Raw genomic sequence first — 101,237 nt, 5'->3', positions numbered from 1 at the left:
GGTAGAGCGACCTGGTTGGTGGGGGTGGGGGCCGGGTGGGCGAGGGCAATGGCCTGTTGGACGAGGAACTCGGTGCGGCGGCGGGGGACGAAGACCCCGGAGTCCACGGCCATCCGCAGGCCGCAGAACTCCGCCCAGCCGAGGACGTATTCGAGAGGCAGTCCGTCGGCCCGCCGCTCCACCATGGCGAGGAGGTCGGCCGGTGTGCGCGCCGCGGAGATGAGCAGGTCCGCCTCGTCCTCGGCGAAGACGCAACCGGCAGCGCGCAGCCTGGTGACGACGGCGTCTCGGGAGGCCGGCTCCGGCGAGGCAGTGGACTCGGTGGACGGCGAGGGAGGAGCGGCGGACCCGATGAGAGGTGCGGGGGAAGTCGCGGGGCGGGGGAGGGGTGACGGTGAAGCCGACATGGGAGCCTTTCGGGATGCCTTGTGGGCGCTCCCTGGGTCACCTATGTCAGGCGGACCGCACGGCCGTGAGATGGGAGCACCCGACCTGGTACAGCGGTGATGGGGCTCACCTCCTCGGTACGTTCCCTGCTTGGGGCCGCAACACTACCTGAGCCGGTTGGTGACGCGCCATCGCACCCCCAACGGCAACACTCGCGCCCCCAAGCCACGCGCTGCCGGTCTCCCAGTTCCGGGTCCTCGGGCGTCGTCGGTACCGAAGTCGTGGTGGTCGGTACTTTCGGTGGGCGTGGTCTGCTTGAGGGACTACGACGGTTGAGAGGACGGATCCGGACGGCCGATCCGCCGGCGCGGTCGCGGCCTCTAGCGTTCGATCATGTCCGATTTCGTCGCGTCACCCAGGGATCGCCCGCCCGGTGGGCTCATGGCCTTCCTCGATCGCATGACCGGCTCCGGCTCGGCGACCTCCCGTCGGCCGCGGATGCTGGCACGATTCGCGCCCGCCTTCGGGCTGTTCTTTCTCACCCCGCTGGTCGCCGAGTACCTGCTCGGCAACATCCCTCCCGCCGAGATCGCGGGTGTGCTCATCCTCGCGCCGATGTACGGCGGTGGAGCGCTCATCATCCGTGAGGTGGCGCGCCGGACCGGGCGAGGCTGGCCCACCATCATGCTGCTGGCGGCGGCCTACGGACTGCTCGAAGCGGGCTTGCTGGACCAGTCGCTGTTCAACCCGTCCTTCGACGAGGGTTACGACTTCCAGAGCGTCGCGCATGTCCCGGTGCTCGGTGTCAGTGCCTTCTACGCGGAGACCTTCATCGCAGGGCACGCGATCTGGAGCATCGGGGTCCCGATCGTCATCGTCGAGTCGCTTGTACCGGGGCGCAGGACCACGCCCTGGTTGGGCAGGGTCGGTCTGACGATGACCTGTGTGATCTTCCTGCTCGGCTCCGCCGCCATCTTCGCCGATCACGTGTCGAGCTTTCTCGCGCCGGTGCCGCGGCTGCTCGGTGCCGGCGCCCTGATTGTCGCCCTGATCGGTTCGGCGTTCGCCCTCGGAAGGCGCCGCGGGCCGGACTACGGACGTCCAGGGCCGGAGAACGGCCGGTCCGGGCGGGAGGACGGGCGATCCGGGCCGGAGGAGGGCCGGTCTGGGCTGGAGGACGGTCGGTCCGGATTGGAGGGCAGGGGGCGTGCGCCGAATCCTTGGGTTGTGGGGACGGTCGCGTTCGTCGCGTCGAGTGTGTTCGTCGTCCGGCCGGAGAGCTGGTGGGGCGCGGGGATCGGGATCGTGCTGCTCGCGGTGATGGCCGTCCTGGTCGTCCGGTGGTCGCGGCGCACGGGCTGGGCGGCGGTCCACCGGTTCGCCCTGGGCGGCGGCGCGCTGCTGACGTACGCCTGGGCCGGGTTCGTCCTGTTGGCTCTGGAGGGCAACGCGGACGCCGCGAACCTGGTCGGCCAACTGGTCCTGGTCCTCGGCGCGGTCGCCCTGCTCTTCGCCGCCGGCCGGGTCGCCTCGTCACGCCGAGGCCGTGCCTGACGAGGGGCCAGGTGCTCGACTGTTGAGCCCTGGCCCCTCGGTAAGCGGCGGGATGCCCCGGCCCGCCGGTATGGGGGCCGGGGGCGGCCGGTGGCTCGTGCGCTATCGCAGCCAGCGCCAGCGGATGTCACCGGAGCGGTACTTGCACGTGTACTGGCGGTGGGTGACCTTGGCGTAGCCATACTTGCCGTGGGCGGCGGCCGGGCAGAACGCGCCCGGGGTGATGCAGTTCCAGTGGTTGCCGACGCGCTTGTACTGGCAGGCGGTGGCCGTCGTGGCGGCGTCGGCGGCTCCAGCGGCGACCGGGGTGACTACCAGGCCGGCGGCGAGTGCGGCGGCTGATAGCAAGGAACGGACGCGCAAGGCGACTCCTTTGACCGTGAATGTGCATAAGCACGACCATCCACGGTGGTCGCCGGTTGTCCGCGCGTCCTTATCTGGACATGCGGGAGAACCCCCTACGGAGGGAATGTCGGCCGTTGCCCTTCCGGTCGTACGGGCACCTGAGCCGACTGCCGGTCGTGCTGTGCTGAGTCAGGTGGATGGTGTGAAGGCCGGCAGCAGGGCGGGGAGTTCGGTGGTGCCGCGAGGCGTCACGGTCAGCTCGCGGGTGCCTTCGTGTGCCTCGATCAGCCCTCGGGCGATGAAGGCGTCGAGTACCGCCTTGCCTAGCGCGCCGCCCAGGTGGGGGAGGCGGTGGGCGCGGTCCAGGCATGCCGTGGCGAGCTTGCGGCGGCGGGTGTCGACCGTGGCCAGGTCCACGCCGAGCTCGGCGAAGAAGGCCGGGTCGCCACCCAAGGCGAGCGCGCTGTCACGGCCGTCGGGCGGCTGGAGGGCACCGCGCTCGATGAGCGCGCTGAAGACCGACACGCCCAGCAGTCCGGCGGCGTGGTCGTAGCAGGTGTGGGCGACGTCGTCCGCACTCGGCGGGCGGTCGGGACGGGCGGCCAGGTCGGCGCGGGCGTAGCGGGCCAGCGCGGTCAGTACGTCGCCGAGGCCGGGAGAGGCCACCTGGTAGACCGCGTGCCGGCCGGTGTGCTCGACGGTGACCAGCCCGGCGGCACGCAGGCGGGCCAGGTGGTTGCTCAGGCGCGGTGCGGAGATGCCGAGGACGTCGGCGAGCTGGCTGAGCGTGTGCGGCCCTTCGGCCGACAGGAGCTGTAGCGCGGTCAGGCGCACGGGGTCGGCGAGCTCCCGGGCGAGGGAGATGGCGGACCCCAGAACCGGATCCGCCGAGTCCACCCATCTCCCCATGGGGCCTCCTCGCCTGCCGATGACCGCTGTCACCGATGGATACCGATCGTCGCGGGCGCCCAGTGACCGCCGGGTCGTCGCGCCGCCCTTCCACGACCTACGAGCAAGTCGCCGGTTCGCCGGTCATCCTATCAAGATTCATGGGTTCGTGAATGGTGGTTGTTTGGATGCCTCAGATATCGATACATTCACCATTAAGGGAGCAATGAAAGGTGGTTGAGCAATGGTCGTCGCCCCCGCCCGGCAGGTCGAGTACGAAGCGGCGGGGCTCGGACGCCTGATGTGGGGGCGGGGCATCTCGGCGCTGGGCGACGGGCTGTGGTTCACCATCTGGGCCCTGTACTTCACCCGCGTGCTGCACCTCCCACCGGCCATGGTGGGACTCGCCATGGCGGTGGCCGGCGGCGTCGGGCTCGTGACGGCGATGCCGCTCGGGGCCATGGCCGACCGGTTCGACCCGCGCGCCATCCTCGTCACCATCACGGTGCTCCGCGGGCTGGCCATGGCCTCATACACGCTGGTCCGCGATCCGTGGATGCTCGTCCTGGTCACGACCTTCTTCGTGGCGCCCGCCAACGGGGCCTCCGCCGTCCGAACCGCCCTGGTCGCCGGGCTGGTAACCGGTACGCAGGCCCGGGTGGGGGCGCTCGCCCGGCAGCGGGTCGCCCAGCACGTCGGCTACGCGGTGGGAGCGGGCGCGGGAGCGCTGGTGCTCGCCGCCGACCGCCCGTCCGCGTACCTGGTGGCCATCGGAGGCAATGTGCTCAGCTTCGCGGTGCTGGCCGTGCTCACCGCCACCGTCGCGTCGCCCGGTGGCCGGGGCGAGCGCGGACCGTGGCCCCGCGTCCGGATCGTCCTGCGTGACCGCCCCTACCTCGCCGTCGTGGGTGCGACGTCCGTGCTGTCGCTGTGCTGGGCGATGCTGTCGACGGGCCTGCCGCTGTGGATCGCGAACGCCACGCGGCTGCCGCTGTCGCTGAGCGGCGTGGTCGTGGTGATCAGCTCGGTGGGCATCGCGGCGCTGCAGATTTCGGTCACCAGGTTCACCGGGACGACGGCGCGGGCGGCGCGCACCACCGTCTGGGCGGGCGCGTTCCTGGCCGTCAGCTGCGTGCTGCTCGCGACCACGGCTGGGCGTTCGGGCGCGGGGGCGATCGCGGTGGTGACCCTCGCCGCGCTGTTCCACCTCGCCGGCGAGCTGGGGTTCGTCGGCGGGAGCTGGGGCCTGTCGGTGGAGCTCATGCGGGAGGACGCCCGGGGCGCCTATCAGGGCGTCTCCGAGGCGGCCACCGCGACGGTGCAGATGTTCGCGCCCGCCGTCTTCACCCTCGCGCTCACGACGCTCGCCGCGTGGGGCTGGCTGCTGGTCGCGGCCGTCTTCCTCGCGTGCTCGCTGCCCGTACCCGCCCTGGCCCGCTGGGCCGCCCGCACGCGCTGACGCGGAACGCCAAGCGCCGACCCTGTCCCGGGTGTACTGGGACGGTGTCCCGTTCCACCCGCCGCGCCTGAGCCACTGTCCGTCCTTGCCCGGGACGAGCGGGGACGAATGTCCCGCAGGTGGTATTCGAGTGGCTCGTATCGCATGGCGCGAGGCCACTTCCGGTGGTGATGGAAGTGGCCTCGCAGGATCTTCGCTGGGTGATCCCGCAGGGGATTCCACGGCGGGAGTGGCCGCCGGATTCGGTTTCCCGGGCCGATTCGGCGGCCGGTTTCCTGCCGGGATCAGGGGCTTTACCGATTACCCGTCAAGATCCGTTCGGCGCGCGGAATGCTCGCCGAGGCGGATCGGTCAGCCGCAGTGCTCGAAGGCGCTGTCGTAGGTGGAGGAGCCGGCCTTGCCGCCCCACTTGACGCAGGTGTTGGAGGCCGAGGCGCGTACAGGACCCGCGTAGTAGGAGAAGTTGCCCGAGTCGGTGATCCGGCTCTTGCCCTGGACCTCCAAGTAGGCGGAGGTCGCGGTGGCGCTGCCCACCGACGTGCTCTTGATCGTGGCCACGCAGTTGTAGGCGTTGGAGGTGTTGTAGAGCAGGTAGACCCTGCCCGCCGAGCCCAGGGCCGCCGAGTCGATGACGCTGTAGCCGCTGCCGCAGACCTCTTCCGGCGAGTAGGGGTTGTTGCTGCCGGAGCAGTTGTGCGAGGTCAGCGTCTGAATGGGGTAACCGAACGTGGTCCCGTTGAAGACGGCCTTCTGGATGTTGGCGGGGTAGGAGGTGTCGGTGGTCCGCACCTCATAGTGCAGGTGGGGCGAGATGTTGTTGCCCGGCTTGCTGGTGTTGCCCACCTCGCCGATCTTCTCGCCCTGCGAGACCTGCGCGCCGACGCTCACGGAGCGGACGCGAAGGTGGGCGTAGTACGTCGACCATCCGCCGCCGTGGTCGATCTTCACGAGGTTGCCGAAGCCGTTGGTCGAGCCCTGGTGGGCCGATATGACGACCGTGCCGGCCGCGGCGGCGACGACCGTGTCGCCGAGGTCGGCGTCCGCCGTGCTGCCCCGGTTCCAGTCGATCTCCCAGGACTGGTGGGCGCTGCTGGCGCTGGAGTTGCCGGTCCATGACTGGTTACAGGGGAAGGGCATCTGGAAGTTCGGGCGGGGCCCTGCCGCGCTGGCGCTCGGAGCCAGTGCGACCCCGCCCGCGAAGCTGAGCAACAGCGCGACCCCCGCCGTCAACAATCCTTTGATCTTCATGCAGTTCCTTTCTCGCAGCTCCGGCCGGTCGGCGCTGGGTTCCGACTCCGTGGACCGGTTACGGCGTTCTCGGGAGAAACTCCGAAGGGCGGCTTCGAAGCGTCCGTTTGGCGTACAGCGTCCGGATAAGCCGTATAAGAAACGTCCAAAACGGATACAAATAAGATCCAGGCTTCGTATGACCCAGCCCCTAACCGGTGGCAAAGTCTCAAAGGAGCGGAAGCGGGCATGATGGCTGATCAGCCCACATTCAGCGTCCTCGGACCGCTGGATGTCCGGCTCAACGGGCAGTCCCTGCGGCTCGGCGGCGCGAAACCGCGGATGCTGCTGGCCACTCTCCTGCTCCACGCCAACCGCGTGGTCAGCACGAGCTTCCTCGTCGAAGTGCTGTGGCCCGACCGGCGGCCGCGGTCGGCCGTCGAGAACCTGCGGACCTATGTCAGTTCCCTGCGGGCCGGCTTCGCCGAGGCGGGAGCCCGGACGGCCATCCGCGCCCAGCAGTCCGGCTACATGATCGAACTACGCCCCGAGGACCTCGACCTGCTCACCTTCGAGCAGCTCGTCGAGGACGGCCGGCGGTCGCGCGCCGACGGCCGCACGCAGGACGCGGTGGACCGGCTGTGCCGGGCATTGAGCCTGTGGCACGGCGCGCCGCTGGCGGACCTGCCGGGCAGCACCCTCTGGGACAGCCGCCTGTCACCCCTGGCGGAGGCCCGGCTCACGGTGGCCGAGGAACTGCTGGCCATGCGCGTGTCCCTCGGGCAGTACACCAGCGCGATAACCGAGCTGCGCGGGCTGCTCGTGGACCACCCCTTCCGCGAAGGCCTGTGGCAGCAGCTCATGCTGGCCCTGCACTGGAGCGGACGGCAGGCGGAGGCGCTGCGCGCGTACACGACCATCCGCGACCGGCTGGTGGAGGAGCTCGGGATCGAGCCCGGTGTGGAGCTGCGCCGCACCCACGCCGCCGTCCTGGTGGCCGGCGAGCCGCCCCTGCCGCAGGACCCGCCTGTGCCGCAGGACCCGCCCACGGCGGGCGGGCAGGCGGTGGCGGAGCAGAACGGAGCCGCCGAGCATCCCGTGGCGTCCGAGCCGTGCCCGCCCTACCAGCTCCCGCCGGACGTGCCCGACTTCACCGGCAGGCAGGATGATGTGGCGGCGCTCGTGGCGGCGCTGTCACCGGAACGGACGGCGGGGCCGCCGGCGATCACCGTCGTCGTCGGCCCGCCGGGCGTGGGCAAGTCCGCTCTGGCGGTGCACTGCGCGCACGAGGTACGGGCCGGCTACCCCGACGGGCAGCTGTACCTGGACCTCTCCGGCACCTCGCTGTCGCCGGCCGGCCCCGCCCACCTGCTGGCGGAGGCGCTCCACGCGCTCGGCGTGGCCGAGGCCGCCCTGCCCGACGGCGTGCACGAGCGCTCCGCGCTGTACCGGTCGCTGCTGTCGGGGCGCAGCATGCTGGTCGTGCTCGACGACGCGGCGAGCACCGCGCAGGTGCGCCCGCTGCTGCCCGGCAGCGGATGCTCGGTGCTGGTCACCAGCCGCCGCAGGATCACCGAGCTGCCCGGGACCCGCCAGGTGGAGCTGGACGTGCTGGACCCCGAGCAGGCGGAAGAGCTGCTCGGCAAGATCGTGGGCGCCGAGCGGCTGGAGCGGGAGAGGGAAGCGGCGTCGGGCATCGCCCGATCCTGCGGGTACCTGCCGCTCGCCATCAGGATCGCCGGAGCCCGTCTCGTCGCGCGGCCCGGGTGGTCGCTGCGCCTGCTGGAGCGGCGGCTGGACGACGAGGCCCGCCGGCTGAGCGAGCTGCGGGTCGGGGACCTGGAGGTGCGGGCCAGCGTGGACCGCAGTTACCTGCTCCTGCCCGAGGAGGCCGCGCGGGCGTTCCGGATGCTCGGCCTGCTCGGCCCGCAGTCGCTGCCCGCCTGGGTCGTCGACGCCGCGCTGGACCGTCATCGGGCGGACGACGTGGTGGACGACCTGGTCGACGCGAACCTGCTGCAACTGGTGGGCAGCGATCCGATCGGCCAGCCGCGCTACCGGCTGCACGACCTCATCCGCTGCGGCGCCAGGGAGAAGGCGTACGCCGACCCCGAAGGGCTGGCGCTCGGCCGGGTGGTCGGGGCGTGGCTGGCGGTCGCCGAGCAGGCCACCGCGCGGCTGCCGACCACCGTCTTCGGCCTGATGTCCCCGACGGCCACCCGCTGGGAGCCGGCCGAGGTCACCATCGGGCAGGTCGCCTCCGACCCGCTGTCGTGGTTCGACACCGAGCGGGAGGCGCTGGTCGGGACGGTACGGCTGGCCGCCGACGCGGGCATGGCGGACTCGGCGTGGGGCCTCGCCGCCTCCCTCGTTCCCTACTTCGATCTGCGCGGGCACTACGACGCCTGGCGGAGCACCCACGAGATGGCGCTCGAGGCGGTGCGCGCGAAGGGGGACCTGCGGGGCGAGGCGGCGCTGCTCCGCGGTCTCGCCCAGGTCTACCTGTACCAGGACGGCTACGCCGAGTCGGTGGAGATGTTCCACCGGTCGTACCGGCTGTTCCACCAGCTCGGGGACCGCAGGGGCGAGGCGATCGCGATCTGCGGGCTCGGCGCCGTGGACCAGATCCGCGGCCGGCGCCTCAGGTCGCTCAGGCGCTTCCAGCAGGCACTCGGCATGTTCCTCGGCATGGGCGACCAGGTGGGTGAGGCCTATGCGCGGCAGGCGATCGGCAAGGTGTGCCTGGAGTCGGGCGACCTGGAGGCGGCGGCGAGGTGGCTGGACGAGGCGTTGCGGCTTGCGCGGGAGCTCGGCGACCGGCACAGGGAGGGCTGCGTGTTCAACCACTTCGGGCGGTTGAACGATCTGGCGGCCGACTTCGACCGCGCCATGCGGTTCCAGGACCAGGCACTGGACATCTTCGAGAGCCTCGGCGACTGTCACTGCGCCGCGTACGCCATGCAGAGCCTGGGCAACCGGCGAGCGGTACGGGGCGAGCGGGTGCACGCCTCGGCGCAGCTCGAACGCTCACGAACGATCTTCCAACGGCTGGGCGACCGCAGCGGGGAGGCCAGCGCGACGCGGATGCTCGGCGAACTGCACCGGGCGGCGGGCCGGGCGGACCTGGCGCGGGATTACCTGCACCAGGCCTTCACCCTGCAACGCGAGCTCAGCGCGGGGGGTGGCGCCGCCCGGGATTAGGCGGCCGGTCAGCCGGCGGCGATGGAGATGCCGACCCCGCCGCGGGTGCCTGCGCCGTAGCGCTCCTTCTCGCGGGCGATGTCCAGCGGCTTGATGCTGCTGCGTCCGGCGAGCGTCTCCTCGGTGATGAGGTGGGCGGGCACCAGCCAGGAGACCTCGAATTCGATGCCGTCGGGGTCCTTGGCGTACAGGGCCTTGGTGGTCGAGTGGTCGGAGGCGCCGACGAGGGAGCCGAGCTCGCTCAGTTTCGCGGCGATCGACTCCAGGTCGTCGAGCGTCTCCACCTCCCAGGCCAGGTGGTAGAGGCCGACGGTGGCGCGTCCGGCCTGGGACTCCCCAGCCTGCGGCCCGATCTGGAACAGCCCGAGGTCGTGGTCGTTGTTCGAGGCGGGCGCCTGCAGGAAGGCGGCGCCGGGCATACCCATGACCACGCGAAAGCCGAGCGCCTGCTGGTAGAAGGTGACGCTGCGCTCGACGTCGCGCACGTACAGCACGGCATGGTTGAGACGGTGGACGGGCATGATGCCTCCTAGGTTGAACTCTCAACTAATGATACGCCATCTTGGTTGAGAGTTCAATTATCGGCTCGGCAAGGACGGCGATGACACCAGCTTGAGCCCCCGCGGCCGGGAGGTGCCGTGCGGGGTGGGGTGTCAGGGCTGTGGCGCGAGGAGGTACCGGGGTCAGGGCTGTGGCGCGAGGAAGTGCCGGGGTCAGGGCTGTGGCGCGAGGAGGTGCGCGCCGGGGTCGGCGATGATGCGCTGGATCACCTGGCCGGCGCCTCCCAGCGGGGCCGCGTCGGCGCCGACCTGGGAGACGACCAGGGCCGGGACGCGGGCGCGGATCTGGCCGAGACGCCTGTGCATGGTCGCCTCCGCCGGCCCCGACACCCATGGGAACAGGGGTGCGAAGATCCCGCCCAGCACGATCGTGTCCGGGTCGAGCAGGTTGACCGCAGTGGTGAGCGCGATCCCGAGCGCCGACCCCGCTCGCTCGCAGGCGGCCACGGCCGAGGGGTCGCCGGCCCGCAGCCGGGCGACCAGCCCGGCCAGGTCCTCGCCCGCCGGCAGCAGGGCGTCCTGCCCGGCGTAGCGTTCGAGGCAGCCGGTGCCGCCGCACCGGCACGCCGGGCCGTCGGGCGAGACGACGACGTGGCCCAGTTCGCCCGCGTACCCGTGGGCGCCCCGGAACAGCGCCCCGTCGACCACCAGGCCGGCGCCGATGCCGATCTCTCCGGACACGTGCAGGAAGTCGCCGAGCGCCGCGCCCGACCCGAACCACAGCTCGCCCAGCGCGGCGAGGTTGGCCTCGTTGTCCACGAGCACGGGAAGCGGGAGGGCGAGGGCGTCGGCGACGGGCACGTCACGCCAGCCGAGGTTCGGCGCGCTGTGGACGGTGCCGGTCGAGCGGTCGACCGGGCCGGGCAGGGCAACGATGCCGCCGGCGACGGAGAGCCCGTGGCCGGCGGCGTCGGCGAGCATGGAGATCGCCAGGTCGCGCAGCCCCGCGATCACGTCCTCCGGCGAGGCGGCGCGGTTGTCCACAGCCTGTGTACGGAACAGCCGCGCAGTCCGGCTGAGATCGACGACGCAGCCGGCCAGGTAGTCGACGTTGATCTCAAGTCCGAGCGCGGCCACCCGGTGCCCGCTGAGGTGGACCGCCACCCCCGGACGGCCGCGCTCGCCGTCCCGCACCGCGCCGGACTCCACCGCCATGCCGGCGTCGATGAGGTCCGCGACCAGCTTCGACACCGTGGTCTTGGTCAGGCCGGTGGCCTCGGCGAGCGCGGCGCGCGTCAGCGGGCCGTCGCGGTCGAGCGCTCCGAGGACCACGGCGAGATTTCCCGCGCGCATGGCATCGTGCCGCAGGGCCTGTGCCATCAGGGGTTGTCTCCGAGTTCGATCACAGCCCCCAGCCTGTTCCGGTGAAGTCGGCCGACGTGCCCTCTTGACCTCGGGCGAGTACCGGCCGATATTTAGTCCACAACATAGACTAATTCGGGAGAGACCAGCGGTGGACGCGTACACACCCAAGAAGGAAGACAAGTTCACGTTCGGCCTGTGGACGGTCGGATGGCAGGCGCGTGACCCGTTCGGCGACGCCACCCGCGCGCCGCTCGACCCGGTGACGTCGGTGCACCGCCTCGCCGAACTCGGCGCCTACGGCGTGACCTTCCATGACGACGACCTCCTCGCCACCGAGCCCGACCGCGACAAGGCCATCCAGAACTTCAAGCAGGCCCTGAGCGAAACCGGGCTCAAGGTTCCCATGGCGACCACGAACCTGTTCACCCACCCCGTCTTCAAGGACGGCGCCTTCACCAGCAACGACCGGGACGTCCGCCGGTACGCGCTCCGCAAGGTCATGCGCAACATCGACCTCGCCGCCGAGCTGGGCGCGACCACCTACGTCTGCTGGGGCGGACGCGAGGGCGCCGAGTCCGACGCCGCCAAGGACGTCCGGGCCGCCCTCGACCGCTACAAGGAGGGCCTGGACCTCTTGTGCGGCTACGTGCTCGACAAGGGCTACGACCTGCGCTTCGCCCTGGAGCCCAAGCCCAACGAGCCCCGCGGCGACATCCTGCTTCCCACGATCGGCCACGCGCTCGGCCTGATCAACGAGCTGGAGCACCCCGAGATGGTCGGGCTCAACCCCGAGGTCGGCCACGAGCAGATGGCCGGGCTGAACTTCGTGCACGGCATCGCCCAGACCCTCTGGCACGGCAAGCTGTTCCACATCGACCTCAACGGCCAGCACGGCCCGAAGTACGACCAGGACCTCGTCTTCGGCCACGGCGATCTGAAGAGCGCGTTCTTCCTGGTCGACCTGCTGGAGAACGGCGGCTACGAAGGCCCCCGGCACTTCGACTACAAGCCGCTGCGCACCGAGGACGCCGAGGACGTGTGGGTCTCGGCCGCCGCCAACATGCGCACCTACCTGATCCTCAAGGCGAAGGCGGCGGCGTTCCGCGCCGACCCCGAGGTCCAGCAGGCTCTGGCCGACTCGCGCGTCACCGAGCTGGCCCAGCCCACCCTGGCCCCCGGTGAGACCTACGAGGACCTCGCCAAGGACGACTTCGACCCCGAGAAGGCGGCCGAGCGCGGCTTCCACTTCACCCGGCTCAACCAGCTCGCGCTCGAGCACCTCCTCGGAGTGCGGGGATGACCCTCGTCGCGGGAGTCGACTCATCGACCCAGAGTTGCAAGGTCGTCATCCGCGACGCGGAGACCGGGGCCCTGGTCCGCGAGGGCCGGGCCCCGCACCCGCCCGGCACCGAGGTGCACCCGGAGCACTGGTGGAACGCCCTCCAGCAGGCCATCGCCGCGGCGGGCGGCCTGTCCGACGTGGCGGCGCTCGCCGTGGGCGCGCAGCAGCACGGCATGGTCTGCCTGGACGAGCGGGGCGAGGTCGTCCGGGACGCGCTGTTGTGGAACGACACCCGTTCCGCGCCGGCCGCCGCCGACCTGATCAGCGAGCTGGGCGGGCCACAGGCGTGGGCCGAGGCGGTCGGCAGCGTGCCGGTCGCCTCCTTCACCGTGACCAAGCTGCGCTGGCTCGCCGAGCACGAACCCGGCAGCGCGGTCCGCACGGCGGCGGTGTGCCTGCCGCACGACTGGCTCACCTGGCGCCTGGCAGGGGCGCCGGGCGTCAACGCGCTCACCACCGACCGGGGCGACGCCTCGGGCACCGGATACTGGTCGCCCGCGACCGGCTCCTACCGCTCCGACCTGCTGAAGCTCGCCATGGGCCACACCCCTGTGGTGCCGCGCGTGCTCGCCCCTGCGGAGGAGGCGGGCCGTGACGGCGCCCTGCGGCTCGCGCCGGGGACAGGCGACAACATGGCCGCCGCCCTCGGAGTCGGGCTGCTGCCCGGCGACGTGGTCGTCTCCATCGGCACTTCGGGGACGGTCTTCGCCTGCGCCGACGCGCCCAGCCACGATCCTTCTGGGGCCGTGGCCGGGTTCGCCGACGCGACCGGCCGGTTCCTGCCGCTCGTGTGCACCCTCAACGCCGCCCGCGTGCTCGACGCGGCGGCGCGGATGCTCGGCGTGACCCTCGCGGAACTGGACGCCCTGGCCCTGCAGGCCCCGCCGGGAGCGGACGGGCTCGTGCTCGTCCCCTATCTGGAGGGGGAGCGGACGCCGAACCGGCCTGACGCCACCGGCTCGATGCACGGGCTGCGGCTGTCCAACTCCACACCCGCGCACTTCGCGCGGGCCGCCGTGGAGGGCATGCTGTGCGGGCTCGCGGACGGGCTGGACGCGCTCGGCGTGCAGCCGCGGAGAGTGCTGCTGATCGGCGGCGCCGCCAGGTCGGAGGCGGTGCGCAGGATCGCGCCGACGGTGTTCGGGCGTCCTGTCCTGGTGCCGGAGCCGGGGGAGTACGTCGCCGACGGAGCGGCACGCCAGGCGGCATGGCTGCTCAGCGGAGCCGCCGAACCTCCCCGGTGGGAGGCGGGCGTGGCGGAGGCCTTCGAGGCCGAGCCCGCGCCCGCCGTCCGCTCGCGCTACAGGGAGGTCGCCGCCACCGTCTGACCTCACGGACCCTGAGGTACCCCGAGATCCCCCTCAGGGGACGATCAGGGGCGGCACCGGATGTTCGAACCGGCCCCCGGCGGTCAGTCTGGAGCCATGCTGAAAAGGCTTTACCCCCTGGCCGCCGGAGTCGGCATGCTGGTCGCCTCGATCACGATGGCGGCCGGGCTGATCGGCACCTCCCCTGGCATCCTCGACGTGACCATCGGCCGGTACGCGGTGCTCGACCACGGTGGCGCGACCGAGTTTGTGCTCGCGGTGCTCGGGCTCGCCTCGCTCGGGCTGCTCGCCGGCATGCGCGCCGTGCGGGCGCCCCTCGCGGGCTGGCCCGAGCGGCTGGTGGTCGCCTGGGCGGTGTCCCTGATGGGCGCCGCCGCCGTGCCGCATGCCGGGTTGGCCGACCTCCTGGTGGCGGTCGCCCTGATCAGCCTCGCCGGTGCCGCGGCGCTGATGGTCCGGCGGTTCGGTGACGACGAGCGGTGGAAGCCGGCCGCCCGTCCGATGGAGTGGCTGGCGCTCGGGTCGGGCGGCGGCCTCGCCGTGCTCACCTACGTCGCGCTTCCCGGCCACCAGGTGATGATCGGCCTGGTGGAGTGGGCGCTCCTCGGCGTCGAGGCCACCGCGCTGGCCGCCTCCGCCGTACAGCTGATGCGGATCGCCCTGCCGGCGCGGGCGCGGATGGCGACGATCATCGCCATGGCGGGGACCATGGAAAACGCTACAACCAGCGCAAGAAACACCACTCCGGTGTTAAGTAGACATTAATCACGGAAGCACCTAATTCACGAAATATCACAGATGTATCAAGAAAATCACCGGACACAATGCTAGTCTCATCGGCGATCTTCACCCTCGGCTGCCGGTACCTGACGGCAACCCGCCAACCGATGAGGTGCCATGGCATCGAGCAGGTCCATCAGGTTCAAGATCTCCGCATTGCTCGTGATCCCGCTCCTCTCCCTGACCGCTCTATGGATCTTCGGGACCAGCGTGACCACGCGGGACTCGCTCAACCTGCTCACCGTGGCCTCGATGTACGAAGAGATCGGCAAGCCCGGAGATGAGCTTACGGTCGCCCTGCAACGAGAGCACGTGCTCTCCGCCGAATACATCGGCGCCCCCTCCCAGCAGACCCAGAACGAGCTGATCCGGCAGCGGCAGCAGTCCGACATCCTCCGGCAGCGCATGCGGCGGCTCGCCCTGACCGAAAGCGCGCAGGCCAAACTCTCCACGCCGGACATGCGCGCCAGGTTCGCCGACCTGATGGCGGTGATCGACCGGCTGGACACCACACGGACGGCCATCGACAGCGGACCCATGGACCTGCTCACGCTCGCCCGGGACTTCTCCCAGGTGCCCGACGCCATGCAGAAGCTCGTCACCAGCATGACGCTGACCAGCGACGTGGCGCTCTATCACCAGTCCCAGAGCCTGACCGCCATGGGGTACGCCAAGGACCACCTCTCCCGCGAGCGGGCGCTCGCGGCGGGGGCGTTCATCGCGAACCGTCCTCTGACGACCGGTGAACTGCGGCTGTTCGCCCAGCTCGCCACCACCCGCCGGTTCCTCTTCGACCAGGGACTGCCCGAGCTGGAACCCGCGGTCCGCGAACCCTTCGACAAGCTCGCGCGCTCCGAGGCGTACCGGCGGTTCTCCACCATGGAGGACGAGATCATCCTGGGCGGTGGCAGCACCTTCTCGCACACCGAATGGCGGTCGGCCACCGACGAGGTCGAGAGCTCCTACCAGGCCACGCTCACGCGGGCCGGCGCCGCCCTCGCCGCGAGCGCCGAACCCGTCGCCGTGAGCGCGTTCGTCCGGGCCGGCCTCGCCGGCGCGATCGGGCTCATCGCGGTCGTCAGCTCCCTCATCGTCGCCTACCGGGTCGGGCGCAGGCTCACCAGAGAGCTCGGCGACCTGCGGTCCGCCGCCACCGAACTGGCCACCGTACGGCTGCCCCGCCTCGTCGAGCGGCTGCGCGAGGGCGAGGACGTGGACACCACCATCGAAGCGCCACCGCTCGCGGTCACGGCCACCACCACCGAGGTGCGCGACCTCACCGCGGCCTTCAGCAGCGTCCAGTGCACCGCCGTACGGGCCGCCGTCGAGCAGGCCACGCTCCGCGAGGCCGTCGGCCAGGCCTTCCGCAACCTCGCCCGGCGCAGCCAGTCGCTGCTCCAGCGCCAGCTCAAGCTCCTGGACGGCATGCAGCGGCGCGTCGAGGACCCCGAGACGCTGCGCGACCTGTTCCGGGTCGACCACCACACCACCCGCATGCGGCGGCACGCCGAAGGCCTGGTCATCCTGTCGGGCGGCTCCCCGGGCCGGACCTTCCGGCAGGACGTCCCGGTGATGGACGCCCTGCGGGCGGCGGTCGGCGAGGTCGAGGACTACACGCGGGTCCGCGTCCACCCCATGCCGGAGGCCGCGATCGTGGGAAACGCCGTCGCCGACGTCATCCACCTCTGCGCGGAGCTCATCGAGAACGCCACCTCCTTCTCCCCGCCCAACACCGAGGTCTCCGTGCACGGCGAGTTCGTCGCGCGGGGCTTCGCGGTCGAGATCGAGGACCGAGGGCTCGGCATGACCCTCGAGGAACGCGACGCGCTGAACGAGAAGCTGTCACGCCCGCCCGAGTTCGACCCGGCCGACACCCAGCGCCTGGGCCTGTTCGTCATCGGACGGCTGGCCGCCCGCCACGACATCCAGGTCGAACTGTGCGGATCGCCTTACGGGGGCACGACCGTCATCGTCCTCATCCCCGACCGGCTGATCACCAAGCCGGAACGCCCGGGTGCCCCGCAGGCACGTCCCACGCCTCCTCCCGCCCGGTCCGTGGCGCCATCCCCGCGTTCGGCGCCCCTTCCCAGCCGGTCCGCGACCCTGCCCACCCGTTCCAGGGCCCTGCCGGAGCGGCCGGCGAGTCCGCCCAAGGAGCCGACGGGCCTGCCCAGGCGGGCCAGAAGCCTGCCCACGCGGCCGTCGGCGGCACAGGCACCCGCGCCCCGGCACGCCGCCGACGGCGCGCCCGCGTCGCGCACGGCGAGCGGCGAGGCTCCCGCCTCCGGCAACGCCGGGCTGCCCCGGCGGGTGCGGCAGGCCAACCTGGCCCCCCAGCTCAGGCAGCAGAACGCGGAGCGAGATCCCGCGACGGCGAGCGAGCCGCAGGCGGGGGCGTCCACGCGGGCGGCGGATCCGCGAGCGGCGGGACACGGCACCGCCGCGCAGGGCGCCACGGAGCAAGGTTTCACCGAACGCGGATCCAGGTCGCGTACGCCCGCGGACAGATCCCCCGAGGAGTCCAGGGCGCTGCTGAACTCCCTCCAATCGGGCTGGCGGCGTGGCCGGGCCGACAGCGAACGAGACGGCGAGGAGGTCTGATGATGCAAACCGAGCTGCACTGGCTCCTCGACGACTTCGTCTCCCGGGTGACGGACGTCCAGCACGCGATCATCCTGTCGAACGACGGGTTGCGGGTGGCCGCCTCGGGCAGCCTCGAACGGGAGGACGCCGAGCACCTGTCGGCCGTGGCGGCCGGGTTCCAGAGCCTGGCCAAGGGGGCCAGTCTGCGGTTCGACGGCGGGGCCGTGCGGCAGACCATCGTGGAGATGGAATCGGCGCTGCTGTTCGTGACCTCGGCCGGCAACGGGAGCTGCCTGGCCGTGATGAGCCAGATGGGGACCGACGCAGGCCTGATCGCCTACGAGATGGCCCGCCTCGTCGCCGGCGTCGGCCGGCACCTGACCACCCAGCCGAGAGGCGCCGTCTGATGGCCGGAACCACACCCGATGGACGCGGTGTGATGCCCGGAATCCACACACCCGGTGGACGCCGCGTGATGCCCGGCTCCACGCAGCCGAGGGGCGCCGTGTGATGGACGAACCCGAGGTGATCGACGACGGGCCGGTGCTGCGGCCGTACGCCCTCGCCAAGGGCAGGACCCCGCCGCCCGCCAAGGCGTTCGACCTGCTGACGCTCATCGCCGCCACCGGCACGGAGGCGGCCGACACGCTGGACCTCGGCCCCGAACACCGGCTGCTCCTCACGCTGGTGCACGAGTCCCGGCCCCTGGTCGAGGTCGCCTCCGACATCGACCTGCCCCTCGGCGTGATCCGCCTGCTCCTCGCCGACCTGCTCGCCCATGGCCTGATCACCGCCCAGCCTCCCACCCCCGGCGCCACGGCCTCCCAGGCCGGCCTCCTCCAGGAGGTCCTCAAAGGACTCCAGGCCCTGTAACCAGCCACTCCCCGCCATACCCGCCCATCGGGCCCGGCCGGCTCCGCTCAGCGGCAGATGGTGCCCGCTATCGAGTCGAGATCGAACGATCCCCAGCAGGCTGCCTTCGCCAAGTGGATTCGCCGAACTATCGCGCTCGTACCAGGAGCTCTTGCGGACAGCGAACCAGTCGCGGTGGTCGGACTGTGGGGATGCCAGGGCTGATCGTGTGGCTGTCACAGGCGAAGACGGCAGCGTGCTGTGAAGATTCAACGGCCCACCCGGCATGCACGCCGGTGGGCATGCTAGGCGGCCCACCCAGGACGTGGCATACCAACACCGCGGGCCAGCGGCGCTCAACACGGCGAGCCCGCGGCAGTCAACACAGCGAGCCGTCTACGGCTCAACGGCGGGGCATTGGCAGCCGAGCAGGAGCCATCGGTGGCTCACAAGGCGAGCCGTCTGCGGCTGAAGGGCGGCTACGAGCAGGTGGCCCGCACGACCGATGACTGTCCATTCGGGCTTCAGGGTCCATTCGTGGTTCAGAGGCCGGTCAAGTGGTCTGGGGTCGTCTCGCTCTGATGGCATAAGAATGCAAGGGCTTTCCTGACGTTGAGGCAGGGGGAGGGTGGTCATGGGCGCGGGGGACGATGTGGTCGTGGCCGCTGCGCGGGCGGGTGATGAGGGCGCGTTCGCGATGCTCGTCGAGCGTCATCGGGGCGAGTTGCGGGTGCACTGCTACCGGATGCTGGGCTCGTTCGACGAGTCGGAGGATCTGGTGCAGGAGACGTTCCTGCGCGCGTGGCGAAACCTCGAGGGCTTCGAGGGGCGTTCGACGTTCCGGGCCTGGCTGTACCGGATCGCGACGAACGCCTGCCTCGACGTCCTCGACGGCCGCGCCCGCCGGGTGCTCCCGCAGCACCTGGCGGCGCCGTCGGATCCGAGCCTGGCACTGCCGCCCCGTACGGACGTCGCGTGGCTGCAGCCGTTTCCCGACCGGCTGTGGGAGCCAGCCGCGCCGAGCGAGGCGGAGCCGGACGCCGTGGCCGTCACCAGGGAGACGATCGAGCTGGCGTTCCTGGCCGCGATCCAGCATCTGCCGCCACGGCAGCGGGCGGTGCTGATCCTGCGCGACGTGCTCGGCTGGCCGGCCAAGCAGACCGCGGCGCTGCTGGAGGGCAGCGTGGCGTCGGTGAACAGCGCGTTGCAGCGGGCCCGGGTCACGATGAAGGAGCATCTGCCCGAACGCCGCCTGGACTGGGCGCCGTCGGCGGAGCCCACCGAGCGGGAACGGGCGGTACTGCGGCGGTACATGGACGCGGTGGAGCGTGCCGATCTCGCCGCGGTGGCCGATCTGCTGGCCGAAGACGTACGGACGACGATGCCGCCCTACCCGATGTGGTTCCAGGGGCGCGACTCCGTCATGGCGGCCCTGGCGGCAAGCTGGGACCCCTGTTCGCCGGGCTATGTGGGCCGGTTCCACATGGTGCCCACGCGGGCCAACATGCGGCCGGCGGTGGCGACCTACGTCCGGCGCCCCGACGAGCCCGCCTACCGCGCGTTCGCGATCGCCGTTTTCGAGATCGAGGACGGTCGTATCGTGGCGGCCACCGCCTTCCATGACCCCGGCCTGTTCCCGGCGTTCGAACTGCCCATGGCATTGCCATCGACGCACCGATGATTTCGCGCGCGATCCGCCGTCTCGACAGGGGTCAACATCGATTTCGACGGAGGTAGATCATGGCCAAGATGCTGTACTCGGTCACCATGTCGCTGGACGGCTTCATCGCGGGACCAGGTGGTGATATGTCCTGGCTGACCGAGCACCTCGGGCCCAACGCGATAGTGGACGAGGTCATCGGGCAGATCGGCGCGCTTCTCGTCGGCAACCGCACCTTCCGGGGCGACGATCCGCACAAGGGCACGGCCAAGGAGGGCGAGCCGTTCGGCGGTGGGTGGACCGGACCGCAGTTCGTGCTGACCCACCATGCCCCGCCCACACCGGTACCGGGTGTCACCTTCGTCGGTGACCTCGCCAGCGGCGTCGCGGCGGCCAGGGCGGCCGCGGGGGACAAGTACGTCAACATCCTCGGCGCCGACGTGGCCCGGCAGTGTCTCGGCGCGGGCATGCTCGACGAGATCCTCGTGTTGATCGCGCCCGTCCTGCTCGGCGACGGCGTCCGGCTGTTCGACCACCCGGGCGGGACCAACGTCAAGCTCGAACGCCTCAGCCTCACGCACGCGCCGCAGGCGACCAACATCTGGCTGCGCGTCGTCGGCTGAGCGTTTCGTACAGCCGGTTCAGGTGAGCCCTCGTAGTGAGCCCGTGGGCCGGGGTCGATCAAGAGGGCGTCGGCCTCGGGGGTCAGCTCCGCGTCCGCGCTCGCCGGTTCAGCGGAGCGCTCAGAAGCGCCGTATGGGCCGACAAGGCGGCCGAAGGCATGCAAACTCCGCCTCTTCGTCCAGAGAGCGGCACAGCAGCCCCAGAGGCTTCTCTAGTGGTGCCCTGTCCCCGAAGTCGGACTGTCCGCTCCTGTGGCGGGGGGGCTTGGCCGTGAGGGCCTCAGGGGTCAGCGGCCACAGCCGGGAGGCGAAGGGTGCGAGGACGCGGCTCCGTTACGGGGACGTGGAGGGAGTCCGGCGCGGTTCCTTGCGGGGGTGGCCGGTGGAAGGCGTCCGGTGCGACTTCTCGCGTGGTGGCCGGTGGAAGGCGTCCGGCGCGGCTCCTCACGGACCGCCGGCGGGAGCGCCCGGCGAGACTCCTCGCGGAGCCCCCATTTGTGCTCGCCGGGCGGCGAGCTCTCCTATCCGGCGGCGGGCGTGAGGGTGCGCAGGGCGTGCTCGACCAGGGTGACCAGCACGACCTTCGCCGAGGCGCGCCGTCGCACGTCGCACAGGATCACCGGGATTTCCGGGTCCAGGTCGAGCGCGATGCGGACATCCTCCGCCTCGTGCTTGTCGGCTCCGTCGAAGCAGTTGACCGCGACGATGAAGGGTGTGCCGCGCTGCTCGAAGTAGTCGATGGAGGGGAAGCAGTCGGTGAGGCGCCGCGTGTCGGCGAGGACGACCGCGCCCAGCGCGCCGTAGGACAACTCGTCCCACATGAACCAGAACCGCTCCTGGCCGGGCGTGCCGAACAGGTAGACCACCAGACCCTCGCGGATGGTGATCCGCCCGAAGTCCATGGCCACCGTGGTGGTGGTCTTCGTCTCCACGCCGTCGATGTCGTCGACACCGATGCCGCGGTCGGAGAGGACCTCCTCCGTGCGCAGGGGGCGGATCTCGCTGATCGCCCCGACCAGCGTGGTCTTCCCCACGCCGAAGCCGCCCGCCACAAGGATCTTGAGAGCGACGGGCTCCTCAGAGGGCTCGTAGGCCATTGATCACTTCCTTGAGAATGCGCTCGTTCGGGCGCGGTCCCGCGTGGGCAGGAGCCCGTACGCTGATCATGCCTTGATCTTGGAGATCGCCGAGGAGAACGCGGACCACGCCGAGCGGCAGGTCGATCTCGGAGGCGATGTCCGCGACCGACATCGACCGGTCGGCCAGCTCGAGGATGCGCTGTTCCTCGGGGCCGAGACCGGCCTCGCCAGTGTACGGAGACCCCGTCGCCGTGACCATAGCGATCAGGTCGAGGTTGTCGGCCGATGAGCGGGTACGGCCACGGATGAGGGCGTAGGGCCGCACGATCGGTCCCGCGTGCTCGTCGAGCCACTGCTCGCCACGGGTCGTCATGACAACGTCCGCCGCGGGTTGGTCGAGATGTGCTGGCCGACACGCTTGACCAGCATCGCCATCTCGTAGGCGATGTGCCCCACGTCGGCGTCCGAGCTGCTCAGCACGGCCAGGCAGGTGCCGGTGCCCGCGGCGGTCACGAAGAGGAAGGCCGACTCCATCTCCACGATGGTCTGCCGCACCTCTCCGCCGCCGAAGTGGCGGCCCGCTCCCCGGGCGAGGCTCTGGAAGCCGGAGGCCACGGCCGACAGGTGCTCGGCGTCCTCACGGCTGAAGCCCTTGGACGCGCCGACGACGAGCCCGTCGGTGGAGAGGATGACCGCCTGGCGTACGGCGGCGACCCTGCTGATGAGATCGTCGAGGAGCCAGTTCAGTTCGCCGTTCGACGAGACGTTGCCGGTCATTCGTCACCCTTCTCGCCAGTCGTCTGCTGTACGTAACCCTCACTATGGTTGCGCAGCTCGCGCTTTTGGTCACCATCGCCGGATTCGCCGGAGGTGCGGCGATCGCGGCCGGAGGTCCGGCGCGGCAGGCGGTTCTCGCCGTCGCCCCTGCTCGCGGGCTCGTCCGGCCGGTCCTCGCTTCCCTGAGGTTCGCCGGAAGAATCCCGCTCGGCGTCAAGGCGCCCGCGCCGTCCTCCTTGCTGGAAGGCCGAGAACATGGCGCGAGCTTCATCCGGCGAGCGCTCGGCGACTCCCGGGCCACCGGATCCCGCCGCGTCGTAAGGGCTCGAAGCGGGAGTGGGGGCGGCGAGCGGGCCGGTGGTCTCGCGGAGCTGCGGCGCCATGTTGGTCTGGCGTACGCGGCGCGGGAGGCCCCGGTGGGTGCCGTTGGCCGTGCTGGTGCGCGGCGGAGCAGAGGGGGACCCCTCTCCGCCGCCCGCCCGTGGCGCGGCGTCGGTGGGCAGGTCGATCGGGCCGGTGTCGGCGATGCCGGGCACCACGGTCAGCGACGGGGGTGTCGCGTCGGCCGGCCGATCCTGCGAGCGGCTGCTCGGCGGTGTGAAGTACGCCGAGGTGTCGGTGGCGGGCTCGGCCGCCTGCTGCCCGGACGTGAGGGCGGCGGGGCGGGACGTCCTGCCGGTTAGCGGTTCCTTGGCGTGCTGCGGGGACGATTCCACCGGCGCGCCGGGGATGGGCGCGGCCGGGTCCGCCACGAGGTGCTTCGGGATGAGCACGATGGCCGTCGTGCCACCGTAGGGCGACCCGCGCAGCACGACGCTGACGTTGTGCCGGGCGGCGAGCTGGCCGACGACGAACAGGCCGAGCCGGTCGCTGTCCGCCAGGTCGAACTCGGGAGGGTTGGCGAGCCGGTCGTTGACCGCCTCGTACTCGTCGTGGTTGAGGCCGAGACCACGGTCCTCGATCTCCACGACGAACCCGTTCGCCACCTCGTCGCCGCGTACCTGGACGGTCGTCTGCGGGGGAGAGAAGATCGTCGCGTTCTCGACCAGCTCGGCGATGAGGTGGATGAGGTCGGCCACGACGGTGCCCGAGATGTGCGTGCCCGGCAGGGGGAACACCTTGACCCGGGTGTAGTCCTCCACCTCGGCGACGGCGGCGCGCACGACGTCGACCATGGGCACCGGCTTGCGCCAGGCCCGGCCGGGCGCCGCACCGGACAGGATGATCAGGCTCTCCGCGTGTCGGCGCATGCGGGTCGTGAGGTGGTCGAGCTGGAACAGGTCTTCCAGCGCGTCGGGCTCACGCGCGCGGCGCTGCATGGCGTCGAGCAGGGTGAGCTGGCGATGCAGCAGACCCTGCTTGCGGCGGGCGAGGTTGAGGAAGACCAGACTCACGCCCTGGCGCAGGTTGGCCTGCCCGACGGCCGCCTCGACGGCGGTGCGCTGCACGGAGCTGAACGCGTTGGCGACGTCGCTGACCTCGAGTGAGTTGCCGCCGACGATCGGCGGAGCCTCGGTGTCGACGTCGACCGCCTCGCCCCGCCGCAGCCGGTCGACGACGCGGGGGAGCCGGACGTCGGCCAGCTCGCGGGCGGAGTTGCGCAGGTCGGCCAGCTCCCGTACCAGGCGGCGGCCGAAGCGCACGGAGATGACGATCGAGGCGATGACGGCGACGAGGCCGAGACCGCCCGCGACGACGATGCGGAGCAGGATGCCGGTGGCGATGGACTTGCCGCGCTCGGCGAGAGTCTGGGTGGCCTTGACGTTGACCTGGTCCAGCATGGACGACAGGTTGTCGGTGATCGGCTTCCACCGGCCGAGCGTGTCCGGGAGCGGGCCACCGGTGTGGATCTTTCCGGTGAGGTCCCGCTCCATGGCGGCGAAGCGCTTGAACGTCGGGGAGGCGAAGACCTCCTCGTAGGGCTTGCGCAGCTCATCGTCGAGCGCGGCCATGCCCTTGGCGTACTGGAAGCGCCGGTTGGCGGCCCACTCGGCGAAGGCCGAGTACTCGGGGTGGGTGAGGCCGCCCGAGGCCAGGGCACCGGTGACCAGGGCGTTCTCTCGCGCGATGATCTCGCGGGCGTTGCCCATGGCCTGCATCGCGCTGGCCTGCTCGAACATTGTCAGGTCGGGCACGGAGGCCATGCGGGTGTACACGGCGAACAGCGCGTCCATGATCCGGTTGTAGGACTGGGTGACGTCCAGCCGGCTGGACTGCGCGGTGTCCACGCTGGCGCGGATGCTGGGCAGGTGCTCGAGTTCGTCCAGCAGAGAGGTGATCGCGGTCTTCGTCAGGTCGTTCAGCGCGCCCTGGGTGTCCTCGGCCATCGCCGCGGCGCGGAACTTGGCCAGGGACATGTCGGTGGTGTGCCGCTGGGTGGCCAGCCGGTTCTGGTCGTCGAACTTCGTGCTGAGGACGGCGGCGGAGATGGAACGCTCGGCCTGGATCTGAAGTCCAAGATCAGTTGAAGTGACGCCGGCGCTCTGGTAGATCGTGTTCGACCTCAGCAGCGCGATGCCGTCGCCGACCGTGAGATTAAGGACAAACCCCCACAAAGCGCTGAGCGACAGCAGCGGCAGGAGCAACAACAAGAAAATTTTCGTACGGATGGACCGCTTTCCGGCACTCATGGTCACTCCTGCATCGCTCGGAGGTTCTGACGCATTTGGGGGGAAATGCACCTCCGGAAGATCGCACAGAAGGCTAGCACCGATACAGTTTCCGCGTACTGGAGGATCAGATGATAACTGTGATTACTGGGGCAAGTGCGGGCATCGGCGCAGCCGCCGCAGAAGCCCTCGCCGGCGCCGGACACGATGTCGTCCTCGTCGGTCGTTCCCGCGCCAAGCTGAGCACCGTCGCCGACCGCATCGCACGCGTCTCGGGGCGCCGCCCCGACATCGCCACGGCCGACTTCGCCTCCTTCCGGGAGGTCACCAGGCTCGCCGCCGACCTGCTGGACCGGTACGAACGCATCGACGTGCTCGCCAACAACGCCGGCGTCATGTCGGGCAAGAGGCGGCTGACCCGCGACGGGCACGAACTGATGGCCCAGGTCAACCACCTGTCGCCGTTCCTCCTGACGAACCTGCTGCTCGACCGCATCGTGGCGTCCGCCGGCCGGGTGATCACCACCTCCTCCGCCGCCGCGAGGACCGGCCGCCTCGTCCCGGCCGACCTCGACCGGGCGAACCGGCGCTGGCTCGCCTGGCTGCAGTACGGCGACACCAAGCAGGCCAACGCGCTGTTCACCGTCGCGCTGGCCAGGCGCGGCGTGGCCGCCACCTGTTTCCACCCCGGCGTGGTCAGGACGGAGTTCGCACCCGACAGCTTGTACATGAAGCTGCTCACGGTGATCCCCGGCGCCGCCCGCACGCCCGAGCAGGGCGCCAGCACGCTCGTCCACCTCGCGACCACGGCCGACGGCGTCGAGCACACCGGCCGCTTCTTCGCCAACAGCGCACCGGCCTCCGCCCCCAATACGATGACCGACCCCGGCCTCGCCGCCGACCTCTGGGACGCCAGCCTCGCCGCCACCGGCCTCTCAGCCCGCGACCGGAACTGAAGCGGTTGCCCCGAAGCAGGTCTGCCGAAGCGGGTCTCCCGAAGCAGAGGCCGATCGGGTGCCTTGAAGGAACGATCGGGTGCGTTGAAGTAAGGTGCCGAGCGGGTCCGGGGGCGTCCGTCGCGAGGTGTTCGCCGAAGGGCCACCCGTCGTTCGCCTGGTTCCAAGGCCACGTCGTTAGGGTCCCGGGGCTGTGACCGCCGCCACCCCCGCCGTGCCAAACCCACCCGCCCCGCCTGTTCCGGCCGCCGCCGCCTCCAGGAACGCGGCAGCTTCCAGGAACGCGGCCGCCGCCGCCACCGGAGACGCGGCCGCCGTCGCACCGGCCCTCGCGCCGGCCACCGTGCCGCGCGCGGGCAAGGCCGCCGTGCGGGACCCGTACCTGGACAACGCCAAGTACCTGGCCATCATCCTGGTGGTGACGGGACACCTCATCGAGGATCTCCGGGATGTTCCGGTCGCGCACGCGCTCTACTTCTTCGGCTACACCTTCCACATGCCGCTCTTCATTACGCTCAGCGGCTACCTGTCGCGGAATTTCACCTTCTCGGCGGGTAAGGCGAGAAAGCTCATCAGCGGCCTCGCCCTGCCGTACGTCATCTTCGAGCTGGCCTACTCGCTGCCGCGCCTGCTCATGTACGGGAAGCTGGACATCAGCCTGCTGGACCCGTACTACCTCACCTGGTTCCTCATGTCGCTGTTCCTTTGGCGGCTGTCGACCCCGGTGTGGCAGCAGCTCCGGTGGCCGCTCGCCATCGCCGTGGTCCTGTCGCTGCTCGGGGGCATGAGCGAGCTGCCCGACGAGCTGTCGATGAACCGCACGCTCGGCCTGCTGCCGTTCTACGTGCTCGGCCTGATGCTGCGCCCCGAGCACCTCGACCTGCTCAAGCGCCCGTGGGTACGGGTGGCCGGCGCGCTCGTCCTGGCCGTCGGGCTTGTCGCCGCGCTGACGTTCCACACCGACATCGCGACCGAGTGGATCCGATGGCGGCACAGCAACGCCAAGATCGGGGTCGACGACCTCACCGGCAGCCTGATCCGGTTCGGGATGCTGGCGGCGGGAGCGGTGCTGGTGGCCGCGTTCCTCGCGGTCACGCCCGCGCGGCGCACGTGGTACTCCGGCCTCGGCGCGGCCACGATGTACGCCTACTTGCTGCACGGCTTCGTGGTGAAGGTCCTGGAAAGGTACGACGACGGGCTCGCCACTCCTTGGGGCGTCGCCCTGGTCGCGGCGTTCGGCGTGGTGCTCGCGACGGTGCTGTGCACGCCGCCCGTGCGCCGTCTCACCCGCTGGGCCGTCGAACCCGACGTCTCCTGGGCCTTCACCGCCATCCGCCGCCCCCGGCCGTCCCGCTGATCCCGCACCTAGACCGTCCCACCGCACCCGGGTCCGTCATGCCCTGACCCCGGGCCGTCCTGCCCGGCCCGGGGCCGTCACGCTGATGCCGGGTCCTCCAGGTCGCGTACGGCGCGGCAGGCGGCGCTGACGGCCGCGTCCGCGTCCGCTCCGGGCATCACATCGCAGCCGGCGATGGCGATCCGCCCGAAGCGCCGCCGCGCCGTGTCGGCGGGGAACGGCCCGTCGGGGTAGAACGCGTCCCACGGCCGCGCGTACCCGGCGGCGAACCCGTGCCCCCAGCGGTTCACGGTGAGCCCCTCGATGTCGCGGGCCGGGTCGAAACCGAAGGGGCCGAGCAGCCGCGTGAGCTGCTCCCGGACGCCGAACTCCAGCCTGTCGTACGGCGTCCGGGCCAGCTCGCGGCGCCCGGCCGCCGCCGCGTCCCTCGGCGCCATCCCCGGAACGGCGGGGGCGTGCACCAGGTGAACGTTGATCGGCTCGCCGGGGGTCTTCGGGCAGCGGTAGGAGCCGACGCTGATCGGCGGGGCCAGTTCGGCGGTCACCCAGTACGCCCCGGTGAAGCGGGCGCGGTGGACACCCGCCTCCCGGAACGGGTGCCAGTCGCGCAGTTGCGCCGTCGCGCAGACCATGGGCATCCGCACCGCCTTGCGCATCGCCTCCTTCTGCTCGGCGGGCAGGTCCTGGACGACGTAGGGGACGGCCGCGGTCCAGCAGGCCATGATCACGGCGCCGGCCCGTACGGTGCTGACCTGGTCACCGTCGAAGTACCCCACGGTGGCGGACGTCGCCGCGCCGGGCGCGCCGTCGTTGCGCACGAGCACGACGGGGCTGGACAGGCGCACCCGCACACGGTTCGCCGGCCGGTCGAGCACCCCGTAGTCGAACGGGGTGGTGGTGATGCCCTCGACCGCGGTCGTCCCGGCGAAGCCCGCCACCATGCGGCCGAGCATCATGCGGACCAGGGCCTGGTTCCCCTCGGGGAGGCAGTACACGTCTCCGTCCCCGGCCGCCCACCTTCTGGCCGCCCGCGGCGAGTTGTACGCCGAGGGTTTGCCGCGGTCGAGCCGCAGCCCGGCGAACCCGGGAAAGGCGTGACGGCCGGCCGCGGCCCAGGCGTCGATGGCGCCGAGCGCGTCCGAGCCGTAGGCCCAGGTGGCGCTGGACATGGTCTGGCAGAACGCGACGGCGTCGGGGTGGACGCGGCAGACGTCCCGAAGGAAGCCCGTGTACGTCAGCTCCGCGAGCCGCCGTTTCTTCTCCTCGTCCGTCAGGCCGGGGAACCAGTCGGGAGGATGGTCGAACAGCATGACCAGGTCCTTCCTGGCCCGCGCGGCGACCGGGAGCTCGGCGACCCACTGGGAGGTCGTCTTGCCGGGCCGGAGCACCACGAGTTCGTCGGTGCCGGCGCCGAAGGTCTCCCGGTCGCAGAAGACGCCTCCGTGCATGCCCAGCCCCGGGTAGAGGCCCGAGTCGACGCATGCGCGTAACCGGCCGGTGTCGACGCCGAGGTCGGCCAGCAGGCCCTTTCCCTCCGGCGACCACGCCGACGGCGCATACAGCGAGTGCGCGCCGCCGTGCCCGACCAGCGGGCCGGTGCGGGTCGCCGGGCGGAACTCGTTGCGACGGGCGTGCCCGCCGATGTCGTCGTGGTCGTCCAGGATGAGCACCCGCGCACCAGGGTGGCGCCGTACCCACGTGTAGGCGGCGGTGACGCCGCTGATGCCCGCGCCGACGACGACCAGGTCGTAGCTCTCCCGCGTCGGCCGGGGAGTCCCGGCGCGCTCCCAGAACCTGCCGTCGCGCAGGGCGTGCGACACGCTCAGCGAGTCCGGGGTGTCCCCCTGAAGTCCCTGTGACCGGGCCGGCCGGCTCGGCTCGCGCCCGCGTCCGTGCGTAGGCGCGTCGCTGCCCGCGCCGAGATCGGTACGTGAGCTGAGCGCGGCGCACCCGGCCATCACCGTGACGCCGTCGAGGAACTCCCGACGGCTGATCTCCCGGTCCATCCCGAGCTCGCGCGCCCGCGTCCCACGAAATTCTCCGCCAGGCGGGGAAAGAGCCGTCATTCCGCCGATCCTCACCCCCGAGGGAACGGAAAAGGAGCGTGTCGCGGCGCGTGAGCGGAGTCTTTTCGGCTTTATTGCGTCGGCGGTAGGCCGCGACATCCCGCTTTGCGGGAGATCGACGGTCATGCGCGGGAACGCGGGGATCACCTGGCTCGTTGGGCGAGACGAAGACGAGACGCGCGAACGATCGGAGTCGCGGGCGAAGAGCCAGGGGAGCTTTTCGCCGGGCGACGAAGAGACGGGGAAAACGGGGTAACGTTCGCGTTCGCGGTCGATGTATGACGACGGGGTGTGCACGCGGGTGGTAGGCAGGCAGGGCAGGGTCACCGGCAAGATAGGGCCGGGCCTTGTGGGCGAGGTGATGGTGCCGATACGCGGGGGCGTCGAGGCCTTCTACGCCTATCCGAGCGTGCCTGACGAGGAGATCCCGGTGGGAACGATCATCAGCGTCGTCGACTACTCACCGCCACGCAGTGTCTACGTGGTTCGTGCGATCGTCTGACTCTCCCACCCCCCTCACTTCGGAGGTCTTCATGACCGGTACGGAGCTGGCCTTCTGGGCCGGCGGCGTCGTCGTCCTGTTCGTCGTCATCATCCTTCTCTTCAAGGCCGTCTGGCGGATCGCGGAGCCCAACGAGGCGTTGATCATCTCTGGTCTCGGCGCCCACACCAAGAACGAACTGGCCGACAGCCTCGGCTTCAAGATCATCACGGGTAAGGGCACCGCCGTGATCCCGGGGTTCCAGACCGCGCGCCGGCTCCGGCTCGACAGCCGTGCCACCAACCTCCAGGTCAACTGCGTGACCCAGCAGGGCATCCCCGTCCAGGTGCGCGGCGTCATCATCTACAAGGTGGGCGACGACCTGGTCTCCATCGCCAACGCCGCCCGCCGCTTCCTCGACCAGCAGGACAGCATGAACGGCGCGATCCACGAGCTGTTCACCGGCCACCTGCGCTCGATCATCGGCAACCTCACCGTCGAGGACCTCATCCTCAACCGCGAAAGGCTGACCGGCGAGACCCGCAGCAGCGCCGCCGACGAGATGAGCAAGCTCGGCCTGGTCGTCGACTCCCTGCAGATCCAGGAGATCGACGACGAGACCGGCTACATCCTCAACCTCGGCAAGCCGCACGCCGCCCGCGTCGCCGCCTCCGCCCGCATCGCCGAAGCCCAGCGCGACCAGGAGGCCACCGAGGCCGAGCAGGTCGCCGCGGCCAAGAAGGCGGCGGCCGTCCGGGAGTCCCAGATCCAGCAGGCGGGTTACACGGCGGAGATCGACCAGGCGTCCGCCAAGGCACGCCAGGCGGGCCCGCTGTCGGAGGCGACGGCACGGCAGGAGGTCGTCGTCCAGGAGACCCGCGCCGCCGAGCTGGAGGCCCAGCTCGCGGAGCAGAAGCTGCAGTCGCAGGTGCGCAAGCCCGCCGACGCCAGGGCGTACGAGACCGTCACGCTCTCCCAGGCAGAGCGCGACGCCCGCATCGCCCAGGCGGAGGCCGAGGCCAAGGAGACCGAGCTGCGTGCCGTGGCCCAGGCCTCCCAGGTCAAGCAGGCCGCCGCCGCCGAGGCCGAGTCCGTGCGGCTGCGCGCGGAGGCCGCCGGTGCCGCCTCCCGGGCCACCGGTGAGGGCGAGGCGGCCGCGGCCAAGGCACGCGGCCTCGCCGAGGCGGAGGCCGCCAAGGCGCGCGGCCTCGCCGAAGCGGAGTCGGCACGCGCCAAGGGCCTCGCGGAGGCCGACGCCATCAGGGCCCGCTCCGAGGCCCTCGCCGAGAACCAGGAAGCCGTCATCGCCCAGCAGCTCGCCGAGAACTGGCCGGCGATCGTCGAGGCCGGATCCAAGGCGTTCGGCAACATCGACCACATGGTCGTCCTGAACGGCGCCCAGGGCGTCGAGGAACTGCTGGCCAAGGCCCTCACCCTCGGCGGCACCGGACTGGGCCTCGCCCGCTCCCTCCTCTCCGGCGCCACCCCCGCCGCCCTCAACGGCGCCACCCCCCTCGAAAAGAAGACCGACGCCTAACCCCCCCTGCGGAGCAACCCCACTCCCTCCCCGGCCCCACCCTGGACCGAGGAGGGAGTACCCGTTCTACCTGCGCCGCCCTCGGCGCCGGGGCGGTGGGAGGGGTACGGCGATGTCGGCGCCGTTGTGGCGCGCAAGCTGGGGGCTGTCCGACCGCCGGCCAGTGCTCCATTCCGGCCTTCCGCGCCGGTTCCTTCCGGCCTTATGCGCCGGGTGGGTTGGGTTACCTAGGCTGAGGAAGGTGACGATTCTTCATCTCGCGCTGACCGATGACTGGGACGCCGCCGTGCGGGCCGGCGAATACCGGGTCTCCACGCTGGGGCGCACCCTGGCCGACGAAGGGTTCATCCATGCCTGTGCCGATATGGCGCAGCTGCGTGGTGTCGCCGAGCGTTACTACGCCGATGTCACCGAACCGCTGGTCGTCCTGGCCGTCGACGAGGACCTGCTCGGCTGCCCGGTGCTCCTGGAGGTCCCGCCGGGTGCGCGCGAGGCGTTCCCGCACATCTACGGTCCGCTCCCGGTGTCGGCCGTGGTGTCCGTCACGCCGTTCTCCCGCTGACGCCCCGACCCTCAGGCGGCCGGTGCCCGCGCGTCAGCGCGGCGGTGAGGCGAGGACGGCGGCGAGCGACTCCAGGGCGGCGGGGTAGGAGTGCTCCGGCGGCGTGCCGTAGCCGACGATGATGCCTTGTGGGTTGTCGCCGCCGTTGTGCCAGTAGTCGGCGAGGCCGTCCACCGCGAGGCCGCGCGCCTGCGCCAGGCGCAGCACCGTCTCCTCGTCCGGGCCGGCGGGCAGCAGGCCGATCATGGCGTGCAGCCCGGCGGCGGCGCCCCGCACCTCGATCCCGGACGGACGTCCCGGGCCCTGTACCTCGATCCCAGAGGGACGTTCCAGCCCGGGTACCTCGATCTCGGACGGACGTCCTGGCGTGGAGGCGAGCCGGGAGAGCAGTAGGTCGCGGCGGCGGCGATAGCGCAACCGGCAGGCGCGGACGTGCCGGTCGTAGGCGTGGGTGGCGATGAGATCGGCGAGCACGAGCTGGCCGAGGTTCTCGGTGTGGTGGTCGGCGTGGAGCTTGGCCTCGGTGACCGGGTCGGCGAGGTGCGGCGGAACGACCATCCAGGCGAGCCGCAGGCCCGGCCCGAGGGTCTTGGAGGCGGTGCCGAGGTAGGCGACGTGGTCGGGCGCCATGCCTTGGAGGGCGCCGACGGGCTGGCGGTCGTAGCGGAACTCGCCGTCGTAGTCGTCCTCGATGATCAGACCACCGCTGTCGCGCGCCCAGTCGGCCAGGGCGTGGCGGCGGTCCGGGTGCAGCGTGACGCCGGTCGGGAACTGGTTGGCGGGGGTCACGACGACCGCGCCCGTCCCGTCGTACGGGGCCCCGCCGAGCAGGTCGGTGCGCGCGCCGCGCCCGTCGACGGGCAGGGGCAGCACCTCCGGCCCGGCCCGGCGTACGACGTCCCGGTGGAAACGGAACCCGGGGTCTTCCATCGCGATCACCGGCCTTGAGCCCGCGCCCACGACCTGGGCCAGCAGGGCGAGCGCCTGGACGTAGCCGGAGGCGATGACGATCTGGTCGGGCGTGGCGAGCACGCCGCGGGTGCGCCCGAGGTAGCCGGCCAGCGCCGCGCGCAGTTCGGGGACGCCGCGCACCTCGCCGTAGCCGTGCACGGCGGCGGGGGCGGTGGTGAGGACCCGGCGGGTGGAGCGCAGCCAGGCCGCGGCGGGGAAGGTCGTCACGTCGGGGTGGCCGGGTCGCAGATTGTAGCGGGGCGCCACGGCGTCTCCGCCGGTGCGGGGTGTTCCGGTGCGGCGCGGGGACACCTCGGCGACCGAGGTTCCCGCTCCGCGGCGGGCCGTGAGGTAGCCCTCGGTGACGAGCTGGTCGTAGGCGGCGCTCACGGTGCCACGGGACAGGCCGATCTCGGCGGCGAGGGCCCGCGTGGAAGGGAGCTGGGCGCCCGGCGCGAGCCGGCCTTCCCGGACGGCGTCGCGCAGCGCGTGCTCCAGCCCGTTGCGCCGGCCGGTCGCGGAGTCGACCTCGACGAGCAGGTCGATCCCGAAAGTGGCCCAATATTTCGACACGAGACTGGATCTTATCCTCGGTCCACTCTGCCCCTAGCATGGGTCTCGTGACGACGAACACGACGGTCGCCGAGTCCGCCACCGAGCGGGCGCGGCGCCGTACTTCCTTGAAGAGGCACACGCCGGAGATCTACAAGGCGCTCATCGAGCTGGACGGCCTGGTCGCCGGCGCCGGGCTCGAAGGGCCCCTGCTCGAACTGGTGCGGATCCGCGCCTCGCAGCTCAACGGCTGTGCGTACTGCATCGACATGCACACGATCGACGCGCGGGCCGCCGGGGAGAAGGAGCAGCGCCTGTACGCCCTGCCGGCGTGGCGCGAGACGCCGTTCTTCACTCCCCGGGAGCGTGCCGCGCTCGAACTGACAGAGGCGATCACGCTGCTTCCGCAGGGCGGGGTGAGCGACGAGGTGTACGACCGCGCCGCCCAGCACTACACCGAGGAAGAGCTGGCCAAGCTGATCTGGGCCATCATGGTGATCAACACCTGGAACCGCATCGGCGTCACCTCCAGGCTGACCCCTGGCGGCTACCACCCCTCGGGGAGCTGATCCGGTGGACGGGACGAAGGCACCCGCGCCCTCTCCGTCCAAGGGGGCCGAACTGCGGGCGCTGCACGTGCCGGGCAGGCCGCTGGTGCTGCCGAACGTGTGGGACGCCGCGTCCGCGCGTGCCGTGGTGGAGGCAGGGTTCCCGGTCGTCGCCACCGGCAGCGCCGCGGTCGCCCCTGCCCTCGGGTACGCCGACGGGGAGAGCGCCCCGGCCGGCGTGATGCTGGACGCGGTGGCCCGCATCGCGCGCGCCGTACCGGTCCCGGTCACCGCCGACCTGGAGCGAGGGTATGGCCTCGCGCCGGCGGAGCTCGTCGAGCGGCTCGCCGAGACCGGTGCCGCCGGCCTCAACCTGGAGGACTCCGACCCGCGCACCGGCACGATGATCGACCCGGCGGAGCAGGCCGACTTCCTGGCGGCCGTACGGGCGGCCGCGGAGAACGCGGGCGTCGACCTGGTGATCAACGCGCGGATCGACACCTACGCCCGGGGCGACGGGACGACCTCGGAGCGGCTCGCCGACACGGTCCGGCGCGGTCGCCTCTACCTGCGGGCCGGGGCCGACTGCGTCTACCCGATCATGCTGACCGAGCCGGAGGTCATCAGGGCGCTAATCGCGGAGATCGGCGGCCCGGTCAACGTGCTGTTCCGCCCCGGCGCGCCCTCGCTCGCGGATCTGGCCGCCCTGGGCGTGGCTCGGGTCAGCTTCGGGCACGGCCTGCACGCCGCCACCCAGAGGTACCTCGCCACGATGCTGTCCGCCATCGCCTCCGGCCGCAGCCCGTACGGCGACTCCACCTGATGGCCCACGCCTGACGGACGCCGTCTGACGGGCTGATCAGGCGGACGTGGCCTGATGGGTGCTGCCTGGCGATGGCCGGTCCGGGGTTCGGAGGTTGGGAATCCGCCCCGTGGGGGAGGAACGGGCAGGAAGCGCATGAGCCCCCCGAGCATGTGAGTTCTCAAGTACCGCAAGCAAGTCCGAGCAGCCGGGATCACCCCGATCATCGCTCGCCGCGGTACCGAACACGGCTCCGGCCTGGGCGTGCACCGATGGGTCGTCGAGCAGAGCTTCGCACTACTGCACTGGTTCCGACGACTACGCATCCGCTGGGAAGTCCGCGACGACATCCACGAAGCCTTCCTCAGCCTCGCCTGCGGCATCATCTGCTGGCGCCGGCTGGTCAACCTCCAACTTTGTTGGGAGTTCTAAGCCAGCAGCAGTGTCGCGTCCGCGTTCTCTATAAAGTCGTGCACGCCCGTGGTTTCTTGAAGATCGACTGTCTAGACAACAGACATGATCCACAAGAGCTGCGGGCTTCGCATATCCAGGGGTCGGCCTACATCTCAGCTGTCACTCCGTGATCGCCGCTTGGTACCCGAGCCCGGCTCTCCGATCAAGCGCGTAGAGCCACTAAACACTCGATAAGTCGTAAGGAGAAATGACCAGAGTGAGGAAGTACATCGCGTTAGCCGCCATGGTGCTCGTTGTCGCGGCGGCAGCCGGTCCGACCAGCGCCATGGCCGACGACCATCACGACCGCGTCAGCGTCGTTCGCGAAGGTGACGCCACGCTGCCCACGCACACGATCTACCGCCCGGCCGAGTTACGAAACGCGAACCGGCTGCCGGTCGTCGTGTGGGAGAACGGCGCGTGCGCGAACAGCAACCGGATCTACGAACCGTTCCTGACGCGGCTCGCGTCGGCGGGCTACTTCGTGATAGCGAAAGGCCCGGTCACCAACCCACCGGTGTACGAGGACACGCTGCTCCCGCTCCCCGCGACGTCGCCGCTCCTCGACCCGGACCCGCCGCTCGAGCCGCCGGCCCCCGCCGGGAAGACCGATGCGGAGCCGACCGGGTTCGACACCATCATCGACACCGCCGTCGGCCTGATGAAGTCGGCGGTCGACTGGGCGCAGGAGGCGGATTCGAACCCACAGGGGCCGTACTACGGCAAGCTCGATCTGTCGTCGATCGCGTCCGCGGGATATTCCTGCGGCGGAGTCACCGCGATCGCCGCGGCGGCGCGGGATTCCCGCTTCCGCACCGTCCTCGGCTACAACACCTCAAGCTCTGCGGCGGCGGGGCTGTCGCAGCCCCGACGCGCCGCGCTGCTCGGCCTCAAGGTGCCGGTCGCGTGGATCATGGGCGGCACGAGTGACGTCGCCTACCCGGGCTTCCAGTCGGACTGGGCGATGCGGTTCGAGGTCCCGGCGTTCCAGGCCGAGCACTTGTACGCCGGCCACGTCGGCTTCTGGCGCTCGACCGCGTTCGAAGAGGAAGTCGCCGACATCGGCACCGCCTGGCTCGATCTGACGCTCGGCGGCGACTCCCACGCCGCGGACTATCTGCTCGACAACCCCTGCGGGTTCTGCGACAACCAGTATTGGTCGACGAAGTCCAGGAACTGGCCGCGCGACTGGCGCAGGAGTTAGTCGCACCTGGGCGGGAGAGGGCGCCTGCGGGCGTCCTCTCCCGCCCGGTCCGCTACCGTCCTCGCGGTGCCGACCGCTCCCGGCCAGTGCCCGCAGTCTGAGGCGATCACCTGGAGCCATGGAGGCGAGGCCACAGGGCTGAATGCCGTCTCAGTCCCGCTCCGGTTCCGCGGCAGATTCAAAGTCGGCGTCGCGCGCGCTCGCACTGACGGCCGCCGCCGCCGCGGAGAGCGGGGTGAGCACGTCAGTGAACCGGTGGCTGGTCAGTGGCGCGATGACACCGACAGCCGCGATAACGCCGGTCGTCCCGCTGACGGGCATGGCCACCGACGACGTGCCTTCTCGGTGCTCCTGAGCACTGCGCGCGACGTTCGTGCGGTGCACGCCTGCCATCTGGCGCTCGATCTGACGGCGGTCGGTAATCGTGTACGGAGTGTGGCGCTGCAGCGACGTCAGCACGCGTTCCTGCACGGACGCCGGAGCATGGGCGAGGAGCACTTTGCCCACGGCCGTGCAGTGCAGTGGCAGGCGACCGCCAGGGCTGTGGCGCGTCGGCAGTGTCCGTGACCCGGCGAGGCGGTCGATCACTAACGCGTCGAAGCCGTCCAGCACAGCGAGGTGCACCGTGTGGCCGGTGCGGATCACCAGATCGTGAAGGTGTGGTAGCGCGGCCTCGCGCAGTGTTGTAGGCCTGGCGAGCAGCCCGAGCCGCCACATCCGCGCGCCGATCTCGTAGAGGCCGTCGTGTCGTTTGGCCAGCAGTCGGGCGGCGCACAGTTGCCCAAGCATGCGGTGTGCGGTCGCGACGGGCAGTCCCGTGCGGCGGGCGATCTGGGACAACGAGAGCACACGGTCACCGCCGTCGAACGCGTCCAGGGCGGACAGTGTCCGTGTGGTTACGGGCTGCCCCGGAGTGCGGTGCGAAGCACCGGCCATGACGGGATCATAGCCGCGTTTTCCATCGGATGGAAAGCGCGACTGACTTAGGTCGTGACGGCGCGCACCATATCACCTACTAAGCATGTTCCAGGAACGGAAGAATGACGTGGTCGATCGGTACGACGTGGTGGTGCTCCAGGGCGGCGCACCACGCCCACGATCATCGCCCGCCATCCGGCCGGGTGGGCTGCCAGTGGGCATGGTCGAGCACTCGGCGAAGACCTCGGTAGCCAGTCGCCGCAGGATGAGGCGGGTGACACGCCACGACGCCGATCCGCCCCTTCGCCACTGCTCCCTGGTCGTGCAATCACAGGCCCGACAGGACGATGTGGGGGCGCCGGCGAGACCGCATTCATCGCCTGCCGCAACCCCGAGGTGCCCATGCGTTCGGTTGGCCACCCGCGCCACCACCGGCACCCGCTGGGCAGGGTCCGCATCGTCTTCGGCCGGATCCTGATGATCAGCGGCGGCCTGTGCCGCCGGGTGATCGTTTCATTGAAAGCTCGACGAGGAGTGAAGCCATGACAACTGAAGCGATCATCCCGGTGGCGGCCGAGCCAGAACCGTCCTCCCGCAAGGGGTTCCCAGACCCGTACTCGATCGCCGCGCCCGAGGGCGCGGAGGACTGGGAGCAGCTCTACCCGTACTACAACCGTTTCCTGCCCAGCCGCAGAGATAAGGACTCGCGGCGTACCTGGTTTCGCAACGGGATGCACTTTCCCGAGCCGATGCCCCCGTTCGACATCGTCACCTCCGACAGCGCATTCATGAGTACCGGCGTCATGAACTCTCGCGTCTTCGCGCTGCCGCCAGCGCTCGGCCTGGACGTCCGTGTGCTCAACGGCTACATGTACATGAGCGCCAACAGCGTGGAAGATCCGGAAGAGATGGCACGGCGGGCCGAGGAGTTCGCCATCCGCGCCGGCCACTATTACCAGAACTGGCCGGAGCTCTACGCGAAGTGGGAGACCAAGGTCCGCGAACAGATCGCCGCGCTGGAGGCCGTCGAGATTCCCGCGCTCGGCGAGTTCGAGCCCGTCGACCGGGTCCTCAACGGACGGGGAGTCACGTCGTCGAACGATCTTCTGGTGGCCTACCAACGTATCCTCGCCTCGGTCGATGCGGCGTGGAACCTGCACGCCGAACTGCTCAACATGGGCTACGCGGCGTACCTGAACTTCCTCACGCTCTGCAAGAAACACTTCCCGGAGATCAGCGACCAGACCGTCGCGAAGATGGTCAGCGGCGTCGAGGTGCTGCTGTTCCGCCCTGACGATGAGCTGAAGAAGCTCGCTGCCCGTGCGATCGAACTCGGGGTCGCCGACATCCTCAGGGCCGACGCCCCCGCCGAGCAGACTTTCGAGCGGCTCGGCATGACCGGGGCGGGCCGGACCTGGCTGGCCGAGTACACCAAGTCGGCCGAGCCGTGGTTCCACTTCTCCTACGGCAACGGCTTCTACCACCACCACCGTAGCTGGTCGGACAATCCCACCTTCCCGATGCGGATGATCGGAGAGTACGCCGAGCGGCTGCGTGAGGGCGAGGACCTGTCCCGCCCGCTGGAAAAGGTGTCCGCCGAACGGGACGAGACGATCGAACGCTACCGCGCATTGATCACCGATCCCGACGATCAGCGCGCCTTCGACGATGCCCTGGGCCTGTCTCGGGTGGTCTTCCCCTACGTGGAGAACCACAACTTCTTCATTGAGCACTGGTACATGACGGTGTTCTGGAACAAGATGCGTGAACTCGGCAGCCTGTTGGCGCGTTTCGGGTTCTTCCCCGCAGTGGACGACCTGTTCTTCCTGCGCCGTTCCGAGATCGCCGACGCGATCGCCGACCTGCAGATGGCGTGGTGCGGCGGCGGTGAACCGCTCGGTCCCGACCACTGGCCGCCGATCGTCGCCGAGCGCAGGCGCATCCACGAGGCACTACGTCGCTGGACTCCGCCGCCTGCGCTGGGCCCCGCGCCCAAGGGCATTGTCGAGCCGATGATGATCATGCTCTGGGGTATCACCGACGAGCAGGTCGAGAAGTGGCTGGCCGCTCAGGAGCACGGTGACGGCGCCAAGGTGCTGAGCGGCTTCGCGGGCTCGCCCGGCGTCGCCGAGGGGCCGGCTCGGGTGGTGCTCAGCCCTGATGAGCTGGACAGTCTCCAGGAGGGCGAAATCCTCGTCGCTCCGATCACCAGTACGAGCTGGACACCGGTGTTCGCGCGGATCAAAGGCGCGGTCAGCGATATCGGCGGCATCATGTGCCATGCCTCGATCGTCTCTCGCGAGTACGGGCTGCCCGCCGTCGTCGGAACCGGCACCGCCACGACCTCGATCACCACCGGTCAACGGATCCGCGTTGATGGGAACAACGGCACGGTGACAATTCTGCAGGACACCCCCGCATGACAGTTTCGCTCGAGGAGACCTTCGTGTCCGCACCCGTCACTCGCTGGTTCGCCGACCTACTGATTACCGACCGCCCGACCGTCGGCGGCAAGTGCGCCGGCCTGGGCGAGTTGGTTCACGCCGGTGTCGAGGTGCCCGACGGTTTCGCCGTCACCGTGTCTGCTTTCGAAACCTTCCGGGCCGTGGACGGACTTGGCGACAAGCTGACGGCGCTGGTGCTCGGCGCGGAACCAGGCAGTGTTTCGTCGTTGGCCCGCGCGCAAGATGAGGCGACAACATTGGTGCGCCGCACCGCGATGCCCGCCGCCATGGCGGCGGAGATCCGCGCGGGCTACCACGAACTGTGCGCACGGTTCGGCGTGGAGGATCTGCCGGTGGCCGTTCGTTCCTCGGCGGTGGCTGAGGACGGCGACGCCGCGAGCTTCGCGGGCCAGCAGGAGACGTTCTTATGGGTGGTCGGTGCGGACAGCGTGCTCGAGCACGTCAAGGAATGCTGGGCCAGCCTTTACACGCCGCAGGCCATCGCCTATCGCACGTCTCTACCCGAGGATCAGGCGAGCGAGGCGCTGCGCATCTCGGTGGCAGTGCAAGCGATGGTCGACGCCGAGGTCGCCGGGGTCGCGTTCACCGTGAGCCCTCGCACCGGAGATCGCTCGGTCGTTGCGATCAACGCCAGCTGGGGACTGGGACACGCCGTCGTGTCCGGCGAAGTCACCCCGGACGAGTTCTGGGTGTCCAAAGTGGGCCTCGAAGTGACCAGGACGACGGTGGCGCACAAGGCGCATCGCTGTGTGCCGGATCCGTCCGGCCGTGGCACGACCACCGAGGACGTGCCCGTCGATCGGCGTGACGTGCCGTGCCTCGACGACGCGAGTGTCCTCCAGCTCGCGGAAATGGCAATCCGGGTGGAGCGGCACTATGGCTGCCCGCAGGACATCGAATGGGCGATGACACACGTCGACGGCGAGCCGCGGTTCGTGTTGCTGCAAAGCAGGCCGGAGACCACCTGGAAGCAACGGCAGGCGGAGGCCAGGGCGATGACACCGCAGGCCGGGTACCTCTCACTCATCCACGCCGCTGCCAAGCGACACGGAGGCCGATGACATGGCCGCCGCCAACCCGACCTCCTCCCCGGAGCAGGACCTGCCCACGTGGGCGGAAATCGCCGAGCTCGTCGCGAAGCTCGACGCCGGGACCTTCGCCGACGTGGACCTTCAGATGCCCGGCTTCCGGCTGAGAATGTCGACCACACCGGACGCCTTCACCGAACAAGCTCCCGCGGCGCGCCCGCGGGCCTCCGCGGAGCCGCCAGTACCCACAGCGGCACCAGCACCTGCGGCCGCACCAGTACCCACCGATGCGCCGGAACCCACGGCCACCGCCACACCGCGACCACACTCCGCAACGCTCTCATCGGACCTTGTGGAGATCACCGCGCCCATACTGGGCACCTTCTACAGCAAGCCGTCGCCGGACGTCGAGCCCTTCGTGGAGGTCGGCAGCACGGTCGCCGCCGACACCACGGTCGCGATTGTGGAGGTGATGAAGTTGATGAATCCTGTCAGCGCCAATACCTCCGGTCGTGTCGTCGAGGTCGTGGCCTCCGACGGCGATCTGGTGGAGTTCGGCCAGGTGCTCTTCCGCGTGGCACCGGACGTGGCACCGGACGAGGTGACGCGGTGACCGCGGTGCTGATCGCCAATCGTGGCGAGATCGCCGTCCGCGTCGTGGCGGCGTGCCGCAGGCTCGGGCTCACGCCGGTGGTCGCGGTGAGCGATGCCGACCGTGACTCGCTTGCCGCCCAGTTGGCCGACCGCGCCATATGCGTCGGCCCTGCGCCCGCACCATCGTCCTACTTGCGGGCAGAGCTCATGGTCGAGGCCGCGCTCGCCACGGGCGCGACCCTGCTCCACCCCGGCTACGGCTTTCTCAGCGAGCAGCCTGCCCTCGCGGAGGCCTGCGAAGACAACGGCATCGCGTTCGTAGGCCCACGGCCGGACTCGCTGCGCGCAGTGGGGGACAAGGCCTCCGCACGGGCCGTGGCGGAGAAGGCGGGGGTTCCGGTGGCGCCGGGCGCGGTGGTGTTGGATGAGACCTCCGCCGTTCGCGCTGCCCGCGAGATTGGATTCCCCTTGCTGGTCAAGGCCGTTCACGGCGGTGGCGGCCGGGGCATCACGCTCGTGCGCGACGAGTCGGAGCTGGTCAAGGTGCTTCCCGTCGCCGCGGCGGAGGCGCAGGCCGGTTTCGGCAACGGGGCGCTGTACCTGGAACGCTTCTATGCCGCGGCGCGCCATGTCGAGGTGCAGGTCTTCGGCGATGGCGAGGGCGGGGTCGCCGTGCTCGGGGAGCGTGACTGTTCCGTACAGCGCCGGCATCAGAAGCTGATCGAGGAGTGCCCGGCGCCGGGCCTGAGCCTCGCCACGCGCGACCTGCTGCGCACGAGCGCGGCGCGCCTGGTCGAGCAGTTGCGCTACCGCGGCGCGGGCACCGTCGAGTTCGTGCTCGACACCGAGTCCACAGCGGACCCGCAGACCATCGTCTTCCTCGAGATGAACGCCAGGATCCAGGTCGAGCACCCGGTGACCGAGGAGGCCTACGGCGTGGACCTGGTCGCCGCGCAGCTGCGCCTGGCGCTCGGGGAGCCGCACGGGCTGCCTGATGACCCTCCCGAACCGGCGGTGCACGTGCTCGAGTGCCGGCTCAACGCCGAGGACCCATACGCGGGCTTCCGGCCCGCGCCGGGCCGCATCACACGGGTGACGTTCCCACGCGGGCCGGGGATTCGGATCGAAAGCCACGTCTACGAGGGCTATCTCCTCCCGCCCTATTACGACAGCCTTCTGGGAAAAGTGATCGTCCGCGCACGCAACCGTGTCGAAGCGATCGACGCGATGCTGGCCGCGGTCCGCGCCACCGAGATCAACGGGGTCACTACCACCGCGCCGTTGCACGAGTTCGTCCTCGCGCATCCCGATTTCCGCGCCTCAGCCGTGGAGACGCGCTGGCTGGACACGGTCTGGCCGCCGGCCTCGGCTTCCGGCACCGTATCGAAGGGGCACGCCGCGTGAAGGCTCCCGAGCGACGAGTCCGCATCGTCGACACCAGTACTCGCGACGGCAATCAGAGCCTCTGGGGCGCCACGGGGCTGACCACAGGCATGGTGGAGGCGCTGGGCCCCGCGCTCGAACGGGCAGGCTTTCACGCCCTGGACTTCACCTCGTCGACGCACTTGTCCGTCGGTGTGCGCTGGCACAAGGAGAACCCGTGGGAGCGCATCCGACGGATGCGCGCGGTGGTTCCGGAGACGCCGCTGTCGCTGATCACTACCGGCATGCGCTTCATGTCGTGGGATCGCTCGCCGGAGGCGCTGATGCGCCTGGCATTGCGGTGTCTCGCCGAGTCCGGGCTGCGCCGCATCCAGATCGCCGAGCCGATGAACGACACGGGCGCCGCGCTCGCGGTGGCGCGCGTGGCCAAAGAGGAGGGCGTCGAGCAGGTCGTGGCCGCGGTGACGTTCACCGAAAGCCCTGTGCACACCGACGACATCTACCGCAAGGCCGCGTCCGTGCTCGCCGGCGATGGCGCGGTCGACGCCGTCTACCTCAAGGACCCCGGCGGGCTGCTGACGGTCGAACGGACCGCCACGCTGATCCCCGAACTCAAGGACGCCGCGGGCGCCAAAACGCTCGAACTGCACAGCCACTGCACCACCGGCGTCGCGCCACAGGTCTACGTGCTCGCGGCACAGCTCGGTGTCGAAGTGCTGCACACCGCGATCGGCGCGCTGGCCAACGGCACCAGCCAGCCTTCGCTCACACGGCTGGTGTCGAATCTGGGCACCGTGGGCATCGCGACCGACGTGGATCTCGACGCGGTGGCCCAGGCCGAGGAGATCATCGCGACGATCGCCCGGACACAGGGCCTCGAACCCGGCCGGCCAACCGAGTACGACCTGAGCTACCACGCCCACCAGGTGCCCGGCGGGATGATGGGCACCCTGCGCAGGCAACTAGCCGAGGTCAGGATGTCCGAGGCACTCCCCGAGGTCCTCGAGGAGGTCTCCCGGGTCCGGGCCGAGCTCGGCTACCCGATCATGGTCACCCCGTACAGCCAGTTCGTCGGCACACAGGCCGTACTCAACGTGGTGGCCACCCGAGGTGGCGGTGAGCGGTGGAGCCGCCTGCCGGACGAGATCATCCGCTATGTGCTCGGCCACTTCGGCACCCCCGTCGCGCCGATCGCCGACGAGATCCGCGAGCGCGTGGAGTCCTCGCCGCGTACCCGCGAACTGAACCAGCCGCGCCCGGAACCGTCGATCGACCAGCTGCGCGAGCAGGTGCGCGCCACGCTTGGCCGGGACGTGAACGATGGGGACGTTGTGCTGCGGTCCGTACTGCCCGGCGATCAGCTCGACGCCATGGACGCGGCTGGTCCGGCATCCGCCTGGCGCCCCGCGAAGCCGGTCGCGTCCCTGATGGACTTTCTCGACGCGGTGACCGCGCTGCCGCGCTGGCGTTCACTGCACCTCACGCGCGGGGACGAGTCGGTAACGCTATCGCGCAGGACGGAGTCGCAATGACGGCCACGGTCGTGACCGAGGAACTGGCCGGCCGGCTGGCCGCGGTGCGTGGTGTCGTCTTCGACATCGACGGGTGCCTCGCGCTGTTCGACCCGCACTCCAACTACACCGGATTCGCGCTGCCCGGGGCGGTCGAACTGGTGCGCGCTGTACGCCACAGCGGCCGGTCACTGGTGGCCTTCACGAACGCGTCCAGTAAGACTCCTGCCGCGATCTCCGAGACGTTGCGCGGGCTCGGCATCGACGTCAACGTCGCCGAGGTACTGACCCCGTCGGTGGTCGCGGCGGAGGTGGTGCGCAAGCGGTTCGGCGACCAACTGGTGCTCGCGTTCGGTGGCCCAGGCCTGGTCGACGTGCTCATCGAGGAAGGCGTGCAGGTGGTCGACCACTCGCACGACGGCCAGGTCGCCGCCGTGGTCATCGGCTGGGACACGGCCTTCACCCGCGACCGGTTGCAGCGGGCGGCGGAGGCGTTGTGGGACGGCGCGGAGCTACTGGTCACCAGTGACGCCCGCCGCTTCGCCTCAAGAGGCAGGCCAGTGGCCGGTCTCAGCGGTTTCATCGCCAGCGGGCTCCGGCACGTCACCGGGACCTCCTACGAGGTGCTCGGCAAGCCATCTCCCACCGCGATGGAGATCGCCGCGCGCAGGCTCAGCGTCGCGCCGTCCGAAGTGCTCACCGTCGGCGACGACCTCACGCTCGAGTCCCGCATGGCCAAGGCCGCCGGCGCGGTGGCGGTGCTGGTCACCACCGGCACACACCGCGCCGAGGACGTCGTCGGCGCCCCGGAGGGTGACCGCCCTGACCTCGTTGTGGCGGGCCTGGACGAGTTGATAGCACTATGGCCCGGTCTGCGTCGGAACGATGGGGAGGTTGCGTGAGCAGGCTGGACCACTTCTGCGACTGGCTCGCGGCCCAGCGCGGGATTCGCTTCGACGACCATTCCATGCTGCACCGGTGGTCCGTTGAGGACCTAGATGCTGTCCGCCGTCGCCTCCGGCCGCAGCCCGTACGGCGACTCCACCTGACGGCCCACGCCTGACGGACACCGCCTGACGGACACCGTCTGGCGGACGCCGTCTGACGGGCTAATCAGGCGGACGTGGCCTGATGGGTGCTGCCTGGCGATGGCCGGTCCCGGAGATCGGAGGTTGGGAATCCGCCCCGTGGGGGAGGAACGGGCAGGAAGCGCATGAGCCCCCCGAGCATGTGAGTTCGCCTGGTGACCAGTCGGCGGGGGGCGATATGGGGATGAGCGGGTTCCTGGGGAGATGGCCGGTGCTGCGGCAGCTCACCGGTCCTGACCGCTGCGGGCTCGGAGCGGCGGTAAGGTCGCCCGGCACCGACGCGTTGCGGTCCCGGGCGGCCACCGCCGACCGCGTGGTGAAGTCGGTCTGCCCCTACTGCGCCGTCGGCTGCGCCCAGGACGTCTACGTCTCCGGCGAGAGGGTCGTGCAGATCGAGGGAGACCCCGACTCTCCGATCAACCGGGGCAGGCTCTGCCCCAAGGGTGCGGCGTCCCTCCAGCTCACGACCGGCCGCAGCCGCGAGCACGTGGTGCTGTACCGCCGGCCGTACGGCACGGAGTGGGAGCAGCTCGACCTGGACACGGCGATGGCCATGGTCGCCGACCGGGTGGTCAGCACGCGGCGGGAGACCTGGCAGGAGTACTGCGACGGCAGGCGGGTGGCAAGGACGCTGGGCATCGCGAGCCTCGGCGGCGCCACGCTGGACAACGAGGAGAACTACCTCATCAAGAAGCTGATGACCGGGCTCGGCGTCGTCCAGGTGGAGAACCAGGCGCGGGTCTGCCACAGCTCCACGGTGACCGGCCTCGGCACGTCCTTCGGCAGGGGCGGCTCCACGGCGTTCATGCAGGACCTGCAGTTCTCCGACTGCATCATCATCGAGGGCTCCAACTTCGCCGAGGCGCACCCGGTGGGCTTCCAATGGGTGATGGAGGCCAAGCTGCGCGGCGCCACGATCATCCACGTCGACCCGCGCTTCAGCCGTACGAGCGCGCTGGCCGACCTGTACGTGCCGATCCGCCCGGGCACCGACATCGCCTTCCTCGGGGCGATCATCAACCACGTCCTGACGGAGGGGAAGGACTTCCGTGAGTACGTCATGAACTACACCAACGCCGCGAGCATCATCACCGACGACTACGCCGACACCGAGGACCTGGGCGGCGTCTTCTCCGGCTGGGACCCGGACAGGCGCATGTACGACGTCGGCACCTGGCAGTACAAGGGGCCGGGGGTGCAGGCGGCGTCGGGACGGCGGCTGCGGCTGGCCGAGTACCACATGCCCGGCCGCAGCGAGGCGCACGGCTCCGGCGGCGCCCCCGTCAACGCGCACCCGCAGCGGGACGAGACGCTCACCGACCCCAGGTGCGTCTACCAGATCCTCAAGCGGCATTTCGCCCGCTACACCCCCGAGTTCGTGCATCAGACGTGCGGGATCCCGCCGGAGCTGTTCAGGCGGGTGTGCGACGCGCTGACCTCGAACTCCGGGCGCGACCGCACGAGCGCCTTCGCGTACGCGGTGGGGTGGACGCAGCACACGGTCGGGACGCAGTACATCCGGGCGGCGAGCATCCTGCAGATGCTGCTCGGCAACATCGGGCGGCCGGGCGGCGGCATCATGGCGCTGCGCGGCCACGCCAGCATCCAGGGGTCGAGCGACATCCCGACCCTGTACAACCTGCTGCCCGGCTACATCCCCATGCCGTTCGCGCACTCCGACGAGGACCTGGACACCTTCGTCGACGTCATCAGCACCCAGAAGGGCTTCTGGGCCGACGCGCGCAACTACGTGGTCAGCCTGCTCAAGGCCTACTACGGGGACGCGGCGACGCCCGGCAACGACTTCTGCTTCGGCCACCTGCCCCGGCTGACCGGCTCGCACAGCACCTACGACACGACGATGGCCCAGCTCGACGGCACCTGCAAGGGCTACTTCCTGTTCGGCCAGAACCCCGCGGTCGGATCGGCCAACACCCGGTTGCAGCGGCTCGGCATGGCCAACCTCGACTGGCTCGTGGTGCGGGACTTCTCGCTCATCGAGTCGGCGACCTGGTGGAAGGACGGCCAGGAGATCCAGAACGGCGAGCTGAGCACCGACCGGATCGCCACCGAGGTCTTCTTCTTCCCCGCCGCCGCGCACACCGAGAAGGACGGCACGTTCACCAACACCAACCGCCTCATCCAGTGGCACGACGCCGCCGTGCAGCCCAGCGGCGACCGCCGCAGCGACCTGTGGTTCGTCTACCATCTCGGCCGGCTCATCAGGGAGCGGCTGGGGGCGTCCACCGACCCTGCCGACCGGCCCGTCCTCGACCTGACCTGGGACTACCCGGTGGAGGGCGACATCGCCGAGCCCAGCGCGGACGCCGTGCTGCGCGAGATCAACGGGTACGGCCCCGACGGGGGGCTCCTGTCGGCCTACGCCGAACTGCGCGACGACGGCTCCACCAGCTGCGGCTGCTGGATCTACTGCGGGGTGTACGCGGACGGGGTGAACCAGGCGGCACGCCGCAAGCCGCACACCGAGCAGAGCTGGACGTCCCGCGAATGGGCCTGGGCGTGGCCGCTCAACCGGCGCACCCTGTACAACCGCGCGTCGGCCGACCCGGATGGCAACCCGTGGAGCCCGCGCAAGGCGTACGTCTGGTGGGACGAGGGGATGGGCAAGTGGACCGGGCACGACGTGCCCGACTTCATCGAGGACCGTCCGCCGCACTACCGGCCGCCGGACGACGCCAAGGGCGCCGACGCGCTGTCCGGAATCGACCCGTTCATCATGCAGGGCGACGGCAAGGGCTGGCTGTTCGCCCCGGCCGGGCTCATGGACGGCCCGTTGCCCGTGCACTACGAGCCGCAGGACACCCCGGCCGAGAACCTGCTGTACCCCGCGCAGCGCAGCAACCCGGCCCGGATCACCTACGACCGTCCCGGCAACCGCTACCACCCGGCCGGCAGCGAGGTCTATCCGTACGTGGTGACCACCTATCGGCTCACCGAGCACTTCACCGCCGGAGGCATGAGCCGCTGGTTGCCGCACTTGTCCGAACTGCAGCCGGAGATGTTCTGCGAGGTGTCGCCCGAACTCGCCGAGGAGCGCCTGCTGGAGCACGGCGGCTGGGCCACGATCATCAGCGCGCGGGGCGCGATCGAGGCCCGCGTCCTGGTGACCGACCGGATGCCGACGCTCCACATGGACGGCCGCGTCGTCCACCAGATCGGCCTGCCGTACCACTGGGGGCCGAACGGCGTCGTCACCGGGGACCCGGCGAACGAGCTGACGTCCATCGTGCTCGACCCGAACGCCGACATCCAGGAGACCAAGGTGACCACCGCGGACATCCAGCCGGGGCGGCGCCCCCGAGGGCCCGGCCTGCAGCTCCTGGTGGAGACCTTCCGCCGCCGCGCCGGCATCGACCAGCCCGCACACCATGGCCGTTGAGATGACGGTCACCGGCGAGCCCGTACCAGCAGGAGGCCCGAGATGACGGCGGTGACGCGCACGTGCGGAGCCCGCGCGGCGGCAGGAGGCCCGAGATGACGGCGGCGCGATCCATACCGGTGGCGACCAGGCTGCCGCAGGTCCAGGAGGAGACCGGCTACCCGGAGCATCCGCCACGGATGGGCTTCTTCACCGACACCTCGGTCTGCATCGGATGCAAGGCGTGCGAGGTGGCGTGCAAGGAGTGGAACCTGCTCCCGTCCGACGCGCCGTTCGAGCTCACCGGCATGTCCTTCGACAACACCGAGCAGCTGTCCGGATCCACCTGGCGGCACGTCGCCTTCATCGAGCAGCGCAAGCCGGTCAAGGCGCCCGACGGCGCCGGCGACCAGGGCCAGGGCTCGGGCGATCAGGGCTCGGGCGACCTGCGCTGGCTGATGGCCTCCGACGTGTGCAAGCACTGCACCGACGCCGCCTGCCTGGACGTCTGCCCCACCGGCTCGCTCTTCCGCACCGAGTTCGGCACGGTGGTGGTGCAACAGGACATCTGCAACGGCTGCGGCTACTGCGTGTCGGCCTGCCCGTACGGAGTGATCGACAAGCGCGAGGAGGACGGCCGCGTCTTCAAGTGCACGCTCTGCTACGACCGGCAGGTCGATGGCCTCACGCCTGCCTGCGCCAAGGCCTGCCCCACCGAGTCCATCCAGTACGGACCGGTGGACGAGCTGCTCCAGCGGGCGGCGGCCCGCCTTCAGGAGCTGCGCCAGGACGGCGTGGCCGACGCCCGGCTCTACGGGCACGACCCGGCCGACGGCGTCCGCGGCAACGGCGCGTTCTTCCTGCTCCTCGACGAGCCCGAGGTGTACGGGCTGCCCCCGGCGCCCAAGGTCACCACCCGTGACCTGCCCTCCATGTGGCGGCACGCGGCCGTGGCGGCCCTGACCCTGGCCTGCGGCATCGCCGCCGCCTTCGCCACGGCACGCCGGTGAGCGGCGTCCGCCCCGGTGGTACCGGCACCGCCGCGGTCACGGGGCCGCCGATGAGACGGGCGGGTCGTATCCGGAAACCAGCACGACGAGCACAGGGAGCGAGATGACCACGCGAGGCCGTGTCGATGGTCGGGCGGCGCACATGACGGAGGAGTTCGCCTCCTACTACAACCGCCGGATCCTCAAGCCGCCGACCTGGCGCGAGGTGAACATCGGCGGCTACCTCTACCTGGGCGGCCTGGCCGGCGCCTCCTCGGTGTTCGCGGCCGGGGGCCAGCTCACCGGCCGCCCGGCGCTCGCGCGGGTGGGCAAGGTCGCCGCACTCGCCGGCATCACCCTGTCGCTGGTCGCGCTCGTCGAGGACCTCGGACGGCCGGCGCGCTTCGTCAACATGCTGCGCACCTTCAAGCCGACCTCGCCGATGAACATGGGCTCCTGGCTGCTGGCCGCGTACGCCCCGCTGGCCGGCGTCAGCGCGCTCTGCGACCTCACCGGGAAGTTGCCGCTGGTCGGGCGCGCGGCCTGCTACGGCGCGGCGGTCATCGGCCCGGCGATCACCACGTACACGGCCGTGCTGGTGAGCGACACCGCCGTACCGGCCTGGCACGAGGGCCACCGTGAGATGCCCTTCCTGTTCGCCGGCTCGGCCACGGCCACGGCGGCGGGCGCCGCCTTGATCGCGACGCCTCGGTCGGAGAACGCCCCGGCCCGCCGAGCGGCCGTCCTCGGCGCGGCCCTGGAACTGGCCGCGGGACGGCTCATGCGCCGCCGCATCGGCATGATCGCCGAATCCTACGAGCGCGGCCGGGCGGGCAGCCTGCTCCGCGCGGCAGAGGCGCTGGCTCTGGCGGGGACCGCCGGGGCGCTGGTCGCCGGTCGCAGCCGTGCCCTCGCGCTGCTCTCCGGCGCCGCCTTCATGGCCGGGTCGGCCTGCCTCCGCTTGGGCGTGTTCTCGGCCGGGGTCGCCTCCACCGAGGACCCCCGCTACACCGTCGTCCCGCAGCGCAACCGGCTCTCCGCCGCCTCCCAGGACCGCGACCGCCAGTACGCCTGACCGAGGTCCCCGCCCGCTCGCCGCTTGCCCGGAGACCACTTTCTCAGCCTGTCGATGCTCACCCGCGCGCGCGTCCGCCCCTAGGACGGGCAGCGGCACCGCACTATTTCTTCTGGACGCCGTTCAGGAGCCAGCGCCGGATCACGCTGAAGGCGAGCGGCAGCGGTACCGTGCCGGCGCCGAGGCCGACGTCCACGAGCAGGTCGAAGACCTCCTTGCGCCGGGCGGCGGTATCGATCGCGGCGTCGATGAAGCCCGGCGACTGGGCGGCGCGGGCCAGCACGTCGGTGGTGAGCAGGTGCCGCCCGAGGGCATCCCGCAACCCGCGACGGTAGGCGGCCAGCGGGTTCCCGGCCGCCGCGACCGCGGCCTCGCCGGCGAGGCGGCCGGAGACCAGCGCGTAGTAGATGCCCTCACCGGTGAGCGGGTTGATGAGGCTCGCGGCGTCCCCTGCGAGCATCACCCTCCCCGCTCCCGGCCTCGGACGGCCCGGCGACAGCGGCAGGTGGTGAGCGCGCAGGTCACGCGCCGGCAGGTGGGGCAGCAGTTCGGCGAGCCGGCCGTGGAGCACCTCACGGCCGGGCAGGCCGGTGGCGTGCAGCCGGGGCAGCAGCATCCCGAAGCCGACATTCGCCGTTCCGTCCCCGATGGGGAAGGACCAGGCGTAGGCGGGCCAGCCGTCCTTCTGCATGGCGATGAACTGGACGTCGTCGTCGGCGGGCACGTCGGCATAGCCGCGCACGGCGATCGCGGTGTGCTTCTCGGGGCTCGCCGGCAGGCCGATCAGGCGCCGTACGGCCGAGTTCGCCCCGTCGGCGGCGACGACGGCGCGGGCGGTGACGGCGCCGTCCAGGACGACGCGGTCACCGTGCGCGGTGAGGGCTCGGACGCGGTGGCGGCGCACTTCGACGCCACGGGCCCGCGCGGCGTCGACGAGGCGGGCGTCGAAGACCTTCCGGGGGACGACGTAATTCGGCCGCGCGACCGTGGCGAGCACCTCTGCGCCGCCGGGCGACACGACCGACAGCCGCCGCGTCGGACGGTAGTCGTCGATCAGGTCCGGGACGCCGAGCACGGCGAGCTCCTCGCGGCCGTGGGCGGCGATGCCGTCCCCGCAGGCCTTGTCGCGGGGGAAGTCCGCTCTGTCGAGCAGCAGCACCCGGGCGTCCGGCCGCAGCTGCTTGGCCCGGATGGCCGCCGCCGACCCCGCCGGGCCGCCCCCGACCACCACCAGATCCCAGATGTCGTCCATCCGCCGAGCCTCCCATGACGCGTCCGATGGGACGACTTGGCCGTACCGCATTCGGATGATCTGTCGATGATCGCGGAGGATCGTCCACATCGGCGACAGCTCGTGTCAACCTCGATGGATCAAGACTCGACGGCTCAAAGGTGGGCGCCCGGCGGTCACGCTTTGACACGCAGTAGCGGGTCGGTGATGCCACCCGGGCAGGCCAGCCGGGCGACGTCCCATCCGGCGCGCCGAGCCCCCGCCCGGTAGGCGCTCTCGTAGAACGCCAGCACCGCGGCGTGCGGATCGGTGTCGGCGCGGGCATCGGCGTGGCGCAGCACCGCCAGGTGGCTCCCGCCTCGCGCCGTCCACTGGGCGGCCGGCGGCAGCAGGGGTTCGTTCTCCAGCCCTTCAGGCTCGGGGGCGGTGTAGGAGTAGAAGGCCGGCTCGGGGAAGGTGTCGTCGCCGAACCAGAACCCCGCGCTGATCACCTCCCGGGAGTACGCCTCGCGGGTCACCGGATCGGCGTCGGGCGAGGGGTCGACGTGGCGCTCGGAGAACCGGGTGCAGGCGATGTCGAACGTGTGCCAGAAGTGGTGCACCGGGCTGATCTTTCCTGAGTAGCTCGCGGCGAACTCCTCCAGCAGCAGGTTGACCTGGCTCAGGACCTGCCAGTAGCGGGTGACCATGGCGGGTTCGTAGGTCGCGTGCTCGGTGTCCTCGGCGAACGGCCGCTCGGAGTCGGGCAGGTCGAACGGCCGCGGTATGTCGATGCGCAGGTGTATGTCCAGGTCGGCCAGCGCCTGCATGGTGTCCTCATAGAACGACGCCACCGACCGCCCGTACAGGGGAAACGAGACCGCCTTGCCGTCGAGCCTGGCGATGTCGAGCCGGTGGCCGGCGAAGTCGAAGTCGATGGTGAAGATCGGGTTGCCGTCTGCCTGCCCCATGGGGCGGGTGGTCAGGCCGCGCCCGGTCAGGTGGAACGGGGCGTTCCACCAGTGGTTGCGCCGCACCCCGGCGGCGAGCCGGATCTTGCCCACCACCTGGAGGAAACGGTGCAGCGTCTCTTTGGTGTTCTGCCACTCGGCCAGTGGGACCGGCGAAAACAGCTTCATGCCACCAGCCTGCCGTACGCATCCTCGTGCGGCGCGCGGTGGGCCCCTGCCGGGGCCCGTGTCGTTACGGCCGCGGTGAGGCGATCGACACGGTGGTCCGGCATGCTGCCGATTCCGGTCGAAACCGTGGTTGATCTGATCTGATCGCAGAAGAGGATTCGCGGCGGACGGAGGTGGAGTGCCCACCTGGTCGGGACTGTTGGATCACCGGGTCAGTTCTCGATGACGATGCCCATGGCGCTCGCCAAGCTGTAGACCAGTCCCTGCGCGTCCCGGGCCTTGATGATGACGCCCGCGAGGCTGGTCACGCCGCCGATCCCCAGCAGCACGCAGTCGGCGAAGCGTGCGCCTGCCATCTGGGCGCCTGAGAACTGGGCACCCGTCAGGTCGCAGCGTTCGAATCTGACCCCCCGCAGATCCGCGTTCTGGAAGTTGACCTCCCGCATGTCGCAGTCGCGGAAGACGGTGTTCTTGAACGTCGAGAATCTGAATCCGGCCAGGTTGACCCGGCAGTCCTCGACCAGGACGTCGCGGAACGCGCACTCTGACCACGTCATGCCGGTCAGCCGTCCGGCGCTGACCCAGGTCCGATGCATGGTCGACGAGGTGGCGACCATGTTGGAGAGATCGCATCGCTGGAGGTCCACATCGGAGAAGCCGCCCCGTCGCATCCTCGTACCGGAGAACCCCGTCTCGATGAAGCGGCAGCCCTCGAACTCGGCCGCGTCGGTGTCGCGGAACGAGAGGTCGATGGCCTTGTACTCGAGAGACCGGCACGTCGCGTCGTCCACGAGGTCGTGCTCGGGCAACTCCGCCCTGGTCAAGGCCGCCTTCACCTTCGGCCGGCTCGGTTCCTTCAACGTGCCGGACCGGGTGCTGGAGGTAGGCGAGGGCATGGGCGGAGCCTAGACGAAGGTCATGGCGGTACGCCGCCCGGTCCCGGTCCGCATGACCTCCTCGGTGGCGCAGACCAGCAGGTCGACGAGCTCGCGCCGGCGGTCGGGCTGGACGGTGAACACGTTGATCAGGGTCGCGACCGGGGCGTCGATCGTGATGGTGGTCGTCGCGGACACAGGTTCTCCTGGACGGTGCCTGGAATCAGCGGATGCCGCCACGCTTGACGTCGTGGACGAACGCCCGCCACGCGCCGGAGGTGAACGTCAGCATCGGCCCACTCGGGTACTTACTGTCCCGTACGGCCCGCCCGCCGCCCGGGAGGTCCGCCACCTCGACACAGTTGTCGTTGTTGGCTCCGCTCAGAGTGCTCTTGCGCCAGGTGAGACCTCTGATGCCCTGATCCATTGACGTTCATCCCTCGAGTAGGTTCGCCAGTGCTGTCATATGTCGCACCGACTCGTCAGGTGACAGGGCCGATGTCATCACATGACTGAAAATAAAGCTATAGCGCTGGTACTCCGAGGGCTTCTCCAGCCAGAGGCTGTCAGTGGTGGTGACCGTGTAAACCAGGCTGGGATCTTCGGGGAAGTCCAGGATGACGAAGGCGCCTTCCAGGGCCGGATGAGCACCTGCCGAGTCGGGGACTATCTGGATGGTGATGTTGGGGCGAGCCGCCATCTCGATGAGTTTATGGATCTGCCCGCGCATCACTTCCGCTCCGCCGATCCGCTTCCGCAACGCCGCCTCGTCGATGAGGGCCAAGAACGAGGGCGGATTCTCCCGGACGAGCACCTGCTGCCGGGTGAGGCGGGCTGTTACATGACGCTCGATGAGTTCTTGATCGAGTACCTGCCCTGCCTGCCAGACGGCCTTCGCATACTGTTCCGTCTGTAGCAAACCGGGAATCAGCACTATCTCCCAGGTGCGGATGGCGCTGGCACCTGCCTCGAAATCAGGAAGACTGCTGCGGAAGACGTCCTGGTACTTCTCCCACCATCCACGTTGACGCGCCTCGCGGGCCAAAGTGACCAGCACCTCACGCCGGTCGTCTTCGGTGACTCCGTAGAGATCGAGTAGCAGGCGGATGTCATGGATGCTGGGGAGCTTCCACTGGCCACGCTCCATCCTGGTCACCTTGGCGGGGTCCCACTCCAGCAGCTTCGCCGCCTCGGTCACGTTGAATCCGGCTAGAAGGCGAAGCCGGCGTAGTTCTTGGGAAAGCCGTCGCCGCTTGACCGTCGGACTGCCTGTCATGTCGTAATCCTGCCCAGATTGCGCGTTAGGTATTTTCTCCTCTAACGGAACATTTTCCGCATTGAGATTTGTCTGTTGCGGATTTCGAGTCCCGCCTGTCAGCATGCTAATGGACAGGCTGCTCGCGCGGCCGGGCGATGCGACCGAAGCCATCTTGGAGGGAGGGTAGACCTCGGAATATCGCAGAATTTGCTATATGTCCCGACAAGGCTCGCTATGGCCTTTTTGGTGAAGGTCATTCAGCGTTCCCTGTCCATTGAATGCGGAGGCCGTCGCGGTGCGCGTACACCGGACGGCCTCCTTAAGACGGACGATGGAGGTCCGATCCCGTGGTGGAGCTTACAAGAGTGATTCGTGCCGTTCGCCGGCGCTGTGCGGCGGGGCCTTTCCGGTACGAGAGCCGCTGTCAGAGGGCGGTATGAACGGGCGGCAGAAGACATCCCCCCATCTCCTCCGACAAGGAGCTTCGATGATCGCCACTCCGGACGGTCTCCGTACCGTGTGCTGGGACCTGCCCTGCGAGCCATCGATCGTCGGGAAGGCCAGGAGCATGGTGCGCGGCACGTGCCGGAGCTGGGGCGTACCGCCACAACTCGCCGACGACCTTGTGCTGGTGGTCAGCGAACTGTTGGGCAACGCCGTCGTGTACGGCAGGCCGCCGGTACGGCTCTCGCTGTGGGCGACGACGGAAGAGCTGTGCGTACGGGTCACCGACCACGGCCCGGAGGACCCACGTCGCCTCGACTTGAGTCCGGAGGCCATCCACGGCCGGGGGCTGGCCATCGTCGAGGCGCTCTCGGACCGGTGGGGTGTCGTCCACAGCGCGGACGAGACCGGGACCGGCAAGACGGTATGGGCCGCGTGGCAGTGGTGCGGGGAACGGTCGGGTGCGCCCCTCGGCTCGTAGGATTGCCGTCGAGCCGTCGAGCCGTCGAGCCGTCGAGCCGTCGAGCCCAGATGGCCTACGGCATCGTCGACCACGCGGGCGACCGTCGGTAAGGGAGTCGGGTTCCCGCCAGGATCAGGAGGTGGCGGTGGTCAGGACCTCCATGACGTGGCCGTCGGGATCGTCGAAGTAGACCGCGCGCCCGCCGCGCGAGGTGTTGATCTCACCGAAGTGCTTGGGCTCGTGGGGCTCGGCGTAGTAGTCGAGGCCCGCCCGCACGATCCTGTCGAAGATCTGGTCGAACTCGGCCTCGTCGACGGCGAACGCGTAGTGGTGCGGGGCGATCTCACTGACGCCTCTGGCGGCGAAGTCGGCGTCGGCGAAATCGAGTGTGGTCAGCTCCCCGACGCGCACCGGCACGAAGGGGCCGATCGGTTCGCCGACAGGCAGGCCGAGGATGCCCGCGAGGAAGCCGGCCGAGGCGCGCTTGTCTCGTGCGGGGACGATCGTGTGGTTGAGAGAGATCGCCATGGTGTCTCCCCTATCGGGGCGGTCGGTGTTCTTCCCTCGTGGTGTTCGGCGTCCATGACCGGCCACCGCGAGGGGCGGACGGTGAAGAACGTTGGAGTCCGCTCATCATCTGAAACCGTTCCCGGCCGGACGGATGTCATGCCGGCTGCCGCTGAGAGCAGAGCATTGGCGCAGTCACGGACGGTCCGGAGAGTGGCCGGCCGCCGTGATCAGTCGAAGGTGAGCTCTTCCGTACGCCTCGGCATGAGGAGGAAGGCGCCGACGCTGAGGACGGCGACCACCAGGAGGGCGAGGAAGACGTGGTGGCTCGCGTCGTACAGGGCCCTGCGGACGAAGGAGGCCATGGCGGACTGCGCGGCCGGGCCCTGGGCACCGAGGACGAGGCTCGTGGCGTCCACGCTGTTCGGCAGCTTGCCGGCCAGGGCCGCGGGCGGGTGGGCGAAGCGGTCGGACAACGTGGCGTTGGAGATGGCGCCGAGGACGGCGGCCCCGACCGCGCTGCCGATGGAGCGGCAGAACATGTTGGTCGCGGTGACGACGCCGCGGCGCTCCCAGCCGACGACGGACTGGATGGCGACCATCGTCGGACTGGAGGCGAGCCCGAGGCCGGCGCCGACGACGAAGCAGGCCGCCGCCACTTCCCATACTTGTGCCTGCCGGCCGAGCAGAGCGCACATGACGACGCCGGCCAGGACCACGCCGCTGCCGATGAGCGCCGTGTCGCGGAAGCCGATGCGCATGTAGAGGCGGCCGGAGAAGGTCGCGGCGAGAGGCCAGCCGATGGTGAGCGCGGCCAGGGCGAAGCCGGCCACGAGGGCGCCGGTGCCGAGCACGCCCTCGGTGAAGGTCGGGATGTAGGAGGTGAGCCCGATCATGAGCGCGCCGACGCTCAGCCCGACGAGGTTGCCGCCGATGAGGACGCGGTGGCGGAACACCCACAGCGGCAGGATGGGTTCGACCGCCCTGCGCTCCACGAGCAGGAAGGCGGCGACCATGACCAGACCGGCCGCGAAGATGAGCAGGCTGGGAGCCGATCCCCAGCCCCACGCGACCCCGCCTTCCAGCAGGCCGAGGATGATCAGTGAGGACCCGGCGGTGAGCAGCACCGCGCCCAGGTAGTCGATCTTGTGGGTGCTGCGGGTGACCTGCTCCTTGAACCGCCGGGCGAGCATCCAGGCGGCGACGGCGCCGAGCGGCAGGTTGATGAAGAAGATCCAGCGCCAGGAGAGGTACTCGGAGAACAGCCCGCCGATGGTGGGGCCGATCACGGCGGACACGCCCCACACGCTGGCCACGTAACCCTGTACGCGTGCGCGCTCCTCGACGGAGTACATGTCGCCGACCATCGTGATGCTCATGGGCTGGACGGCTCCCGCGCCGATGCCCTGCAACGCGCGGAAGGCGATGAGCGCGGGCATGCTCCACGCGATGCCGCACAGCACCGACCCGAGAAGGAAGACGGCGATCCCGAAGAACATCACCGGCTTGCGTCCGAAGATGTCGGCGAACTTGCCGTACAGGGGCACGGTGACCGCCTGCGTGAGCAGGTAGATCGAGAACAGCCAGGGGAACTGGGAGAACCCTCCCAGATCGCTGACGACCGAGGGGACCGCCGTCGCGATGATCGTGCTGTCGAGGGCCACCAAGCCGGTACAGAGCATGATGGCGGCGAGTACCGGACCGCGCTCCGACCTGAGACCGATGCCTTTGGACGTCGTTACCGTCGTCACGTCGGAAAGCTCTCCTTGTGCGTTGATCATTTACATGTGGGCGGACGCGCCTCACCATGGGCGCGACCATCCCGGAAGTACGCAACTCTCTCATCGCCGTTCACATTCCCCAGAACCGCCCATGAACGGCGAATACCGCATAAGCCCACAAGAAAGACAAGGTCAAAGGTGGCGGGTGAGGGGCCTGGGGCGGGGGGACGTACGGCGGCGGTGCCGCGGGCCGGTCAGCTTCGCCGTAGGAGCAGTGGGGCGACACGGGCCCTGGCCTGGGCATGGAACTCCGCCGAGTCGTTGACCTGGGGGAAGGGCTCGTCGGGCACCGCCACCCCGAGGAACCCGCACAGCGGTTCCCATCCCTGCCGGACCTCGAAGACCAGCAGCCGCTCCGGAGGGATCGCCGCCTTGACCTCCTCGTTGTGCGCCCGGAAGGTCTTCAACAGGTGTTCGGGATCGTCCATGCGACCACCGAAGGAGCGCCCCGTGACGACCAGTCCGGTCATCGCGATGAAGGAGGCGTAGTCAGTGCCCAGTAGCGACGAAAACCGCATCATGAGCTTGCCGGACAGCGTCGAGCCCCGCTCACGCTGCTTGAGGATGGTCGCGTTCATGCTCTCGAGCCAGCGCTGAGGGTCCCGCACGCTCAGGATGACCTTGGCCTCGGGGTAGTGCTCGGCGAGTTCGCGCCAGTACGCGGCGCCCGGCCAGTCCACGCATGACTGGTAGCCGTCCATGACGGTGTCCCAGTCCGCGGACTCTCCCTTGGCCACGGCGAGCCAGCGCCGGACCTGCCCCGGCCGCCGGAGCACTTCCGTCATGTGGTGGCAGGGACCGAAGCCGAGCCGCTCCAGAGCCGTCTTGAGAGAAAGCGTCCCCGTACGCCCGAACCCCGCCCCGATGACCCGCATAATCCCCACCATTTCGATCGGGAACTGCCGATTAGGTATAGAAGCAATGTTTCACCGACAACCAGATCGAACAAGAGGTCATCCCCCGAGTCCTCGGCGGAGCGGATCACGCCGTCCATCTCGCATGACCCTCCGGACTGGGCGGGTGGATCATGCGCTTGGCGTGGCGGCCACCCAAGCTCCGATTGGGGCCGGTGGTGCGCCGACCCCCTGAAGCCCTAGCCTCAAGTAATCACGGCAGACTTGATCGACTAGTCCAACTACATGCAGAAAGTGCCCCTGAACTGGTGAAATCAAAGCGACCAAGCATTTGATCTGACCAGTTCGAGGAGCACTTTCCAGGTGTTCGATCTTACCTCTACCGGGTCTTCTTATCGCCGTTCTCGTCACCCTGCTCAGCTGTGCGCTGCAGGTGAGTCTGTCGCGCCGCCCCGTGGCGCACGCGAGCGATGACCTCGTCGCCGCCGAACTGGCGGTACGGTCGCGGTCGCTCCACGTGCTGGCGTCCGGAGCGCCGGTGTTCCTGACGTGCGCCGCCATGAAGGCGCTCGCCGGTCCGTCCGGGCTCGGAGCGTCCGGGGTCGGGATCGACCTCTACGGACTGGTGTTCCTCGGCGTCCTGTTCCTCGCCTGGTACACCGCCACCCGCCCCCACCCGATCCGGACGCCCAATGCCGGCACCCCGCCCGAGGTTGTCTGGCCCTCTGGCAAGGCGTGACGTCCGTCACCGGCGGGTCAGATCATGACGTGGGATTCGGGGTGGCCGATGAAGGAGAATTGGGCGTTGCGGGTGAGCTTGTAGTCCTGGGCCTTCCAGGTGTGGGCGGAGGCGTCGGCGCCGCGCATGTAGACGAAGTTGAAGCGGTCCGCCGAGTAGATGCGGACGCCTTCCTCCTTGCAGCGCCGGACGAGCCGGGTGTCCTCGCCGGCGTTGACCGCCTCGAAGGCGAAGGTGTGCAGCAGGTCGGCCTTGGCGAGGATCGTGGCGCCCTGCACCAGGTGGGCGTACCGGTGCTCCAGGCCGGGCAGGCGCATGACCGTCGTGTTGGTGGCCGGGAAGTAGGTGTAGTGGGCGCCCTTGCCGACCATCTCCGCGTCGGCGTAGTCGAAGGCGCGCAGCAGGTCCGACAGGTAGTGGGCGCCGTAGAGGTTGTCGTCGTCCATCTTGGCGATGTAGTCGCCGTCGGCCTGGGCGATGCCGAGGTTCAGCACCTCGCCGAGGGTGAGCGAGGCGTCGGCGGTGAGCACCTTGACGGCGGGGACGCCGGCGGCCAGGGCCTTGTCCTTGACCACCTCGGGGTCGATGTCCAGGCCGTGCAGGACGAGGATCAGCTCGAGGTCGCGGTGGCGCTGGCGGGCGACCTGCGCGATGGCGTGCTCCAGCTGGCCCGCGCGGTTGGTGGGCAGGACGACCGACACGTTCTTGGTACGGGTCACGACCGGGCGGCCGAGCGCGGTGAGGATCTGGTCGACGCGGTGGGAGAAGAGGTGCTTGTCGAAGACCTCGCGCATGGCCAGGTGGGCCTGCCTGGCGCGCAGCTCCGGGCTGTTGATCAGGTAGAGGGCCTGGTTGTAGGCCTCCTCCTGGGTGTGGGCGATCGGGATCAGCGGCCCGAACGTCTCCTCGATGGCCCGTGACCAGCCGGACAGCACGGTGGTGGAGCACGCGGACAGCTCGAACACGCGCCGGGCGCACATGGTCGGCGAGTCGATCACCGAGTTCACGTTGAGGAAGACCTTGTACATCTTGTACGCGGCCAGCATCTGCTCGTATGGCAGCTCGCCGACGATGTGCGGGCGGTACTCCTCCGGCCAGGCGTACTTGTCGCCGGCCTTGTCGTTGCGGGCGAAGATGTGCAGGCCGAGCTCCCTGGTGGGGGCGATCACGGTCTCCATCTGCTCGCGCCGCTCGGGATGCTTGTCGCGGAAGTACATGCCGGCGAAGACCACGTCGTACGGGCGGCCCTGCTTGGTCTGGACCGGGTTGTGCACGCGCGGCTGGGCGGCGAACTGCAGCACGTCCACCCGGTCATGGCCCAATATCTCGCGATATTTCGGCACCATGTCGCCGTCGCACGTGTACACGTAGTCGAACAGCTTCGCTGTGTCGATGAAGAAGTCGAAGTTGGGCGGGTCCTCCTTGTTCCAGAAGACCGTGGGGATGCCCTGCTCGCGGCACCAGCTCACCAGGTCGCGCAGCTCCTGCTTGGGCGCGTTGGTGCCGGTCATCTGGTAGCGCCAGCGCGCCTGGTTGCCGTGCCAGGCCGACTCGCAGAACAGCACGTCGGGACGCTTCTCGGCGAAGATCTCCTGCCAGTCCTTGAGGCCGAACTCGATCTGGTCCCACTCGTATTTGAACGCCATCCGCGAGAAGTCGTCCAGGATGACGGCGACCTTGAGGTCGGGCCGGCTGACCGGCCCCTCCGGCCACGCGAGGTTCGGGATCTTGACCTCGGGGGCGTGCGCGAGCACGGCGTCGATGGCGGCGGCGCTCGCGGTCACCGTCGCGGGCGGCTTGGGCGCCTTCTTGGGCTTCATGGCCTTGGACAGGTCACGCGGGAGCCGTACGAGCCTGGACGGGCGCTTCACGCCGGCGAGCGCGGTGCTGACGCGGTACGGGCGCTGCGCCTTGGTGGCGGAGAGCTGCCACTGGGCGTACTCGGCCCGCGCCTCGGCCGTGGCCAGGCGGCGTTCGAGGTCGCGGATGCGCTCCTCGTAGCGCTCGACGACCTTGCGCTCCTCGGGCAGCCAGTTCGCCGCCCCGAGACGCTGGAAACGCGGCTCGTCCGGATTGTTCTGGTCATCGGCCATGGTCGGACTTGCTCCCTCGTAAATCCGCGAGTTGCACGAGCTTCGCGAGCTCAGGCTCGTTGCCCGGGATGTTCGATCGTACGGCTTCGGCCGCCCGGCGTCGGGTGATTTCTCCCGAATGCCCAGATCACTGGCGCAAGCCAGGGCGGCGGGAGATCAGCTCGTCGGCGGGACCGCCTGCGCGGCGGGCGAGAGGTTCTCGCCGCGCAGCCACGCCTCGATGACCCGGGCGATCCTCGGCCCCGCCGCGCCGTCCCACAGCGGCGGCAGCTCCCCGCTCGGGGTCGCCGCACCGTCCGCGAGCGCCTTGGACGCCGCCGCGGGCAGCGTCGCCGGGGTGACCAGGCGGTTGGTGCCGTGGGTGATCGTGATGGGCCGCTCGGTGTTCGGCCGGACGGTCAGGCAGGGCACGCCCAGCATGGTCGTCTCCTCCTGCACGCCGCCGGAGTCGGTGACGACCAGCGCCGCTCCCCGCACGAGGGAGAGGAAGTCGATGTACCCGAGCGGATCGACGATCGTGAGGTTGTCGCCGGTCACCAGCCCGGCCTCGGCGAGCCGCGCCCGGCCGCGTGGGTGCAGCGGCACGATGATCGGCACCTGCTCGCCCACCGCCAGCACCGCCTCGACCAGCTCGCGGGCCGACTCGGGGTCGTCGACGTTCCCCGGGCGGTGCAGCGTGGCGACGGCGTACCGCTCGGGCAGGCCGAGCCGCGCCTTCACCGGCTCGGGGTCGAGCTTCGGCAGCGCCGAGAACAGGCTGTCGATCATGGGGTTGCCGACCAGGTGGACCTTGGCGGGGGAGACCCCCTCGTTCGCCAGGTGCGAGAGCCCGTCGGGGCTGGTCACCAGCAGGATGTCGGCGAGCGCGTCGGTGACGACCCGGTTGACCTCCTCGGGCATCTCCCGGTCGAAGGACCGCAGGCCGGCCTCGACGTGCGCGGTCGGGACCTGGAGCTTGGCGCAGACCAGGATCGCGGCGAGCGTGGAGTTGACGTCGCCGTAGACGACGACCAGGTCCGGCTTGTGCTCGAGGACGACCTCCTCCAGGCCGGTCAGCAGCGCGGCCGTCTGCCGCGCGTGGCTGCCGGAGCCCACGGCCAGGTTGGCGATCGGCTCGGGCAGGCCGAGGTCGGCGAAGAAGACGTCGGACATGAGCGCGTCGTAGTGCTGCCCGGTGTGGACGATGCCCTGCCGGACCCCCAGCTCGGCCAGGCCGCGCACCACCGGTGCCGCCTTGACGAAGTTCGGACGAGCGCCCAGCACGTGCAGAACGAGGGGATTGTCCCTCATTGACCTCGCCTTTCAGCCGGGAGTGGGTCAACTGTTGACCAGATAGGCCAAGCGTTGCCTATGGTACGGTCACGGCGTGGTTTCCGAGGCCAGCCGGCCCGAGAAGGTCTCCCCCAAGTCGGCTCGTGCCGGCCTGCGCGGCTTCCTCAAGGGCTTCGTCCAGCATCCGGTCATCGTCTCCAGGGTCTTCGTCACCAGGGTCAAGTCCGACCCTATGCGGGTGGCGCAGGCGGCGGCGGAGGCCATGCCGCCACGCTTGCGTCCAGCCGTAGGCAAGGTCGCCTGGCCGGTGGCGCGCGTCGTCCGGGTGACCGCGCGCAAGATCGCCCGGCGCATGGCGGACGGGCCGCTCGAGGCGGCGAAGGCCGAGTTCGAGCGCGGCCGGATGACCAAGGCCATCGAGGTGCTCCAGCCGCACGCGCGCTGGCCGTTCATCCGCCGGAGGATCGCCTACTACGAGGGTGAGAAGGCCGCGATCGGCACGACGCCGATCCCGCCCAAGTCCAAGGTGATCGTCGGCGAGCGTGTCGAGGGCCGCGTGCTGCACTGCGTGACCAACGCCCTGCCGTACACCCAGGCGGGGTACACGGTCCGCACCCACCGCATCGTGACCGCTCAGCGCGCCGCCGGGCTCGACCCGCACGTGGTGACGAGCTGGGGCTGGCCCATGCTGCAGGGGCACGCGGACGCCGAGCCGTACGAGGAGATCGACGGCGTCCCCTACCACCGGCTGCTGCCGAGCGGCGAGGTGCCGTTCGAGAGCCGCGGCCGGATGATCCGGGGGGCCGGCGAGGTGAGCGAGCTGGTCAGGACGCTGCGGCCGCAGGTGCTGCACGCCGCCACCGACCACCGCAACGGCTCGGTCGGGCTCGCCGTGCGCGAGCGCACCGGCACGCCGCTGGTGTACGAGGTGCGGGGCTTCCTGGAGGAGACCTGGGCCTCGCGCGACCCGGCGAGGGTCGGCAGCGAACGTCACCTGCTCCAGCGTGAGCGGGAGGCCCACATCATGCGTTCGGCGAACGCCGTGGTGACCCTGGCCGAGACGATGGCGGCCGAGATCGTCGAGCGTGGCGTGCCCCGCGAGAAGATCTTCCTGGCGCCGAACGCCGTGGACGACACGCTGCTGACCGCCGACTACGACGGCGCCGCGTTCCGGTCCGCGTACGGCATCTCGCCGGACGAGATCGTCGTCGGCTCGGTGTCGAGCATCGTCGGCTACGAGGGCTTCGCGACGCTGCTGTCGGCCGCCGCGCTCCTGCGCGAGGCCGGGACGCCCGTGCGCGTGCTGATCGTCGGAGACGGCTCCGAGCGCCCCGCCCTGCTCGCGCAGGTGGAGAAGCTCGGCCTGGGCGACCTGGCGATCCTGCCGGGCCGGGTCGGGCCCGAGGAGGCGCTGCAGGCCCAGTCGGCCATCGACATCTTCGTCTGCCCGCGCGAGGATCTGCGCGTGTGCCGCCTGGTCACCCCGCTCAAGCCGGTGGAGGCCATGGCGCTCGGCAAGCCGGTCGTGCTGAGCGATCTTCCCGCGCTCTCCGAGCTGGTCGGTTCCGACGGCGCCGGGCTGCTCGTACCGCCGGGCGATCCCGCCGAGCTGGCCAAGGCGCTGGCCGGGCTGCGTGAGGATCCGGACCGCCGGGCCGAGATGGGCGAGGCCGGTCGCGCCGAGGTCGCCGCCAAGCGCACCTGGAGCCGGATCGCCGAGAACTACAAGACGATCTACCAGTCCGTTGCCAGGTGATGGCAGCCTCATGACCGTTCGGAAACTGCGGGTTGGCTATGCGTTCAATCGCATTAGACGTGATCTGTGCGGAGTTGAGATAGCCTTTCCCACCATGCAGTGTTGTTTCGGACTCCCTCAGGTCGCCAAGTGAGCGGATACGATCTCGCGGTCATCGGCCTCGGGTACGTGGGCATGCCCCTCGCCAAGGAGGCGTCGGGCGCGGGTCTCCGGGTGGTCGGCCTCGACGTCGACCAGCGGAAGGTCGATGCCCTGACCTCGGGCCGCTCGTACATCGACGACCTGAGCGACGCCGATCTCGACGCCATGCTCGGCGCCGGATTCACGGCGACGCTCGATCAGTCGGTGCTCGCCGGCAGCGACACCATCGTCATCTGCGTGCCCACGCCGCTCGACGAGGACCACCGTCCCGACCTCTCCGCGGTGCGCGGCGCCGTCGAGTCGGTGGGGCGCTACCTCCAGCGCGGCGCGCTGGTCGTCCTCGAGTCGACGACCTACCCCGGCACCACCGACGATGTCGTCCGCCCCATCCTCGAAGAGGCCTCGGGGCTGACCGCCGGCGTCGACTTCCACCTCGCCTTCTCGCCCGAGCGCATCGACCCCGGCAACGCCAAGTACGGCCTGCGCAACACGCCCAAGGTCGTCGGCGGCTACACCGAGGCGTGCCGCGAGCGGGCGGCGGCGTTCTACGCCCGCTTCGTCGAGCAGGTGGTGACCGTCAGCGGCACGCGCGAGGCCGAGATGGCCAAGCTGCTGGAGAACACCTACCGCCACGTCAACATCGCCCTCGTCAACGAGATGGCGATCTTCTGCGACGAGCTGGGCGTGAACCTCTGGGAGTCCATCGAGGCCGCCGCCACCAAGCCGTTCGGCTTTCAGAAGTTCCTGCCCGGCCCGGGCGTCGGCGGTCACTGCATCCCGGTCGATCCCTCTTACCTCTCCCACGCGGTGCGCAAGCTCGGCTACCCGTTCCGGTTCGTGGAGCTGGCGCAGGAGATCAACGAGCGGATGCCCGCGTACGTGGTGGCGCGGGTGCAGCGCCTGCTGAACCGCGCGAAGAAGCCGGTCAACGGCTCCCGCGTCCTGCTGATGGGCGTCACCTACAAGCCGGACATCGCCGACGAGCGCGAGACCCCCGCGGTCCCGATCGCACGGATCTTCCGCGATCTCGGCGCCGAGCTGGTCTTCGCCGACCCGCACGTCAAGCGGTGGACGGTCGACGGGGTCGAAGTGCCACGGGAGGACGACCTGGCGGAGGCGGTGGAGAGGGCGGACGTGACCGTGCTCCTCCAGCAGCACTCTGAGTTCGATCTGGACATGGTGGAGCAACGAGCGCATCTACTTCTCGACACCCGGGGCGTCCTCTCCGAGGGCGAACGCGTCGAGCGGCTCTGACGGGCGGAGGGTCGGCGCGTGCACGTGCTTGTCATGACGGTGGTCCATCATCCCGAGGACGCCCGGATCCTGCACCGGCAGATCCGCGCGCTCGTGGACGCCGGTCATGCCGTCACGTACGCCGCGCCCTACACCGCCCGCGGTGTCGTGCCGCGGTCATGGGTCACGGGGGTGGACCTGCCAAGGGCCGCCGAGCGCAAGCGGCTGTCGGCGGTGCGGGCGGCGCGCCGGCTGTTCAAGAGCATGCGCGACGACGTCGACCTGGCGCTGATCCACGATCCTGAGCTGCTGCTCGCGGTCGCGGGCGTGCGGCGGCGCCCGCCGGTGGTCTGGGACGTCCACGAGGACACGCCGGCCACCCTGTCGCTGAAGCCCTGGCTGCCCTCGTTCCTGCGCCCGCCGACGCGTTTCCTCGCCCGGATGCTGGAGGGGACGGCGGAGCGCCACCTTCACCTGCTCCTGGCCGAGACCGCCTACGCCGGAAGGTTCCGGCAGGCGCATCTCGTCGTGCCGAACGAGACCTGGGTGCCCGACCACGTCAGCGAGCCCTCCGACGACCGGGTGGTGTACCTGGGCTGGCTGTCGGAGGCGCGGGGCGTGCGCGAGGCCGTGGAGGTGGGCCGGCTGCTCCAGCCGCACCGCGTCGCGGTCGAGCTCATCGGCTACGCCGACCCGCAGAGCAGGCCGATGCTCAATCAGGCCGTGGCCGATGGAGTGCTGGAGTGGCGTGACTTCATGCCCAACGACGAGGCGCTCAAGCGGCTCGACGGGGCGCTGGCCGGGCTCTCGCTGCTGCACGACGAGCCGAACTACCGCCACTCCATGCCCACCAAGATCGTGGAGTACATGGCGCACGGCATCCCGGTGATCACCACTCCGTCCCCGAGGGCCGTGGAACTGGTGGAGCGCTACCAGAGCGGCGTGGTCGTGCCCTGGCGCGATCCACAGGCCGTCGTGCGCGCCGTCCTGCGCCTCCGGAACGATCCCGAGGAGCGCCGGGCCGCGGGGGCGCGCGGTTACGCCGCCGCCCGGGCCAACCACCACTGGCCGAACTCCGCCCGGCGGTTCGTGTCCCAGCTCGAAGCCTGGGCGGGTGTGAAGAAGTAGGTCCCTGAGCGCCGTGCCCGTAGGGCATGCGGCGCTGATGGATATTTATCAGGGCCACAACATAAGGACGGTAATCTCCTGAAGGTGCGCGGCCTCACTCTGCTCCTGGGAGCGGCCCTCCTGGCTGCTGTCGCGGCCCTCGTCATCGTCCTGCCGGATTCCCGAGGCGGTTCCCAGACCGCCGCGACGACACCGGCGCCAAAGCCGACGACGATAAGCCCCACGCCCTCGACCAGCGTGTTCAGCGACCCCTGCGGAACCTTCGACACCACCACCCCGACCCCGTACGCCGTGACCGGCTACTGGCTCGTGCCGACCTCCGACCACTGCACCTGGCGCAGCCAGCTCCAGGCCATCCACCAGGCCGGCGGGGACACCGTCGTCCGCCTCGGGTTCGGACTCCAGCCGCGCGCCGTCGACGGCGACGGGCACGTGCTGGACACGCAGGGCGACCAGCCCGACCCGCGCTTCGCCAAGTGCGAGGAGAACGGACTGACCTGCGTGCAGGCCGCGGAGTCCGCCCTGAAGGCCGCCAACCCCGGCAACCGCGTCACCTGGACCTATGTCTACCGGACCGACGAGGCGTTCGGGCCCGACCTGTTCCGCTGCCCGGAGATGGAGCACACCATCACCGTGGGCAACGAGGTGTTCTACCGGATCATCACGCCCGACGACGGCTCGGACAATCCGAGCTGCGACTTCACCTCCAAGGGGGTCGGCTATCACCTGATCCTCGTCGACGGGGCGACCAAGGACAGCCTGACGGAGATCCTGGACCTCGCCGACCGCTTCGCGATGAAGGTCTTCCCCGCGCTGCCGGTCGCGCCGCGCGAGCGCCTCGAGCCGACGCGGGCCGACCAGCGGCACATCGGGACGCTCACCACGCTGACCCGGCGCATCCTGCAGGACTACGGTGACCGCTTCAAGGACCGCACCTCCCTCGGCGGCGTCTACCAGCCCTTCGAGCTGCAGATCAGGGACTGGCCCGACCCCTCGCAGGTGCCCACCCTGCAGGTCTACGCCGAGCAGCACGACATCGTTCAGCAGGAGCTTCCCGGCAAGCCGATCCTCGTCAGCCCCTACCTGGACGCGCGCAGGGAGAAGAAGTTCACCTCCACGCCCGCCCAGGTGAAGGCCGGGTTCAAGGCGCTCGCGCGCACGGGCGTCGGCATCGTCGCCCCGCAGGACAGCCGCGGCACCGGCAAGGTCGGCCTGTTCTGGCCGAACCTCAAGGGCCAGCCGGTCGACGAGCGGCTCAAGCCCGTGGTGGGCGACACCTCCTACGGCAAGGCGTACTACGGGGCCACGCGCGACTACTACCGCGCGATGGCGGAGGCGCTGGCGGAGCTGCGCGCCGAGGGCGATGACGTCGAGCTGTGGGCCAACGTCGAGGCGTTCGAACCCAAGGGCGACGGCGCCTGCGAGGCCGGCGGCAAGCGCGGCACCACGGACAAGAAGCGCCTGGACTCGGCGGTCGCGTTCGTGGGGCCGTACGTCTCGAAGATCATCTCCTACAAGTGGAGCAGCTTCTTCACCTGCGGCACCCCGACCCTCGCCGAGCAGGTCGCCAAGGACTGGGACCGGCCCATCCCCATCCAGGCCATCCTCTCCAAGCGCGGCATCCAGAACGGCATCGAGGTCCGCGGCTACAACCTGACCGGCGGCAAGGTCACTTTGAGCTGGTACGGGGCCAAGGAGCCGCGAGTGATCGACTCCGCGAGCGTCGGATGGTCCGACCCCGCGCCCATCCCGGGACTGCCCGGCGCGGTGCGGAAGATCTGGGTCCCGGTCGACTGGTCGTCGGTGCCGCAGGATGCCTGGATCCGGGTGGACGTGACCTCCACCGACGGGCGGCAGAGCAACGCTCCGGTGTACCTCAATAGAGGGACATGACGGTCTTCGGCCCTCCGTTACCGGTGTAACGTGCGTCCCATGGTCCCGCTGGTCCCGCGCATTCCTGTCAGTGTGGATCTCGTCGTGCTCACCGTCCGCTGCCAGCAGCTCAACGCGCTCGTCTGGCGGCGCGACCGCCCGCCGTACGAGGGGCGGTGGGCGCTCTCCGGGGGGTTCATCCAGCTCGAGGAGGACCTGCCCGCCGCCGCGGCGCGCGTCCTCGCCGAGCGCGCCGGGCTGCCCGGCGCCCCCGTCCACCTGGAGCAGCTCCAGACCTACGGCTACCCCGACCGCGACCCGCGCCAGCGCGTGGTCAGCGTGGCCTACCTCGGCCTCGCGCCCGACCTGCCCGCGCCCACCGAGGCGCACATGAGCTGGCAGCCGGTGTCCTCGCTGCAGGTGATGGCCTTCGACCACCGCCGCATCGTGCTCGACGGCATCGAGCGGGCCGGCGCCAAGCTGGAGTACACCTCGCTGGGCGCCGCCTTCTGCCCGGAGGAGTTCACCGTGGCCGATCTGCGCCGGGTGTACGAGATCGTCTGGGGGCGTCCCCTCGACCCGCGCAACTTCCACCGCAAGGTGACCAAGGCCGACGGATTCCTGGTCCCCACCGGCCGCACGACCACCCGTGACGGCGGCCGGCCGGCCATGCTGTACCGCCGGGGCCCCGCCGAGCTGCTCCACCCTCCCATGCTGCGCCTCGGCGGATAGCGGCTCGCACGGTACAGGTCGTCCACAGGGCGGCACGGTCGCCGAACCGGGGGGCGGCGCCGCGTCATAAGGTATGGCCATGCCGCGTTTCCGCCCGATCCTCGATGAGCTGCCCGCCTACCGGCCGGGCAAGTCCGTGATCTCCGCCGACGGCAGGTCGTTCAAGCTGTCGTCCAACGAGAGCCCCTACGAGCCGCTGCCCTCGGTGGTGGAGGCGATCTCCGCCGCCGTGCGGGAGGTCCACCGCTATCCCGATCCCGCGTGCGTGCGTCTCACCGAGGCCCTCGCTGAGCGCCTCGGCGTGCCTCCGGAGCACGTCGCGCTCGGCCCCGGTTCGGTGACCGTCGCCCAGCAGCTCTTCGAGACCGTGAGCGAGCCCGGGGCCGAGGTCGTGTACGCCTGGCGTTCCTTCGAGGCCTATCCCGTGCTCGCCGACCTGGCCGGGGCGACCTCCGTGCGGGTGCCCCTGGCGGACGAGACCCACGACCTGCGGGCGATGGCGGCGGCGATCACTCCCGAGACACGCATGGTGCTCGTCTGCAACCCCAACAACCCGACCGGCACGGTCAACCGCACCGCCGAGCTCACGGCCTTCCTCGACGAGGTCCCCGGTGACGTGCTGGTGGTGCTCGACGAGGCCTACCGTGAGTACATCCGCGACGCCGACGTGCCCGACGGCCTCGCCCTGTACACCGACCGGCCGAACGTCGCCGTGCTGCGCACCTTCTCCAAGGCCTACGGCCTGGCGGGCCTGCGGGCCGGTTACCTCGTCGCCCACGAGCCCGTCGCGGCGGCCGTGCGCAAGGTGACGGTGCCGTTCGCCGTCAACAGCATCGCGCAGGCGGCGGCCATCGCCTCCCTGGCGGCCGAGGACGAGCTGCTGGAGCGGGTGGAGACGGTCGTCAAGGAGCGCACGCGCGTCCGCGAGGCGCTGATCGGCCAGGGGTGGGAGGTTCCGCCCACCGAGGCGAACTTCGTCTGGCTGCGGCTCGGCGAGCGCACGATGGACTTCGCCGAGCGATGCGCGATCGACGGCGTGGCCGTGCGGCCGTTCGCCGGCGAGGGCGCCCGCGTCTCCATCGGCTCGCCGGAGGCCAACGACACCTTTCTCGCCGCGGCCGAGGCCTTCATCAAGGGCTAGAGACCCCGCGCGCCCCATCATGCTCTGAGGTCCTGATCCGCCTCAGAGCCCTCTGGTGTGCTCCCGGTCTCCCCGTGTGTCCCGACCTGTGCGAAGCCCTGTGGCGGCGCCTGGGGGCGTCTCAGGTGCGGCTGAGTTGCGTCTCACCCGAAGGGGCCCGCGTCTCGGGGCGGCGGCCGTGGCGTTCGGTCGAGACGACCAGCGCGACCCCGACGACGATGATGAGCCCGGCGCCCACCATCTGCCCGGTGACCCGCTCGTCGAGCACCAGCACGCCGAGGAGCACCGCCACGACCGGGTTGACGTACGCGTAGGTGGACACCAGCGAGATCGGCGCGTTCCCGAGCAGCCAGATGTAGGAGGTGAAGCCGACGAGCGAGCCGACCAGGACGAGGTAGGCGAGAGCGAGCCACGAGCTCGTGCTGACCGTGCCGAGGTGCATGCGCTCGCCGAAGGCCGTGCCGGCCACCAGGAGCCCGGCGCCGCCGACGGCCATCTCCACCGTGCTGGCCACGAACGGGTCCTTGGGCATCGGGAGCCGGCCCGACAGGAACGAGCCGGCCGACCAGGAGAGCGACCCGATCAGGATGATCACGATGCTGAGCGGGCTCGACGATCCGCCGCCGGTGAGCGAGAGTCCCGCCACGCCGCAGAACCCGATGAGCACGCCGGTCAGCGACAGCAGATGGGGACGGTCGCGGGCCAGCACGCGGAAGACCACCAGCCAGAGCGGCACCGACGCGACCAGGAGCGCGGCGAGCCCGGAGGAGATGTGCTGCTCGGCGATGGCCACCATGCCGTTGCCCCCGGTCAGCAGCAGCAGGCCGACCAGCCCTGCGCCGCAGAACTCCCGTCCGGTCATCCGCAGGGTCGCCGGCCCGTTGCGGATCGCGAGCACGGTGCCGAGGATGAGGGCCGCCGCGATGAAGCGCAGGCCGCCGCTGAGCATCGGGGGGATGGTGTCGATCGTGAGCCTGATCCCGAGGTAGGTCGACCCCCAGACGACGTACACCGCCGCGAGTGCCGCCCATACCTTGATGTCACGAGTGTTCTGCCCCATGACTCATGACAATATCGGGCTACCCGGACATATCACACGCGGGTTTCAGACCCTGAGATGCGAGCGGTCGCGGCACTATCACAGGTTTGTCCACATCATGTGGATAACTCGGCCGACAAGGGGGCTCCGCGCATCACATTTCCGCATCTGGCCCACGAGAATGGCATGAAGTCCAATCAGGCGGAGTTGTCCACACCCTGTGGAAAACACTCCCGCCGACGCCCCTGAAACGCGCCGAAGCGGTCACGAACCTTCGGATACCTCGTGCGATGTCCACAAACGCCCCGGTGCCCCGCCGGTATCCCGGAACCAGGACGCCGCCCGCGGGCCGCCCGCCCCACGCGGGCGGCCCGGGGAAGGATTCATCGGGGGCCGAGCTTCTCCACGATGAGGCGGTACAGCTGTCGGGGACGGCCCGGCTGGGGAGTGCGATTCGGCGGAAGCGGCCACGCGAGTCCCTCGTCAACCAGCGTGCGCAACAGCCGCCGAGCCGTGCGGGGAGTCACTCCGAGCATCCGCCCGGCACTCTCCGCGTCCACTATCGTGTCGCCGCCCTCCAGCTTCGCGGCCAGCCGCGCCAGCACCTCGACGCCCTTCGGCCTGCCCTGTCCCGGCGCCTGGGGAGGCATCCGGGGAGCGGGCACGAGCGTGCGGCCCTCGCGGTCCACGGCGAACCCCTGCGGCTGCTTGCCCGCCTGCGTACGGGCCAGCGCCGCCCTGGCGTGGGTCTCGGCGTCGTGGGTGGTGCGGCCCATGCCGACGCCCACCTCCACCGCCAGCCCCAGCTCGTCGCGGATGCGCGCGGCGAAGGGCAGGACCCGGAAGCCATCGGTGGCCGCGGCCATGGAGCCGCGCGTCGCCGTCACCAGATAGCTGTGGTCGTCGATCGCCCATACGGCGGCGTTCATCCGGTTGGCCTCCTGCACCAGCAACCGGTGCAGGGACAGCCGCAGCTCGTCACGCCAGTACCTAGGTGCCGCCCGCCGTACGGGCTCGCGTAACGTCGGCACCTCGATGAGCACCACCGTGAGCTGCGACTCCTCCAGCCTGTGATGGGCGCCGAGCAGCGCCGCGGTGTGCAGCGCCGTACGGACCGCCGCGGAGGTCGGCCGCACGCGCACGGTCGGCACGCCGGCCGCGGACAGCCGGTCGGCGACCGCAGGGAGGCAGGTCAGCGCTCCGGTCGTGCTGCCCTGACGGATGAGGCGCTCGTGGTAGGCCGCGACGGTGCCGGTCGCCCCCGGCTCCTCGCGGGTCTGCACCCCACCGGTGGGCAGGCCGAGGTCGGCGTAGGCCTCCTCGACGTCCGAGCGGCTCAGCAGATCGACGCTGACCCGTCGCGGGTCGATGCGCTCGTCCATCGCCGCCCTCGCCAGCGCCGCCGTCAGGGCCGGGCCCCCGAGCTGGACGTACGTCGCCGGGATCGTCAGCACGCCGGAACGCTTGGCCAGCTCGTACGGCACGGGGCTGGCGAACAGGCACGCGTCCACCCCCGGGCCGAGCCGCACCACCTTGTCGGCCGCCTCCTGCTCGTCGCGGTAGGCCGCGGCGACCAGCCGGCACGGAACCGGGGCCGCCGCGTGGCCCATGAGCATCACGCGTTCGACCAGGTCGTGAGGCCCCACCACCCCGATGGTGAGGTCCGGGCCCGACGCGCCCACACGTGATCCTCGCGGAGTTTCTTCGGCCCTTTCGACCAATGTTCGTCCCATCCCGCCATACCTTTGATGGAGGCCGCCCGCCGCGCGACCCCCGAAACCGGCCTGTCCGGCATGGCGGGCGCCCGGCGTGGCTTCCTCGCGAAATCCACAGGTCGAGTCCGCCTCGCCGGGGGCGCCGAGCAGGCCGCCTGAAAGGCGGCCCACGGCGTTCCCGGCAAGGGTTCGTCGCCCATCCGGTCTAGTCCTCTTTGGAACGATCGCTCGCCAAGGCACTAATGTCACGCCCGGATTTGCGGGAAAGCGGCCCTCCCATGCCCGTAAGGCATGGGGGTGATGGTCATATGGACAGGTCAGAGGCGGTTTACGAGCTCAGTCACGTCCTAGGGGAAATCTCTCTTACCACATCGCCTCCCAGGGCCTTCATGCGCTCCGCGAGGTCGTGGTGGCCGCGGTCGATGAGGTAGCCGGGGGAGACGACGGTCTCCCCGTCGGCGGCCAGGCCCGCGAGCACGAGGGCGATGCCGGAGCGCAGGTCGTGGGCCGTCACGTCGGTGCCGGTCAGCGGGGTCGGTCCGTGGACGACCGCGCGGTTGCCCTCGACCTCGATGTGCGCGCCCATCTTGTTGAGCTCGCCCGCGAGCGCGAAGCGGCCGTCGAAGATGCGCTCGTGGATGTAGCTCGCCCCGTCCGCCAGGCAGGCCGCCGTCATGATGGGTGACTGCAGGTCGGTGGCGAAGCCGGGGTAGGTGTCGGTGATGACGTTGATCGGACGCAGCGGCCGGTCGCGCCGCACGTTCAGCACGGCGCCGTCGGTGGCGAACTCGACGCCCATCTGCTCCAGCTTCCACCGGACCACGCCGAGGTGCTCCAGGGACGCGCCGACGAGGTTGACCTCGCCGCCGGTGATGGCGGCGGCCATCGCGAACACGCCGGCGTCGAGCCGGTCGGGCATGACGCGGTGCTCCACGGCGGTGAGCTCGTCGACGCCCTCGACGGTGATGAAGCCGGTGCCGCCGCCGCTGATGCGGGCGCCCATCTTGGTGAGCATCTCGATGACGTCGAGGACCTCGGGCTCCAGCGCGGCGTTCTCGATGACGGTGGTGCCCTTGGCGAGCGCGGCCGCCATGATGAGGTTCTCGGTGCCCGTGTGGGAGGGCGTGTCGAGGTACAGCGGGTGGCCGGTGAGGCCGGCGGCCTTGACGTGGATGACGCTCTCGCCCTCGTCCACCACGGCGCCGAGCCGCTTGTACCCGAGGTAGTGGAAGTCGAGGTTGCGGCTGCCGAGGTTGCATCCGCCGACGCCCTCGATGATGGCCTCGCCGAGGCGGTGCAGCAGGGCGGGGACGAAGAGCACCGACCCGCGGAAGCGCCGTGCGATCTCGGCCGGCAGCACGGGGCTGGTGAGCCGCGAGGCGTCGATGACGAGCGTGCGCTCGGCCTCGTGGAGCTCCACCTTGGCGCCCACGGCCTCGGCGAGCTCCAGGGCCCGCCGGACGTCTTCGATGATGGGCACGTTGCGCAGGACCGTGCGGCCGTCGGCGGCGAGCAGGGCCGCACCGATCATCGGGAGAACGGCGTTCTTGGCTCCCTGGATGAAGGCGGTTCCGCGCAGGGCGTTGCCACCGCGCACGCGGTAACGAACCATATGATGAGGCTCCTCGAAATCTGGAAATGACGCGCCTTGTAAGCGGACGGCGGCAAAGTTATCCGCCCACAGTAGCCCTTTCAGGATGCCGGGCCGGCCGGTTTGCGGTCACACACTTCCGGCTGGTTCGACGCTGCACAGCTGCCCTGAAAACCGCTGATCATTCACCGTACGGCCGGGTTCGTCGGCACGTTCGGCGATGCCGCGTGCAGCAGGGTGTCGGCACGCTGGTCGACCAGCCGCGTCACCACCTGCTGGGCGTACCCGAACGCCATCGCCCACACCAGGATCGAGGTCTGCGAGCTGAGCCCGCCGAACCCCGGCACAAAACCCGAGTTGAGGATCAGCAGGCCGATGATCGCGGTCGCCACGCCCGCGGGCGCCTTGAGCAGGTTCTGCGCGACCGCGAGCGAGTAGCGGGTGGACAGCTCCGAGCGGGTCGACAGGCTGGTGGCGGTGGCGAGGGCCGCCCCGAGCATCCCGATGAGCGCGACCAGTGGCACGTCTCCGTGCGTCGGTGAGCCGTTACCGGTCGGGCACACCTGGTCGCCGCGTGGCCCGAAGCTCGCCAGCAGGGTGCCGTTGCCGCACATCGGGATCGCGTACGGCCAGACCGCGCCGATGGTCACCAGGCCCGCCACGATCAGCGTGAGGAGGCCCACGCCGCCGAGGAGCAGGTTGCGGAAGCTGCGCACCCGGCTGCTCTCGATCGAGGCCGCGCTGTAGGCGGCCCTCAGCACCGACTGCAGCAACGACCGGTCCCGCTCGTCGATGTCGCCCGCGGTGGTGCGCGCGGCGAGCTGGGTGAGCCGGGCGTCGTCGGCATGCAGGTACGCGCGGCCGGTAGCGAGCACCTCGGGGGCGCGGGCGTTCAGCTCGCTCGCCGGGAGCAGCCCGTAGAGCAGGATGGTCGCGCCGTAGATGTTGGACCAGGCGCCCTCGATGGCCTGCCCGGTCAGCCAGCGCCGCCATCCCTGCCGCTCCTTGGCGTACCTCGCGGCCGTCGCGAGCTGGCGTCCGATCGACGCGTGCAGCGCTTCGAGGCCCGGCTCGTGCGCACGCGCGCCCAGGCATCGGTCGGCGTCCGCCTTGATCTCCTCGCTGCGCGAGGCGATGTACACGCGCCACACGCCGGGCCAGCGCAGCACGTCCTTCTCGCTGACGTCACCGGACGCCTCGCTCGCTCGCACGGCGGGGTCGGCTGCCATGTGCTCCTCCAGGGGGTCGCCTCTGCCCCCCGGCTTACCGTGATCTCCCGCTTCGCGCCACCGTTTCACGATCATCGGTCACGCCGAGCCCGTGGACCAGGACCACTGGTCGCCGCAGGAGCGATGCGTGGTTCCCCCCGGCAGGCTGCCGGTCGGGTCAGGGACGTACGGGTCAGGCGCGGGCGGCGATGTCGGAGCGGTGGTGGGAGCCGCGGAGGGCGATGCGGCCGACCTGGGCGTACGCGGCGGCGCGCGCGGAGGCGATGTCGGCGCCCGTGCCGACCACGCTGAGCACCCGCCCGCCGGCGGACACGACCCGGCCCTCCTCGTCGAGCGCGGTGCCCGCGTGGATGACGTAGGCGTCCTTCACGGCCGGGTCCAGCCCCTCGATGCGGTCACCCTTGACGGGGTCGGCCGGGTAGTTCTCCGCGGCGATGACCACGGTGACGGCCGCGCCGTCGCGGAAGCGCGGCGCGGGCTCCTCGCCGAGGGCGCCGGTCGCGCAGGCGTGCAGCAGGCCGGCGAGCGGGGTCTCCAGGCGGTCGAGCACGACCTGGGCCTCCGGGTCGCCGAACCGGGCGTTGAACTCGATGACCCTCGGCCCCGCCTGCGTCAGGGCCAGCCCGGCGTACAGCACCCCGGTGTAGGGGGTGCCGCGCCGCGCGAGCTCGCCGACGGTCGGCAGGACGACTTCGGCCATGACCTGCTCGGTGAGGCCCTCCGGCGCCCACGGCAGCGGCGTGTAAGCGCCCATGCCGCCGGTGTTCGGGCCCTGGTCGCCGTCGTAGGCGCGCTTGAAGTCCTGGGCGGGCTGCAGCGCGATGGCGGTTGTGCCGTCGCACAGGGCGAACAGCGAGACCTCCGGGCCGTCGAGGAACTCCTCGATGACGACGCGCTCGCAGGCCGCCGCGTGGGCGAGCGCCTCGGCGCGGTCCGCGGTCACGACGACGCCCTTGCCGGCCGCCAGCCCGTCGTCCTTCACGACGTACGGCGCGCCGAACGCCTCCAGCGCCGCTTCGGCCTCTTGCGGCGTCACGCACACGCGCGCTCCGGCCGTCGGCACTCCGGCGGCCACCATGATGTCCTTGGCGAACGCTTTGGAGCCCTCGATGAGGGCCGCTTCCTTGGACGGGCCGAAGCACGGGACGCCCGCGGCGCGGACGGCGTCGGCCACGCCCGCCACCAGCGGCGCCTCCGGCCCCACGACGACCAGCTCGGCGCCCAGCCGTACGGCCAGCGCCACGACCTGCTCGGGGTCGGTGGGCACGACGGGATGGGTGGTGGCCACCGAGGCGATGCCGGCGTTTCCTGGAGCACAGTGGAGCTCGGACACCGCCGGGTCGAGCCCGAGGGCGCGGCAGAGGGCGTGCTCGCGGCCGCCGGATCCAATCACAAGAACGCGCACGTGGGGAGTCTACGGGCCGGCTCTGGGGTCACCGGACGGCGGCGGTGTAACCGCAGGTCGGTCAAGCGATGGCTGGTGTTCACAGTGCTGATGGCGACGTTTTGTCGAGTTCCACATGATCGGGGGGCCTAAGGGGGATGTAAGCTGTGAGCTGAAGCGTGCCTGTGGTAAGTTAGGGCAGCTTTGAGCCGTCTCTTATGCGATTGGAGGTGGAATCGGGATGACTTCTGGTGATCCCAGCAGTACGTGCTCGCGCACGTACGTCGTGCGCAAACCCGACCACTCCAATTCGGTGTCCGACTGAGAGCCACGCGCCTTTTTCTTCCGCGACGTTGGTCGCGTTATCCCTTACTTCGCGCGTAGGTTCGATGATGTCGGGCGGGAAGGGACCGCCATGCGCTCGTCAACCCTTTTTCAGCGGATCAACCTGCACCCGCGCACCACGCACGTCCGGCTCGGCGCCGTGCCGTCGGCCGGTGTGGTGCGGCGTGAGCCTGTGAACGGCCGCTGCGTGCCGCCGCGTGACTCACTGGTGGAGTACGGCGCCTATGTCGCCGGCAAGCGTGTCCGCGTCTCCGGCATTCCGGAGGCCGTCAGCCTGGTGCGCGAGCACAACGCCACCTCCGAGACGGGCGGCGCGTACGTCTGGGTCGGTCTGCACGAGCCGGAGGCTCCCGAGGTCGAGTGGCTGGCCGAGGTGTTCGGCCTGCACCCGCTGGCCGTCGAGGACGCCATCAAGGCCCACCAGCGGCCCAAAGTGGAACGTTACGGCGACTCCCTGTTCATGGTGCTGAAGACCATCGCCTATGTGGAGCACGACGAGCTGACCGCCTCCAGTGAGATCATCGCCAGCGGCGAGATCATGGTGTTCGTCGGCCCCGACTTCGTGGTCACCGTCCGCCACGGCGAGCACTGCCCGCTCGCGGACGTGCGCGAGCGCCTGGAGGAGAAGCCCAAGATGATCGCGCGCGGCCCTTCCGGGGTGCTGCACGCCATCGCCGACCACGTCGTCGACAAGTACCTTTCCGTGGCCGACCAGATGCAGGCCGAGCTGGAGGAGGTCGAGGCGGCCGTCTTCGCCGACGTGAGCTCCCGCGACATCGGCCGCATCTACCAGCTCAAGCGCGAGATGATCGAGATGAAGCGGGCCGTGACGCCGCTGCAGACCCCCTTGGGAGCCCTGCCGCAGCGCCGCATGATCCCCTCGGAGATGCGCGAGTACTTCCGTGACGTCGTCGACCACCTCTCGCGGGTCTGCGAGCAGGTGGAGTCGTCGAACGAGCTGTGCAACTCCATCCTGCAGGCGGCCCTCGCCAGGTCCAACGCCCTCGCGAACGAGGACATGCGCAAGATCTCGGCCTGGGTGGCCATCATCTCGGTGCCCACGATGATCGCCGGCATCTACGGCATGAACTTCACCCACATGCCCGAGCTGTCCGCCGTCTGGGGTTATCCGCTGGTCATCGGCGTGATGCTGGTCATCTGCTCCCTGCTCTACCGGGGCTTCCGCCGCAACAGCTGGCTGTGACGGACCGGCGATCCGTCCGGACCTCGCGCCCTGGCGCCGTCCGGCCGGACGCCGCCGCCGGTCAGACCGGCCAGGTCTCCTTGCGCCAGGCCGCGTCCCAGAACATCCACTCGTAGCGCGACGTCGTGACGAAGTGCTCGAGGGCGCGGTCGCGCTGGGCTTCGGTCGCCTCCGCTCCGGTGCGGTCGGCGAGGGCCACCACCCGGCGGACCACGCTCTGGAAGGCCTCATCCCCGTAGGCGGCGATCCAGCGCCGGTACAGCGGGTCCGGCGAGGACTCCTCCAGCAGCGCCTCGCCCACGCGGGCGTAGATCCAGTAGCAGGGAAGCACCGCGGCGAGACCGTCGAGGAACGACCCGCCGTACACCGTGGCCAGCAGGTAGCTGGTGTAGGCCCGCGTGGTCGGCCCCACCGGCAGCTCCGCGGCCCGCTCGGCCGAGCCGCCCAGATCGGCCATGAACGCCGCGTGCATCTCCTGCTCCGCGGCGATGGCGCCCACGGCGTCGCTCGCGAAGGCCCGCACGTCGTCCTCGCCCGGCGCCCTGGCGGCGCAGACGGCCAGCGCGCGGGCGTAGTCGCGCAGGTAGTGCGAGTCCTGCACGACGAAGTGCCGGAAGGCCTCGCGCGGCAGCGTGCCGTCCACCAGGCCGCTGATGAACGGGTGCGCAAGGATCGCCTTGTAGATCGGCGTGATCGCCTCCCACAGCTCCTCGCTGTACGGCCGCGACCGGAGGACGGTGAACTCGGACGTCGCCATGGATACAACTCCCTACGCCGGCATGACCCGGTCAGGTTCGAGCGGTCTGTGGCCGCGCCAGCCACACTCTCAGCCCGGTGCGCCGGACTCCCGCGTTCTGTCCGCCCGAGACTAACTCCTGCCCTCCCCGCCGCCGCAACCGCCGCCGGCAGGGACACCTCCTACGGCGCACCGCGGAGGCCGAGGCGGGCCGGTGTGTCCGGCTCAACCCTCGGCCAGGGGCAGAAGCTTCGTGACCGTGTTCCAATTGCGCACCGTGGCGATGACGTTCGACCGCTTCTCCGGCAGGGGCGGCAGCTTCGTGCGGCGCAGGCCGTCGGGGAAGTACATGTACAACTCGCGCCTGCCGATCCGCATCTCCTCGGGCGCGTAGGCCGCCGGGTCGATGCTCGCGAGCGCACAGCGCTACCTCCTCTTCTGGTCACACCAACGGCGACCGACCGGTGACGCTACCGCCCGTACCTGCCACCCTGTGTCAGATATGGCCAACGCGCAGTACCAGGGCGCTGCCAGTGCCTTCACGGAGGCCGAGGCGCCGGGCCGATGGTCTAGGGCACTATGCGGAGTTTGGGGCGGTGGTCGTGGAGCCCCAGCAGTTCGCGGACGCGGGGGAGATGCCAGGCGAGCCGGGCGGCGAGGTCGGGCATCGTGAGGCCGGTCTCGGCCGCCGCGAGGTCGAACGCCTGGCGAAGCAGGACCGGGTGCTCCCCGGGGTAGCCCGTGATGGGCTCGCCGGTGAAGCCGGGCTGGTCGCGCAGGGTGCGCAGACGCTGGTAGGCGCGGCTCGCCGAGGAGTCCGAGAGCAGGCCCACCTCGCGGCAGCGGTAGAGGAGGGAGTCCACCGACACGCCCCAGGTGTGGCGCAGCTCGGCCAGGCGGCGCAGGTCGAGGCGGCGGGGCAGGTCGGGCAGGATGCTGTCGCGCGGGGTCAGGAACTCGGCGGCGAAGGTGTCGGCCTCCCGCTCCTGCTGGACGTCGCCCGCCGCCGTCTCGCCGTGCAGGACGAGATGGCCCAGCTCGTGGGCGGCGGTGAACCGGTAGCGGTGGATGTCGTCGAAGCGGTTGGCGGTCAGGACCACGATCGGCCGCGGCAGCTGCGAGGTCGAGAAGGCGTCCACCGTGGTGGCGTCCTCGTCGGGCGGAGGGAAGACCACGACGATCCCATGCGCCTCCATGTGGCGCACGAGGTGCGAGATCGGCCCGGTGCCGAGTCCCCAGTGGGCGCGCAGCGCCCGGGCGGCCGCGGCCGGGTCGCGTGGCAGCTCGACCCCCGAATGGACCTCCCCGCCGGAGAAGCCGGGAAGGTCCACCGGCGGGAGCTGGACGCGCTTCTCCAGGGCATGGGTGAGCTCCCACACCTGCTCGACGAACGCCACGGCCTTGGCCCGCTGGTGCACACGGGTGGAGCGCAGGCTGCGGAAGTGCGCCATGGACCCGTCGAGCTTGCCGTGCGGCCGTCCTGACAGGAAGAACGCGGGCGGGACGACGAGGACGTCGGCGAGGCGCGGGATGAGGTCGGGCCGGGGGTGGGTCATGCCGGTCTCGTACTGCCCGATCGCCGCCGGGGTCACGCCCACGCGCTCCGCGAGATCCTTCTTGGTCATCCCGGCCAGCCGCCGCGCCTGGGTGAGCCGTGCCTGGTCGAAGGCGTCGGCCACGGCCTGCGGGCTGGGCCCGCCACGGCCCCCGGGCCGCCCGCGTCCGGCCGCCCCGGAGGCGTCCAGGAGGCGGACCCGGCCTCGGTCGTTGTCACGGTCGTTCATCGGCCCGGCCTCGGTCGTTCTGACGGTCGTTCATCGGATCCGGCCGCGGCCCTTCTCAGGGCCGCTCGCCGGCGCCGGCGATCGGAGGCTCGGCGGTGGTCTCGCTGTTCACGGGGAAGATCATGCCATTCGCGCGTTCGGCCGCGGGCCGCCTGGTGAGGGTGAGGTCGGGCTCGGCGCCCCGGTCGAAGCGCGCCGCGACGTCCGGCTCCGCGTCGGGAAGGACCTGCGCGACCCAGGGCAGGGCCGTCAGCAGAGGGATCTGCTCGCAGTGGATCCAGTGGACGCGGCCCATGTCGTCGATGAGCTCGGCTTCGCCCCAGTAGACCTTGAGCAGGCTGGCCTGGGCGTTCGCGGCGTAGGCGACCGGGATGAGGCGGGTGTCGTCGGGAAGCTGCGCGAGCAGGGGACGCGCCGCGGCCAGCTCCGCCAGTCCCGCGGCCTCCTCCGCCTCGTCCACGCCGAGTTCGAGCTCTTCCTGGTAGTAGCGGGTCTGCGGGCCGAAGCGGGTGAACAGCTCGCGGACCAGCGCGGAGACGCGGCCGTCGCTGACCCGGCCCTCGCTGATCGGGGTCGTGTCGTCCTCGGCGTAGCGGAACGGCAGGAGCAGGTTGCCGTCGAGCACGACCAGGTGGTGCGGAGAGCCGTACGGCCTGACGACCTGGAAACCGGGCTCGTTCCTGAACCCGTCGACGAGCGCCTCGTAGCGGCGTGCCATGAGCGTGGACCCGTAGGCGTACCGTTTGTCGCTTCTGGATGACTTCTGGGCGTCCTGGGCGTTGGTGGCGGCCTCCAGGAGGGACGCGGCGAGCTGGCCCCGCACCGCGGCGGCGCGCTCGCCGAAGCGCTCGGTGGCCCACCTCGACATCTCCGGCTCCGCCTGCATCGGCGACCTCCCATTGGCGTCCTGGCTTCAGTTCCTCGCACCATACTCCCGCGAGGGCTGTAGTTGATGTTGGGACTCGCCGGAAAGCCGCGGCGAGGTCAGGCGGGGGCGGGACGCAGCGCGGCGGCGGGCCGGGGGAGCGGGAGCCCGCGGCGCGTCCACAGCTCGCGCATCCGGTCGGGGTAGTCCGTGACCACGCCCATGACGCCGAGGTCGATCAGGCGCGCCGCCTCCTCGGGGTCGTTGACCGTCCAGACGGCGACCGGCAGCCCTGCGGCGGCGGCCCTGCTCATCAGCTCCTCGTCGACCAGCACACCGTCGGGGGACAGCGTCGTGGCGCCGATCGACGCGGCCGCCGCGGCGATGTCGCCGCCGAACTCGGCGACATGGTCGAGCCCGAGCCACGCCGGCGTCAGCGTCGCCTTCTCCACCAAGGCGTAGCGCCTGGCGACGAGGCCCTCGGCGACGCGCAGCACGCGCCAGTCGAAGCTGAGGATCGCCGCCCCGTCCAGCCGCCCGTGCCGGTCGAGCTCCGCGACCACGAGCTCGGTCAGCTCGCGTGGATCGCCGGACAGGTCCGGGCGGGTCGGGTCGGACTTCAGCTCGACGTGCAACCGCACCTCGTCCGCGCCGTAGGCCTCCACCAGCGCCAGAACGGAGCCGAGCGTGGGCATGCGAGCCCCCGGGATGGGGAGCTGCGTGCGGACGAAGCGGTCTGACTTGGACTTCGGGTGACGCACCCCCACGTCCAGGGTGCGCAGCTGCTGAAGGGTCAGCGAGCGGATCGGCTTGCCGACGTAGGGGAACGCGGGGTCCCCCGGGATCGCCGGGCCCGTGTCGGCGCTGGTCACCGCCGATACGGTCAGATCATGGGTGAGGACGAGCCGGCGGTCGGCGGTCAGCGCGACGTCGAACTCGATGGCGTGGACGCCGAGCCCCAGCGTGTAGGCCATGCCGGGGAGGGTGTTCTCCGGGCGCAGGCCCCGTGCCCCCCGGTGGCCGTGTATCTCCACCTGCACAATGGCGCACCCTATCGTTCACATCCCTTGACCGAGTTCAGGCAGGGCCGTGCGCGCAGGCTGAAGTCCGCCGGTGAAAGCGAAACGCGTGGATCGGGAGAGACACAGGTGAGGTGTCGTAGCGGACCGGTGGTCGTGCCCGGCCGGAGGGTCCACAGGGACTCCGGCCGGGACGGCGGCCCGTTCGGGGCGCGCCGAGACCTGATCGTTATCAACCTTGCGTGGAGCCGCGTGATCTAACGCTGTGTCCGGCAAAGGGGGGCGATCATGAACCCGGGCACATGCGTCTCGCGTCGGGACGAGGCCGGCGAGGCGGGTTCCTCAGCCGCCGGCCACCGGTAGCGCGCCACGCGCTGCCCTAGGCGCGCGATCAAACCTTCCCGCCTTTTCTTTCGCCGTTCCGCCATTCCGTCGTGCCCGGGTTTTGAGCAATCGCTTGCTTGTCCCTCTTTCCGTGCGCGGCCCGTCCCAGCCGATCCGGAGACCTCATGACACAGCAGGACCAGCCGTCCAGCCGAGGACGCCGCAGCCGTATATGGGCGCCCCTCGCGCAGCTCGTCCTCCTGGTGGCGATCATCGTGGCCTGCGTCATCAAGCTGACCCAGCCCGCCACCCCGTCGCTCGCGGCGAGCGCGAACGGGGTGAAATGCCGAGTCGACCAGTCCGCCGCCGTCGGGGCGGCGGACGTGATGAAGGGCAGGCTGGCGCTCGCCGGCCTTCCGGCGTTCTCCATCGGCAAGGACATCGACTGGCACCTCGACCCGTACCGGAACCGGTCCTGGGCGCTCGACTTCCACTCGCTGCGCTGGATCGGCAACCTGATCCTGGCCTACGAGACGACCAGGCGGCAGGACTACCTCGACCGTGCCGTCGCGATCGCCGAGGACTGGGTGCACGACAACCCGCGTGGCGCGTCCGGCACCGATGAGTGGGCCTGGGCCGAGCACGCGATCGCGCTCCGGGCACCGGTCCTGGTCTGCCTCAGCAAGTACGTGAAGGCCGGCTGGCTGGCGGGCGGCCTGGCCGAGCACGCCGCCGCCCTCGCCGATCCCGCGCTGTACAAGCAGGGGCACAACCACGGTCTGGACCAGGACATCGCGCTGCTGAGCATCGCCTGCCGGCTGCACGACGAGGGCTGGAAGGACCTGGCCCTGCGCAGGATGACCGCATCGGGGCGGATCGCCATCGACAAGCAGGGCGTCCTCCAGGAGCAGGCCCCCCGGTATGGGCTGTACGTCCACGAGCGCCTCGGCATCGTGATGACCATGATCAAGGACTGTCGCACGGCCGTGCCGGACGATCTCGTGGCCCGCCGGCGGGCGCTGGAGACCTACATCGCGCACGCCACGCAGCCCGACGGCCGCATGGTGCCGCTCGGGGACAGCCCCGCCGACCTGCGCCCGAAGGGCTACCCGCACGAGGCGGCGACGGTGAAGGTGTTCGGCGGCGGCTACGTGTTCGGCAGGACCGCCTGGGACAGCGAGGACGCGGCGTACTACTCGATCAGGTTCGGCCCCGGGCGCAGGTTCCACGGGCACGAGGACCACATGGGCGTGACCTACCACGCGCAACGACGCGACATCCTGGTCGAAGCGGGTTTCCACTCCTACGAGAAGACGCCCTACCAGTTCTGGACGACGTCCGCGGAGGCGCACAACGTCCCGGTCGTGGCCGGCGCGAGGTTCCGCCCGGGAACGCCGACCACGCTCGCCGGCCGGTCGATCGGCGCCACCCGGCAGTCGTACCGGCTCACCGACCAGGCGTACGGGGTCGTCCGCGGCCGATCGGTACTGGTGAACCACGGCAAGGACCTGATGGCCGTACTGGACACCGCGCCGGCGGGATCGCGAGTATCACCCATCTGGCACTTCTCCCCGTCCCTCGAGGTGCTCTCCGACAAGGACGGCAGAGTGGTCCTCGGAACCGGAACCGGAACCGGGGACGAGGGTGGTAGCGGCGACGGATCGGGTGCGGGACCGGCGGGCAAGGGTTGGAGGGTGACGCTGGCCCAGATGAACGCGTCCTCGTGCGAGCCCCTCACCGGGCAATCGGTACAAGCCGGAAAGTCCAGTCCCTTCCAGGGCTGGGTCTCGCCGTCCTATCTGAAGAGGACTCCGGCCCCCACGGTGATCTCCCCGCCTGCCGGCGCCGTGCTGAGCGTGATCGTGCCCGGCGCCGCCGACCCCGAGATCACCTGCACTGGCGGCAAGGTCACCGTGCGCACGCCCAGCGGCCCCGTCTCCTTCACGGTGCCGGCCCCCGGAGAGCTGCGCTAACGGCCCATCACGCGACCTTGGCCGGGGTCGCTCGTTCGTCGCCGCGAGGTGCCATATTTTTGATCATTTAGGGACGATCTGCTACGTTTCCCCGAAATGATCATGCAACTGATCAGCTCCGCCGCCCCCCTTCCCACCGCGCCGGATACGTGAGCACCGTTCCGGGGGGAGTAAGGCGCCGCGTCCTGCGGGACGGGGCGCCTTGTCCCGGTGGGTCGGGCTAGATCAAGGGGCGGATGGAGAGGGTCTGGGTGCGGCCGGGGCCTACGCCGATGGCGGAGATCGGGGCGCCGCTCAGCTCCTCAAGGGCCCTGACGTAGTCCTGGGCGTTCTTCGGCAGGTCCTCGAAGGACTTGGCCTCGGTGATGTCCTCCTGCCAGCCCGGCAGCTCCTCGTAGATCGGCTTCGCGTGGTGGAAGTCGGTCTGGGTCATCGGGATCTCGTCGTGGCGGACGCCGTCCACCTCGTAGGCGACGCAGACCGGGATGCGCTCGAGGCCGGAGAGCACGTCGAGCTTGGTGAGGAAGAAGTCGGTCACGCCGTTGATACGGGTGGCGTACCTGGCGATGATCGCGTCGAACCAGCCGCAGCGGCGGTTGCGGCCGGTCGTCACGCCGTACTCGCCGCCGGTGGTGCGCAGCCAGTCGCCCATCTCGTCGGTGAGCTCGGTCGGGAACGGACCGGAGCCGACGCGGGTGGTGTAGGCCTTCAGGATGCCGATCACGCGGGTCAGGCGGGTCGGCGGGATGCCCGAGCCGATGCAGGCCCCGCCGGAGGTCGGCGAGGAGGAGGTCACGAACGGGTAGGTGCCGTGGTCGATGTCGAGCAGGTTGCCCTGGCCGCCTTCGAGCAGCACCACCTTGTGCTCGTCCAGCGCCTTGTTCAGGATCAGCGAGGTGTCGGCGATGTGCGGCGTGAGCCGCTCGGCGTAGCCGAGGTACTCCTCCAGCACCCTGGCGGGCTCGATGCCCCTGCGGTTGTAGACCTTGGTGAGCACCTGGTTCTTCTCGCCGAGAGCGACCTCGATCTTCTTGCCGAGGATGCCCGGGTCGAGCAGGTCCTGCACGCGGATGCCCATACGCGCGATCTTGTCGCCGTACGCGGGGCCGATGCCGCGCCCGGTCGTCCCGATGCGGGCCTTGCCGAGGTAGCGCTCGGTGACCTTGTCGAGGGCCTTGTGGTGGGGCATGATCAAATGCGCGCTCGCCGAGATGAGCAGCCGGTCGCAGGAGATGCCGCGTTCCTGCAGCCCGTCGATCTCCGACAGGAGCACCCCGGGGTCGATGACGACGCCGTTGCCGATCACCGGGACCACCTCGGGCGACAGCACCCCCGTCGGCAGCAGGTGCAGCGCGTACTTCTGGTCGCCGATCACCACGGTGTGACCCGCGTTGTTCCCGCCCTGGTAGCGGACGACGTAGTCGACCTCGCCGCCCAGTAGGTCGGTGGCCTTACCCTTGCCCTCATCGCCCCACTGGGCGCCCACGAGAACGACAGCCGGCATGGTTAACTCCCGCGCACAAAAACGAAACCCCTGGCGCAAGCGCGACAGGGGCTCTTGCGTTGAGAGACTACCCGAGCATGCTGATGCCGCCCAAGCGCGACTTACGGGGAGTTGAGCGCCTTTACCGCCACTGGGCTACTTTCACGGAGAAACTGTGCGCACCGCTCGGCCTCGTCCTTCTCGCCGATCGCCTGGGCGGCGCGGGCGAGGGCGTGGAGGCAGCGCAGGAACCCCCGGTTGGGCTCGTGCTCCCAGGGGATGGGGCCGTGACCCTTCCAGCCCGCCCGGCGAAGCTGGTCCAGGCCCCGATGGTAGCCGGTGCGGGCGAAGGCGTAGGACGTCACCGCGTGCCCGGCGGCGAAGTACTCGTCGGCGAGCGTCGCCCATGCCGCGGGGAAGGCCGGGAAGCGCGCGGCGACGTCACTTGCCTTGGCACCGGACTCCAGGGCCCCCCGGGCCTCCGGGTTGTCCGGCAGATGGGTGGGGGGCGGCCCGGCGATAAGGTTCTCGTGCGTTTCCATGAGCACAGTCTTACCTGTGTTGAGCCTGCGTGGTCATACCGCCTGCTGTGATACATCGGGAAAGCCGAAAATTGTCGCTATCCCCCCGCAGGACCCACGGCTTCGCCCACAGGGCCTAAGGGTTCCGCCTCTGGGGGGCCGGGAGGCAGAACGGGCAGGCCTTCGTCGACCCGCTCAGGCGCCTGAGCGGGTCGACCGGTCGCCGCCCATGATCAGCGCAGGCGCCGGAGCAGGGCCTTGGGGCTTCTGCGAGGGGAGTTGCCCGCGCCCGGGCCATCGCCGCGGTCCGCGCCCGCTTTCGCGCCGGCGCCGTCCGGGGGCGAGGTGTCCCTGGTCAGGGCCGCGAGCCGCTCGGCCAGCCGGGCGTTCTCCGCGCGGAGCCGCTCGATCTCCCGCGTGAGCGCCGGGTCCTCGGTCTTGCCCCGCTTCGGGGGTTGGGCCTCGGCCGCCGGGAGGAAGCCCAGCGTCCTGCCGTCCATCCAGTGGGTGCCGTACACGTCGTCGACGGCGGCGTCCAACGGCTCGTCCTCGCCGCGCACCAGCGCGGCCCTGGCGAAGGCGCCGGTGTGCTCCAGCCGGGCCGTGACCACCTCGTCGGCCTCGTCGAGGGCGACGCTGACCAGCCCGTGGCCGTGCTCGGCCGCGTGCCGCACCAGCCGCCGGAGCGACTCGGGGCCGGGGACCCAGCCGAGCGGGCAGAACAGGCGGTACGGGGAGGGCGCGGCCGTGCCGGGCACCCGGTCCACGTACCGCACGCGCGGCTCGCTCCGGTACAGCCCGCGCACGAGCAGCAGGTCGAGCGCGGGGCTGTCCAGCGGGTTGCGCCGGTCCTCCTGGACGGAGTCCCACGGTCCCACCAGGGTGATCCGGATGTCGTTCAGCGAGCTGGCGAGTAGGCCGTCCACGGTCGCCCGGGTGTCCTCGTAGGAGGCGCCGCCGGCCTCGACCACGACCTCGACGTAGGGCACGAGCCACTGGCGGTGGGGGTGGGTGCGCAGCCACCGCATGTGCGGGATGTGGTCGGGCACGAACGCCTGGTTGTACCGCCGGACCTGCTCCCCGTCGCGCATCATCATCGAGGTGCCGAGGTGGCGGCTCCGGGCCTCGGGCGCCAGCACGAACGCGGCGCCGGCCTGGGCGAGCCGGTAGCCCAGCTCGGTGTCCTCGCCGAGGACCAGACCGGTGTCCAGCGGCCCGGCCTCGCGCAGCAGGCGGGCGTTCACCGACGCGGCGTTGGTCACGTGGACGCGGTACGCCGAGTCGCCCGCCGTGCGCAGGCCGTCGGTCCGTTCGGCGAGGTCGATGATCCAGGCGTGCGGCTCGCTCGCCGCCTCGTCGAAGAGCTTCTCGGTGGCGCCGGCCGAGACCGCCGTGTGCACCTCGGAGGGAGTCGGGCTGCCCGGATGGTGGTCGACGTACCGCACGTACCCCATGACCACCAGGTAGTCGGCGAGGTGGTGCCAGCGCATGTGCGCCTCCACCTCGTCATGGAAGGTCACCATGTCGGCGTCCAGCCAGTGGACGACGTCGCCGCCGGCGACCGCGAGCCCGGCGTTGCGGGCGTTGGACCGGCCTCGCGACCCCGGCTCGGTGGTGATCAGGCGGGTGTTCTCCGGAACGATCTCGGGCAGGCGGAGGCGGGGATCGGTGCCGTCGTCGACGACCACGACCTCCATCAGGTGCCGGGGATAGCTCTGGGCGGCGAGGGCGGCGAGGGTGAGGTCGAGCTTGTCCTGGTGCCCGTAGGCGGCGATCACCACGCTGACCGACAGCCGGGGCGTCCAGGCTCCGGGCTCCGGCGGCGCCAGCACCCCGTAGTCGTTGTGCCGGATTCTCGGCTGGCCGGGTCGCGCGTGCTCGGTCGGCTGCGTCACTGCTTCCACTCCATCAATCGGCTCGGCCGGAAACCCCGCCATTGGTCCTTGGCCCTGGCCAGGAAGTATCCGACCGGCTCCTGCCAGGTGTGCTTGCCTCTGGCCGCCCTGCGCGCGACGAAACCGAGGCCGTGCGTCCGGTAGATGCCGCCGCCGGCGTGGAGCAGGGCCTGGAAGAACTGGACGTCCACCGAGTGCGCCACCGGCCGGAAGCCGCCGAGCGCCTCGAAGGCCGAACGCGAGACGACGAACGTCCCGCCCGCGACGTGGTCGGACATCGTCTCGCTGGTCCAGTTGCGCCGGATGGTGACATCGATCTGCTGCAGGTAGAAGAACTCCGAGGCCGCGCCGACCAGCTCCGCGCCGGAGTAGGACTGGGCGAGCATCATGTCGGCCAGGTGGTCGGGGCCGTACCAGTCGTCGTCATCCCATTTGCTGATGAAGGACCCGGAGACCCGGGCGGCCGCCATGTTGAGCACGGTGCCGAACGGTACGGAGCCGTCGGCTTCGACGACCGTGATCGGCCGGTCGAAGTCCCTGACGGCCCGCGCAATCTCCGGGGCGGTGGCGGGCACCCCGTGCAGCGTGAGGATGACCTCCAGTTCGACTCCGCGCTGCCTGGCGATCTGGGAGAGGGCGAAGGGCACCAGGTCGGCCCGCCGGGTGCACATGATGACCGAGATCATCGGCTGGGGAGGGACGGGCATCCCGGCGTGGGCGGCGAGCTCCCGCCACCGTGCCGTGGTCCCGTGGCGGGTCAGGGCGAGCCGGCGCAGCCGAACGCTGTGCTCCTCCCTGCGCAGGTCGTCGGCCAGCTCTTGCTCGGTCACGGCGGCCAGCCGTGTGGCCAGCTCCGGTCCGAGCGCCTGCGCGGCCCACGCGGGCGGCGGATCAGAGAGCAGTGGGACGCCGGCGGCGGCGAGGCCGGCCACCGCGCGGACGGCGGCGATCGGGCCGGTGTGGGCCGGACGCCACGTGAGGCGCACGCCCCGCAGCCGGCGCAGGCGGCCGATGTCGGCGTCGGTCACGCCGCCGGAGGCGGGCAGGCGTACGAGCGTCCGGTCGTCGAGGTGGACCTCCCAGCGGCCGTCGTGCTGGGCGAGATCGGCCACCGGCCTCGTCGGCGTCCTGAGGAACCCTCGCGGATTGACCGAACGCTCGTCCACGGGCGGCACGGCCTCCGGCTCGAACACCGCGCCCAGCAGCGCCTCGTACCCGCCGGGAGAGCCGAGGCGCTCCCAGGTGATCGTCGCTGAACGGTCGAAGGCGGGAACCCGCTCGTCGATCCACTCGTCGAAGCCGCCGTCCGCGCCGGAGCCGTCGAAGGCGCCGTCCGCACCGGAGTGGTCGAAGGCGCCGTCCGGACCGGAGCCGTCGACGTCCGCACCACCGTTCGCGGGGTGATCGGCGCCCGAGGCCGGTCGCGTCCTCCGAGCCGGCGGCACGGCGCGTATCGCCAGGTCGGCGCTCGAGACACCGGAGCGTTCCGGCGCCGGCCCGCGCCGGTCGGCGAAGGTGACGTTGGGGTCGCCGGGCCGCCAGTCGGCGAGCCCGGGCCCGGCCACCGCGGCCATCGGCAAGGGGTACCCGTTCAGGGAGTGGCCGCCGAAGCTCCTGGCGACGGCCGCCGCGACCTCCCCTGCCGGCCGCGGCTCGGAGAACCGGGCCTTGACCCGCCAGCCGCTGTGGCCGTACCGGGAGACGCCGACAGCCCGGAGGTAGCGCCGGCCGAGCCCTGGCGACAGCGGTACCCCGGGGGCGTTGCACCACGGCGGCGACTCGACGACGATCACGCCGATCATGGGCGCCGAGGGGAGTCCTTCGCTCAGTGTGACGGCGCGTCGCAGGTCGGTGAGGGTCCGCGCGACCACCAGGACGGCGGCCGGTTCGGAGGTCGCCCACGGCCTCGGGCCCATGCTCTCCACGTCCGCCGCCTCGAAGGCCACGCCGGGCAGCAGGTCGTCGAGATCGGCGGTCTCCACCCCGGCGACGGCGACGGCGATCTTCCCGCCGGCCTTGGTGAGTTCGGCCGTCATCCCGGCCGATACCAGCTCGGCGGTCATACCGGGTCTCCTTCGGCCGCCGGCTCCGACGGCATCGGGGCGGCCGTCATGTCCGGCCTCCCTCGATGGTTCCCGTCCAGAAGGGGCGGCGGCTCATCGGGGGTTCCGCCTCAGGACCATCGCGCCCTTCTCCGCGGGGTACGCGGCGCCGGTCAGCTCCGGGTGCTCCCGGAGCCAGCGGTCGGCCACCTCCCGCTCGGCGGGGCGGTCGGTGTCGTCCAGGACGAACCACGCCTCGTCCGCGCATCGGGGCAGCAGCACGGGCAGCGCCGGGTAGCGGGCGAGCGGGGCGGTGTTCCCGGGCGGCCCGTCCACGAAGACCAGGTCGATGCCGGTCACGTCGTCCAGCGCGCTGGTGTCGTACCAGGGGAAGGTCTCGCCGCCGTCCGGGCCGGTGGGGCCTTCCTGCGGAGTGCCGGGCTCCTCGCCGGTACGGCCGGCGGCCTGGCCGCCGGGGGTCCAGGAGGCGAGCGGCGCGTGGCGCACCTCCACCACGTCCTGCAGGCCGTGGGCGAGGACGAGGTCTCTGGACGCCTCGGCGAACCTCTCGTCGTGCTCCAGGGCGACGACCCGCCCGCCGCCGAATTGCTGGACGGCATAGCCGAGCCAGATGCTCGACGAACCGCTGCCGCATTCGACGATGATCTTGGCACGATCCACCGCGATTCGCTCGATGAGCAGGCGAAGGACGTCGGGGGAGGCCGCCCAGCCGCGCAGCCGGGGAAGCGGGGCGCGCGGCTGGAGCAGGGCGCGGAGGTCGATCAGGGCCTCGAGCTGTGCGTAGTTGTGGCGAGCGGATCTGGCCAGATCCGCCTGTCCGTCCCGTACCGCGCCGCCGAGCGTGTCGAGCCGCTCGTCAAGGTCGCGCACGGCCGACAGGACCGTGCGGGCGAGCTGTTCGTGGTCGTGGCGGAGTTTTCGCAGGTCTTCCAGGTCGCCGGCGCTCTCCCGGACGGTGGCGTCGACGCGGGACACGGCGCTCGCGAGCTGGGAGAGCCGTTCCGCCTGCGCGGTCAGCTCCATGCGGTCCTCACCGAGGGCGGCGAGGACGACGCGCGACTGCCTGAGCCCGGCCTCCTCCAGCCGCCCGGTGAGCCCATCGAGGGTGGCGGCGAGCTGCGCCAGGCCGTGTTCGGCTCTGGTGAGCGCGGCCTCCTCGCGCTTGGTCCGTGCGTCGATCCGCAAGGCCTTGCCGTCCGTCCTGCGCACGGCGGCGACGATCACGGCCGCCGCGGCCAGGGTCAGCACCGAGACGGCGAGCTGAGCCGCCGCGATGGGGTCGACGGCTCCCGCAGCGGACAGCAGCACCAGCGTGATCATCACGACACCCGCGAAGGCGGCGCTGATGATCAGCAGGAGGCGTGGAGGTAATGTCCGCATTACTGCCCTTTCTGGATATATCAAGGAGGGGTCCCGAGTATTCGGATGTCAGATAACGGGCTCCCAAGCGACGCGGGAGCCGTATTCCTCGCACCAGCGAGCGAGCATGCTCGCCCAGCGCAGGACGTAGAGCGGTCCTGACCATTGCGCCTGGCGCGCACGGAGTCCGGGATCGGTCAGCGTCGCGAGCAGCCGAGGACCCAGCAGCGCGCGTACCTCGTCGCGCCCCGAGATGCTCTCGGCGAGTGCGGCGAGCGCGGCCGGGGTGGTCGCCCGGCGCGGGCCAGGCGCGGGCTGGTCGCCGGCGTCGTTCGTGGAGGGCAGCGAGGCCAGCTCTGGTGAACCGGACCCGAGCATCGCCAGGTAATACGCATGATCTTCCCGGGCGGCGAGCGGCACGCTCAGCGCGGCGGTGACCACGTCGGGGTCGGCGAACGGCAGCCACAGCTCGGCCTCGGGCCCTAGCAGCCAGTTCGGAGAGGAGTAGATGCCGCGGTAGCGGGTGAGGAGCCGCGCGAGGATCGGCATGGCGTGATGCCCGTCGACCGGACGCGTCACCCGGTGGAACGCCGCCAGGCTGAGGTCGGCGAGGGCGTCGCCCACACCGGGCGCCCAGACCTCCGGCTGCCGGGGGAAGTGCGTCGACAGCGTCCGCCACGTGATGGTGCGGGCCTGTTCGGGACTCGCGGCCCCCATGACGTCCCGGTGGTCGCCACGGGTCCTGAGCAGCCCGTCCCCGAGGCAGCCGTCGATCAGAGGCGCCCGCAGGCGGTGCGCCGCCCGCGCGTACGGCATGGCCCATCCGTGGTGCAAGGTCTGGTACTGCGTGCGGCGCCACACCTGGCGGTGCTCTTCCAGCCAGGACTCCGGCCCCGGCACCACCACGTGGTGCGGCACGCCGAGCGCCGCCGCGACGGTACGAGCGCAGGAGATGTCCAGGTCCAGGCCGTCGTCGGTGCTGGTGGTCCACGCCTCCACCTGGCTGCCGGGGCGGCGGACGGCGAGCGCGGCGAGCAGCCGGGAGTCCCAGCCGCCGCTGAGCCCGATCGCCACGGGACCCGCGCGGTGCGGGATCCGCTGGGCGATCAGGTCGACCATGTCCTCCGGAGAAGGCGGCTTGTCCGGTTCCGCCGCCAGCCACGCGGGCTCGAACCGCTCCACCCGCAGCCGATCGGGACCGCCGGGGGCCGCACGCCAGGCGGTCGCGGGCGCGAGGTGCCTGATCTCGCGGAACGGCGTCTCGTCCGCGAGCGGCGTGGTCATCACCAGGAGGTTCGCCCACGCCGACCAGTCGATGTGCAAGGGGGCGTCGTCCAGCCGGACGAGCGGGTCGAGGCGGGCGGAGAAGTAGAGGGCGTCCCCGAGGAGACGGACGTTCATGTCGTTCAGGCCGAGGGCGTCGGTGTGCAGGACCGCGCCCTGCCGGTCGATGACCAGCCCGGCGGCCAGGCGGCGCTCGGCGGCGTCCTGCCAGGAGTGCGGCTGCGGGAGACCGCCCGCCACGGGCCACCATAGGTAGCCGGAACGCGGCCCCGCGGTCCAGTTCTCCGGCTCGCCCGTCGACCACAGGGCAGCCAAGGGAGAACGGTGCACTTCGTCGAGCCCTCGCGGCGAGGCCGACAGCAGCCGGTCCACCACGCGCGCATCCCAGTTCCCGATGGCACCGCACACATATGGTCGCGCTCGGTATGAGATGGACATTTAGCCCATAGTAACGACGTATTTGTTACATCTGCCTCGCAGTCAACTGTTTTTACGTTTTTTCTCAGGAAGCTCACATGGAACGGACAGGTCGTGCAGCCTGCCCGTTCCACTGCGAGTCAGGACATCTTCGACTTCAAGATCTCCATCAGGACAGCTTCGTCCCGGCGGAGAGCAGGTTCTCGCAGGCCTCCCTTACGCGCGTCGCCATGCCGGCCTCGGCCGACTTGCCCCACGAGCGCGGGTCGTAGTCCTTCTTGTTGCCCACGTCGCCGTCGACCTTCAGGACGCCGTCGTACTTCCTGAACATGTGGTCGGCGACCGGCCGGGTGAAGGCGTACTGCGTGTCGGTGTCGATGTTCATCTTCACCACGCCGTAGGAGATCGCCTCGCGGATCTCCTCCAGCGACGAGCCCGAGCCGCCGTGGAAGACCAGGTAGAAGGGCTTGTCCTGGCCGTACTTGGCGCCCACGGCCTCCTGGATGTCCTTCAGCACGCTAGGACGCAGCTTGACGTGGCCCGGCTTGTAGACGCCGTGCACGTTGCCGAAGGTGGCGGCCAGCAGGTAGCGGCCGCGGTCGCCCAGGCCGAGCGCCTCGGCGGTGGCCAGGGCGTCCTCCGGGGTGCTGTAAAGCTTCTCGTTCATCTCGCCGATGACGCCGTCCTCCTCGCCGCCGACGACGCCGATCTCGACCTCGAGGACGACCTTGGCGGCGCTGGCCTTCTCGAGCAGCTCGCGGGCGATCTCGAGGTTCTCGTCGAGCGGGCAGGCCGAGCCGTCCCACATGTGCGACTGGAACAGCGGGTCCTCGCCCCGGGCCACGCGCTCCTTGGAGATCTCCAGCAGCGGGCGCACCAAGCCGTCGAGCCTGTCCTTCTGGCAGTGGTCGGTGTGCAGGGCGATGTTCACCGGGTACTTGTCCGCGACGACGCGGGCGTACTCCGCGAGGGCCACGGCACCGGTCACCATGTCCTTCACCGTGGTGCCGGACAGGTATTCGGCTCCGCCGGTCGACACCTGGATGATGCCGTCGCTCTCGGCCTCGGCGAAGCCGCGCAGCGTGGCGTTCAACGTCTGCGAGGACGTCACATTGATCGCCGGGTATGCGAAACCATTGGCCTTGGCCCGGTCGAGCATCTCGGCGTAGACCTCTGGGGTCGCGATAGGCATCGGAGTCATCTCCCTAGACGGAACGGATGGCTGGCGCGGGGCTGAGTCCACCCCCGGGCAAGTATTGCGAAGGAGCGGCAGTCGAGGAAGCAGGAGCCGGACTCGGGTTCACGACCGGGGTCGTGCCCGTGGGCTCCACGCCCGCCCGCCGTGCCACCGCGTGCGCTGACACACCTGGTCCTACCCTCTGGCGCGCCCCACCCGCCGCTCAGGGGTACCCTCATCGGTGATGGACCTCACAAATCTTCTGGACGCCCAATGGTGGATCGTCACCTTCGGGCTCATTGGCATCCTCGCGATCATCTTCGCCGAGACCGGGCTCCTCATCGGATTCTTCCTGCCCGGTGACTCGCTCCTCGTGGTCGCCGGGATGGGGGCGTCCGCGGCGGTCGCCTCCTCGGTCGGCCTCGACGCGCCGTTTCCGCTGGCGGTCCTGCTCATCTGCGCGCCGCTGTGCGCCATCGCGGGCGCCCAGGTGGGCCACTACATCGGCGCCAAGACCGGCCCCCGGCTGTTCTCCAGACCCAACTCCCGCCTTTTCAAGACGGAGTACGTGGAGAAGGCCGAGCACTACTTCGAGAAGTTCGGGCCGTCGAGGGCCGTGGTGCTGGCGAGGTTCATCCCGATCGTCCGCACGTTCCTCAACCCGGTCGCCGGCATGCTCGGCATGCCCGTGCCGAAATTCTTCCTGTGGAACGTCGTGGGCGGCGTCCTGTGGACCGAGTCGATGCTGCTCATCGGCTACTTCGCGGGCAGCGCCATCCCGAACGTCGACCGGTACATCCTGCCCGGCGCCGTGGTGATCATCCTTCTGTCGGTCATCCCGATCGTGCGCGAGGTGCTCAAGGGCCGCAGGGAGTCCAAGGACACCGCCGGCGAGCCTCGTGGACGCCATCACAAGGACTCCGCCTCCCCGCTCTAGCGGCACGGCAGAGGACGCGACGGGCGGGCTTTCGCCAAGAAAGTCCTGCTGAGCGGGCCGCCGGGCTCGCGCAGGCGCTACCCTCCGGTATGTGGGACGCCACCGGTCTGACCCCATGGGCATCGCCCGCCTGCTGCTCGTGGGCCTGGCGGTCCTCGTGCTGCTGGCATTGATCGTGGTCGGCGTTCTGTCTCTCATCGGCTCGCTCAAGTCCGACGAGACCACGCCGGCGCCGAGCGGTGCCGGCGGCTTCGGACAGGTGGTGACCGACGTGTCCTCACCGGCTTCGCCGGTCGTCTCGGTGTCGCGGGGCTCACCTGGGGCCGACGTGCCCACGCTGTTCGTCGAGTGCCAGGCCGACCGGTGCCCGCTGTTCGTCCGCGTCACCGGCGGCGACGTCGTCGAGGACCGCGACCTGAGCCGGGGCCAGCAGGCGTCCTACTTCCAGCCCGCCCTGGACGTCGTCATCGGCGACGCCTCCACCGTCCACGTCGAGGTGAACGGCGAGCCGCGCTCCGCGGGCAAGCCCGGGGAGCGCCAGAGCTTCACCGCCGAGCGCGCCCCGGCGTCCTGACCCCCGGCTCAGTCGAGGCCGAGGTCGGTGAGCGTGTAGGCCGTGCGGTACGGAAGCCCGGTGTCCTCGATCGCCCGCGCGGCGCCCCGGTCCACGATGGTCGCGACCCCCACGATCTCGGCTCCCGCCTCCCGTAGCGCCTCCACCGCCGTGAGCACCGACCCGCCCGTGGTCGAGGTGTCCTCCACGGCCAGGACGCGCCGGCCCGCGACGTCCGGTCCTTCGATGCGGCGCTGCAGCCCGTGGGCCTTGCCGGCCTTCCGGACGACGAACGCGTCCAGATGGCGCCCCCGCGCGGCGGCCGCGTGGAGCATGGCGGCGGCCACCGGGTCGGCGCCCAGGGTCAGCCCGCCGACGGCCTCGTAGCCGAGATCCTCGGTCAGATCGAGCATCACCCGGCCGACCAACGGGGCCGCGGTGCCGTCCAGGGTGATCCGCCGCAGGTCGACGTACCAGTCGGCCTCGCGGCCCGAGGAGAGCACGACCCTGCCGTGCACCACGCCCTTTTGCTTGATCTCGTCCAGCAGATTCTCACGGTCGCTCATGGTGCAAGCCTAGAGAGGCCCGAATCCCGTGGTCCGACGGGCCACTCGTTTATCACCCCAGGTCGGTAATAGAGGACAAACTGGTACGGTCTGCGTGAACGTTCCTAGATATGGTCAGGCGCGGGCCGAATCGCCGGGATTCACCCTCGTACGATCAGTGGCTTCATTACCCTGAGATAGGGCCGGGCTTCGGCTGCCACCGGGCCAGGGCCATGTAGAAAGGGCGGTGTCGCGTGGATCGCTGCGCGCTGTTCGTGGACGCCGGCTATCTGCTGGCGGACGGCGCGATGGCCGTGCATGGGACCCGCCATCGCGAGGCCGTCGCGTGGGACTATCCCGGCCTGCTCCAGCTGCTGTCAACGCTTTCCCGCGAGCGCACCGACCTCCCGCTCCTGCGCTGCTATTGGTACGAGGCGACGGTCGAGGGCAGGCGCACCCCCGAACACGACGCGCTCGCCGACATCCCCGGCCTCAAGCTGCGCCTGGCCCGCATCCGGCCCGGCCGCAGGGAAGGCGTGGACGCCCAGGTCCACCGTGACCTGATGACCCTGGCCCGCAACAACGCCATCTGCGACGCCGTGGTGGTGAGCGGCGACGAAGACCTGGCCCAGGTCGTGAGCGACGCCCAGGATCTCGGCATCCGCGTCACCGTCATCCACATCGCGGCCGAGGGCAGCTGGGCGGTGTCCCGCACGCTCCAGCAGGAGTGCGACGACCTGATCGAGATCGGCAGCGGCCACCTGCGGCCCTACGTCAACCTGGTGACCGGCAACGTGGCAGGCGGCTCCGGCAACGGGTCCGCCTCCGGAAACGGGCACCACCTGCCGCAGCCGGTCACCAACGGCCGGTCCCGCGAGGGTCACGGCCACAGCAGTGGCCGCTCGGCCTCCTCGGCGGGAGCCCCGGCGTCCCCCGCGCCCTCCGCCTACGGCGCCGGCTCCCATGGTCCCCTGTCACAGGGGGCCGGTTCGCACGGCTCCGCGTCGCGCGAGCCTTCCCAGGCGGCCGCCGGCCACGGGCAGAGCCCCCTGGAGTCCGCGTCTCGCGACTCCCAGACCGCGCAGGGCCCTCTCGACTCCGACTACCAGTCGCCCCCGCCCGGTCAAGGTCCACTCGGCTCCGGCTACCAGCGGTCCCCGGCCGGGGAGGGTTCCTCCGGCTCCGACTACCAAGGGTCCTCCGCCGGGCAGGACTCCCTCGACCAGGACTACCAAGGGACCTCCACCGGGCACGGCTCTCTCGGCTCGGACTACCAGGGGTCTTCCAGCGGCCGTGATCACCAGGGGTCCTCCACCGGGCAGGGCTCGTTCAGCTCCGCCTCGCACGGCTCCTCGGCAGGGCAGGGTTCCCACGGGCCGGAGTTCCAGGGGTCGTCCGCTGGAGCAGGCCTGGGGTCGGAGTTCCAGGGATCGTCCGCCGGAGCGGGCACCCTCGGGTCGAGCTCGCTCGGGTCCACCTCGATCGGCTCCGAGGCGCACGCGTCCGCCGCGCAGGCGGGCGACTCGCGCATGCAGGCGCGCAGGGCCCTCGGGTCTGGCTCACATGGGCCCAGCGGTGCCTCTCCGGCCTCCTCGGGGGCCGGTGGTCTCGAGTCTGCCTCGCACGGCTCCGGCGGTCCCGGGTCCGCCACCGCGAGGACGGGCGGCGGTCCGGCCGCCGGCCCTTCGACCTCCGGCGACCTCGGGTCCGCCTCGCACGGCTCCGGCGGCCTCGGGGCGAGTTCGCACGGTTCCAGCGGTCTCGCATCCGGCCTGTCCGGCTCTGCGAGGTCGAGTGGTCTGGCGTCGGGCTCCCACGGGTCCGGCTCCCATGCCGGGGGCGCTCACGCGACCGGTTCCCACAGCGCCGGCTCCCAGGGGTCGGGCGCGCACGGCTCCGGCTCGCCGCCGCCGGCCCCGCAGCGCTCGTCGCCGCCCGCGCTCCCCGCCGGCTACTCCGGCTACGCCTCCGAGTCGCGGCAGTCTCCTCCTCAGGCTCCACCGTCGGCCCCCATGGCGGCACCGGTGCCCCCGCAGTCCGTCCCGGGCCAGTACAACATGGGAGGCTCCGGCGGCCAGCCGGCCTATCCCGGGCCTCAGCTCGGCCCCTACACCGGTCCCCAGCCGGCTCCGATGCCCTCGCTCGCCGGCACGCCGGGCACCACCACGCTGGCCGACGCGGTGAAGGCCGCGCACAAGGAGGGCCACGACTTCGGTGAGTCCGTCGCGCGGGACGCTCCCGCCCTCTGGCTCGAGGCCGTGCTCGCCCGCAAGCCGCGCATGCCCTCCGACCTCGAGGCCCGCCTCCTCCAGGGCTCCTCGCTGCCCATCGACTTCCTGCTCCACGACGAGGTGCGCCACGCCCTGCGCCGCGGCTTCTGGGACGCCCTGGAGCGCGCCCGCCGCTGACGCCGCGGGTGCCCGGGCGGGAAACGCGGGGAGGCTACGAGAGGGCGTCGAAGCCGGCGCGGAGGTGGAGGACCCGTTCGGTGAGGTCCTTGACGGGGCCGGCGAACGAGGTGCTGCCGTTGGCCTTTGACACCATTTCCTCCAGCCGGGCCAGCTCCTCTTCCACGCCCTTCAGCCGCCGGGACAGCTCAGGGAGCACCTCGGCCCCCACGCCGTCCGGCAGCTCCACGGTGAGGCGCTCGCGCAGCAGGGCGGCCTGCTCGGCGAGCCGGCGGTTCATGTTGTAGAGCT

General features: G+C 70.6%; 84 protein-coding genes, 1 pseudogene and 1 riboswitch (1 of these 86 only partly in view). Of the genes and pseudogenes, 43 read left to right on the top strand and 42 right to left on the bottom strand.

Annotated elements, in window-relative coordinates; translation table 11 throughout:
• A partial coding sequence (locus MYF83_RS24710; protein ID WP_504974546.1) for a class I SAM-dependent methyltransferase occupies positions 1–407 on the bottom strand: 407 nt, incomplete at its 3' end.
• A 421-nt stretch (positions 408–828) separates the two neighbouring features.
• Between MYF83_RS24710 and MYF83_RS24705 the strand changes: the two genes are divergently transcribed.
• Positions 829–1,941, top strand: a complete 1,113-nt coding sequence (locus MYF83_RS24705; protein WP_248963073.1) for an AF_0692 family protein — start codon at positions 829–831, stop codon at positions 1,939–1,941.
• Positions 1,942–2,043: 102 nt separating this feature from the next.
• Here the strand turns inward: MYF83_RS24705 and MYF83_RS24700 are convergent, their stop codons facing one another.
• Positions 2,044–2,304 carry a hypothetical protein gene (locus MYF83_RS24700; protein WP_248963072.1) on the bottom strand — a complete coding sequence of 87 codons (261 nt, stop codon included), beginning with the start codon at positions 2,302–2,304 and terminating at the stop codon, positions 2,044–2,046.
• Between the two features lie 171 nt (positions 2,305–2,475).
• Positions 2,476–3,195, bottom strand: a complete 720-nt coding sequence (locus MYF83_RS24695) for an ArsR/SmtB family transcription factor (protein ID WP_248963071.1) — start codon at positions 3,193–3,195, stop codon at positions 2,476–2,478.
• A gap of 223 nt (positions 3,196–3,418) precedes the next feature.
• On the opposite strand from MYF83_RS24695, the gene MYF83_RS24690 reads away from it, so the two are divergent.
• Entirely contained in the window at positions 3,419–4,633 is a 1,215-nt protein-coding gene (locus MYF83_RS24690; protein ID WP_248963069.1) for an MFS transporter, read from the top strand.
• A gap of 351 nt (positions 4,634–4,984) precedes the next feature.
• Here MYF83_RS24690 and MYF83_RS24685 read toward each other — a convergent pair whose 3' ends face one another.
• On the bottom strand, positions 4,985–5,881 hold the full coding sequence (locus tag MYF83_RS24685) for a M23 family metallopeptidase (RefSeq protein WP_248963067.1): 897 nt from the start codon (positions 5,879–5,881) through the stop codon (positions 4,985–4,987).
• A 228-nt stretch (positions 5,882–6,109) separates the two neighbouring features.
• Here MYF83_RS24685 and MYF83_RS24680 point away from each other — a divergent pair, with 228 nt between their 5' ends.
• Complete coding sequence (locus MYF83_RS24680) at positions 6,110–9,061, top strand: AfsR/SARP family transcriptional regulator (RefSeq protein ID WP_248963066.1); 2,952 nt, start codon at positions 6,110–6,112, stop codon at positions 9,059–9,061.
• An 8-nt stretch (positions 9,062–9,069) separates the two neighbouring features.
• Here the strand turns inward: MYF83_RS24680 and MYF83_RS24675 are convergent, their stop codons facing one another.
• A complete protein-coding gene (locus MYF83_RS24675; RefSeq protein ID WP_248963064.1) occupies positions 9,070–9,582 on the bottom strand; it encodes a VOC family protein in 513 nt (170 codons plus the stop codon).
• 192 nt (positions 9,583–9,774) lie between these two features.
• Positions 9,775–10,941, bottom strand: coding sequence for an ROK family transcriptional regulator (locus MYF83_RS24670; protein WP_248963062.1), 1,167 nt, complete (start codon positions 10,939–10,941; stop codon positions 9,775–9,777).
• Positions 10,942–11,074: 133 nt separating this feature from the next.
• Between MYF83_RS24670 and xylA the strand changes: the two genes are divergently transcribed.
• From xylA to MYF83_RS24630, 8 genes are all read left to right on the top strand, one after another.
• Positions 11,075–12,226 carry a xylose isomerase gene (gene xylA, locus MYF83_RS24665; RefSeq protein WP_248963061.1) on the top strand — a complete coding sequence of 384 codons (1,152 nt, stop codon included), beginning with the start codon at positions 11,075–11,077 and terminating at the stop codon, positions 12,224–12,226.
• The gene (xylB, locus tag MYF83_RS24660; protein ID WP_248963059.1) at positions 12,223–13,596 is read left to right on the top strand and encodes a xylulokinase; all 1,374 of its coding nucleotides are present in this window, start codon (positions 12,223–12,225) and stop codon (positions 13,594–13,596) included. Before xylA ends, xylB begins: the two co-directional genes overlap by 4 nt.
• A 96-nt stretch (positions 13,597–13,692) precedes the next feature.
• The gene (locus MYF83_RS24655; RefSeq protein WP_248963057.1) at positions 13,693–14,361 is read left to right on the top strand and encodes a DUF998 domain-containing protein; all 669 of its coding nucleotides are present in this window, start codon (positions 13,693–13,695) and stop codon (positions 14,359–14,361) included.
• A 132-nt stretch (positions 14,362–14,493) separates the two neighbouring features.
• Entirely contained in the window at positions 14,494–16,977 is a 2,484-nt protein-coding gene (locus MYF83_RS24650; protein ID WP_248963055.1) for a nitrate- and nitrite sensing domain-containing protein, read from the top strand.
• Between the two features lie 2 nt (positions 16,978–16,979).
• Complete coding sequence (locus MYF83_RS24645; protein WP_248963082.1) at positions 16,980–17,366, top strand: roadblock/LC7 domain-containing protein; 387 nt, start codon at positions 16,980–16,982, stop codon at positions 17,364–17,366.
• Between the two features lie 103 nt (positions 17,367–17,469).
• Positions 17,470–17,832, top strand: coding sequence for a DUF742 domain-containing protein (locus MYF83_RS24640; protein WP_248963053.1), 363 nt, complete (start codon positions 17,470–17,472; stop codon positions 17,830–17,832).
• 613 nt (positions 17,833–18,445) lie between these two features.
• Positions 18,446–19,492: a sigma-70 family RNA polymerase sigma factor gene (locus tag MYF83_RS24635; protein WP_248963052.1), complete on the top strand. Its 1,047-nt coding sequence runs from the start codon at positions 18,446–18,448 to the stop codon at positions 19,490–19,492.
• A gap of 59 nt (positions 19,493–19,551) precedes the next feature.
• A complete protein-coding gene (locus MYF83_RS24630) occupies positions 19,552–20,094 on the top strand; it encodes a dihydrofolate reductase family protein (protein WP_248963051.1) in 543 nt (180 codons plus the stop codon).
• 521 nt (positions 20,095–20,615) lie between these two features.
• Here MYF83_RS24630 and MYF83_RS24625 read toward each other — a convergent pair.
• Genes MYF83_RS24625 through MYF83_RS24610 form a run of 4 tightly spaced genes read right to left on the bottom strand, consistent with a single transcriptional unit; the run spans position 20,616 to position 24,580 of the window.
• Positions 20,616–21,191 carry a GTP-binding protein gene (locus MYF83_RS24625; RefSeq protein ID WP_248963049.1) on the bottom strand — a complete coding sequence of 192 codons (576 nt, stop codon included), beginning with the start codon at positions 21,189–21,191 and terminating at the stop codon, positions 20,616–20,618.
• The gene (locus MYF83_RS24620) at positions 21,172–21,546 is read right to left on the bottom strand and encodes a DUF742 domain-containing protein (RefSeq protein WP_248963047.1); all 375 of its coding nucleotides are present in this window, start codon (positions 21,544–21,546) and stop codon (positions 21,172–21,174) included. The genes MYF83_RS24625 and MYF83_RS24620 overlap by 20 nt, the downstream gene beginning before the upstream one ends.
• Positions 21,543–21,950: a roadblock/LC7 domain-containing protein gene (locus tag MYF83_RS24615; protein WP_248963046.1), complete on the bottom strand. Its 408-nt coding sequence runs from the start codon at positions 21,948–21,950 to the stop codon at positions 21,543–21,545. The genes MYF83_RS24620 and MYF83_RS24615 overlap by 4 nt, the downstream gene beginning before the upstream one ends.
• Positions 21,947–24,580, bottom strand: coding sequence for a sensor histidine kinase (locus MYF83_RS24610; RefSeq protein WP_248963045.1), 2,634 nt, complete (start codon positions 24,578–24,580; stop codon positions 21,947–21,949). The genes MYF83_RS24615 and MYF83_RS24610 overlap by 4 nt, the downstream gene beginning before the upstream one ends.
• A 110-nt stretch (positions 24,581–24,690) precedes the next feature.
• Here MYF83_RS24610 and MYF83_RS24605 point away from each other — a divergent pair, with 110 nt between their 5' ends.
• A complete protein-coding gene (locus MYF83_RS24605) occupies positions 24,691–25,515 on the top strand; it encodes an SDR family NAD(P)-dependent oxidoreductase (protein ID WP_248963044.1) in 825 nt (274 codons plus the stop codon).
• A 193-nt stretch (positions 25,516–25,708) separates the two neighbouring features.
• Positions 25,709–26,872 (top strand): acyltransferase family protein, encoded by a 1,164-nt coding sequence (locus MYF83_RS24600; RefSeq protein WP_248963042.1) that lies wholly within the window; start codon positions 25,709–25,711, stop codon positions 26,870–26,872.
• A gap of 77 nt (positions 26,873–26,949) precedes the next feature.
• On the opposite strand, the gene MYF83_RS24595 is transcribed toward MYF83_RS24600, so the two are convergent.
• Positions 26,950–28,938 carry an FAD-dependent oxidoreductase gene (locus MYF83_RS24595; protein WP_248963041.1) on the bottom strand — a complete coding sequence of 663 codons (1,989 nt, stop codon included), beginning with the start codon at positions 28,936–28,938 and terminating at the stop codon, positions 26,950–26,952.
• A 274-nt stretch (positions 28,939–29,212) separates the two neighbouring features.
• On the opposite strand from MYF83_RS24595, the gene MYF83_RS24590 reads away from it, so the two are divergent.
• The 3 genes from MYF83_RS24590 (at position 29,213) to MYF83_RS24580 (ending at position 31,518) form a co-directional block, all read left to right on the top strand.
• A complete protein-coding gene (locus tag MYF83_RS24590; protein WP_248963040.1) occupies positions 29,213–29,440 on the top strand; it encodes an NfeD C-terminal domain-containing protein in 228 nt (75 codons plus the stop codon).
• A 31-nt stretch (positions 29,441–29,471) separates the two neighbouring features.
• On the top strand, positions 29,472–30,956 hold the full coding sequence (locus MYF83_RS24585) for an SPFH domain-containing protein (RefSeq protein WP_248963039.1): 1,485 nt from the start codon (positions 29,472–29,474) through the stop codon (positions 30,954–30,956).
• Between the two features lie 241 nt (positions 30,957–31,197).
• On the top strand, positions 31,198–31,518 hold the full coding sequence (locus tag MYF83_RS24580; protein WP_248963037.1) for a DUF952 domain-containing protein: 321 nt from the start codon (positions 31,198–31,200) through the stop codon (positions 31,516–31,518).
• Positions 31,519–31,551: 33 nt separating this feature from the next.
• On the opposite strand, the gene pdxR is transcribed toward MYF83_RS24580, so the two are convergent.
• Complete coding sequence (pdxR, locus tag MYF83_RS24575) at positions 31,552–33,042, bottom strand: MocR-like pyridoxine biosynthesis transcription factor PdxR (RefSeq protein WP_248963036.1); 1,491 nt, start codon at positions 33,040–33,042, stop codon at positions 31,552–31,554.
• A gap of 47 nt (positions 33,043–33,089) precedes the next feature.
• Here pdxR and MYF83_RS24570 point away from each other — a divergent pair, with 47 nt between their 5' ends.
• The 4 genes and pseudogenes from MYF83_RS24570 to MYF83_RS24555 all read left to right on the top strand — a co-directional run bounded on the left by MYF83_RS24570 (position 33,090) and on the right by MYF83_RS24555 (position 36,028).
• Entirely contained in the window at positions 33,090–33,590 is a 501-nt protein-coding gene (locus MYF83_RS24570; RefSeq protein WP_248963034.1) for a carboxymuconolactone decarboxylase family protein, read from the top strand.
• Between the two features lie 4 nt (positions 33,591–33,594).
• A complete protein-coding gene (locus MYF83_RS24565) occupies positions 33,595–34,392 on the top strand; it encodes an isocitrate lyase/PEP mutase family protein (protein WP_248963033.1) in 798 nt (265 codons plus the stop codon).
• A 165-nt stretch (positions 34,393–34,557) separates the two neighbouring features.
• Positions 34,558–34,803 (top strand): annotated as a pseudogene (locus MYF83_RS24560) (hypothetical protein); the annotation flags it as partial.
• Between the two features lie 229 nt (positions 34,804–35,032).
• The gene (locus tag MYF83_RS24555) at positions 35,033–36,028 is read left to right on the top strand and encodes a dienelactone hydrolase family protein (protein WP_248963032.1); all 996 of its coding nucleotides are present in this window, start codon (positions 35,033–35,035) and stop codon (positions 36,026–36,028) included.
• 150 nt (positions 36,029–36,178) lie between these two features.
• Here MYF83_RS24555 and MYF83_RS24550 read toward each other — a convergent pair whose 3' ends face one another.
• Positions 36,179–36,964: an IclR family transcriptional regulator gene (locus MYF83_RS24550; RefSeq protein WP_248963031.1), complete on the bottom strand. Its 786-nt coding sequence runs from the start codon at positions 36,962–36,964 to the stop codon at positions 36,179–36,181.
• Between the two features lie 329 nt (positions 36,965–37,293).
• On the opposite strand from MYF83_RS24550, the gene MYF83_RS24545 reads away from it, so the two are divergent.
• The 9 genes from MYF83_RS24545 (at position 37,294) to nrfD (ending at position 50,458) form a co-directional block, all read left to right on the top strand.
• Positions 37,294–39,369, top strand: a complete 2,076-nt coding sequence (locus tag MYF83_RS24545) for a PEP-utilizing enzyme (protein WP_248963029.1) — start codon at positions 37,294–37,296, stop codon at positions 39,367–39,369.
• Positions 39,366–40,472: a PEP/pyruvate-binding domain-containing protein gene (locus tag MYF83_RS24540; protein WP_248963027.1), complete on the top strand. Its 1,107-nt coding sequence runs from the start codon at positions 39,366–39,368 to the stop codon at positions 40,470–40,472. Before MYF83_RS24545 ends, MYF83_RS24540 begins: the two co-directional genes overlap by 4 nt.
• A gap of 1 nt (position 40,473) precedes the next feature.
• Positions 40,474–41,052: an acetyl-CoA carboxylase biotin carboxyl carrier protein gene (locus tag MYF83_RS24535; RefSeq protein WP_248963025.1), complete on the top strand. Its 579-nt coding sequence runs from the start codon at positions 40,474–40,476 to the stop codon at positions 41,050–41,052.
• Complete coding sequence (locus MYF83_RS24530; protein ID WP_248963024.1) at positions 41,049–42,437, top strand: acetyl-CoA carboxylase biotin carboxylase subunit; 1,389 nt, start codon at positions 41,049–41,051, stop codon at positions 42,435–42,437. Before MYF83_RS24535 ends, MYF83_RS24530 begins: the two co-directional genes overlap by 4 nt.
• A complete protein-coding gene (locus tag MYF83_RS24525; protein WP_248963023.1) occupies positions 42,434–43,948 on the top strand; it encodes a hypothetical protein in 1,515 nt (504 codons plus the stop codon). Before MYF83_RS24530 ends, MYF83_RS24525 begins: the two co-directional genes overlap by 4 nt.
• A complete protein-coding gene (locus tag MYF83_RS24520; protein ID WP_248963022.1) occupies positions 43,945–44,829 on the top strand; it encodes an HAD-IIA family hydrolase in 885 nt (294 codons plus the stop codon). The genes MYF83_RS24525 and MYF83_RS24520 overlap by 4 nt, the downstream gene beginning before the upstream one ends.
• 364 nt (positions 44,830–45,193) lie before the next feature.
• A complete protein-coding gene (gene fdh / locus MYF83_RS24515) occupies positions 45,194–48,415 on the top strand; it encodes a formate dehydrogenase (protein WP_248963081.1) in 3,222 nt (1,073 codons plus the stop codon).
• A gap of 179 nt (positions 48,416–48,594) precedes the next feature.
• The gene (locus MYF83_RS24510; RefSeq protein ID WP_248963080.1) at positions 48,595–49,404 is read left to right on the top strand and encodes a 4Fe-4S dicluster domain-containing protein; all 810 of its coding nucleotides are present in this window, start codon (positions 48,595–48,597) and stop codon (positions 49,402–49,404) included.
• A gap of 103 nt (positions 49,405–49,507) precedes the next feature.
• Positions 49,508–50,458, top strand: a complete 951-nt coding sequence (gene nrfD / locus MYF83_RS24505; RefSeq protein WP_248963020.1) for an NrfD/PsrC family molybdoenzyme membrane anchor subunit — start codon at positions 49,508–49,510, stop codon at positions 50,456–50,458.
• 103 nt (positions 50,459–50,561) lie between these two features.
• Here the strand turns inward: nrfD and MYF83_RS24500 are convergent, their stop codons facing one another.
• From MYF83_RS24500 to MYF83_RS24475, 6 genes are all read right to left on the bottom strand, one after another.
• Complete coding sequence (locus MYF83_RS24500; protein WP_248963019.1) at positions 50,562–51,710, bottom strand: NAD(P)/FAD-dependent oxidoreductase; 1,149 nt, start codon at positions 51,708–51,710, stop codon at positions 50,562–50,564.
• Between the two features lie 155 nt (positions 51,711–51,865).
• Positions 51,866–52,807, bottom strand: a complete 942-nt coding sequence (locus tag MYF83_RS24495) for a DUF5996 family protein (protein ID WP_248963017.1) — start codon at positions 52,805–52,807, stop codon at positions 51,866–51,868.
• A gap of 212 nt (positions 52,808–53,019) precedes the next feature.
• Positions 53,020–53,703 (bottom strand): pentapeptide repeat-containing protein, encoded by a 684-nt coding sequence (locus MYF83_RS24490; protein WP_248963016.1) that lies wholly within the window; start codon positions 53,701–53,703, stop codon positions 53,020–53,022.
• Between the two features lie 9 nt (positions 53,704–53,712).
• Positions 53,713–53,880 carry a hypothetical protein gene (locus tag MYF83_RS24485; RefSeq protein ID WP_248963015.1) on the bottom strand — a complete coding sequence of 56 codons (168 nt, stop codon included), beginning with the start codon at positions 53,878–53,880 and terminating at the stop codon, positions 53,713–53,715.
• Between the two features lie 25 nt (positions 53,881–53,905).
• On the bottom strand, positions 53,906–54,109 hold the full coding sequence (locus MYF83_RS24480) for a DUF397 domain-containing protein (RefSeq protein WP_248963013.1): 204 nt from the start codon (positions 54,107–54,109) through the stop codon (positions 53,906–53,908).
• Between the two features lie 6 nt (positions 54,110–54,115).
• Positions 54,116–54,958 carry a helix-turn-helix domain-containing protein gene (locus tag MYF83_RS24475; RefSeq protein ID WP_248963012.1) on the bottom strand — a complete coding sequence of 281 codons (843 nt, stop codon included), beginning with the start codon at positions 54,956–54,958 and terminating at the stop codon, positions 54,116–54,118.
• A 469-nt stretch (positions 54,959–55,427) separates the two neighbouring features.
• Here MYF83_RS24475 and MYF83_RS24470 point away from each other — a divergent pair, with 469 nt between their 5' ends.
• Complete coding sequence (locus MYF83_RS24470) at positions 55,428–55,865, top strand: ATP-binding protein (RefSeq protein WP_248963010.1); 438 nt, start codon at positions 55,428–55,430, stop codon at positions 55,863–55,865.
• Positions 55,866–55,979: 114 nt separating this feature from the next.
• On the opposite strand, the gene MYF83_RS24465 is transcribed toward MYF83_RS24470, so the two are convergent.
• The 3 genes from MYF83_RS24465 to MYF83_RS24455 form a co-directional block, all read right to left on the bottom strand.
• Positions 55,980–56,375, bottom strand: coding sequence for a VOC family protein (locus tag MYF83_RS24465; RefSeq protein ID WP_248963008.1), 396 nt, complete (start codon positions 56,373–56,375; stop codon positions 55,980–55,982).
• A gap of 209 nt (positions 56,376–56,584) precedes the next feature.
• Positions 56,585–58,105 carry an MFS transporter gene (locus MYF83_RS24460; protein ID WP_248963007.1) on the bottom strand — a complete coding sequence of 507 codons (1,521 nt, stop codon included), beginning with the start codon at positions 58,103–58,105 and terminating at the stop codon, positions 56,585–56,587.
• 224 nt (positions 58,106–58,329) lie between these two features.
• On the bottom strand, positions 58,330–59,010 hold the full coding sequence (locus MYF83_RS24455) for a sulfotransferase family protein (RefSeq protein WP_248963005.1): 681 nt from the start codon (positions 59,008–59,010) through the stop codon (positions 58,330–58,332).
• Positions 59,011–59,422: 412 nt separating this feature from the next.
• On the opposite strand from MYF83_RS24455, the gene MYF83_RS24450 reads away from it, so the two are divergent.
• Positions 59,423–59,728 (top strand): hypothetical protein, encoded by a 306-nt coding sequence (locus MYF83_RS24450; RefSeq protein ID WP_248963004.1) that lies wholly within the window; start codon positions 59,423–59,425, stop codon positions 59,726–59,728.
• 17 nt (positions 59,729–59,745) lie between these two features.
• Here the strand turns inward: MYF83_RS24450 and MYF83_RS24445 are convergent, their stop codons facing one another.
• Both MYF83_RS24445 and wecB read right to left on the bottom strand, forming a co-directional pair.
• The gene (locus MYF83_RS24445) at positions 59,746–61,821 is read right to left on the bottom strand and encodes a glycosyltransferase family protein (RefSeq protein WP_248963002.1); all 2,076 of its coding nucleotides are present in this window, start codon (positions 61,819–61,821) and stop codon (positions 59,746–59,748) included.
• Positions 61,822–61,977: 156 nt separating this feature from the next.
• A complete protein-coding gene (wecB, locus tag MYF83_RS24440; RefSeq protein WP_248963001.1) occupies positions 61,978–63,111 on the bottom strand; it encodes a non-hydrolyzing UDP-N-acetylglucosamine 2-epimerase in 1,134 nt (377 codons plus the stop codon).
• A 76-nt stretch (positions 63,112–63,187) separates the two neighbouring features.
• On the opposite strand from wecB, the gene MYF83_RS24435 reads away from it, so the two are divergent.
• The 6 genes from MYF83_RS24435 (at position 63,188) to hisC (ending at position 71,096) form a co-directional block, all read left to right on the top strand.
• Positions 63,188–64,849 (top strand): glycosyltransferase family 4 protein, encoded by a 1,662-nt coding sequence (locus tag MYF83_RS24435; RefSeq protein ID WP_248963000.1) that lies wholly within the window; start codon positions 63,188–63,190, stop codon positions 64,847–64,849.
• 129 nt (positions 64,850–64,978) lie between these two features.
• On the top strand, positions 64,979–66,244 hold the full coding sequence (locus MYF83_RS24430; RefSeq protein ID WP_308201497.1) for a nucleotide sugar dehydrogenase: 1,266 nt from the start codon (positions 64,979–64,981) through the stop codon (positions 66,242–66,244).
• Positions 66,245–66,262: 18 nt separating this feature from the next.
• Complete coding sequence (locus MYF83_RS24425; RefSeq protein WP_248962998.1) at positions 66,263–67,351, top strand: glycosyltransferase; 1,089 nt, start codon at positions 66,263–66,265, stop codon at positions 67,349–67,351.
• 84 nt (positions 67,352–67,435) lie between these two features.
• The gene (locus MYF83_RS24420) at positions 67,436–69,244 is read left to right on the top strand and encodes a DUF4434 domain-containing protein (protein WP_248962996.1); all 1,809 of its coding nucleotides are present in this window, start codon (positions 67,436–67,438) and stop codon (positions 69,242–69,244) included.
• Positions 69,245–69,292: 48 nt separating this feature from the next.
• Positions 69,293–69,955, top strand: coding sequence for an NUDIX hydrolase (locus tag MYF83_RS24415; protein ID WP_248963078.1), 663 nt, complete (start codon positions 69,293–69,295; stop codon positions 69,953–69,955).
• A 79-nt stretch (positions 69,956–70,034) separates the two neighbouring features.
• Positions 70,035–71,096, top strand: a complete 1,062-nt coding sequence (gene hisC / locus MYF83_RS24410) for a histidinol-phosphate transaminase (protein ID WP_248962995.1) — start codon at positions 70,035–70,037, stop codon at positions 71,094–71,096.
• Positions 71,097–71,217: 121 nt separating this feature from the next.
• On the opposite strand, the gene MYF83_RS24405 is transcribed toward hisC, so the two are convergent.
• The 5 genes from MYF83_RS24405 to purD form a co-directional block, all read right to left on the bottom strand.
• The gene (locus MYF83_RS24405; protein ID WP_248962993.1) at positions 71,218–72,156 is read right to left on the bottom strand and encodes an EamA family transporter; all 939 of its coding nucleotides are present in this window, start codon (positions 72,154–72,156) and stop codon (positions 71,218–71,220) included.
• Positions 72,157–72,518: 362 nt separating this feature from the next.
• Complete coding sequence (locus MYF83_RS24400; RefSeq protein WP_372500226.1) at positions 72,519–73,766, bottom strand: GTP cyclohydrolase IIa; 1,248 nt, start codon at positions 73,764–73,766, stop codon at positions 72,519–72,521.
• A 424-nt stretch (positions 73,767–74,190) separates the two neighbouring features.
• On the bottom strand, positions 74,191–75,462 hold the full coding sequence (gene murA, locus MYF83_RS24395) for a UDP-N-acetylglucosamine 1-carboxyvinyltransferase (protein WP_248962992.1): 1,272 nt from the start codon (positions 75,460–75,462) through the stop codon (positions 74,191–74,193).
• Positions 75,463–75,626: 164 nt separating this feature from the next.
• The gene (locus tag MYF83_RS24390; protein WP_248962990.1) at positions 75,627–76,670 is read right to left on the bottom strand and encodes a hypothetical protein; all 1,044 of its coding nucleotides are present in this window, start codon (positions 76,668–76,670) and stop codon (positions 75,627–75,629) included.
• Positions 76,671–76,842: 172 nt separating this feature from the next.
• Positions 76,843–78,075, bottom strand: a complete 1,233-nt coding sequence (purD, locus tag MYF83_RS24385) for a phosphoribosylamine--glycine ligase (RefSeq protein WP_248962989.1) — start codon at positions 78,073–78,075, stop codon at positions 76,843–76,845.
• Between the two features lie 394 nt (positions 78,076–78,469).
• Here purD and corA point away from each other — a divergent pair, with 394 nt between their 5' ends.
• On the top strand, positions 78,470–79,603 hold the full coding sequence (gene corA / locus MYF83_RS24380; RefSeq protein ID WP_248962988.1) for a magnesium/cobalt transporter CorA: 1,134 nt from the start codon (positions 78,470–78,472) through the stop codon (positions 79,601–79,603).
• A 61-nt stretch (positions 79,604–79,664) separates the two neighbouring features.
• Here corA and tenA read toward each other — a convergent pair whose 3' ends face one another.
• Entirely contained in the window at positions 79,665–80,360 is a 696-nt protein-coding gene (gene tenA / locus MYF83_RS24375; RefSeq protein ID WP_248962987.1) for a thiaminase II, read from the bottom strand.
• Positions 80,353–80,464, bottom strand: a riboswitch (TPP riboswitch). Its footprint overlaps the gene before it by 8 nt.
• Before the next feature lie 128 nt (positions 80,465–80,592).
• On the opposite strand from tenA, the gene MYF83_RS24370 reads away from it, so the two are divergent.
• On the top strand, positions 80,593–80,733 hold the full coding sequence (locus MYF83_RS24370; RefSeq protein WP_248962985.1) for a hypothetical protein: 141 nt from the start codon (positions 80,593–80,595) through the stop codon (positions 80,731–80,733).
• Positions 80,734–80,908: 175 nt separating this feature from the next.
• Here the strand turns inward: MYF83_RS24370 and MYF83_RS24365 are convergent, their stop codons facing one another.
• From MYF83_RS24365 to MYF83_RS24355, 3 genes are all read right to left on the bottom strand, one after another.
• Positions 80,909–82,123: a helix-turn-helix domain-containing protein gene (locus MYF83_RS24365; protein WP_248962984.1), complete on the bottom strand. Its 1,215-nt coding sequence runs from the start codon at positions 82,121–82,123 to the stop codon at positions 80,909–80,911.
• A gap of 55 nt (positions 82,124–82,178) precedes the next feature.
• Positions 82,179–83,009: a hypothetical protein gene (locus tag MYF83_RS24360; RefSeq protein ID WP_248962982.1), complete on the bottom strand. Its 831-nt coding sequence runs from the start codon at positions 83,007–83,009 to the stop codon at positions 82,179–82,181.
• A 98-nt stretch (positions 83,010–83,107) separates the two neighbouring features.
• On the bottom strand, positions 83,108–84,028 hold the full coding sequence (locus tag MYF83_RS24355; RefSeq protein WP_248962980.1) for a glycerophosphodiester phosphodiesterase family protein: 921 nt from the start codon (positions 84,026–84,028) through the stop codon (positions 83,108–83,110).
• Positions 84,029–84,516: 488 nt separating this feature from the next.
• Here MYF83_RS24355 and MYF83_RS24350 point away from each other — a divergent pair, with 488 nt between their 5' ends.
• Positions 84,517–86,304: a heparinase II/III family protein gene (locus MYF83_RS24350; protein WP_248962979.1), complete on the top strand. Its 1,788-nt coding sequence runs from the start codon at positions 84,517–84,519 to the stop codon at positions 86,302–86,304.
• Positions 86,305–86,524: 220 nt separating this feature from the next.
• Here MYF83_RS24350 and MYF83_RS24345 read toward each other — a convergent pair whose 3' ends face one another.
• The 7 genes from MYF83_RS24345 to fbaA form a co-directional block, all read right to left on the bottom strand.
• On the bottom strand, positions 86,525–87,808 hold the full coding sequence (locus MYF83_RS24345) for an adenylosuccinate synthase (RefSeq protein WP_248962978.1): 1,284 nt from the start codon (positions 87,806–87,808) through the stop codon (positions 86,525–86,527).
• A 101-nt stretch (positions 87,809–87,909) separates the two neighbouring features.
• Positions 87,910–88,329, bottom strand: coding sequence for a DUF3151 domain-containing protein (locus MYF83_RS24340; protein ID WP_248962976.1), 420 nt, complete (start codon positions 88,327–88,329; stop codon positions 87,910–87,912).
• A gap of 212 nt (positions 88,330–88,541) precedes the next feature.
• Entirely contained in the window at positions 88,542–90,203 is a 1,662-nt protein-coding gene (locus tag MYF83_RS24335; protein WP_248962974.1) for a glycosyltransferase family 2 protein, read from the bottom strand.
• Entirely contained in the window at positions 90,200–92,266 is a 2,067-nt protein-coding gene (locus tag MYF83_RS24330) for a glycosyltransferase (protein ID WP_248962973.1), read from the bottom strand. The genes MYF83_RS24335 and MYF83_RS24330 overlap by 4 nt, the downstream gene beginning before the upstream one ends.
• Before the next feature lie 93 nt (positions 92,267–92,359).
• Positions 92,360–93,646 carry a class I SAM-dependent methyltransferase gene (locus tag MYF83_RS24325; RefSeq protein ID WP_248962972.1) on the bottom strand — a complete coding sequence of 429 codons (1,287 nt, stop codon included), beginning with the start codon at positions 93,644–93,646 and terminating at the stop codon, positions 92,360–92,362.
• Positions 93,647–93,694: 48 nt separating this feature from the next.
• Positions 93,695–95,284 carry an asparagine synthetase B family protein gene (locus MYF83_RS24320; protein WP_248962971.1) on the bottom strand — a complete coding sequence of 530 codons (1,590 nt, stop codon included), beginning with the start codon at positions 95,282–95,284 and terminating at the stop codon, positions 93,695–93,697.
• A 211-nt stretch (positions 95,285–95,495) separates the two neighbouring features.
• A complete protein-coding gene (gene fbaA, locus MYF83_RS24315) occupies positions 95,496–96,518 on the bottom strand; it encodes a class II fructose-bisphosphate aldolase (protein WP_248962970.1) in 1,023 nt (340 codons plus the stop codon).
• 229 nt (positions 96,519–96,747) lie between these two features.
• On the opposite strand from fbaA, the gene MYF83_RS24310 reads away from it, so the two are divergent.
• On the top strand, positions 96,748–97,440 hold the full coding sequence (locus tag MYF83_RS24310) for a DedA family protein (protein WP_248963076.1): 693 nt from the start codon (positions 96,748–96,750) through the stop codon (positions 97,438–97,440).
• 115 nt (positions 97,441–97,555) lie between these two features.
• Positions 97,556–98,014 carry a hypothetical protein gene (locus tag MYF83_RS24305; protein ID WP_248962969.1) on the top strand — a complete coding sequence of 153 codons (459 nt, stop codon included), beginning with the start codon at positions 97,556–97,558 and terminating at the stop codon, positions 98,012–98,014.
• 8 nt (positions 98,015–98,022) lie between these two features.
• Here the strand turns inward: MYF83_RS24305 and pyrE are convergent, their stop codons facing one another.
• Complete coding sequence (gene pyrE, locus MYF83_RS24300) at positions 98,023–98,559, bottom strand: orotate phosphoribosyltransferase (RefSeq protein WP_248962968.1); 537 nt, start codon at positions 98,557–98,559, stop codon at positions 98,023–98,025.
• Positions 98,560–98,792: 233 nt separating this feature from the next.
• Here pyrE and MYF83_RS24295 point away from each other — a divergent pair, with 233 nt between their 5' ends.
• Positions 98,793–100,946 (top strand): NYN domain-containing protein, encoded by a 2,154-nt coding sequence (locus tag MYF83_RS24295; RefSeq protein WP_248962966.1) that lies wholly within the window; start codon positions 98,793–98,795, stop codon positions 100,944–100,946.
• Between the two features lie 34 nt (positions 100,947–100,980).
• Here MYF83_RS24295 and MYF83_RS24290 read toward each other — a convergent pair whose 3' ends face one another.
• Positions 100,981–101,237, bottom strand: the 3' portion of a protein-coding gene (locus MYF83_RS24290) for a response regulator (RefSeq protein ID WP_248962964.1). The gene runs 370 nt beyond the window's last position; the window shows 257 of its 627 coding nt (coding positions 371–627); its start codon lies beyond the right edge, outside the window; it ends in the stop codon at positions 100,981–100,983.

Source organism: Sphaerisporangium perillae (assembly GCF_023276435.1).
GTDB classification, from domain to species: Bacteria; Actinomycetota; Actinomycetes; order Streptosporangiales; family Streptosporangiaceae; genus Sphaerisporangium; species Sphaerisporangium perillae.
The sequence above is the reverse complement of the archived record's forward strand: the minus strand, read 5'-3'. Positions and strand labels throughout refer to the sequence as shown.

Coding starts and splice junctions, on each gene's coding strand:
- MYF83_RS24705 (WP_248963073.1), top strand. CDS start 829: ATGGCCTTCCTCGATCGCATGACCGGCTCCGGCTCGGCGACCTCCCGT.
- MYF83_RS24695 (WP_248963071.1), bottom strand. CDS start 3,195: ATGGGGAGATGGGTGGACTCGGCGGATCCGGTTCTGGGGTCCGCCATC.
- MYF83_RS24690 (WP_248963069.1), top strand. CDS start 3,419: ATGGTCGTCGCCCCCGCCCGGCAGGTCGAGTACGAAGCGGCGGGGCTC.
- MYF83_RS24685 (WP_248963067.1), bottom strand. CDS start 5,881: ATGAAGATCAAAGGATTGTTGACGGCGGGGGTCGCGCTGTTGCTCAGC.
- MYF83_RS24680 (WP_248963066.1), top strand. CDS start 6,110: ATGATGGCTGATCAGCCCACATTCAGCGTCCTCGGACCGCTGGATGTC.
- MYF83_RS24675 (WP_248963064.1), bottom strand. CDS start 9,582: ATGCCCGTCCACCGTCTCAACCATGCCGTGCTGTACGTGCGCGACGTC.
- MYF83_RS24670 (WP_248963062.1), bottom strand. CDS start 10,941: ATGGCACAGGCCCTGCGGCACGATGCCATGCGCGCGGGAAATCTCGCC.
- xylB (WP_248963059.1), top strand. CDS start 12,223: ATGACCCTCGTCGCGGGAGTCGACTCATCGACCCAGAGTTGCAAGGTC.
- MYF83_RS24655 (WP_248963057.1), top strand. CDS start 13,693: ATGCTGAAAAGGCTTTACCCCCTGGCCGCCGGAGTCGGCATGCTGGTC.
- MYF83_RS24650 (WP_248963055.1), top strand. CDS start 14,494: ATGGCATCGAGCAGGTCCATCAGGTTCAAGATCTCCGCATTGCTCGTG.
- MYF83_RS24645 (WP_248963082.1), top strand. CDS start 16,980: ATGCAAACCGAGCTGCACTGGCTCCTCGACGACTTCGTCTCCCGGGTG.
- MYF83_RS24640 (WP_248963053.1), top strand. CDS start 17,470: ATGGACGAACCCGAGGTGATCGACGACGGGCCGGTGCTGCGGCCGTAC.
- MYF83_RS24635 (WP_248963052.1), top strand. CDS start 18,446: ATGGGCGCGGGGGACGATGTGGTCGTGGCCGCTGCGCGGGCGGGTGAT.
- MYF83_RS24630 (WP_248963051.1), top strand. CDS start 19,552: ATGGCCAAGATGCTGTACTCGGTCACCATGTCGCTGGACGGCTTCATC.
- MYF83_RS24625 (WP_248963049.1), bottom strand. CDS start 21,191: ATGGCCTACGAGCCCTCTGAGGAGCCCGTCGCTCTCAAGATCCTTGTG.
- MYF83_RS24620 (WP_248963047.1), bottom strand. CDS start 21,546: ATGACGACCCGTGGCGAGCAGTGGCTCGACGAGCACGCGGGACCGATC.
- MYF83_RS24615 (WP_248963046.1), bottom strand. CDS start 21,950: ATGACCGGCAACGTCTCGTCGAACGGCGAACTGAACTGGCTCCTCGAC.
- MYF83_RS24610 (WP_248963045.1), bottom strand. CDS start 24,580: ATGAGTGCCGGAAAGCGGTCCATCCGTACGAAAATTTTCTTGTTGTTG.
- MYF83_RS24605 (WP_248963044.1), top strand. CDS start 24,691: ATGATAACTGTGATTACTGGGGCAAGTGCGGGCATCGGCGCAGCCGCC.
- MYF83_RS24595 (WP_248963041.1), bottom strand. CDS start 28,938: ATGACGGCTCTTTCCCCGCCTGGCGGAGAATTTCGTGGGACGCGGGCG.
- MYF83_RS24590 (WP_248963040.1), top strand. CDS start 29,213: ATGTATGACGACGGGGTGTGCACGCGGGTGGTAGGCAGGCAGGGCAGG.
- MYF83_RS24585 (WP_248963039.1), top strand. CDS start 29,472: ATGACCGGTACGGAGCTGGCCTTCTGGGCCGGCGGCGTCGTCGTCCTG.
- MYF83_RS24555 (WP_248963032.1), top strand. CDS start 35,033: ATGACCAGAGTGAGGAAGTACATCGCGTTAGCCGCCATGGTGCTCGTT.
- MYF83_RS24550 (WP_248963031.1), bottom strand. CDS start 36,964: ATGGCCGGTGCTTCGCACCGCACTCCGGGGCAGCCCGTAACCACACGG.
- MYF83_RS24545 (WP_248963029.1), top strand. CDS start 37,294: ATGTGGGGGCGCCGGCGAGACCGCATTCATCGCCTGCCGCAACCCCGA.
- MYF83_RS24540 (WP_248963027.1), top strand. CDS start 39,366: ATGACAGTTTCGCTCGAGGAGACCTTCGTGTCCGCACCCGTCACTCGC.
- MYF83_RS24535 (WP_248963025.1), top strand. CDS start 40,474: ATGGCCGCCGCCAACCCGACCTCCTCCCCGGAGCAGGACCTGCCCACG.
- MYF83_RS24520 (WP_248963022.1), top strand. CDS start 43,945: ATGACGGCCACGGTCGTGACCGAGGAACTGGCCGGCCGGCTGGCCGCG.
- fdh (WP_248963081.1), top strand. CDS start 45,194: ATGGGGATGAGCGGGTTCCTGGGGAGATGGCCGGTGCTGCGGCAGCTC.
- MYF83_RS24510 (WP_248963080.1), top strand. CDS start 48,595: ATGGGCTTCTTCACCGACACCTCGGTCTGCATCGGATGCAAGGCGTGC.
- nrfD (WP_248963020.1), top strand. CDS start 49,508: ATGACCACGCGAGGCCGTGTCGATGGTCGGGCGGCGCACATGACGGAG.
- MYF83_RS24500 (WP_248963019.1), bottom strand. CDS start 51,710: ATGGACGACATCTGGGATCTGGTGGTGGTCGGGGGCGGCCCGGCGGGG.
- MYF83_RS24495 (WP_248963017.1), bottom strand. CDS start 52,807: ATGAAGCTGTTTTCGCCGGTCCCACTGGCCGAGTGGCAGAACACCAAA.
- MYF83_RS24490 (WP_248963016.1), bottom strand. CDS start 53,703: ATGCCCTCGCCTACCTCCAGCACCCGGTCCGGCACGTTGAAGGAACCG.
- MYF83_RS24480 (WP_248963013.1), bottom strand. CDS start 54,109: ATGGATCAGGGCATCAGAGGTCTCACCTGGCGCAAGAGCACTCTGAGC.
- MYF83_RS24475 (WP_248963012.1), bottom strand. CDS start 54,958: ATGACAGGCAGTCCGACGGTCAAGCGGCGACGGCTTTCCCAAGAACTA.
- MYF83_RS24470 (WP_248963010.1), top strand. CDS start 55,428: ATGATCGCCACTCCGGACGGTCTCCGTACCGTGTGCTGGGACCTGCCC.
- MYF83_RS24465 (WP_248963008.1), bottom strand. CDS start 56,375: ATGGCGATCTCTCTCAACCACACGATCGTCCCCGCACGAGACAAGCGC.
- MYF83_RS24455 (WP_248963005.1), bottom strand. CDS start 59,010: ATGCGGGTCATCGGGGCGGGGTTCGGGCGTACGGGGACGCTTTCTCTC.
- MYF83_RS24445 (WP_248963002.1), bottom strand. CDS start 61,821: ATGGCCGATGACCAGAACAATCCGGACGAGCCGCGTTTCCAGCGTCTC.
- wecB (WP_248963001.1), bottom strand. CDS start 63,111: ATGAGGGACAATCCCCTCGTTCTGCACGTGCTGGGCGCTCGTCCGAAC.
- hisC (WP_248962995.1), top strand. CDS start 70,035: ATGCCGCGTTTCCGCCCGATCCTCGATGAGCTGCCCGCCTACCGGCCG.
- MYF83_RS24405 (WP_248962993.1), bottom strand. CDS start 72,156: ATGGGGCAGAACACTCGTGACATCAAGGTATGGGCGGCACTCGCGGCG.
- murA (WP_248962992.1), bottom strand. CDS start 75,462: ATGGTTCGTTACCGCGTGCGCGGTGGCAACGCCCTGCGCGGAACCGCC.
- MYF83_RS24390 (WP_248962990.1), bottom strand. CDS start 76,670: ATGGCAGCCGACCCCGCCGTGCGAGCGAGCGAGGCGTCCGGTGACGTC.
- corA (WP_248962988.1), top strand. CDS start 78,470: ATGCGCTCGTCAACCCTTTTTCAGCGGATCAACCTGCACCCGCGCACC.
- tenA (WP_248962987.1), bottom strand. CDS start 80,360: ATGGCGACGTCCGAGTTCACCGTCCTCCGGTCGCGGCCGTACAGCGAG.
- MYF83_RS24365 (WP_248962984.1), bottom strand. CDS start 82,123: ATGAACGACCGTGACAACGACCGAGGCCGGGTCCGCCTCCTGGACGCC.
- MYF83_RS24360 (WP_248962982.1), bottom strand. CDS start 83,009: ATGCAGGCGGAGCCGGAGATGTCGAGGTGGGCCACCGAGCGCTTCGGC.
- MYF83_RS24350 (WP_248962979.1), top strand. CDS start 84,517: ATGACACAGCAGGACCAGCCGTCCAGCCGAGGACGCCGCAGCCGTATA.
- MYF83_RS24345 (WP_248962978.1), bottom strand. CDS start 87,808: ATGCCGGCTGTCGTTCTCGTGGGCGCCCAGTGGGGCGATGAGGGCAAG.
- MYF83_RS24340 (WP_248962976.1), bottom strand. CDS start 88,329: ATGGAAACGCACGAGAACCTTATCGCCGGGCCGCCCCCCACCCATCTG.
- MYF83_RS24330 (WP_248962973.1), bottom strand. CDS start 92,266: ATGACCGCCGAGCTGGTATCGGCCGGGATGACGGCCGAACTCACCAAG.
- MYF83_RS24325 (WP_248962972.1), bottom strand. CDS start 93,646: ATGCGGACATTACCTCCACGCCTCCTGCTGATCATCAGCGCCGCCTTC.
- fbaA (WP_248962970.1), bottom strand. CDS start 96,518: ATGCCTATCGCGACCCCAGAGGTCTACGCCGAGATGCTCGACCGGGCC.
- MYF83_RS24310 (WP_248963076.1), top strand. CDS start 96,748: ATGGACCTCACAAATCTTCTGGACGCCCAATGGTGGATCGTCACCTTC.
- MYF83_RS24305 (WP_248962969.1), top strand. CDS start 97,556: ATGGGCATCGCCCGCCTGCTGCTCGTGGGCCTGGCGGTCCTCGTGCTG.
- pyrE (WP_248962968.1), bottom strand. CDS start 98,559: ATGAGCGACCGTGAGAATCTGCTGGACGAGATCAAGCAAAAGGGCGTG.